At 63.0% G+C, this 114,403-nt stretch carries 101 protein-coding genes, 1 tRNA gene and 1 rRNA gene (1 of these 103 cut by a window edge); 77 read left to right on the forward strand and 26 right to left on the reverse strand.

Going from position 1 to position 114,403, the window contains the following annotated elements:
• Nucleotides 1-104: 104 nt before the first annotated feature.
• Nucleotides 105-217 (forward strand): 5S ribosomal RNA (rrf, locus tag HV765_RS11445).
• A 188-nt stretch (nt 218-405) separates the two neighbouring features.
• Here the strand turns inward: rrf and HV765_RS11450 are convergent.
• Entirely contained in the window at nt 406-1,845 is a 1,440-nt protein-coding gene (locus tag HV765_RS11450; protein ID WP_254600534.1) for a sigma-54-dependent transcriptional regulator, read from the reverse strand.
• On the reverse strand, nt 1,842-3,701 hold the full coding sequence (locus HV765_RS11455; RefSeq protein ID WP_175170000.1) for a sensor histidine kinase: 1,860 nt from the start codon (nt 3,699-3,701) through the stop codon (nt 1,842-1,844). The genes HV765_RS11450 and HV765_RS11455 overlap by 4 nt, the downstream gene beginning before the upstream one ends.
• A gap of 407 nt (nt 3,702-4,108) precedes the next feature.
• On the opposite strand from HV765_RS11455, the gene HV765_RS11460 reads away from it, so the two are divergent.
• Nucleotides 4,109-5,446 carry a dicarboxylate/amino acid:cation symporter gene (locus HV765_RS11460; RefSeq protein WP_054427387.1) on the forward strand — a complete coding sequence of 446 codons (1,338 nt, stop codon included), beginning with the start codon at nt 4,109-4,111 and terminating at the stop codon, nt 5,444-5,446.
• Nucleotides 5,447-5,527: 81 nt separating this feature from the next.
• On the opposite strand, the gene HV765_RS11465 is transcribed toward HV765_RS11460, so the two are convergent.
• From HV765_RS11465 to HV765_RS11495, 7 genes are all read right to left on the reverse strand, one after another.
• Complete coding sequence (locus HV765_RS11465; protein ID WP_175169771.1) at nt 5,528-6,151, reverse strand: Maf family protein; 624 nt, start codon at nt 6,149-6,151, stop codon at nt 5,528-5,530.
• A gap of 34 nt (nt 6,152-6,185) precedes the next feature.
• Nucleotides 6,186-6,656 (reverse strand): 23S rRNA (pseudouridine(1915)-N(3))-methyltransferase RlmH, encoded by a 471-nt coding sequence (gene rlmH, locus HV765_RS11470; RefSeq protein WP_050449060.1) that lies wholly within the window; start codon nt 6,654-6,656, stop codon nt 6,186-6,188.
• A 9-nt stretch (nt 6,657-6,665) separates the two neighbouring features.
• Complete coding sequence (rsfS, locus tag HV765_RS11475; RefSeq protein WP_175169772.1) at nt 6,666-7,070, reverse strand: ribosome silencing factor; 405 nt, start codon at nt 7,068-7,070, stop codon at nt 6,666-6,668.
• A gap of 73 nt (nt 7,071-7,143) precedes the next feature.
• Nucleotides 7,144-7,731, reverse strand: coding sequence for a nicotinate (nicotinamide) nucleotide adenylyltransferase (nadD, locus tag HV765_RS11480; RefSeq protein WP_175169773.1), 588 nt, complete (start codon nt 7,729-7,731; stop codon nt 7,144-7,146).
• Nucleotides 7,728-8,639 carry an oxygen-dependent coproporphyrinogen oxidase gene (hemF, locus tag HV765_RS11485; protein ID WP_175169774.1) on the reverse strand — a complete coding sequence of 304 codons (912 nt, stop codon included), beginning with the start codon at nt 8,637-8,639 and terminating at the stop codon, nt 7,728-7,730. Before hemF ends, nadD begins: the two co-directional genes overlap by 4 nt.
• A 13-nt stretch (nt 8,640-8,652) precedes the next feature.
• Nucleotides 8,653-9,960, reverse strand: coding sequence for a phosphoribosylamine--glycine ligase (gene purD, locus HV765_RS11490; protein WP_054427392.1), 1,308 nt, complete (start codon nt 9,958-9,960; stop codon nt 8,653-8,655).
• A gap of 120 nt (nt 9,961-10,080) precedes the next feature.
• Entirely contained in the window at nt 10,081-10,812 is a 732-nt protein-coding gene (locus tag HV765_RS11495; RefSeq protein WP_054427393.1) for a YebC/PmpR family DNA-binding transcriptional regulator, read from the reverse strand.
• Nucleotides 10,813-10,972: 160 nt separating this feature from the next.
• Between HV765_RS11495 and HV765_RS11500 the strand changes: the two genes are divergently transcribed.
• The 3 genes from HV765_RS11500 (at nt 10,973) to HV765_RS11510 (ending at nt 14,713) form a co-directional block, all read left to right on the forward strand.
• Nucleotides 10,973-12,505 carry a helicase HerA-like C-terminal domain-containing protein gene (locus HV765_RS11500; RefSeq protein ID WP_175169775.1) on the forward strand — a complete coding sequence of 511 codons (1,533 nt, stop codon included), beginning with the start codon at nt 10,973-10,975 and terminating at the stop codon, nt 12,503-12,505.
• 118 nt (nt 12,506-12,623) lie between these two features.
• Complete coding sequence (locus HV765_RS11505) at nt 12,624-13,691, forward strand: tartrate dehydrogenase (RefSeq protein ID WP_054427395.1); 1,068 nt, start codon at nt 12,624-12,626, stop codon at nt 13,689-13,691.
• A 35-nt stretch (nt 13,692-13,726) separates the two neighbouring features.
• Nucleotides 13,727-14,713, forward strand: a complete 987-nt coding sequence (locus HV765_RS11510; RefSeq protein ID WP_054427396.1) for a hypothetical protein — start codon at nt 13,727-13,729, stop codon at nt 14,711-14,713.
• A 36-nt stretch (nt 14,714-14,749) separates the two neighbouring features.
• Here the strand turns inward: HV765_RS11510 and HV765_RS11515 are convergent, their stop codons facing one another.
• The 5 genes from HV765_RS11515 to HV765_RS11535 all read right to left on the reverse strand — a co-directional run bounded on the left by HV765_RS11515 (nt 14,750) and on the right by HV765_RS11535 (nt 20,526).
• Nucleotides 14,750-16,369 carry a DHA2 family efflux MFS transporter permease subunit gene (locus HV765_RS11515; protein ID WP_254600535.1) on the reverse strand — a complete coding sequence of 540 codons (1,620 nt, stop codon included), beginning with the start codon at nt 16,367-16,369 and terminating at the stop codon, nt 14,750-14,752.
• Nucleotides 16,366-17,559, reverse strand: a complete 1,194-nt coding sequence (locus HV765_RS11520; RefSeq protein WP_175169776.1) for an HlyD/EmrA/EmrK family protein — start codon at nt 17,557-17,559, stop codon at nt 16,366-16,368. The genes HV765_RS11515 and HV765_RS11520 overlap by 4 nt, the downstream gene beginning before the upstream one ends.
• 22 nt (nt 17,560-17,581) lie before the next feature.
• Nucleotides 17,582-18,985, reverse strand: a complete 1,404-nt coding sequence (locus HV765_RS11525) for an efflux transporter outer membrane subunit (RefSeq protein WP_054427398.1) — start codon at nt 18,983-18,985, stop codon at nt 17,582-17,584.
• Nucleotides 18,986-19,091: 106 nt separating this feature from the next.
• Nucleotides 19,092-19,598, reverse strand: coding sequence for a MarR family winged helix-turn-helix transcriptional regulator (locus HV765_RS11530; protein WP_054427399.1), 507 nt, complete (start codon nt 19,596-19,598; stop codon nt 19,092-19,094).
• 31 nt (nt 19,599-19,629) lie between these two features.
• Nucleotides 19,630-20,526 carry a DMT family transporter gene (locus tag HV765_RS11535; RefSeq protein ID WP_175169777.1) on the reverse strand — a complete coding sequence of 299 codons (897 nt, stop codon included), beginning with the start codon at nt 20,524-20,526 and terminating at the stop codon, nt 19,630-19,632.
• A gap of 75 nt (nt 20,527-20,601) precedes the next feature.
• Here HV765_RS11535 and HV765_RS11540 point away from each other — a divergent pair, with 75 nt between their 5' ends.
• The 10 genes from HV765_RS11540 (at nt 20,602) to HV765_RS11585 (ending at nt 30,033) form a co-directional block, all read left to right on the forward strand.
• Nucleotides 20,602-21,582, forward strand: coding sequence for a DMT family transporter (locus HV765_RS11540; RefSeq protein ID WP_054427401.1), 981 nt, complete (start codon nt 20,602-20,604; stop codon nt 21,580-21,582).
• 50 nt (nt 21,583-21,632) lie between these two features.
• Entirely contained in the window at nt 21,633-22,622 is a 990-nt protein-coding gene (locus HV765_RS11545) for a quinone oxidoreductase family protein (RefSeq protein ID WP_054427402.1), read from the forward strand.
• A gap of 208 nt (nt 22,623-22,830) precedes the next feature.
• Entirely contained in the window at nt 22,831-24,342 is a 1,512-nt protein-coding gene (gene styD, locus HV765_RS11550) for a phenylacetaldehyde dehydrogenase StyD (protein ID WP_175169778.1), read from the forward strand.
• Nucleotides 24,343-24,412: 70 nt separating this feature from the next.
• Nucleotides 24,413-25,300, forward strand: a complete 888-nt coding sequence (locus HV765_RS11555) for a transporter (RefSeq protein ID WP_175169779.1) — start codon at nt 24,413-24,415, stop codon at nt 25,298-25,300.
• A gap of 31 nt (nt 25,301-25,331) precedes the next feature.
• Nucleotides 25,332-26,525, forward strand: a complete 1,194-nt coding sequence (locus HV765_RS11560; protein ID WP_175169780.1) for an amine dehydrogenase large subunit — start codon at nt 25,332-25,334, stop codon at nt 26,523-26,525.
• Nucleotides 26,522-27,073, forward strand: a complete 552-nt coding sequence (locus HV765_RS11565; RefSeq protein ID WP_175169781.1) for a MauE/DoxX family redox-associated membrane protein — start codon at nt 26,522-26,524, stop codon at nt 27,071-27,073. Before HV765_RS11560 ends, HV765_RS11565 begins: the two co-directional genes overlap by 4 nt.
• An 11-nt stretch (nt 27,074-27,084) precedes the next feature.
• Nucleotides 27,085-27,720: a methylamine dehydrogenase accessory protein MauD gene (gene mauD / locus HV765_RS11570; RefSeq protein WP_175169782.1), complete on the forward strand. Its 636-nt coding sequence runs from the start codon at nt 27,085-27,087 to the stop codon at nt 27,718-27,720.
• The gene (locus tag HV765_RS11575) at nt 27,704-28,243 is read left to right on the forward strand and encodes a methylamine dehydrogenase light chain (protein WP_175169783.1); all 540 of its coding nucleotides are present in this window, start codon (nt 27,704-27,706) and stop codon (nt 28,241-28,243) included. The genes mauD and HV765_RS11575 overlap by 17 nt, the downstream gene beginning before the upstream one ends.
• 188 nt (nt 28,244-28,431) lie before the next feature.
• Nucleotides 28,432-28,893: a cytochrome c gene (locus HV765_RS11580; RefSeq protein WP_254600536.1), complete on the forward strand. Its 462-nt coding sequence runs from the start codon at nt 28,432-28,434 to the stop codon at nt 28,891-28,893.
• Nucleotides 28,894-29,079: 186 nt separating this feature from the next.
• Complete coding sequence (locus tag HV765_RS11585; protein WP_054427409.1) at nt 29,080-30,033, forward strand: AraC-like ligand-binding domain-containing protein; 954 nt, start codon at nt 29,080-29,082, stop codon at nt 30,031-30,033.
• 70 nt (nt 30,034-30,103) lie between these two features.
• Here the strand turns inward: HV765_RS11585 and HV765_RS11590 are convergent, their stop codons facing one another.
• A complete protein-coding gene (locus HV765_RS11590; RefSeq protein ID WP_175169784.1) occupies nt 30,104-30,778 on the reverse strand; it encodes an epoxyqueuosine reductase QueH in 675 nt (224 codons plus the stop codon).
• Nucleotides 30,779-30,828: 50 nt separating this feature from the next.
• Nucleotides 30,829-33,612, reverse strand: coding sequence for a bifunctional [glutamate--ammonia ligase]-adenylyl-L-tyrosine phosphorylase/[glutamate--ammonia-ligase] adenylyltransferase (glnE, locus tag HV765_RS11595; RefSeq protein ID WP_175169785.1), 2,784 nt, complete (start codon nt 33,610-33,612; stop codon nt 30,829-30,831).
• Nucleotides 33,613-33,738: 126 nt separating this feature from the next.
• Between glnE and HV765_RS11600 the strand changes: the two genes are divergently transcribed.
• Nucleotides 33,739-37,380 carry a YhdP family protein gene (locus HV765_RS11600; protein ID WP_175169786.1) on the forward strand — a complete coding sequence of 1,214 codons (3,642 nt, stop codon included), beginning with the start codon at nt 33,739-33,741 and terminating at the stop codon, nt 37,378-37,380.
• 80 nt (nt 37,381-37,460) lie between these two features.
• On the opposite strand, the gene rho is transcribed toward HV765_RS11600, so the two are convergent.
• On the reverse strand, nt 37,461-38,720 hold the full coding sequence (rho, locus tag HV765_RS11605) for a transcription termination factor Rho (RefSeq protein WP_006218533.1): 1,260 nt from the start codon (nt 38,718-38,720) through the stop codon (nt 37,461-37,463).
• A gap of 116 nt (nt 38,721-38,836) precedes the next feature.
• Nucleotides 38,837-39,163, reverse strand: a complete 327-nt coding sequence (trxA, locus tag HV765_RS11610) for a thioredoxin TrxA (protein WP_006218534.1) — start codon at nt 39,161-39,163, stop codon at nt 38,837-38,839.
• 328 nt (nt 39,164-39,491) lie between these two features.
• Between trxA and parE the strand changes: the two genes are divergently transcribed.
• The 4 genes from parE to HV765_RS11630 all read left to right on the forward strand — a co-directional run bounded on the left by parE (nt 39,492) and on the right by HV765_RS11630 (nt 45,842).
• On the forward strand, nt 39,492-41,453 hold the full coding sequence (gene parE / locus HV765_RS11615) for a DNA topoisomerase IV subunit B (protein ID WP_054427413.1): 1,962 nt from the start codon (nt 39,492-39,494) through the stop codon (nt 41,451-41,453).
• 101 nt (nt 41,454-41,554) lie between these two features.
• Nucleotides 41,555-42,154: a YcxB family protein gene (locus HV765_RS11620; protein ID WP_175170002.1), complete on the forward strand. Its 600-nt coding sequence runs from the start codon at nt 41,555-41,557 to the stop codon at nt 42,152-42,154.
• Nucleotides 42,155-42,198: 44 nt separating this feature from the next.
• The gene (parC, locus tag HV765_RS11625; protein WP_175169787.1) at nt 42,199-44,529 is read left to right on the forward strand and encodes a DNA topoisomerase IV subunit A; all 2,331 of its coding nucleotides are present in this window, start codon (nt 42,199-42,201) and stop codon (nt 44,527-44,529) included.
• Between the two features lie 113 nt (nt 44,530-44,642).
• Nucleotides 44,643-45,842, forward strand: coding sequence for a DUF418 domain-containing protein (locus HV765_RS11630; RefSeq protein WP_175169788.1), 1,200 nt, complete (start codon nt 44,643-44,645; stop codon nt 45,840-45,842).
• Between the two features lie 8 nt (nt 45,843-45,850).
• Here HV765_RS11630 and HV765_RS11635 read toward each other — a convergent pair whose 3' ends face one another.
• Nucleotides 45,851-47,191: an aspartate aminotransferase family protein gene (locus tag HV765_RS11635; RefSeq protein ID WP_175169789.1), complete on the reverse strand. Its 1,341-nt coding sequence runs from the start codon at nt 47,189-47,191 to the stop codon at nt 45,851-45,853.
• A 61-nt stretch (nt 47,192-47,252) separates the two neighbouring features.
• Entirely contained in the window at nt 47,253-48,185 is a 933-nt protein-coding gene (locus HV765_RS11640) for a MurR/RpiR family transcriptional regulator (RefSeq protein ID WP_175169790.1), read from the reverse strand.
• A gap of 260 nt (nt 48,186-48,445) precedes the next feature.
• Between HV765_RS11640 and HV765_RS11645 the strand changes: the two genes are divergently transcribed.
• From HV765_RS11645 to HV765_RS11670, 6 genes are all read left to right on the forward strand, one after another.
• A complete protein-coding gene (locus HV765_RS11645; protein WP_054427487.1) occupies nt 48,446-48,997 on the forward strand; it encodes a MarR family winged helix-turn-helix transcriptional regulator in 552 nt (183 codons plus the stop codon).
• The gene (ectA, locus tag HV765_RS11650; RefSeq protein ID WP_175169791.1) at nt 48,994-49,554 is read left to right on the forward strand and encodes a diaminobutyrate acetyltransferase; all 561 of its coding nucleotides are present in this window, start codon (nt 48,994-48,996) and stop codon (nt 49,552-49,554) included. The genes HV765_RS11645 and ectA overlap by 4 nt, the downstream gene beginning before the upstream one ends.
• Before the next feature lie 124 nt (nt 49,555-49,678).
• Nucleotides 49,679-50,986 carry a diaminobutyrate--2-oxoglutarate transaminase gene (gene ectB / locus HV765_RS11655; RefSeq protein WP_054427418.1) on the forward strand — a complete coding sequence of 436 codons (1,308 nt, stop codon included), beginning with the start codon at nt 49,679-49,681 and terminating at the stop codon, nt 50,984-50,986.
• Entirely contained in the window at nt 50,983-51,387 is a 405-nt protein-coding gene (locus HV765_RS11660) for an ectoine synthase (protein ID WP_054427419.1), read from the forward strand. Before ectB ends, HV765_RS11660 begins: the two co-directional genes overlap by 4 nt.
• A 15-nt stretch (nt 51,388-51,402) precedes the next feature.
• On the forward strand, nt 51,403-52,329 hold the full coding sequence (gene thpD / locus HV765_RS11665) for an ectoine hydroxylase (protein WP_054427420.1): 927 nt from the start codon (nt 51,403-51,405) through the stop codon (nt 52,327-52,329).
• Between the two features lie 289 nt (nt 52,330-52,618).
• Nucleotides 52,619-53,491 (forward strand): MOSC domain-containing protein, encoded by an 873-nt coding sequence (locus tag HV765_RS11670; RefSeq protein ID WP_175169792.1) that lies wholly within the window; start codon nt 52,619-52,621, stop codon nt 53,489-53,491.
• A 79-nt stretch (nt 53,492-53,570) separates the two neighbouring features.
• Here HV765_RS11670 and sugE read toward each other — a convergent pair whose 3' ends face one another.
• The gene (gene sugE, locus HV765_RS11675) at nt 53,571-53,888 is read right to left on the reverse strand and encodes a quaternary ammonium compound efflux SMR transporter SugE (RefSeq protein WP_054427422.1); all 318 of its coding nucleotides are present in this window, start codon (nt 53,886-53,888) and stop codon (nt 53,571-53,573) included.
• A gap of 212 nt (nt 53,889-54,100) precedes the next feature.
• Here sugE and panD point away from each other — a divergent pair, with 212 nt between their 5' ends.
• The 14 genes from panD (at nt 54,101) to HV765_RS11745 (ending at nt 70,731) form a co-directional block, all read left to right on the forward strand.
• On the forward strand, nt 54,101-54,469 hold the full coding sequence (gene panD, locus HV765_RS11680) for an aspartate 1-decarboxylase (RefSeq protein ID WP_050446262.1): 369 nt from the start codon (nt 54,101-54,103) through the stop codon (nt 54,467-54,469).
• Nucleotides 54,470-54,539: 70 nt separating this feature from the next.
• Nucleotides 54,540-55,586 (forward strand): CDP-6-deoxy-delta-3,4-glucoseen reductase, encoded by a 1,047-nt coding sequence (locus tag HV765_RS11685; protein ID WP_054427488.1) that lies wholly within the window; start codon nt 54,540-54,542, stop codon nt 55,584-55,586.
• Nucleotides 55,587-55,764: 178 nt separating this feature from the next.
• Complete coding sequence (locus tag HV765_RS11690) at nt 55,765-57,021, forward strand: D-amino acid dehydrogenase (RefSeq protein ID WP_175169793.1); 1,257 nt, start codon at nt 55,765-55,767, stop codon at nt 57,019-57,021.
• Nucleotides 57,022-57,025: 4 nt separating this feature from the next.
• The gene (locus HV765_RS11695; RefSeq protein WP_054427424.1) at nt 57,026-58,366 is read left to right on the forward strand and encodes an extracellular solute-binding protein; all 1,341 of its coding nucleotides are present in this window, start codon (nt 57,026-57,028) and stop codon (nt 58,364-58,366) included.
• A gap of 213 nt (nt 58,367-58,579) precedes the next feature.
• On the forward strand, nt 58,580-59,611 hold the full coding sequence (locus HV765_RS11700) for a TrbG/VirB9 family P-type conjugative transfer protein (protein WP_175169794.1): 1,032 nt from the start codon (nt 58,580-58,582) through the stop codon (nt 59,609-59,611).
• Complete coding sequence (locus HV765_RS11705) at nt 59,608-61,209, forward strand: hypothetical protein (RefSeq protein WP_175169795.1); 1,602 nt, start codon at nt 59,608-59,610, stop codon at nt 61,207-61,209. Before HV765_RS11700 ends, HV765_RS11705 begins: the two co-directional genes overlap by 4 nt.
• Before the next feature lie 9 nt (nt 61,210-61,218).
• Nucleotides 61,219-62,562 carry a type IV pilus inner membrane component PilO gene (locus tag HV765_RS11710; protein WP_254600537.1) on the forward strand — a complete coding sequence of 448 codons (1,344 nt, stop codon included), beginning with the start codon at nt 61,219-61,221 and terminating at the stop codon, nt 62,560-62,562.
• Complete coding sequence (locus tag HV765_RS11715; protein ID WP_175169796.1) at nt 62,549-63,028, forward strand: hypothetical protein; 480 nt, start codon at nt 62,549-62,551, stop codon at nt 63,026-63,028. Before HV765_RS11710 ends, HV765_RS11715 begins: the two co-directional genes overlap by 14 nt.
• Nucleotides 63,029-63,051: 23 nt before the next feature.
• Nucleotides 63,052-64,812: an ATPase, T2SS/T4P/T4SS family gene (locus HV765_RS11720; protein ID WP_175170004.1), complete on the forward strand. Its 1,761-nt coding sequence runs from the start codon at nt 63,052-63,054 to the stop codon at nt 64,810-64,812.
• Between the two features lie 118 nt (nt 64,813-64,930).
• Nucleotides 64,931-66,001, forward strand: coding sequence for a general secretion pathway protein (locus HV765_RS11725; RefSeq protein ID WP_175170005.1), 1,071 nt, complete (start codon nt 64,931-64,933; stop codon nt 65,999-66,001).
• Between the two features lie 52 nt (nt 66,002-66,053).
• Nucleotides 66,054-66,674 carry a type 4 pilus major pilin gene (locus HV765_RS11730; RefSeq protein ID WP_054427429.1) on the forward strand — a complete coding sequence of 207 codons (621 nt, stop codon included), beginning with the start codon at nt 66,054-66,056 and terminating at the stop codon, nt 66,672-66,674.
• Nucleotides 66,675-66,715: 41 nt separating this feature from the next.
• Complete coding sequence (locus HV765_RS11735) at nt 66,716-67,759, forward strand: prepilin (protein WP_254600540.1); 1,044 nt, start codon at nt 66,716-66,718, stop codon at nt 67,757-67,759.
• Nucleotides 67,760-67,837: 78 nt separating this feature from the next.
• Complete coding sequence (alaS, locus tag HV765_RS11740) at nt 67,838-70,462, forward strand: alanine--tRNA ligase (protein ID WP_175169797.1); 2,625 nt, start codon at nt 67,838-67,840, stop codon at nt 70,460-70,462.
• Nucleotides 70,462-70,731 (forward strand): sulfurtransferase TusA family protein, encoded by a 270-nt coding sequence (locus HV765_RS11745; protein WP_054427432.1) that lies wholly within the window; start codon nt 70,462-70,464, stop codon nt 70,729-70,731. Before alaS ends, HV765_RS11745 begins: the two co-directional genes overlap by 1 nt.
• An 86-nt stretch (nt 70,732-70,817) precedes the next feature.
• Here the strand turns inward: HV765_RS11745 and HV765_RS11750 are convergent, their stop codons facing one another.
• Complete coding sequence (locus HV765_RS11750; protein WP_175169798.1) at nt 70,818-71,399, reverse strand: hypothetical protein; 582 nt, start codon at nt 71,397-71,399, stop codon at nt 70,818-70,820.
• A gap of 430 nt (nt 71,400-71,829) precedes the next feature.
• Between HV765_RS11750 and rpsP the strand changes: the two genes are divergently transcribed.
• From rpsP to HV765_RS11790, 8 genes are all read left to right on the forward strand, one after another.
• Nucleotides 71,830-72,090: a 30S ribosomal protein S16 gene (rpsP, locus tag HV765_RS11755; RefSeq protein ID WP_006224007.1), complete on the forward strand. Its 261-nt coding sequence runs from the start codon at nt 71,830-71,832 to the stop codon at nt 72,088-72,090.
• 84 nt (nt 72,091-72,174) lie between these two features.
• Nucleotides 72,175-72,792, forward strand: coding sequence for a ribosome maturation factor RimM (gene rimM, locus HV765_RS11760; protein ID WP_054427435.1), 618 nt, complete (start codon nt 72,175-72,177; stop codon nt 72,790-72,792).
• Nucleotides 72,792-73,646 (forward strand): tRNA (guanosine(37)-N1)-methyltransferase TrmD, encoded by an 855-nt coding sequence (gene trmD / locus HV765_RS11765; protein WP_175169799.1) that lies wholly within the window; start codon nt 72,792-72,794, stop codon nt 73,644-73,646. Before rimM ends, trmD begins: the two co-directional genes overlap by 1 nt.
• Nucleotides 73,647-73,856: 210 nt before the next feature.
• The gene (locus HV765_RS11770) at nt 73,857-74,444 is read left to right on the forward strand and encodes a helix-turn-helix domain-containing protein (protein WP_245636478.1); all 588 of its coding nucleotides are present in this window, start codon (nt 73,857-73,859) and stop codon (nt 74,442-74,444) included.
• Between the two features lie 99 nt (nt 74,445-74,543).
• A complete protein-coding gene (locus tag HV765_RS11775) occupies nt 74,544-75,299 on the forward strand; it encodes an ABC transporter substrate-binding protein (RefSeq protein ID WP_054427438.1) in 756 nt (251 codons plus the stop codon).
• Between the two features lie 122 nt (nt 75,300-75,421).
• The gene (locus HV765_RS11780; protein ID WP_175169801.1) at nt 75,422-76,075 is read left to right on the forward strand and encodes an amino acid ABC transporter permease; all 654 of its coding nucleotides are present in this window, start codon (nt 75,422-75,424) and stop codon (nt 76,073-76,075) included.
• Nucleotides 76,072-76,803, forward strand: a complete 732-nt coding sequence (locus HV765_RS11785) for an amino acid ABC transporter ATP-binding protein (RefSeq protein WP_054427440.1) — start codon at nt 76,072-76,074, stop codon at nt 76,801-76,803. The genes HV765_RS11780 and HV765_RS11785 overlap by 4 nt, the downstream gene beginning before the upstream one ends.
• Nucleotides 76,804-76,812: 9 nt before the next feature.
• Nucleotides 76,813-78,102 (forward strand): NAD(P)/FAD-dependent oxidoreductase, encoded by a 1,290-nt coding sequence (locus HV765_RS11790; protein WP_175169802.1) that lies wholly within the window; start codon nt 76,813-76,815, stop codon nt 78,100-78,102.
• A gap of 167 nt (nt 78,103-78,269) precedes the next feature.
• Here HV765_RS11790 and HV765_RS11795 read toward each other — a convergent pair whose 3' ends face one another.
• Nucleotides 78,270-81,164, reverse strand: coding sequence for a valine--tRNA ligase (locus HV765_RS11795; RefSeq protein ID WP_175169803.1), 2,895 nt, complete (start codon nt 81,162-81,164; stop codon nt 78,270-78,272).
• Nucleotides 81,165-81,569: 405 nt separating this feature from the next.
• Between HV765_RS11795 and ndk the strand changes: the two genes are divergently transcribed.
• The 20 genes from ndk to HV765_RS11895 all read left to right on the forward strand — a co-directional run bounded on the left by ndk (nt 81,570) and on the right by HV765_RS11895 (nt 103,638).
• Entirely contained in the window at nt 81,570-81,995 is a 426-nt protein-coding gene (gene ndk, locus HV765_RS11800) for a nucleoside-diphosphate kinase (RefSeq protein WP_054427443.1), read from the forward strand.
• 44 nt (nt 81,996-82,039) lie between these two features.
• Nucleotides 82,040-83,194 (forward strand): dual-specificity RNA methyltransferase RlmN, encoded by a 1,155-nt coding sequence (gene rlmN / locus HV765_RS11805; protein WP_046803686.1) that lies wholly within the window; start codon nt 82,040-82,042, stop codon nt 83,192-83,194.
• Complete coding sequence (locus HV765_RS11810) at nt 83,191-83,685, forward strand: helix-turn-helix domain-containing protein (RefSeq protein ID WP_054427444.1); 495 nt, start codon at nt 83,191-83,193, stop codon at nt 83,683-83,685. Before rlmN ends, HV765_RS11810 begins: the two co-directional genes overlap by 4 nt.
• 13 nt (nt 83,686-83,698) lie before the next feature.
• Nucleotides 83,699-84,985 (forward strand): flavodoxin-dependent (E)-4-hydroxy-3-methylbut-2-enyl-diphosphate synthase, encoded by a 1,287-nt coding sequence (gene ispG / locus HV765_RS11815; protein ID WP_054427445.1) that lies wholly within the window; start codon nt 83,699-83,701, stop codon nt 84,983-84,985.
• A 56-nt stretch (nt 84,986-85,041) separates the two neighbouring features.
• The gene (gene hisS, locus HV765_RS11820; protein WP_175170007.1) at nt 85,042-86,328 is read left to right on the forward strand and encodes a histidine--tRNA ligase; all 1,287 of its coding nucleotides are present in this window, start codon (nt 85,042-85,044) and stop codon (nt 86,326-86,328) included.
• Between the two features lie 3 nt (nt 86,329-86,331).
• The gene (locus tag HV765_RS11825; protein ID WP_054427447.1) at nt 86,332-86,970 is read left to right on the forward strand and encodes a YfgM family protein; all 639 of its coding nucleotides are present in this window, start codon (nt 86,332-86,334) and stop codon (nt 86,968-86,970) included.
• A 5-nt stretch (nt 86,971-86,975) separates the two neighbouring features.
• Nucleotides 86,976-88,133, forward strand: coding sequence for an outer membrane protein assembly factor BamB (gene bamB / locus HV765_RS11830; RefSeq protein WP_054427448.1), 1,158 nt, complete (start codon nt 86,976-86,978; stop codon nt 88,131-88,133).
• Nucleotides 88,134-88,158: 25 nt separating this feature from the next.
• Complete coding sequence (gene der, locus HV765_RS11835) at nt 88,159-89,523, forward strand: ribosome biogenesis GTPase Der (RefSeq protein ID WP_054427449.1); 1,365 nt, start codon at nt 88,159-88,161, stop codon at nt 89,521-89,523.
• Nucleotides 89,524-89,526: 3 nt separating this feature from the next.
• Complete coding sequence (gene hisC, locus HV765_RS11840; RefSeq protein ID WP_054427450.1) at nt 89,527-90,600, forward strand: histidinol-phosphate transaminase; 1,074 nt, start codon at nt 89,527-89,529, stop codon at nt 90,598-90,600.
• Nucleotides 90,601-90,758: 158 nt separating this feature from the next.
• The gene (hfq, locus tag HV765_RS11845) at nt 90,759-90,995 is read left to right on the forward strand and encodes an RNA chaperone Hfq (protein ID WP_006218585.1); all 237 of its coding nucleotides are present in this window, start codon (nt 90,759-90,761) and stop codon (nt 90,993-90,995) included.
• Nucleotides 90,996-91,079: 84 nt separating this feature from the next.
• The gene (gene hflX / locus HV765_RS11850) at nt 91,080-92,186 is read left to right on the forward strand and encodes a GTPase HflX (protein ID WP_054427451.1); all 1,107 of its coding nucleotides are present in this window, start codon (nt 91,080-91,082) and stop codon (nt 92,184-92,186) included.
• Nucleotides 92,152-93,456 (forward strand): FtsH protease activity modulator HflK, encoded by a 1,305-nt coding sequence (gene hflK, locus HV765_RS11855; protein ID WP_054427452.1) that lies wholly within the window; start codon nt 92,152-92,154, stop codon nt 93,454-93,456. Before hflX ends, hflK begins: the two co-directional genes overlap by 35 nt.
• A gap of 18 nt (nt 93,457-93,474) precedes the next feature.
• Nucleotides 93,475-94,377 (forward strand): protease modulator HflC, encoded by a 903-nt coding sequence (gene hflC / locus HV765_RS11860; protein WP_054427453.1) that lies wholly within the window; start codon nt 93,475-93,477, stop codon nt 94,375-94,377.
• A gap of 266 nt (nt 94,378-94,643) precedes the next feature.
• Nucleotides 94,644-95,801 carry an ATP phosphoribosyltransferase regulatory subunit gene (locus tag HV765_RS11865; RefSeq protein ID WP_054427454.1) on the forward strand — a complete coding sequence of 386 codons (1,158 nt, stop codon included), beginning with the start codon at nt 94,644-94,646 and terminating at the stop codon, nt 95,799-95,801.
• Nucleotides 95,802-95,877: 76 nt separating this feature from the next.
• On the forward strand, nt 95,878-97,173 hold the full coding sequence (locus HV765_RS11870) for an adenylosuccinate synthase (protein ID WP_054427455.1): 1,296 nt from the start codon (nt 95,878-95,880) through the stop codon (nt 97,171-97,173).
• An 81-nt stretch (nt 97,174-97,254) separates the two neighbouring features.
• Nucleotides 97,255-97,797 carry a phosphoribosyltransferase gene (locus HV765_RS11875; protein ID WP_054427456.1) on the forward strand — a complete coding sequence of 181 codons (543 nt, stop codon included), beginning with the start codon at nt 97,255-97,257 and terminating at the stop codon, nt 97,795-97,797.
• 292 nt (nt 97,798-98,089) lie between these two features.
• The gene (rpsU, locus tag HV765_RS11880) at nt 98,090-98,302 is read left to right on the forward strand and encodes a 30S ribosomal protein S21 (protein WP_006218592.1); all 213 of its coding nucleotides are present in this window, start codon (nt 98,090-98,092) and stop codon (nt 98,300-98,302) included.
• A 19-nt stretch (nt 98,303-98,321) separates the two neighbouring features.
• A complete protein-coding gene (gene dnaG / locus HV765_RS11885; protein ID WP_175169804.1) occupies nt 98,322-100,388 on the forward strand; it encodes a DNA primase in 2,067 nt (688 codons plus the stop codon).
• An 885-nt stretch (nt 100,389-101,273) separates the two neighbouring features.
• Nucleotides 101,274-103,550, forward strand: coding sequence for an RNA polymerase sigma factor RpoD (gene rpoD / locus HV765_RS11890; protein WP_054427458.1), 2,277 nt, complete (start codon nt 101,274-101,276; stop codon nt 103,548-103,550).
• Nucleotides 103,551-103,559: 9 nt separating this feature from the next.
• Nucleotides 103,560-103,638, forward strand: a tRNA-Ile gene (locus tag HV765_RS11895).
• Between the two features lie 184 nt (nt 103,639-103,822).
• Here HV765_RS11895 and HV765_RS11900 read toward each other — a convergent pair.
• Nucleotides 103,823-104,344, reverse strand: coding sequence for an anti-virulence regulator CigR family protein (locus tag HV765_RS11900; protein ID WP_175169805.1), 522 nt, complete (start codon nt 104,342-104,344; stop codon nt 103,823-103,825).
• A gap of 368 nt (nt 104,345-104,712) precedes the next feature.
• Between HV765_RS11900 and HV765_RS11905 the strand changes: the two genes are divergently transcribed.
• On the forward strand, nt 104,713-104,862 hold the full coding sequence (locus tag HV765_RS11905; protein WP_175169806.1) for a hypothetical protein: 150 nt from the start codon (nt 104,713-104,715) through the stop codon (nt 104,860-104,862).
• Between the two features lie 454 nt (nt 104,863-105,316).
• Entirely contained in the window at nt 105,317-105,979 is a 663-nt protein-coding gene (locus tag HV765_RS11910) for an IS110 family transposase (RefSeq protein ID WP_175169807.1), read from the forward strand.
• A gap of 311 nt (nt 105,980-106,290) precedes the next feature.
• Here the strand turns inward: HV765_RS11910 and HV765_RS11915 are convergent, their stop codons facing one another.
• Both HV765_RS11915 and HV765_RS11920 read right to left on the reverse strand, forming a co-directional pair.
• Nucleotides 106,291-106,584: a hypothetical protein gene (locus tag HV765_RS11915; protein WP_054427461.1), complete on the reverse strand. Its 294-nt coding sequence runs from the start codon at nt 106,582-106,584 to the stop codon at nt 106,291-106,293.
• A 48-nt stretch (nt 106,585-106,632) separates the two neighbouring features.
• Nucleotides 106,633-107,295 carry an SOS response-associated peptidase gene (locus HV765_RS11920; RefSeq protein WP_175169808.1) on the reverse strand — a complete coding sequence of 221 codons (663 nt, stop codon included), beginning with the start codon at nt 107,293-107,295 and terminating at the stop codon, nt 106,633-106,635.
• Nucleotides 107,296-107,381: 86 nt separating this feature from the next.
• On the opposite strand from HV765_RS11920, the gene mdtD reads away from it, so the two are divergent.
• The 7 genes from mdtD to HV765_RS11955 form a co-directional block, all read left to right on the forward strand.
• Complete coding sequence (gene mdtD, locus HV765_RS11925) at nt 107,382-108,776, forward strand: multidrug transporter subunit MdtD (RefSeq protein WP_054427463.1); 1,395 nt, start codon at nt 107,382-107,384, stop codon at nt 108,774-108,776.
• Nucleotides 108,777-109,142: 366 nt separating this feature from the next.
• On the forward strand, nt 109,143-109,409 hold the full coding sequence (locus HV765_RS11930; protein ID WP_175169809.1) for a hypothetical protein: 267 nt from the start codon (nt 109,143-109,145) through the stop codon (nt 109,407-109,409).
• Nucleotides 109,410-109,423: 14 nt separating this feature from the next.
• Nucleotides 109,424-110,815, forward strand: coding sequence for a hypothetical protein (locus HV765_RS11935; protein WP_175169810.1), 1,392 nt, complete (start codon nt 109,424-109,426; stop codon nt 110,813-110,815).
• Nucleotides 110,812-111,537, forward strand: a complete 726-nt coding sequence (locus tag HV765_RS11940; RefSeq protein WP_175169811.1) for a TadE family protein — start codon at nt 110,812-110,814, stop codon at nt 111,535-111,537. The genes HV765_RS11935 and HV765_RS11940 overlap by 4 nt, the downstream gene beginning before the upstream one ends.
• Nucleotides 111,534-112,289 carry a hypothetical protein gene (locus HV765_RS11945; protein WP_254600541.1) on the forward strand — a complete coding sequence of 252 codons (756 nt, stop codon included), beginning with the start codon at nt 111,534-111,536 and terminating at the stop codon, nt 112,287-112,289. The genes HV765_RS11940 and HV765_RS11945 overlap by 4 nt, the downstream gene beginning before the upstream one ends.
• Nucleotides 112,286-113,143, forward strand: coding sequence for a Flp pilus assembly protein CpaB (gene cpaB, locus HV765_RS11950; RefSeq protein ID WP_276529726.1), 858 nt, complete (start codon nt 112,286-112,288; stop codon nt 113,141-113,143). The genes HV765_RS11945 and cpaB overlap by 4 nt, the downstream gene beginning before the upstream one ends.
• Nucleotides 113,140-114,403, forward strand: the 5' portion of a protein-coding gene (locus HV765_RS11955; RefSeq protein WP_175169813.1) for a type II and III secretion system protein family protein. Its footprint extends 137 nt past the window's final position; 1,264 of the gene's 1,401 nt are visible here — the first part of the coding sequence; its start codon is at nt 113,140-113,142; the stop codon falls past the right edge of the window. Before cpaB ends, HV765_RS11955 begins: the two co-directional genes overlap by 4 nt.

Consider the following 114,403-nt stretch of genomic DNA (forward strand, 5'->3'; position numbering starts at 1 on the left):
ACCCCTTGTGCGTGATCATCGAGCTAGCCTCTGATCACCCACACGTTGTGTTTCTTCCAAGATTGGAGCGGTTGCGTTAACACGCAGCAGCTCAACCAGTTACGCCTGACGACCATAGCAAGGTGGTACCACTCCTTCCCATCCCGAACAGGACAGTGAAACGCCTTCGCGCCGATGATAGTGGACGGACGTCTGTGAAAGTAGGTCATCGTCAGGCTTTTATTCCGCAAAACCCCACAGGTAACCCTGTGGGGTTTTGTCTTTGGTGATTCGGTTTTTACGATTCGACCATTGATATTGAGCATTGATTAAAAGAAAACCCCTCGCAGCTGGCGCTGCGAGGGGTTTTTGCATGGGCGCGGGTATTAATCCTGCCTTTGGCTGCGGCTACGGCTATCGCTATGGCTACGGATGGTGCGGTGCTTGATACGGCCCGCGCAGATATTGTTGCCGGTCAATGCCATGCCTTTGCAACTTGTCGTAGAAGGTCTTGCGGGGAATGCCCAAGGCTTCCAGTGTGGCTTTGATATCCCCCTGATGCGTTTGCAACGCATCTCGGATGAGTTGGGCTTCGAATTGCTCCATTCTTTCTGGCAGGCTTTGTGCTGCGTTTGCTGTGGGAACGGTATCGACCGCTGGGGTATTAAGAACGCCCAGCACGACGCGCTCTGCAAAGTGGGCGAGTTCGCGCACATTGCCAGGCCAGTCATGTGTCATCACATACTGTTTGATCGAGGCAGGCATCTCAGGAATATCGCGATGAAAGCGGCGTGATGCGTGGCCGAGGTAATGCGCGAACAACAGAGGGATGTCGTCGCGGCGTTCGCGCAGGGGCGGAATACGGATCGTGACGACATTGAGCCGGTAGAAAAGGTCTTCGCGGAACTTGCTGCGGATAGCTGGGCTGCCCAGATCTTCCTTCGTGGCGGCGACGACGCGCAGATCGAGATTGCGCACCTCGTTGCTGCCAAGCGGAGTGATCTGCCGAGACTCCAGCACGCGCAGCAGCTTCACTTGCACGGCCAGCGGCATGCTTTCGATTTCGTCCAGGAACAAGGTGCCGCCGCTGGCATGTTCGATACGGCCTATGCGCTTCTTTTGAGCGCCCGTAAAGGCGCCGGCCTCGTGCCCGAACAATTCGCTTTCGATAACGCTTTCGGGCAGAGCTCCACAGTTGATGGCGACGAGCGCACGGTGCCGGCGGCGGCTCAGGCGATGCAACGCCATCGCTACCACTTCCTTCCCGGTGCCGGTTTCCCCTTCAACCAGCACGTCGACATCCGCATCGGCAATATGGCGCAGCGTTTGTTTGATACGTTGCATGGCGGGCGTGGTGCCGATGAAGGGGACTTCGTCGGCTTCCACCGCAAACGCAGCTTCACGCAGGCGCCGGTTTTCCAGCACCAGACGACGCTTTTCCGCGGCGTGTGTGATCGCTGTGGTCAGCCTGTCGGGTGCGTAGGGTTTGGCCAGAAAGTCGTAGGCACCGTCACGCATGCACTGGACGGCGGTGGCAATATCGCCATGGCCGGTAATGAGAATGACGGGAAGCTCGGGGTCAATATCACGCAGACGATGAAATAGTTGCAGGCCATCGATATCGGGCATGCGGATATCGGTCACGACTACCCCGTCAAAATCGCGGTGCAAGACGGGAAGCGCGGAACGCGCCGTGCCATGGGCGTCGACCGTCATGCCGTGCAACTTCAACGTCTGGACATTGGCGCGCCGTAGTTCCTCGTCGTCATCGATGAACACGACGTGAGGAGGAGTGGGCGCGCGAAGGCCGACATCAATGGAAGCTGAAGCGGGGATTGGGGTAGAAGATGCAGGTGAGCGAGTCATGACGGAGTGGCCGAAACGGGGTGTCCGGCAGCTGCCTTACGCAGCGTCAGGGTGAACATGGCGCCCGTTTGCGGGCCATGAGGGGCAGGAAAGCCGGGATCGCTGGGGTGGGCGGCTTGCAGTTCTCCGCCAAATTCAGTGACGATGTCGCGGCAGATGACGAGGCCCAACCCCAGGCCTTCCGGTTTAGTCGTATGGAAGGGGATGAACAGGCGTGCGCGATCGGCGTCGGACAGCCCCGGGCCGTTGTCGGCGACATGGATTTGAACCGTCGCGCCCAAGTCTTGCAGCGCGACCACGACGCGGCCATCCGCTTTACCTTCCAATGCTTCCAGCGCGTTTTGCAGCAAGTTCACCAGCACTTGTTCCAGCCGGATGCGGTTGGCCCGGACCAGAACGTCCTGATCTTCCGGCGGCCGTTGCAGCGTGACGCCTTGGCGTCGCGCGCGTGGCCCGACCAGCAGCAACGCGCCGTCCAAGGCTTCCTTCAGGCTGGTCGGCCCGACGGATGCGCCTGCCTTGCGTGAGAATGCGCGCAATTCGCCCGTGATGTGCCCGATGCGTTCTGTCAGCGAAGCAATGGTGCCCAAATTTTCCTGCGCGGAGCCGGAATCCTGGCGCCGCAAAAACTCAAATGCGTTGTCTGCGTACGCTCGGATGGCGGCAACGGGCTGATTGATTTCATGGGCGACGCCCGCTGCGACCTGGCCAAGCAGCGCAAGCTTGCTGGCCTGTACAAGCTCATCTTGCATAGTGTGCAAGCGCGCTTCGGCGCGTTGGCGTTCGTCCATTTCATCCATCAGATGGTCGTTGACTTCGCGCAGCTGTGCGGTGCGTTCATCGACCAGCGCGGCGAGTTGGGCCTGGATGGCGGCCTGTTGTTCTGCGCGTTCGCGATTGCGATGGCGCCGATACAGCACGATGCCAATTGCAGCGGCCAGCAGACTCAGCGCCAGCAACGCGCCCAGCTGGGCGTTGGCGGTGGCTTGGCTCATGGCCGTCTGAACGGGCGACAGCAGGTGCAAAGTCCAGCCCGGTGACTCGGCGATGGGCAGGGTCGTGTGCAATAGCGGCGCGCCTTTAGGCAGCGTCGGCAAGGCGTCGTCGATACGCACCAATTGCCCGGTGCTGGCTGGAGCCAGCGGCGGCGTGACAGGCAAGGACTGGAAGCGTGCGTCGCCGAATTGCAGGCTCGTACGCAGGCGCTCGGCCAAGTCGGGCGCAAGCGGCGCCAGCACATCGAAGCGCCAATCCGGGATGCTGCCCAACAGCACCACGCCGTGCTCATCCGTGACAAAAATGGGCGCACTGGACTGGCGCCAGTCGGATTCAAGGTCACGGAAATCGACCTTCAATACGATGACGCCCAGCAGCGCGCCATTGATGTCATCGATGCGTCGCGACAAGTACAGCCCGGCCTCGTGGCTGACCGTACCTAGCGCGAAGTGTTCCGCAGAACCGTTGGCGACGGCGCGCTGGAAGTACGGCCGGAACTGGTAGTCCACGCCTACGAAAGTGGCGGGTTCGCGCCAATTGCTGGCGGCGATGGCCAGCCCCTTGGGGTCCAACAGATAGATGGCGGAGGCGCCGACCCCGTGGCTCAAGGCATCGAGCTTGTCATCCAACGATTCGATCTGCGCGGTGCTTGCTCCTTGCAAGGCCGCGCGCACGTCGACATCGCGAGTCAGCACGAAAGGCAGCGCCCTGAACTTGTCCAGGTTGTTGCGTAGTAGCGCGGCATTGATCTGCCCCGCCGCGCGCGCCTGAACGGTGGCGGTTTTGATCGCGCCATCGCGGGCCCATTGCGTGGCGATATGCAGCACGCCGAACACGATGGCGATGGCCAGCAGAATCATCACTGCGCGCCACGGCCAAGAGCCGCCCGATGACACCCGCGCAGTCGCCCGCGTAGCCGGATGCGTCGAGCCTTGGCGGCTGCTTTGAGGAGTAGTCGAGGGGTCAGTCATGGTGTGTGCGGTTTTCCGCACATTCTATCTTGTTTTCGTGCGAGATTCCGCTCGATCAAGACACCGATTCCCCATCGCCAAATACAAATAGCCAGACTTATCAAGGGCTTGTGCCGATGGGGCCAAGCCATTCAATGCTGGCACGCGTCTTGCATATAGGTATGCAAGCCGAGCGGCATCCGCACGCACGGTGAAATGGGCTTGCGGCGATAACGCAATGCCATAAAACAGATAACGCTCCGTCGCCCGCTGCGCTAGCCGCTCGGGGCAAGGAGCATTGGTGGGGACAAAACCCAATGATCGACGTGGATCAAGGCGCGCCTGCGCGCAAGCTCAAGTTCTATCAAATCCTGTATGTCCAGGTGATTTTCGCCATCATCGTCGGCGTGCTGCTGGGAGCATTCAAGCCAGAACTCGGCCAGCAGATGCAGCCGCTGGGCGACGCCTTCATCAAGCTGGTGAAGATGATCATCGCACCGGTGATTTTCCTGACCGTGGCCTCGGGTATTGCCGCCATGAGCGACCTGAAAAAGGTGGGCCGCGTGGCAGGCAAGGCCATGCTGTACTTCCTGATCTTCTCGACGCTGGCTTTGATCGTAGGCATGCTGGTCAGCCACCTGGTCCAGCCGGGCGCAGGGATGCACATTGATCCGAAGACGCTGGACGAGAAGGCTGTCGCGACCTTTGTCTCGAAGGCCCACGACTCGACCATCACCGGCTTCCTGATGAACATCATCCCGACGACGATCTTCAGCCCGTTCGTGGGTGGGGATATTCTTCAGGTGCTGTTTGTGGCCGTGCTGTTCGGTATTTCGCTGGCGATGGTGGGCGAGCGCGGCAAGCCGATCCTGAACTTCATGACGGCGCTGGCCCAGCCGATCTTCAAACTGGTCGCCATCCTGATGAAGGCGGCGCCAATTGGCGCGTTCGGCGCGATGGCTTTCACCATTGGCAAATACGGCATCAAGTCGGTCGTGAACCTGGCGATGCTGGTGGGCACGTTCTACGCGACGTCGGTGCTGTTCGTCGTGGTGATTCTGGGCTTGGTCGCGCGCTACAACGGCTTTTCGATTTTGAAGCTGGTGCGCTACATCCGCGAAGAATTGTTGCTGGTGCTGGGCACAAGCTCGTCCGAAGCGGCGTTGCCCACCCTGATGCAGAAGATGGAACGCGCCGGGTGTTCGAAGTCGGTGGTTGGCCTGGTGGTGCCCACCGGGTACTCGTTCAACCTGGACGGCACCAACATCTACATGACGATGGCCGCGTTGTTCATCGCGCAGGCGTGTGACATTCCCTTGTCCTTGGGCGACCAGATCCTGCTGCTGGCGGTTGCGATGCTCAGCTCCAAGGGCGCGGCTGGCGTCACGGGCGCGGGCTTCATCACCCTGGCTGCGACCTTGTCGGTTGTGCCGTCCGTGCCGATCGCAGGGATGACGCTGATTCTGGGCGTGGACCGGTTCATGTCGGAATGCCGCGCGCTGACGAACCTGGTCGGCAATGCCACCGCCGCTGTCGTGGTCGCGCGCTGGGAAGGCGAATTGGACCAAGAGCAGTTGCACGCCGCGCTGGACGGCCAGGTGCCGCCCGCTGCGGCGGTCAACGAAGCGCAGCCAACGCTTAGCCATACTGCCTAACGCGCCGTATCCGTTCTTGCAATGAAAAATCCCCCGAGGTCCGGAAGACCTCGGGGGTTTTTCATTTCAAAGGCAACGCGTTCAGGGCGTCTGGATACCCGCTGCGCGAAGCAGGTTAGCCGTTTCGAATAGTGGCAAACCCATCACACCGGTGTAGCTGCCGGAGATGTGCGAGATGAAGGTGCCGGCCAAGCCCTGAATGCCATAGGCGCCGGCCTTGCCGAAGGGTTCGCCGCTGTCGCAGTAACGGGCAATCTCGTCGTCGTGAAGATCGCGCATACGGACTTCGGTAATGGAGACGGCTTCCAGCAGCTGCTCGCCCGTCCACACGGCGACGGCGGTATGGACTTCGTGTGCTGCGCCCGACAAGGCCCGCAGGATGCGGATGGCGTCATCGTGGTCGGCCGGCTTGCCCAGCACGTTGCCGTTAAGAATCACCGTCGTGTCCGCGGCCAGCAAGGGCAGGGGCGGCAAGCCTTGGGCGTGCATCCAATCGCGGCCGCGCAGGGCTTTGTCGCGGGCGGTGCGCTGCACATAATCGGCGGCGCTTTCGCCCGGATGCTGGGGTTCGTCTTCGCCGGGCGGGGCGGGAACGCGCAAGACCTCGTGCGCCAAGCCTATCTGAGTCAGCAATTCACGCCGCCGCGGGCTGGCCGAGGCAAGGTAAAGACGGGCTGGGGTGGGGGTGTCGGCGGAGTGGGGCATGCGTCAGCGAAGTGGGCGCCGGCCCGGCTAGCGGTCAGGCGCGGTGATAGGGGTGGTTGGTCATGATGGCCCAGGCGCGATAGAGCTGTTCGGCCAGCACCACGCGCACCATGGGATGCGGCAGCGTCAGCGAAGACAGCCGAAGCTGACCGCTGCACGAGGCTTTCAGGTCGGCATCCAGACCGTCTGGCCCGCCGACGAGAAAAGCCACGTCTTGCCCGCCAGCCCGCCACTGTTCCAGCTTTTGCGACAGAGCCATGGTGGTGAGGTCGCGCCCGCGCTCGTCCAGCGCCAGGCGCAGCGCACCGGCCGGCAAAGCGGCTTCGATGCGCTTGGCTTCCGCCGCCATCATCTGCGCGGGCGTCTTGCCGGTGGTGCGGGGTTCAGGCTTGATTTCGCGCAGTTCCAGCGCGCAATCGGCGGGCAGGCGCTTGGCGTAATCGGCCCAGGCAGTCTCTACCCAGTCCGGCATCCGAGTGCCTACGGCCGCAACGATCAATTTCACGGCAAAGACTCAGTGGTCGACGTCGTCGTAGTTGCTGTCGGTCGGGATCGGCGCAACGCGCGTCGATTCCGGCAGCAGCTTCACGCGCACCGGCTTGCCGCCCCAGATTTCTTCCAGGTTGTAGTACTGGCGGATGGCCGGTTGCATGATGTGCACGACCATGTCGCCCAAGTCGACGACGACCCATTCACCGGTGTCTTCGCCTTCGATCGTGATGCCCGAGAGATCGAGCGAGCGGCCGCGATCAGCCACGCTGGAAGCGAGCGCGCGGGTTTGGCGGTTGGAGGTGGCGCTGGCAATCACGACGCGATCAAACAGACTCGTCAGATGCGTGGTGTTGTAGACCTTGATGTCTTGCGCCTTGACGTCTTCGAGGGCATCGATGACGGCGCGTTGGAGTTTCGTTATATCCATAGCTGCAAATATAACCCGCGGACGGACGGCGGATGCCGGCTCCGTGACGCTTTCAGCGCCCGGCGGGTGAGGTTTATCGGTAAAGTTGGTGCGCCGCAATATAGGCGGCGACCGACGGGGCCAGCAGGCCTTCAGTGGATTCGCCCGCGGCCAGACGCCGGCGGATGTCGGAAGCGGAAACCGCCATGGGTGAAAACGGCAGCTCTTCCAGCAGGCGGCCCTGTTCTTGCAGGCAGGCGGCCAATTCGGCCGGCGGCGTCAACGGGGTGCCGGGGCGGGTGGCCACGGCCAAATCCACCAGGCTGGCGATGTCGCGCCAGTGGTGCCACGTGCAGAAATTGGCCAATTGGTCAGCGCCCAGCAGCCAGACATAGCGTGCGTCCTGGGGCAGGGCGCGCAGCGTGTCGATGGTGTAGGTTGCGCCACCGCGTTCGATTTCGATGGGGTTGACGCTTAATCCGTCGTGGCCGGCGATGGCCAGTTCCAGCATGTCGCAGCGTTCATCGCCCGTGGCGTGCAAGGCCGCGCGCTGCCACGGGTTGGCGGCGGGGATCAGTTCCACGCCGGTGAGCCGCAGCGTGTCCAAAGCGTTCTGCGCCAGCGCGATGTGGGCGATGTGGACGGGGTCGAAACTGCCGCCCAAGAGACCGATGCGCTTCAAACCCAATCCCGTGGCGTCAGATAGGCGGCGAGCTCGGCCTCGGGCGTGCCCGCCTCTGGCTGCCAGTCGTAACGCCATTGCGCCAGCGGCGGCATCGACAGCAGGATCGATTCCGTCCGGCCGCCGGATTGCAGGCCGAACAGCGTGCCGCGGTCGAAGACCAGATTGAACTCGACGTAGCGGCCCCGGCGGTAAGCCTGGAAATCGCGCTCGCGTTCCGAATACGGCAACGTGCGGCGGCGTTCGACGATGGGCAGGTAGCTGTCCAGGAACGCATCGCCAACTGAACGGGTCAAGGCGAACGAGGCATCGAAGCCCGGGGCGTTCAGGTCGTCAAAGAAAATGCCGCCGATGCCTCGCGTTTCGTTGCGGTGCTTCAGAAAGAAGTATTCATCGCACCAGCGTTTGTAGCGCGGGTAGTAGTCGGGGCCGTGGCTGGCCAACGCGTCGCGGCACACCGTATGGAACTGCCGGGCGTCTTCTTCGAAAGGATAGTAGGGCGTCAGGTCGATGCCGCCGCCGAACCAGAAGACGTCGGATTCGTCGTGGCCCGGGCGGGCCGCGGCGACGAACATGCGCACGTTCATGTGCGTGGTCGGCACATAGGGGTTGCGCGGATGCAGCACCATGGAAACGCCCATGGCTTCCCAGCTGCGGCCAGCAAGCTCGGGCCGGTGGGCGCTGGCCGACGGGGGCAGTTTCGTGCCCGTGACGTGGCTGAACAGCACACCCGCCCGTTCGAACAGCTTGCCGCCTTCCAGCAGGCGCGACAAACCGCCGCCGCCTTCGGGCCGCACCCATTCATCGGCGCGGAAGGCGCCGCCTTCCGCGTCTTCCAAAGCCGCGACGATGCGGGCTTGCAAGCCGGTGAGATAGTCGCGGACAGTCGTGACGGGCAAGGCGTTCATCAGCGCTTTCCGGTTACGCGTTGGACTTGGGTTTTTGCTGCGACGGCTTCAGCGCGCGCCAACCGATGTCGCTGCGGTACTGGCGGCCATCGAAGTGGATGCCGTCGATGGCTTCGTACACGCGGTCGCGGGCCATCTTGACCGAGTCGCCCAATGCCGTCACGCACAGCACGCGGCCGCCGGTGGTCTTCGTGTCTTCGCCGACCAATTCCGTGGCGGCGTGGAAGACCATGCAGTCTTCGGCGTCGGCGGGCAGGCCGCGGATGACGTCGCCGGTGCGCGGCGTGTTCGGGTAGTTGTGCGAGGCCAGCACGACGCCCAGCGCGGTGCGGCGGTCCCAGACGATGTCGGCCTGGTTCAGCGTGCCGTCCACGGCGTGTTCAAGCGCGTCCAGCAGGTCGCTCTTGACGCGCATCATGATCGGCTGCGTTTCCGGATCGCCCATGCGGCAATTGAATTCCAGCGTCTTGATTTCGCGGTCGGGATCATCGCCCGGGGCGATCATCAGGCCAGCGTACAGGAAGCCGGTGTAGGGGATGCCGTCGCGCGTCATGCCCTGCACCGTCGGCAGGATGATTTCGCGCATGATGCGGTGGTGCAGTTCCGGCGTGACGATCGGCGCGGGCGAATACGCGCCCATGCCGCCCGTGTTGGGACCCTGGTCGCCGTCTTGCAGACGCTTGTGGTCCTGGCTGGTGGCCAGGGCCAGCACGTTGCGGCCATCGCACATGACGATGAAGCTGGCTTCTTCGCCCACCAGGCATTCTTCGATGACGACGCGCGCACCAGCGGCGCCCATCGAGCCGTCGCCCAGCATCGCGTCGACGGCGGCGTGCGCCTCTTCGAGCGTAGCGGCCACGACGACGCCCTTGCCGGCAGCCAGGCCGTCGGCCTTGATGACGATGGGGGCGCCTTCCTGGTCAATATAGGCGTGGGCCTGGACCGGGTCGGTGAAGGTGGCGTAGCGCGCCGTCGGGATGTTGTGCCGGACCATGAAGGCCTTGGCGTAGTCCTTCGAGCTTTCCAGCTGCGCGGCGGCCTTGGTGGGGCCGAATATCTTCAGGCCGCGGGCGCGGAACACGTCCACGACACCCGAGGCCAGCGGGGCTTCCGGGCCAACGACCGTCAGTGCGATGCCTTCGCGCTGGACGAAATCGGCCAATTCCTCGGCATTGGTGAGCGGGATGTTTTCCATCTGCTCGGCCCGTTGCGTGCCGCCATTACCCGGGGCGACATACACCTTGTGTACGCGCGGGGAGCGGGCGAGCCGCCAGGCGAGGGCATGTTCGCGGCCGCCCGAGCCAATTACCAGGAGTTTCATGTTGCGTGATTCTGAAGGTTGCCACTCTAGCCCGTGGAGAAGGCAACGGACCCGAGACATTCCGGGTCCGAATATCACCCTGGCAAGACGGCGGATGCCGCCCGGCCAGGACGGTGGGATTTACTGCGCTTCGTCGAAAATGACAGTGGTATAGACTTCCTGCACGTCGTCCAGGCCTTCCAGGGCGTCGAGCAGTTTCTGCATCTTGATGGCGTCTTCGCCGGCCAGCTCGGTTTCGTTCAGGGCCTTCATGACGATGCCATCCACTTCGGCCTTCAGGCCAGCGTCGTCGAACGCCTTGCGAACCGCGGCGTAATCGGCCGGCGCGCAAACGACTTCGATCACTCCTTCGTCGTCAGTCGTGACGTCTTCGGCGCCCGCGTCGAGTGCGGCTTCCATGACCTTGTCTTCGGGCGTGCCGGGGGCGAACACGAATTGGCCGCAGTGCTTGAACATGAAGGCCACCGAGCCTTCCTGGCCCAGGTTGCCGCCGTTCTTGGCGAAGGCGTGGCGCACTTCCGCCACGGTGCGGGTGCGATTGTCGGTCATGCAGTCGACAATGACTGCCGCGCCGCCGATGCCGTAGCCTTCGTAGCGGACTTCCTCGTAGGCGTCGCCGTCTGCGCCGCCCGCGCCACGCTGGATGGCGCGCTGGATGTTGTCCTTGGGCATGTTGGCGTCAGTGGCCTTGTCCCAGGCCATGCGCAAGCGCGGATTGCTGTCCGGGTCGGGGCCGCCGGCGCGCGCCGCCACGGTAATTTCACGAATGATCTTGGTCCAGAGCTTTCCGCGCTTGGCGTCTTGACGCCCTTTGCGGTGCTGAATATTGGCCCATTTGCTGTGTCCGGCCATGGCTTCCCAGGATAAATTGTCTGAAAAAAAGGCATTTTACCGTGACGGCGGCCTGCGCGCCCGGCGCTGTCTTGCCTGTGTCCTTATTGCCACGCGCACAAGGCGCGCGGCAAGCTCTACACTTGGGCATCTTTTTGATCCCTGGTCCGGAGTGCTGCACATGCCCAACCCCATCGTCATCGCCAAGAACGCGCAGACCGAGTTGGCGCTGCTGCCTGCGCTGGCCAATCGCCACGGATGCATCACCGGCGCCACGGGCACCGGCAAAACCGTCACGCTGCAAGTGCTGGCGGAGTCTTTTTCCCGGATCGGCACGCCGGTATTCATGGCCGACGTCAAAGGCGACCTGACCGGCATTTCCCAGGCGGGGGCGGCGAGCCCCAAGCTGAGCGAGCGGTTAAAGAGCCTGGGCCTGTCGGAACCGGTCTGGGGCGCCAGCCCCGTCACCCTGTGGGACGTGTTCGGCGAGCAGGGCTTGCCCGTGCGCGCCACCATTACGGATATGGGGCCGCTGTTGCTGTCCCGCATCCTGGAATTGAATGACACACAGGAAGGCGTACTGACGCTGGTATTCAAGGTGGCCGACGATGAAGGCCAATTGCTGCTGGATTTGAAAGACCTGCGCGCCATGCTTCAGAACGTGGCGGATCGCTCGGCCGAACTCAAAACCCGCTATGGCAACGTGTCGTCCGCCAGCGTCGGCGCCATCCAGCGCGGCTTGTTGGCGCTGGAGTCCCAAGGCGCGGAAAAATTCTTCGGCGAACCGATGCTGGACGTGGCCGACCTGATGCGCACGGACGCCCAGGGCCGGGGCATGGTCAACGTACTGGCTGCCGACAAGCTGATGCAGGCCCCGCGCCTGTACGCCATCTTTCTGCTCTGGCTGCTGGCTGATCTGTATGAAAAGCTGCCGGAAGTGGGCGACATGGATCAGCCCAAGCTGGTCTTTTTCTTCGACGAAGCCCATCTGCTGTTCAACGACGCCCCGGCGGCGCTGCTGACAAAGATCGAGCAGGTCGTGCGCCTGGTGCGTTCCAAGGGCGTGGGCGTTTACTTCGTCACGCAGAATCCGCTTGATATTCCCGATACCGTGCTGGGCCAGTTGGGCAACCGCGTCCAGCACGCCTTGCGGGCCTTTACGCCGCGCGACCAGAAGGCCGTGAAAACGGCCGCCCAGACGATGCGCCCCAATCCGGGGCTGGATATCGAAGCCGCCATCACCGAACTGGGTGTGGGCGAGGCGCTGGTATCCCTGCTGGACGCCAAGGGCCGCCCGATGCCGACCGAACGCGCGTATATCGTGCCGCCCGCCAGCCGGATCGGCCCGGCCACCGATGCGGAACGCCAGGTCTTGCGCCAGGGCAGCCCGATGGCCGCGAAGTACGAAAAAGCCATTGACCGCGATTCGGCCTATGAAGTCCTGGCCGGGCGCGCTGCGGTGCCGGTGGGGCAGCCTGGGCAGCCGGGCGCCAAGGCGCCGGCGCAGCCCGGTGGCGCTCCGGCGCCCGCCGAGGAGTCCGGCGGCGGCCTGATGGACAGCCTGAACGACGTCCTGTTCGGCTCGACCGGGCCACGAGGCGGCAAGCGCGACGGCGTGGTGCAGACCATGGCCAAGAGCACCGTCCGCTCGATTGCGCGGGAGCTCACGCGCGGCTTGCTGGGTTCATTGCTGGGGTCGAAGGGCCGCCGCTGAACGTCCCGCGTAATCGTCAGCAGAATAAGCCCCGTCGATTTGTAACGGGGGTGTTGCGCTGCGGCGGTTTATGCCTATGATTCTGGGCGTTCTATCAAAGGAAAATTAAGGAAACGTGGTGGCTAAGAAACACAAGATAGCGGTGATTCCAGGAGACGGTATTGGCAAAGAGGTCGTGCCGGAAGGGTTGAAGGTGCTAGATGCCGTGGCGACGCGCTTCGGCATCGAATTCCAGTGGGATCATTTCGATTGGAGCTGCGACTATTACGCCCAGCACGGCAAGATGATGCCGGACGACTGGAAGGCGCAGATCGGTCAGCATGAGGCGATTTTCTTCGGTTCGATCGGCTGGCCCGCCACGGTGCCGGATCACGAAGCGCTGTGGGGTTCGCTGTTCAAATTCCGTCGCGAATTTGACCAATACATCAATTTGCGGCCAGTGCGCCTGATGCCCGGCGTACCGTCGCCGCTCGCAGACCGCAAGCCGGGCGACATTGATTTCTTCATCGTCCGCGAAAACACGGAAGGCGAATACTCCAATAGCGGCGGCCGCCTGTTCGAAGGGACGGAGCGCGAAGTCGTCATTCAGGAAAGCGTATTTACGCGCATTGGCGCGGATCGTGTGCTGAAGTTCGCGTTTGAACTGGCCCAGAAGCGCGGCAAGCACCTGACCGCCGCCACCAAATCCAACGGCATTTCCATTTCGATGCCGTGGTGGGACGAGCGCGTGGCCGATATGGCCGGGAACTATCCGGACGTTCGCTGGGACAAATACCACATCGATATCTTGTGCGCGCATTTCGTGCAACATCCTGACTGGTTCGACGTGGTCGTGGCTTCCAACTTGTTCGGCGACATCCTTTCCGATCTGGGCCCGGCCTGCACGGGAACGATTGGCATTGCTCCGTCGGCAAACCTGAACCCCGAGCGCAAGTTCCCGTCGCTGTTCGAACCGGTGCACGGTTCGGCGCCGGACATTTATGGCAAGGGCATCGCCAACCCGATCGGGCAGATCTGGAGCGGCGCACTGATGCTTGATTTTCTGGGGTACCCGGAAGCGTCGGCCGCTGTGGTCAAGGCGATCGAAACTGTGTTGGCCGATGGCCCGCGCACCCGGGACATGAAAGGCAACGCGTCGACTGTCGACGTTGGCAACGCGATTGCGTCGCTGATTTCTGCGGGTTAAGCGCATTTAGCGAGTACGGCCAATCTGGCTAGTAGATGGAAAACTCAATCGTTCCTTCTTCCGCCGCCGCCCATGTGGGCGGCGGCCGGGCCGACCGATTCGTACGCAAGCTGTTCCGCCTGCTGCGATCCCGCACGCAACGTCACAACCAGCATCTGTGGCCTTTCGTGCGCATCTGGCGGGACCGGTCGGGGGCGATTTGCGGTTTCCGGGCCTTTGGCCGCTCGCTGCCCATCACCCCGCTGGCGCAAGGGTACGACCCCGCCGATGAAACCGTGCATCTGATCCTGAGCGGCCCTTCGGTCGCCGAGATTCCCTACGATCAGCTGGAAATTGGTGCGGCAATGGGCGTCAATGGCGCCATTGCGCTGGCTCGCAAGTTCGACCTGAAGTTCAAGTATTACTGCATCATCGACCAAAATTTCGTGCGGGATCGCATCGAGCTCGTGCGCGAAATCGTCAGCCGCGACCTGACGCTGTACGTGTTCCCCGAAGTGCTGCGCTACATCATGCAAGGCATTCCCCAGGATCAGATCCGCTGCCGCATCTGCGTCATCGAACTGATCTCCGAGCGCGCCTATCAGCGTACTGCCGCGCCCGCCATGCTCAAGCGGATTGCCGCCGCCACGCCTGACGTGCAATTGCTGGACGCCAAGCAAGGCCTGGGTTACAGCTTTGACGCCTCGCTGGGCGTGTTCGACGCCGACACGGTGGCCTATGCCGCGTTGCAGGTGCTGATGTCCAGCGGCGCGCGCCAGGTGTACGTGCATGGACTTGACCTGACCGTGCAGCATGGCCTGCGCTTCTACGACGAAGGCGCGAACCCTCAGACGAGCCGTCTGGCGCGCAAGTTCGCCCACCTGATTGAACCGTCGTTCCGGTTTGCGTCAGCACAATGGCGCGCGCGCGGCTTGTCGGTATTCAATTTGTCGCCCGTCAGCGCCTTGTCGGCTGACATCATCGAACGCATGGATTGGCATGCGCTGCTTAAAGACAGCGTGGCCAATGAAAAGAGCGCCTGACAAGGCGCTCTTTTTTTTGAAGCATCGTGCTGCGCCTTAATGCGCGCCCGCCGCCGCTTCGGCCGCACCGCCACCCGCACCTGCCTTCGTTGACCGGGGGCGCGCAAACCACACCAACCCCGTCAGCATCAGGAAGATGATCGCCGAAGCGTAGAACACGTCCACGGCGGACATCGTGAACGCCTGCGCGTTGACCAGCCCGTCCACCATCGTCAGCGCTTGCTGGTGCGACAGGCCCATGCCGTTTTGCAGCGTGTTCATGGTCTGGTCGAACGCTTGCTGGCCGGGCTTGGCGATCTCGGTCAGTTGGGCGTGGTGCATGGTGGCGCGGTTTTCCCACAGCGTGGTCGCGATGGACGTGCCGAATGCGCCTGCGGTCAGCCGCAGGAAGTTCGACAGGCCCGAGGCCGCCGGGATGCGCCATGGCTCAATGCTGGACAGCGTGATCGATGTCAGCGGCACGAAGAACGCCGCCATGGCCGCGCCCTGGATGATGGTCGGCAGCATCAGCGTGCGCACATCCGTCTGGGTGTTGAAACCCGACCGCATGAAGCAGACCAGCGCGAAGATCAGGAACGCTACCGTCACAATCTGGCGCGGGTCACGCGTGGCCAGCATCTTGCCCACCAGCGGCGTTAGCAATATCGCCAACAAGCCCACGGGCGCCGTCACCAGGCCGGCGTAGGTGGCGGTGTAGCCCATATTGCTTTGCAGCCACAGGGGCAACAGCACCACGTTTCCGAAGAACACGCCGTAGGCCACCGCCAATGTCAGCGCGCCCACCGTGAAGTTACGTATCTTGAACAGGCGCAAGTCCACAACGGGGTGGGCATCGGTCAGCTCCCAGATCAGGAAGAAGACGAAGGCTACAAAAGCCGTGGCGGCCAGCGCAATGATGGTCGGGCTGGCAAACCAGTCCAGCTCTTTGCCCTTGTCCAGCATGATTTGCAAGGCGCCCACCCACACCACCAGCAACACCAGGCCCAGCTTGTCGATGGGCAGCTTGCGGGTCATCGATTCGCGGTTGCCGTAGATGCGCCAGCTGATCCAGGCCGCCAGCAGGCCGACCGGCACGTTGATGTAGAAGATCCACGGCCAGGTGTAGTTGTCGGAAATCCAGCCGCCCAGCAAGGGCCCGGCCACGGGCGCGACCAGTGTGGTCATGGACCAGACCGCCAGCGCCATGCCCGCCTTGGACTTCGGGAAGCTGGCCAGCATCAGCGTTTGCGACAGCGGGATCATCGGGCCGGCCACCGCGCCTTGCAGCACGCGGAAGGCGATCAACGCTTCCAGTGATGGCGAAAAACCGCACAGCCACGAGGCCAGCACGAACAGCAGGGTCGAGATCAGGAATAGCCGGACCTGCCCGAAGCGCTGCGTCAGCCAGCCGGTCAACGGCACCGTGATGGCGTTGGCGACGGCGAACGACGTGATCACCCAGGTGCCTTGGCTGGAACTGACGCCAAGATCGCCCGAGATGGTGGGAATGGACACGTTCGCGATCGAGGTGTCCAGCACGTTCATGAACACCGCCGTGGACAGCGCGATGGACCCAATGATGCGGGTCGCGCCTTCCAGCGGCGGATAAGTGCCCGGCGGGCGGGCGGGTTCGGCGGGGGGCGCGCCTGCGCCCGCGGGCTGGGCGGTCGTGCTCATGATGCCAGGTTGTCTTCGATGATCTTGTTGATCATGGTGTCGACTTCGCCGTGCGCCGGGTCGAAGGCGCGCGTCGACCATGCCGGCTCATTGCGCACGGCTTGCGTCAGCGGCTCGCCTTCTTGTTGGCCGACGTCGACTTCCACGTCCATCGACAAGCCCACGCGCAGCGGGTGCGACTTCAGGTCTTCGGGGTCCAGCGTGATGCGCACGGGTACGCGCTGCACCACCTTGATCCAGTTGCCGGTGGCGTTCTGAGCGGGCAGCAGGGCGAAGGCGCTGCCGGTACCGGCGTCCAGGCCGGAGATCTTGCCGTGATAAGTCACCGAGCTGCCGTACAGGTCGGCCACCATCTTCACCGGCTGGCCAATGCGCATCTTGCGTAGCTGGCCTTCCTTGAAGTTGGCTTCCACCCACACCTGATCCAGCGGCACCACCGTCATCAGCGCATTGCCGGGGGCGACGCGCTGGCCCACCTGCGCGCTGCGGCGGGCGATGACACCGCTTACCGGCGCGGGCAGTACCGTGCGCGACTGCGCCAGCCACGCGTTGCGCAGGCCGGCTGCGGCTTGCAGCACATCTGGGTGATTGGCCACTGTCGTGCCTTGCGTCAGCGCCTGGTTGGTCGCCAGCTTGGCGCGCGAAGCGGCCAGGGCGGCCTTGGCTTGCGCCAGACCAGATTGCGCGGACTTCAAAGCGGCTTCGGCGTGGAGGATTTCTTCACCGCTGACGCCACCGGATTTCGCCAATTGCTGGCGGCGGCTGACGTCGCTTTGCGCGCGGGTCAGTTCGGCCTGGGCGCGCAGGATGTCGGCGTTGCGCAGGTCGACATCGGCAGCCAGCGCGTCGTTCTGGACGTAATACGTACGAACCTGACGCACCATCTGCGCCAGTTTGGCCTGGGCCTGCTGCAGCGCGATGTCGGTGTCGGCAGAGTCCAGCCGTATCAGCGGCTGGCCGGCGGTGACGGTTTCGGTGTCGTCGGCTTCGATGGCGACAACGGTGCCCGGCACTTGCGGTGTGATCTGCACGAGGTTGCCGTGCACGTAGGCGTCGTCGGTGCTTTCAAAGTGGGCGCCAAACAAGAGCCACCAGATGCCGTAGGCGATGGCGACCAGAATGAAGACGCCGGTCGCCAGCAGCATCAGGCGTTTGCGGGCGGGGTTGGTGGTGGGGGTGGCAGCGTTCATGACGTCTGAATCCGGGGATCGTTCAATGAATGGAGGTCGTGGCGGGGGCGTAGCCGCCGCCCAGCGCGTTGGCCAGGTTGGCGTCGAGCTGATAAGCGCGGATGCGCAGGTCGGTATCCAGGCGGGCTTGGGTCAGCACGCCGGTTTGCGCGATGAGCACGGTGATGTAGTTGCCCAAGCCGGCCTTGTAGCGGTTGACCGCCAGGTCGTAGGCGGCCTCGATGGCCTCACGCGCCTGGCGCTGTTGGGCGCGTTCCTGGTCCAGCAAACGCAGGCCGTCCAGCGCGTCGGCCACTTGATGCACGGCGTCCAGCACTGCCTGGTTGTAGTCAGACACGGCCAGGTCGGCGTCGGCGCGGCGGCCGGCCAGATTGGCGTTGAGCTCGCCGCCATGGAAGATCGGCAACGTGATGGCCGGGCCGAAACCTGCGGTGCGCGCGGCGGCGCCCAGCAGATTGCCCGTGCCCAAGGCCTGGAAGCCGGCGAACGCGGTCAGGTTCACGTTGGGATAGAACTCGGCCTTGGCGGTGTCGATGGCGCTACGGGCCGCTTCGGCGCGCCAGCGCGAGGCGACGACGTCGGGGCGGTGGCCCAGCAGGTCCAGCGGAATGTCGGTGGGCACCACGCCAGCGGGGGCGGTCAGGTCCACGGCAACCAGCGATTGGCCCCGTTGCGGGCCTGCGCCTGTCAGCGCGGCTACCTGGTTGCGCAATTGCGCCAGCGTCGTCTCGGTCTGGGTCAGTTCCACGCGGCCGGCAGCCAGCGACGATTCCGCCTGCTTCACTTCCACCTGCGTATCCAGGCCGGCGCTGTAACGCCCTTGCGTCAGCGACAGCACGTCGGCGCGCTGCGCGATCACGCGCTTGAGCACGTCGCGCTGGGCGAAGGCATTTTGCAGGTTCAGGTAGGCGCGGACGGTGGCGCTGGCCAGCATGTTGCGGGCGGCTTGCGCATCGGCGGTAGCGGCTTCGCGTTCGGACACCGCCGATTGCAGGCGCGACCGGTTCTTGCCCCAGAAATCAAGCTCGTAGCTGAAATCCAGCGCCAGCCGGTTGTCGCTGACGACGGAGCCGCCCAACGGCGCGGGGTAGATGTAGTCCGAGGAAAGGTGTTCGCGGGTCAACGTGTAATCGGCATCCACGCGCGGCATCAGCGGGGCGCGTGCGGTGCTGACGGCGGCGTTGGCCTTGGCCAGGCGGGCCTGTGCAGCGCTCATGGACGGGCTGTTGGCCAGCGCTTCGTCCATCAGCGCATTGAGCTGGCTGTCGCCGTAGCGCTGCCACCATTGTGTCTCGGGCCAGGCCGTGTCGTGGCCCGTCAGCCCCAGCTTGGCCGCATCCAGCGCGGCAACGGGCTCGGAGCCGGGCTCCATCAGTGCGCAACCGCTCAGGGCCAGCACCAATACGGTAGAAAGAAGGCGTTTCATCCTGACTGTTTGCTGAAAGTAATTGATTAATCTGTATTTGCCTAGGCAAATATTATGCCAAATAAAACCCCCAGGCACGGGGGGAGGGCAGGCGGGATGATCGTCGTCAGCGTTCGGGAGCCGAGCCGGAAGCGGAACCGTTGGCGATCATGCGACGCATGAAATGCATCAGCTGGGTGACTTCGTCCGCCGTGAAACCACGCAGATGGTGGTTGAGCGAACGGGCGATATTGGGGGGGATTTCACGCGCCATGGCTTCGCCGAGTTCGGTCAGTTCTATCTTCACGACGCGGCGGTCTTGCTGGCTGCGGTTACGGCGCAGCAGGCCTTTAGCCTCTAACCGATCCAGCGCGCGGGTCATGGCGCCGGTGTCCATGTCGTTCAACCGCGCCAGTTCGGCGGGCGTATCGGCGCGGCCCAGATAGACCATGGCCAGGGGGCGCCACTGCATGGCGGTCAGGCCAAGCGGGGCCATTTCCTGGTCCAGCATCCGGGTCAGGGAGTGATAGGCCAGCTTGATCAAATAACCAGCGTTGTCTTCCGCCATGCAGCGGTTATCACTGCGGTAATGGACGGGAGTTTCTGACGACGGCGGGGAAGTTTCGGCATTCATGCGCCGAATTTTACTGCCTAGTCAGTTATTGTCAAGGCTGTGATTTTGCGACGGCTTCCGCGTCGGCGTCGGCCGTTGGGCTCTTGCGCAACCCCGATAAAACGATGGCGGCCACGATCAGCACGGCGCCCGCAATCATGCGCGGCGTGGGCTGCTGGCTGAACAGCATCCAGGCAAAGGCGATGGCGTAGACCGGTTCGAGCGCAATCACCAGCCCGGCGCTGCGCGCGTTCAACTGCGTCAGGCTGGAGACAAACAGGTAGTGCGACAGGCCTGTGCAGAACACGCCCAGCAACGCCAGCCAGAACCAATCCACCGCCGGCAGGGCGGGCAACTGGCCCACGGCGAACGGCACCATGACCAGCGCCACCACCACGTTCTGCCAGCAGGCGACCTGCATCGGGTCCATGCCCGAGGCCGAGCGGCGGTTGCTCAGCGCCAATAACGCGAAGGTCAGCCCGGAAAGCAGGCCCCAGGCCAGGCCGATAGTGCCCTGGTCCGCGAAGTCAAACGACGGCGTAACCAGCACCAGACCGGCGGTGACCAGACCCAACAACATCCATTCCACCGCGCGGATGCGTTCGCGGAACAGCAGGCCCTCGAATAGCGTGATGAAGGCCGGGAAGCTGGCAAAGCCCAAGGTAGCGATCGCGATGCCGCCCACTTTGACCGAAATGAAGAAGGTGACCCAGTGCGCCGCGAGCAGCGCACCGGCGATCACCAGCACGAACAGTTGTGCGGGCGTCAGCACGCCCATCAGGGGCTGGCGGCGCAGGCGGGCGAATATCCCCAGCGCAATCACCGCGAAGACGGCCCGGCCCAGCGTGATGACGGCGGCGCTGGCTTGTATCAACTCCCCGAAAACGCCGGTCAGGCCGAACAGCACGGCGGCAATATGTATAGAGGTCAGAGCGCGTTGTCGGGTCATGCGAGGGGGGCGGTGGATGCCAAAAAGCGTAGTTTGAGCGTGCAAATCGGATTGCACTGAATTTAAAATCATCGCATGAATCGTATCGCCAAGCTTTTGCCGCTCTCGCTCCCGTCCGGCCGCGCGGCCGGAATCCTCATGGCGACGCTTGGCGCGGTGCTGTTTTCAGCGAAAGCGATCGTCGTCAAATTCACCTATCGCTACGGCATCGACGCGGTGACGCTCATCGCCTTTCGCATGCTGTTCGCCATGCCGTTCTTCGCCGCGGTGGCCTGGCATCAGTCGCGCCGGGCCGCGCGCGGCGAAATCGTGGTGATGACCAATAAGGAACGTGCCCAGGTCATCGTGCTGGGCCTGCTGGGTTATTACCTGTCGAGCTTCCTGGACTTTCTGGGGCTGCGCTACATCACGGCCAGCCTGGAACGGCTGATCCTGTTCCTGTCGCCGTCGCTTGTCGTGCTGCTGTCCGCGTTCTGGTTCAAGCGCCCGGTTGAACGCCGCCAATGGATGGCCATGGTGCTGTCTTACGCGGGCGTGGTGCTGGTGTTTGCCCACGACCTGTCCTTTGGCGGGGGCGGCGAGGTGCTGTTAGGGTCTTTGTTCGTTTTTGGTTCGGCGGCAAGCTATTCTGTGTACCTGATTTGTTCCGGCGAACTGATCAAGCGGGTGGGGCCGACGCGGTTGGTGGCTTACGCCATGCTCGTGTCGTGCGTGGCCTGCATCATCCAGTTTTTCGTGATTCACCCTCCGTCGATGCTGATCCAGCCGATGGGGGTTTACGGATATTCCGTGATCCACGCCACACTGAATACGGTCGTGCCGGTCTTCATGCTGATGTGGGCGGTGTCGTTGATCGGCGCGCCCACGGCGTCGCTGCTGGGCATGATGGGGCCGGTGTCAGTGCTATTCCTGGCGTCGTGGTTCCTGAACGAGCCCATCACGGTGTGGCAGATGGCGGGAACCGCGCTGGTGTTGACCGGCGTATTCGCATTGATGGGCGGCGGCCCCAAACCCGCACCCGCGCCCACGCGCGAGGCCGGAACGCCGCCGCGGTGACGCCCGATTTTCCCGATGGTTCGCATTAATTTCAATGAAAGGAGGCCAGCATGGCCAGCAATCTCGTCAAGGCAATTCGTATCGAGCAGCACGGTGGTCCCGAAGTCCTGAAGCTGGTCGAGGTGGAAGTTCCGCCGCCCGCCGCCAATGAAGTCACGATCGAGCAGCACGCCGCCGGCCTGAATTTCATCGATATCTATTTCCGCACGGGCTTGTATCCCCATCCGCTGCCGCATGGCCTGGGCTTCGAAGCCGCCGGCGTGGTGACGGCCGTGGGCGCTGACGTCAAACACCTGAAGAAGGGCGACCGCGTCGCCTATGGCCAAAGCCCGATCGGCGCCTACGCCAAGGCCCGCAACGTGCCTGCCCAGCAGGTCGTCAAGGTGCCCAAGGGCATTGGTTTCGACGAAGCCGCCGCGCTGATGTTGAAGGGCCTGACGGTGCAATACCTGTTCCGTCAGACCTATCGCCTGCAAGGCGGTGAAACGATTCTGTTCCATGCGGCCGCAGGCGGCGTGGGCCTGATCGCTTGCCAGTGGGCCAAGGCCCTGGGCGTGAAGCTGATCGGCACCGTCTCCAGCCCCGAAAAGGCCGAACTGGCCCGCGCCAACGGCGCATGGGAAACCATCGACTACTCGCGTGAAAACGTGGCCGAGCGCGTGCTGGAACTGACCGGCGGCAAGAAGGTGCCGGTGGTGTATGACGGCGTGGGCAAGGACACGTGGGAAACCTCGCTGGACTGCATCGAGCCGCGCGGCCTGATGGTCAGCTTCGGCAACGCGTCTGGCCCGGTGGCCGGCGTCAACCTGGCCGTGCTGAACCAGAAGGGCAGCCTGTACGTCACGCGTCCGTCGCTGGGCGTGCACGTGAACACGCTGGAAAAACTGCAAGCGGCTTCCGAAGAAGTGTTTGACCTGGTCCTGAAGAAGAAGATCAAGGTTCGTATCGACCAGCGCTACACGCTGGAACAAGCAGGCGAAGCGCAGACCGCGCTGGCCTCGCGCAAGACCACGGGCGCCACGGTGCTGATGCTGGACTGATTCGCATCGGCCCTTGTTCGCTTGAACCCTGAATCAGGGCCGCAAGCGGACAAGTCCAAGGCCAGGCAATACGCGTCACACGCGGCTTGCCTGGCCTTTTTATTTTTGCGCCGCCGTGCGCAGAATGACAAATCCCCATGCACGGCCCGACAAGCCAGCGCAAAACGCCGTTGCTATTCTGGCTCCACCCTTTTCGTTGGAGCGTCAGATGTCTTCAGCAAGCGAGTTTGCTCCGGCCGCCGTCACGCCAGACCGTCCCGAACTGGGCGCGATCCGTGAATTCATGTTGATCGACGGCAAGCCGGTGCATGACGGGCAGGGCAAGCCCATTCCCGTTTATGACCCGGCCACGGGCCAGGTCATTGCGCATCAGCCCGATGCCGGGCCCGCGCAAGTGGATCTGGCGGTGCAGGCCGCGCGCCGCGCTTTCGCATCGGGGCCGTGGCGCGAGATGTTGCCCGCGGGGCGCGAGCGTCTGTTGCTGAAACTGGCGGATCTGCTCGAACAGCACGGCACCGAATTGGCGCGGCTGGAAACGCTGAACAACGGCAAGCTGCTGGGCATTGCGCAGGGACTGGAAGTGGGGGCGGGCGCGCAATGGCTGCGCTACATGGCCGGTTGGGCCACCAAGATCACGGGCGACACGCTGTCGCTATCGATTCCGTTTCCGCCGGGCGTTCAGTACAGCGCCTACACGCTGGCGCAGCCCGTGGGCGTGGTCGCCGCCATCATCCCCTGGAATTTCCCGCTGTTGATGGCGGTATGGAAGATTGCCCCCGCGTTGGCGGCTGGATGCACCGTCGTGCTCAAGCCCGCAGAAGAAACCCCGCTGACCGCCTTGCGGCTGGCCGAGCTCGTGCTGGAAGCCGGCTTTCCACCCGGCGTCGTCAACGTGATTACCGGGCGGGGTGAAACTGCCGGCGCGGCCCTGGTGGCGCACCCGGGCATCGACAAAATCGCCTTCACCGGGTCCACCGAAGTCGGCAAGCTGATCGGCCGGGCCGCCATGGATCACATGAAACGGGTGTCGCTGGAACTGGGCGGCAAGTCTCCGGTGATTGTGCTGAACGATTGCGATGTGGATCGTGCCGTGCAGGGCGCCGCCGCCGCCATCTTCTTCAACCAGGGGCAAGTGTGTACGGCGGGCTCGCGCCTGTATGTGCAGCAGGGCCTGTACGCCAAGGTCGTGCAGGGGCTGGCCGACATGGCCGCCAGCATGACGCTGGGTTCCGGCTTTGACGCGGCCACGCAGATCGGCCCGCTGATTTCGGCGCGGCATCAGCAGCGCGTCATGGACTACATCAGCATTGGCCGCGCGGAAGGCGGCCGGGTGCTGGCGGGGGGCGCGGCGGGCGACGGCAGCGGGTATTTCGTGCGGCCCACCGTGTTTGCCGATGTGCCGCAAGGGGCGCGCATCACCCAAGAAGAAATCTTCGGTCCCGTCGTCGTGGCGCAACCGTTCGACACCCTTGACGACGCCGTGCGGCTGGCCAACGACAGCGCTTTCGGCCTGGGCGCCAGCCTCTGGAGCAATGACCTGACCCGCGTGCAACGCCTGATTCCGCGCATTGACGCAGGCACCGTCTGGGTCAACACCCACAACATGCTCGACCCCAACATGCCGTTCGGCGGCTTCAAGCAATCCGGCATCGGCCGTGAGCATGGCCGCGCCCTGCTGGAGATGTACCTCGAGAAGAAGTCCGTTTGCATCGCGTACTAGCACGGCGATAAGCGCCGACCAAGCCGGGGCATACCGGCGGCGGCGCCCTCGCAAGACCAAGGGGAATGGGATGGCAGGCAACACTCGTGGCCTCGTACGTATACGCGCAAGCGCAGCGCTGGTGCTGGCTTGGGCGGGCACGTCGCAGCCGGCGTGGGCGGGCGACCCCAGCGCGCGCGACTGGATTCCGGCGCCGGTGGGCACCAACATCGTGGCGGGCTATCTGGCCGGGCTGCGCTCGTCGGGGCTGTACTCGGAAGGCAAGCGCGTTGACGGCGCGTCCGTAGATGTGAATGCGCTGGTCTACCGCCAGATGCACTATCGCGACTTCTACGGCAAGACGGTGCAGCTGGAATTCATCGTGCCGATGTACCGGACCTCGTTGGACGTGCCCGGCGTGCCTGGCGACCACCAAACCGGTATTGGCGACGTGACGCTGGGCTCGGCGATCTGGCTCTACAACAACGAACAAACCAAGACCTGGTTCGCCTGGGAGCCTTTCATCGTGGCGCCTGTAGGGCGCTATGACGGTTCGCGTCCCGACGTGTCGCCGGGCAAGAACCGCTGGTCCACCATCCAGGATTTTTCGTTCGTCCAGGGCGTGGGCGAATCCACGTTCCTGGAAGCGATTGCCGAGGTTGAAATCTACGGGCGCAACACGGACTGGTACGGCCAGACCTTGAAGAAAGACCCATCGTTCCGCTTCTTCGCGTTGGCCTCCACCAACCTGACGCCGGACACCTACACGGGCATCCGCTATCGGTACGAAACGGGCGGGCGCGAAACGTCATCGGGGGAAACGGTGACGACACGGGCGCGCAATCATCAACTGGCGCTTGAGCTGACGCATCAGATCAACGACGCCAACCAGATTCAGATGCAGTACATCCACGACCTGAAGGTCGAAAACGGGCCTCGGATGCGTGGCGTGCAATTGCGCTACGTCTACGCGTTCTAGGGAGTCGGATCATGAGATCAGGAGAATATCGATGATTGCGCTTCGAGCCACATCACGCGCATTGCGGGCGGGACGCTGGGCATTGTGCGCCGCCTTGGCAAGCGCCACGGGCCTTGCCTGGGCGGACTTGCCCATAGAAGAACTCAAGGGAGGCACCCGCTTGCCGCCCGCAACACCGCATCGGCTGTACGTGATGGACACGTCGTTCAACCATATGGTCGACAGCCGCGTCAACCTCTATGACGGCGACTCCGGCAAATACCTGGGGATGATTCCGACATCGTTCAACGGCCACATGACGGTGTCCGCCGATGGCCGCGACATCTACGTCATGACGACCTATTACGAACGCTTGAACCGCGGCAAGCGCACCGACCTTATCGAAGCTTGGGACGCCGAGACGCTGACGCCCAAATACGAGGTGCCCATTCCGAAAAAGCGTGCGCAAGCCTTGAACTACCGCAACTACCTGCGCCAAAGCACGGATGGCGGTTTGCTCTTTGTGCAGAACGCCACGCCCGCCACTTCGGTAACCGTGGTGGACCTGAAGACGCGCCAGTTCGCCGACGAAGTGACGGCGGCCGCGGGCTGCTGGAGCATCATCCCGCTGCCCTCGCGACCGCGCAGCTTCGCCACCATCTGCGGCGATGGCGCGCTGCTCACCATTGATCTGGATGCGGCTGGCAAGCCTTCGGGCCAGCAACGCAGCAAGCCGATGTTCGAGCTGGAAAAGGACCCGGTCTTCATACACACCGAGAACGTGGGCGACACCTTCTACTTTGTGTCCTACAACGGCAACGTCTACAGCGCGGATTTCAGCGGCAAGGAAGTCAGCTTCGGCACGCCGTGGTCACTGCTGGACGCCTCCGGCAAAGACCGCGGCTGGCGGCCTGGCGGCTACAGCCTGCTGGCCATCAACCAGGCGTCCAAGCGGATGTATGTGGCCATGCATCCGAATGGCGCGGAAGGCTCGCACAAGACGCCCGCCGCGGAAATCTGGGTCTATGACCTGGCCACGCACAAGCGGGTGGCGCGCGTGCCGGGCAAGGGCGCGTTGTCGATGTCGGTATCGCAGGACGATAAGCCTCGCCTGTTCACGATTGATGGAGGCAACGTCAGCATCTTTGACGCCTCGCCTGTCGCACCGGTGTTTCAGCGCACGATCCAGGCGGCGGGCGAAACGGCGTTGCAGGTTGAGCCGCAACCACTGGGAGGCCCGCGATGAACGATCCCGTGCTGTTCTATGGCGCTAGTGCCGCGCTGTCCTGCGTGCTGTTGTTGGGCGCGCTGGAAAAAGTGAAGGACATGGCGGCGTTTTCTGCTGCCGTGTTGGCGTACGGCATTTTGCCTTCGGGCGTAAGCGGCGCGTTCGCGCGTGTTTACGTGCTGGCCGAAATTGCCGCAGGCGTGTTGTTGCTGATGCCCGGCTGGCAGGCAGCGGGCGCGGCGCTGGCATTGGGGGTGCTGGCCGTGGCGACGGCTGGCGTGGTCTACAACCTGGCGCGCGGGCATCGTGATATCGACTGCGGCTGCGGCGGCCCCGCCAGCCCAGCGGCGGGCGCCACGCGCACCGGCCTGTCGTGGTGGCTGGTGCTGCGCAACGGCGCGCTGGCGTTGTGGACATTGCCGGCGCTAAGTGTGTTCGCCGGGCAGGCGCGCGCTCTGCAATGGGCGGACGCCGCCGCCGTCTTCGGCCTGACGACCACCGCGGTGGCCTTGTACTTCACCGCCAATCACCTGTTGGCCTCGCATCTCAAGCTGCGCAACCTTTGAAGGAGTTTCATATGGATGCCTTGATCATTTCCAACGTTCTGCTGTGGGGCGTAGTGCTGTGCCTGGTGCTGGTCATCCTTGCGCTGTCCCGCCAGATTGGCGTGCTGTACGAACGCGTGGCGCCGATGGGGGCGCTGACGATGGACAAGGGCCCGGCGGTGGGGGACGCCGCGCCGCATTTCGAACTGCCTGATCTGCTGGGCCGCCGCATCACGATTGGCGAACGCGGCCAGCACAGCCAACTGCTGTTCTTTCTGTCGCCCACGTGCCCCGTATGCAAGAAGCTGCTGCCCATCCTGAAGTCGGTGGCCAGCACGGAAAGCGCGTGGTTGCGCATCGTGTTGGCCAGCGACGGCGAAATGCCCGAACACCTGGCGTTCTACAAGCAGGCGGGGCTGGAGCGCTTTCCGTATCTGCTGTCGGCGGAACTGGGCATGAAGTTCCAGATCAGCAAGCTGCCCTACGCCGTGCTGATGGACGAAACCGGCACCTTGCGCGCCAAGGGGCTGATCAATTCCCGTGAGCAGCTGGAAAGCCTGTTCACGGCCAAGGAGCTGGGCGTGGCGTCGGTGCAGGATTTTCTGGCCGGCAGCATGGACGAGACCCGAGTGTCCCGCAAGGAGAGCGGCAATGCATTGGCTGGATAAACTTGGCGAGCGCGCTACGCGTTCCGTCGCGCATGCAACGTCCCGGCGCAGCGTGCTGAACCGCATCGGCAAGTTGCTGGTCGGCACAGCTTTTCTGATGCCGGTGCTGCCGGTTGCGCGTTCGGCGCCCGCAGCGGGCAAGAAGCCGCAGATGGACGACACGGCGTGCGATTACTGGCGCTATTGCGCGGTGGATGGCTTCCTGTGTTCCTGCTGCGGCGGCAGCATGACGTCGTGCCCGCCCGGCACATCGCCGTCCGCCGTGTCGTGGGTGGGCACTTGCCACAACCCGCTGGACGGCAAGGACTACCTCATCAGCTATAACGATTGCTGCGGCAAAGCGGCGTGCGGCAAATGCATGTGCGCATCGGCCGAGCGCGAACGTCCGGGCTATCAGATGTTCCTGCATAACGACATCAACTGGTGCATGTCGAACGAGTCGTCGATCTTCCACTGCACGACGTCTGTCATCGTGGGGCTGGCCAAGCCGCAATCGCAATCGAAGGCAGCGCCGAAACCATGAGGTCTGGGGCAAGACGGCAAGCAACGGGATGGCGGTGGCTGTGCGCCGCCGCTATCCTGCTTGGTGTCACGCAGGCGATAGCGGCGGAGGGGGCGTCCGCTGTCGCGGCCGACGCTGCGCGCTTGCCGCAGACCGCACCCGCAGTCGCGGCCGACGCTGCTCGCTTGCGGCAGACCGCACCCGCAGTCGTGGCCGACGCTGCTCGCTTGCAGCAGACTGCACCCGCAGTCGCGCCCGACGCTGCCCATTTGCGGCAGACCGCGCGGCCCGACTACGTGCTGCAATGCGCCGGCTGTCATCGCTTGGATGGCCGAGGCAGCAACCCGCATGGCATTCCAGATTTCCGCCAGTCTGTCGGCGCATTTGTCCATCTGCCCGAAGGCCGCGAATACCTGATCCGCGTGCCGGGCGCGGCGCATTCCCAACTAAGCAATGCAGAATTGGCTGCGGTACTGAACTGGGTGCTGACTGAATTCAGCGCCGCGCAGTTGCCCGCTGATTTCGCGCCGTATTCAGAGGCCGAGGTCGCGGCGGCACGGCCCAACCGCTACGACGATGTCGTGCCCGTGCGCCACGCCTTAGCCCGGCGGCTCACGTCGATGGGGTTCACGTTGTCTGATTATTATTACGGTAGTGACAGAAAGCCGTAGGGCTGACAGAGGGCGACGGGCGCTTACGGCCACTACTTAGGGGTTGTCACCGATACTCGCTCGGGAAGTGCGGTGCTAGAAAGAGGCAGCATCCAAGAGGCAGCATCCCATTCAACGCTGTAGCTGTGCCGCAGGACTGCCTGTCCATGGCACAAAGGCACGCCGTTTCGAGACGCCGGAGTCGCCATGTCATCATCCGTTTTGCACAGCGCGCCCAGGCACTTCCTGGACTGCGCCAGCTGGCAGGAAAGCATCAGCAACACCTTCGTGCCCCTGGAGGTGTCCGCCGTGTTCCCCACGCGCTTTCGCAATAGCGTGGCGGTGGATTCGCTCGGTTGGCTGCACGTCAGCGAATTGCGCAGCAGCGCGCAACGCGTACGCCGCAGCAAGCTGCTGGCTGACCGCGCCGAGGAAGCCGGCTACAAAGTCACGCTGCAATTGGCGGGCCGTAGCGAGATTCGCCAGTCCAATCGCTCGGCGCTGCTGATGCCAGGTGAATGGGGCATCTACGACACCACGCGCCCCTACGAAGTGGATGTGGACGATGGCGCGCATTTTCTGGTGATGCAGGTGCCGGGCAAGCATACCGAGACCTGGCAGCCGCACATGCAGAATGCGGTCGCGCGGCGCTTCAGCGCGCAACAGGGCTGCGGCCGCATGGCGATGGATCTGCTGCGTGTGGCGCTGAGCGAACACGCCCATTTGTCCGAGAGCGCGGCGCGCGATGCGGCCAACGCGGTGTTGCAGATGATGGGGCTGGATATCCGCGAACGGGCGGGCGAGCAGGCCGAACAGGATCAGGCTGGCGTGAAGCAGGCGCAGCTGCGCCGCGTTCAGCAGCACATTCTTGAAAACCTGCATGACCCGGCGTTGTCGCCTGCGTCTGCGGCGGCGGCGTTCAGGATGTCGCGGCGCTACCTGTACAACCTGTTTGCGCTGGCGTCCACGACGCCCGCTGATTTCATTCTGAGCGCGCGGTTGGAACGCAGCAAAGATGTCTTGTGTGATGCGGCGCAAGGGGCGCGGCAGATTGGCGATATCGCCTACCGCTTTGGCTTTTCAGACGCCGCGCGATTCAGCCATGCGTTCCGCAAGCGTTTCGGGGCGTCGCCGTCTGAGTATCGGCGCCAGGGGCGCTAAGTGAAGCCCCGGGTATAGCCCCAGGTATAGCCCCGGCCGGGGGGGCTCGGGGCGTTGAACCGCGCTGGAATCAGAGCAGTTCTTCGTTGATCAGATCTTCCTTGCCGTAGAACTTCACACCGATGTGGATGCGGTCGCGGCCTTGCGAGCGGCGGTGGCGGTTGGTGTCGCGCAGGGAATACACGCAGCCGCAGTATTCCTGCTGGTAGAAGTTCTCGCGCTTGCTGATTTCGATCATGCGGGCGGAGCCGCCGCCTTTGCGCCAGTTGTACGTCCAATAGACCAGGTCGTCATAGCGGGCCGCAGCGCGTTCGCCGCAGCCGTTTATCTGGTTCATGTCTTTCCAGCGCGAAATGCCGAGCGAGCTGGTGATGGTGTCAAAGCCGTGTTCGTGGGCGTACAGCGCGGTGCGCTCAAAGCGCATGTCGAAGCAGGCCGTGCAGCGTTCGCCACGTTCGGGGGCGTCTTCCATGCCCTTGACGCGGTCGAACCAGTTGTCCATGTCGTAATCGGCATCAATGAATTCAATGCCGTGCTGTTCGGCGAAGCGGATGTTTTCCTGCTTGCGGATTTCGTACTCTTTAACCGGATGAATGTTCGGGTTGTAGAAGTAGATTGCGTAGTCGATGCCGGAGGCCGTCATGGCTTCCATGACTTCGCCGGAACAGGGCGCGCAGCACGAGTGCATGAGCACCTTGTTGCGGCCAGCGGGAAGGTCAAGCTTGGGGCGGACGAGTTCAGACATGGCTTGCAAGCAAAAAGGCGGAAAACTCCTTATTTTACCGCGAGTTGCCGTCAGCCGGGCGCGCGGCCCATCACGGTGTCCCAGAGTTCGCTGACGGCCTGGCGTTCCGCCACCAATTCATCCGGCCCGACCCGCGCTTTCTCAACGCCCTGCATGCGCAGCTGATGCTGGACGCGGCGCAAGACGCGATACGCGTCGGCGGCGCGTGTCGCCAGTTCGGGGGCGATCAGCCCGGCCTCGCTGGCCAGCCGCAGCAGCGTGATGTTGCCCAGGTTGCGCACCAGCACGGAATGCGTCCCGGCATAGCAAAGCACCAGGTATTGCGTCACGAATTCCACATCGACCATGCCGCCCCGGTCGTGCTTCAGGTCGAATTGCTTGCTGGTATTGGGATGGCCGGCGTTGATCTTTTCGCGCATGGCCAGCACTTCTTCGCGCAGCGCGGCGGGGTCGCGCGGCTGCACCAGGATGGCCTCACGGATCTGTTCAAAGCGGGCGCCTACGTCGGCGTCTCCGGCGGCAAAGCGCGCGCGCGTCAACGCTTGATGTTCCCAGGCCCAGGCATGCTTGTGCTGGTATTGCTCGAAGGCTTCAACGGAGACGGCCAGCAGCCCGGCATCGCCGTCAGGCCGCAAGCGCAGGTCCACTTCATAGAGGCGGCCCGATGAGGTCATGGTGGACAGCCACGACGTCATGCGCCGGCCAAGCTTGGCGTAGACCTCGGCGGCGTCTTCACGCGGATCATCGAACAGGAAGACCAGGTCCAGGTCAGACGCATAACCCAGTTCCTTGCCGCCCAGCTTGCCGTAGGCGATGACGGCAAATCGGGGCGGGGCGCCTTCTACCTTGTTCACCAGCGGCCAGGCGCGGCGGATGGATTCCGTCAGCAGCAAATCGGCAAGCGCCGACAGTTGGTCCGCCAGCTTTTCAACCGTGAGCTCGCCTTCCAGATCCTGCGCCAGCAATTGGAAACTGGCCTGGCGCTGCACGTCGCGCATCAGATTCATCTGACGTTCGATGTCAGGGTCGCCGTCGGGCAAGCGGCACGCGTCCAGGTCTGCCGTGAGTTGACGGGCGATCTGCGTAAAGTCCAAGGGCTGAAATAGCGTGCGCCAGTCGATCAGGCTGTCCAGCAGCAGCGGGTGTTGCGTGAGGTATTGCGCGGCCCAGGGGCTGGCGGCGACCATGCGGGCCACGCGCGCAAGCGTGTCGGGGTACTCGGCCAGCAGCGCCAGATAGGCGCTGCGTTGGGCGATTTTTTCGATCAGGTCAAACAACCGAACCGCCGCGTTCATGGGCGCGGAAGTCTGGCGGGCGGCGCGCAAGGCCGCGGGCAGCAAGGCTTCCATGCGGCGGCGGCTGCTTTCGGGCAGGCTGCGTACCCGATGGCTGCCGAGCAACGTCTCGGTGCGCCGCAACAGGTCTTGGGCTTCGTCGCCGAATGCCTGCCGGATCTGTTCGGCCAGTTCGCATTCCTGGTCGGACTCGTCGGCGCTATCGTCGCGGTCGGCGGGCGTGGACGTGTCTTCAGCGTCGCCCATGCCGACCATGCGGAATACGTTGCGGAACGTTTGCGATACAAACTTGCGGTGGGCGGCCAGCGTGCTTTCGAAGTCGTCCGGGCTCATGCCCAATGCGGCCGCCAACGCTGCGCGCTGAGCCGGGTCGCCGGGCAGCAGGTGCGTCTGTTCGTCTTCCCGGTATTGCAAAGCGTGTTCGGTGCGGCGCAGATAGCGGTACGCCTCTTCCAGCCGGCGCGCGTCTTCTTCGGGCACCAGACCCGCCAGGCGCTCGGCGTGCAGCGCTTCCAGCAAGCCCCGCTTTTGCAGGGCGGGCATGCGCCCGCCGCGAATCAGCTGCGCCAGCTGCACCACGAATTCGATTTCGCGGATGCCGCCATCGCCCAGCTTGATATTGTTGGCGCTGTCGATCCCGTTGCGCGCGCTGGCGCGCCGCTGCCAGTCCTGGCGAATGCGCTCGCGCAAGGCGCGCAGGGCAGCCAGTGCGTCGAAGTCAAAATACTTGCGATACACAAACGGCACGCGCAGGCTTTCCAGCTGACGGGCCTGCGTGCTGCTGTCGCTGTCTTCAAAGGCCTTGGCCGGCATCAGGCGGGCCTTGAGCCAGGCATACCGTTCCCACTCGCGTCCCTGGCCGATCAGGTAGTGTTCCAGCGCGTCCAGGCTCCAGGCGAGCGGGCCCGAATCGCCATCGGGACGCAGGCGCAGGTCCGTGCGGAACACCTGCCCATTGGCGTCCACTTCGGAAATTACCGGCATCATGCGCCGGGTCAGGCGGCCATAGAATTCGTGATGGCTGATGCGGCGCGGGCCATCGGTGTCGCCTTCCTCGCCGTACAGCATGATCAGGTCAATGTCGGACGACACGTTCAATTCGCAGCCGCCCAGCTTGCCCATGCCGACGATCAGCATTTCCTGCGGCTTGCCCGTGGCGGGGTCGCGCGGCACGCCGTGCACGGCCGCCAGTTCCGCCGCCACGCTGCGGTAAGCCTGCGCCACGGCGATGTCCGCCAGCGTGGTCATTGCGCCCACCACTTCTTCCAGATCCGCCTGGCCGCCCAGGTCACGCACGATCAACACGCTGAAGACGCGCTCGCGCAGCTTGCGCAGCACCATCCGGCACGTCTCCACCGGCAGGGTCGCAGGCGCATCGGGGCCGGCGAGTTCAGCCTGCCATTGCGCCAGACGTTCGGCGGTGACGGGTTGCTGCACCGCCGTTTCGAGCCAGGCGTCCAAGTCGGGATGGGCATCCAGGCGGCGGCGCAAGTGACCAGACCAGGCGAGTGCGGGGGCAAGCATAGGAGTCGATGACATGGCGTAAGGGCGGCAGACGAATGGACGCGTTTCAGGTATAAGTGGGGACGATACCGCAAGACATATTCTCCTGCCCACCGATCCGTGTCTGTTTCAAAAAAAGCCCCCACTGCGCGCACGCGAAGCGTGCTTCGCTGCCTGTTCTGGGTCGCGCTGATCGTTTATGGCGTCGTGGCCGTCGGGTTTCTGGGCGTGCGGTATTGGGTGCTTCCTCGCGTGGACCAATGGCGTCCACAGATTGAAGCCTACGCCAGTAAGGAATTGGGCGCTCGCGTCACCATCGGCAGTATCAAGGCGAACTGGCAGGGGCTGAATCCCAAGCTTGATCTTGCGTCGGTCCAGGTGTTCGATGATGACGCCACGCCGGTGCTCAACCTGCCTTCCGTTTCCGCTGTGCTGGCGTGGCGCAGCGTGCTGACCTTGTCACCCAGGCTGGTGCGTTTGCGCGTCGAAAAGCCTGAACTGACCTTGCGCCGCGATGCCGCCAACCATTTGTGGGTAGCGGGTCAGGACATCGACCTGAACGCCAGCGACCATCAATCTGATCTGAATCACCCCGCGCTGCGGTGGCTGGTCGCCCAACGCGAATTGCTCATCCGTGACGCCACCATCGTCTGGCAAGACGATTTACGCCAGGCGCCCGCGCTGCCGCTGACGGGCGTCGATTTTCTGATGCGCAACGGCAGCCTGTCGCATCGCTTTGTGCTGCGTGCCAGCGCTGGCGCGGCGCTGGCCCGCAACGTGGAGCTGCGCGGCGAATTCAATCGCAGCCTGTTCGCCGCCAATGCCTCGAATCCTGCAAACTGGAATGGCCAGCTTTATGCGGCCTTGGACGATGTGGAGCCTTTGGCCTGGTCGCCATGGTTCAAGGTGCCCGAGATTTCGGGACGCATCGCAGGCCGCGCCTGGCTGCAACTGGATCGCGGAAAATTCACCGAGCTGACGTCGGACATCGCCGTGCGCGGCGTGAATTGGGCGCCGGAAAAGGATGGCCCGGCGGTACGTGGCGCGTCGGCGCAATTGCGCGTTCAAGGGCTGCCGGGTGATTTCGTGCAGATTGACGGGATGCCGCTTTCCCGTAGCACTGGCGCGCCCGATGTATCGGTCAAAGGGGCCGTGCAGCAGCTGCGCGTCACGCTGCCGGGCGTGTTTGCGGACCCCACACTGAATGCCCGCGAGCTGGCGGTGGATGCGGAAATCAAAGGGCCGGACGCCAAGAACTGGTTTGTGGACGTCGCCCAATTGCATGTGGTGAATGATGACCTGGACGTGCGCCTGCAAGGCCAGTGGCGCCGCGAAGGCAAGACGGCCGCGGGCAGCGCCGACATGCGTGGCACGATGGTGCGCGGCGCCATGCCGGCGATTCACCGCTACTTGCCGCTGGACGTGAATGCCGATGCGCGCGAATGGCTGGCCACCGGCCTGCCCGCGGGCGAAATGCAGTCTGCCGCCATCACGCTCAAGGGCGATCTGGACGACTTCCCCTTTGGCGCGTCTGGCGCAACGGGCGAATTCATTATTGCCGGCGCGTACGTGGGCGCCAAAGTGGACTATGCCCCCGCGCGCCAGCACCGCAAGGGCTGGCCGATGCTGGAAAACCTGTCAGGTAATTTCCGCATCGATAAGGTCGGTCTGACGCTGGATAGTTCGGGCGGCGCAGTGGCGCACACCGGGCCGGGGCAGACCGTCAGCCTGGGCGCCGTGACAGCCACCATTCCCGACATGGAACACGGCGCCGAGCTGTTCGTTGATGGCGAAACATCGGGCCCTGTGCCCGCCTATCTGGCGATGGCGGCGAATTCTCCGCTGGGTGTTTTGCTCGATGGCGCGCTGGACGAGGCTCGCGGCACGGGCGACTGGCGCATGCCGTTGAAGCTGAAAGTGCCGTTGATGAACACCGACGACACGCAGGTCACCGGCCACATCCTGTTCGCCGACAACACCTTCACCTTCATGCCCGAGATGCCGCTTCTTACCCAGATGCATGGCGATCTGGAATTCTCGGAAAAGGGCGTCCATACCAAAGAGCTTCGTGCGCAGTTCCTGGGCGGGCCAGTCAAGATCTACGGCACGCTTGCGCAAAGTACCGACGTCCTGCGCTTTGATGGCACGCTGGCCGGTTCCGGCCTGACGCAACTGAGCAACACGCCGTCCATGTCGCGGTTTACGGGCAAGGCGGCGTACAAGGGCCGGTTGGGTTATCAAAAGGGCGGCTCAGTCGATATCTCGATGGAATCCGACCTGGTGGGCATGGCGATCGACATGCCGGCGCCCGTGGGCAAGGCGGCGCCCGCGTCACAGCTGCTGAAGCTGCAATGGGGCGCGGCGCAAGACCGTGGCATCAAAGACCGCCGTTGGCTGACCGCCAGCCTGGGCGACAACGTGAATGCGCTGTTTGAGCGCGACCCCGGTGATGGCCCCTCGTATTTCGCCCGGGGGGCGCTGGGAATCGGCCGGCCCGCCAGCCTGCCCGAGCATGGCATGAGCCTGAACGCCAGCTTGCCCGAGCTGGACATGGACAGCTGGGAAACGGTGATGACGGGCTTCGACACCCCGGCGGGCAAGGGCGGCGCCAAGAAGCCGGTGTCGAAACCGATCTTCCCGCAGCCCGAACGCATCAGCGTGGCAGCAAGCATCTTGCGCACCAGTGGCTACACCCTGAACGATTTGACGCTGTACGCAACGCGGCCCGAACCCGCGCAGTGGCGCGTGGATATCCAGTCGCGTCAGGCGGCGGGTTCGCTGGAATGGCGCGAAGCCTCTGGCGCCATCGCGGGCCAGATCACGGCACGCTTGAAGCACTTGTCCTTGGGCGGCGAAGGCGACACGAACGAGGCCGACAAGGCCTTGGCGTCGGGCAATGACCTGTCAGACATTCCGGCCATCGACCTGCAAGCCAAAGAGTTCTTCCTGTACGGCAAGAACGTGGGCGAATTGCAGGTGAACGGCACGAACCTGGAGCGCGGCCGGCAATGGCGTCTGGACAAGCTGTCGATTATCAACAGCGACGCGAGCCTGAACGCCACCGGCAATTGGCGGCTGGAAGGGCCTGATCGGGGCCTGACCGTGGATGCAAGCGCCAAGTTCGTGGACCTGGGCAAATTCATGAACCGGATCGGTTTCGAGAAAATCATATCCGCCGGCGAAGGTACGGCCCAGGGCAAAGCAACCTGGCGCAACCTGCCGTGGACCCACAACGTGGCGGATATTTCGGGCGAGGTCGACATCAGCCTGGACAAGGGCCGCTTCATGCACGTGAATTCGCGCACGGCGCGTTTGCTGGAGTTGCTGTCTTTGCAATCGTTGCAACGGCTGGCGCGCCTGGATGTGAACCCGACCAATCTGTTGCGGGACGGGTTCCCGTTTGACACCATCCGCGGACGCGTGAAGATGGCGGATGGCCAGATGACTACCGAAGGCTACAAGATCAACGGCCCGGTAGCCGCCATCGTGCTGGCGGGCGGCGTCAATATCATCCGCGAACGCTGGGACCTGAAGGCGGTGGTGATTCCCAATCTGGACGCCAGCGGGGCGGCCATGGTGACGGCGCTGGCCGTGAATCCGCTGATTGGCCTGGGCGCTTTTGTCACGCAGTGGCTGCTTAAGCAACCACTGGCGCGCGCGATGACCATGGAGTATTCCGTGACGGGCAACTGGGACGATCCGCAGGTGGAACCCATCGACGCCTCGGGCAAGGCGCCGGACAAGCAGACGCCGAGGCCGGCGAATTCCTCGCCGCGCCGCATGCCCGACCACATCGAACACTGATTGCGGCGCGCACATCGAACATCGTCCAGCCAATAAAAAACCGCCTTCAAGGCGGTTTTTTATTGCACGAGACGCGCTGCTTACTTCTTCTTCATCATGTCGAAGAATTCGGCGTTGGTCTTCGTGGCGCGCATCTTGTCCAGGATGAATTCCATGGATTGCACTTCGTCCATGTCGTGGATGAACTTGCGCAGCACCCAGACCTTTTGCAGCAGGTCCGGCGCGATCAGCAGTTCTTCGCGGCGGGTGCCCGACTTGTTCAGGTTGATGGACGGGTAGACGCGCTTTTCAGCCAGACGACGCTCAAGGTGGACTTCGGAGTTACCCGTGCCCTTGAACTCTTCGTAGATGACTTCGTCCATGCGGCTGCCGGTTTCGATCAGCGCCGTGCCCAGGATGGTCAGCGAACCGCCTTCTTCCAGGTTACGGGCCGCGCCGAAGAAGCGCTTGGGGCGTTGCAGAGCGTTGGCGTCCACACCGCCCGTCAGCACCTTGCCGGAGGCCGGCACCACGGTGTTGTAGGCGCGGGCCAGACGGGTGATCGAGTCCAGCAGGATCACGACGTCTTTCTTCATTTCGACCAGGCGCTTGGCCTTTTCGATGACCATTTCGGCCACTTGCACGTGACGGGTAGCGGGTTCGTCAAACGTCGACGCCACCACTTCGCCGCGCACCGTGCGCTGCATTTCGGTCACTTCTTCCGGGCGTTCGTCGACCAGCAGAACGATCATGACCGCGTCGGGGTAGTTGGTGGTGATGGCGTGCGCAATGTGCTGCATCATCACCGTCTTGCCGGACTTGGGGCTGGCGACGATCAAACCGCGCTGGCCCATGCCGATCGGCGCGAAAACGTCGAGGATACGGCCCGTCAGGTTTTCTTCGCTCTTGATGTCGCGTTCCAGACGCATCGTCCGGTTCGGATGCAGCGGCGTCAGGTTTTCGAACATGATGCGATGCTTGATCGCTTCAGGCGCCACGCCGTTGACCTTGTCCACCTTGACCAGCGCGAAGTAGCGCTCGCCGTCTTTCGGCGTACGCACTTCACCTTCGATCGAGTCGCCGGTGTGCAGGTTGAAGCGGCGGATCTGCGACGGCGAGATATAGATATCGTCCGTGCTGGCCAGATACGAGGTCTCGGGCGAGCGCAGGAAACCGAAACCGTCAGGCAGGACTTCAAGTACGCCGTCGCCAAAAATCTGCTCGCCCTGCTTGGCGCGCCGTTTCATGATGGCGAACATCAGCTCCTGCTTGCGCAGGCGGTTGGCGTTCTCGATTTCCAGGCCAGCGGCCATTTCCAGCAGCTGCGAGACATGCAGCGCCTTCAGTTCGTTGAGGTGCATCGCGGTGATTGGTGGGGAAAAGTAAAGGAGGGCTCTGGCGGCGCGCCACGGACGGGCTCGCGCGGTATTGAATGAGCGCCGCCCTCGGGGCGGCGCCTTCGTTCACAGCACGCAGTTTACAACGCGCCGTCCAGGAATGCGGTGAGTTGCGACTTCGACAGCGCGCCAACTTTGGTGGCGGCGGCTTGGCCGTCTTTAAAGAGCATAAGGGTGGGAATGCCGCGGATGCCGTACTTGGTGGCGGTGCCCTGGTTTTCGTCCACGTTCAGCTTCGCGATCGTCAGGCGACCTGCGTACTCGGTGGCAACTTCTTCCAGGATCGGGGCAATCATCTTGCAGGGGCCACACCAGGCAGCCCAGTAGTCCACCAGCACCGGCTGGCCGGATTTCAACACATCGGCATCGAAGCTGGCGTCACTGACGTTCTTGATTTGGTCGCTCATGATGGTGATTCTCGGTTCGGCAGCAAAAGGCGCGTAAAAAGGGACGCGCCTTGCCGTTGTTCTTGTTTGTGGAATGGGCTAAAGCATACCACTGTCAATAACAACAGGCATACCACTGTTAATAACAACAGGGTTTGCTGGTTTTGTGTAGGATGTTGCGGCGCAGTTGATGTGATTCGGGCCGTTAAACCCGGGCACGCTGGCTGTGACTTGTCATCATCCTACCGAATTCGGTGTTGGTCAGGTCGTGCGCATCCCACTGGGAGCCGCGCAGAACCTAGGCTTATCCGTAAAATGTCGGTTTTTTTCCACAGATGTTGGGGATAACTTGGCCACTCCACGTTACACCGAGGCGTCCATTCGCGTCCTGAAGGGGCTGGAGCCCGTGCGCCAGCGCCCGGGCATGTACACCCGTACCGAAAACCCTCTGCACGTTGTGCAGGAGGTTATTGATAACGCCGCAGACGAGGCCTTGGCCGGCTACGGCAAACAGATTCAAGTCACGCTGCATCTTGATGGCAGCGTGTCCGTCGAGGATGACGGGCGGGGCATTCCCGTCGGTCTGCATCCTGAAGAAGGCGCGCCCGTTGTGGAGCTGGTCTTCACCCGCCTGCACGCGGGCGGCAAGTTCGACAAGGCGGGCGGGGGCGCGTACGCGTTCTCTGGCGGCCTGCACGGCGTGGGCGTTTCCGTCACCAACGCGTTGGCGACCCGGCTGGAAGTCGTGGTCTGGCGCGATGGCGCCGTCAACCGCCTGGTGTTCAAGGGCGGCGACGTTGCCGAACCCCTGGCGCCTTACGACCAGGGCGGCCGCAAGAAATCCGGCACCCGCGTGCGCGTCTGGCCGGATGCCAAATATTTCGACAGCCCCAATATTCCGCTGGGTGAACTCACGCACCTGTTGCGCAGCAAGGCCGTGCTGCTGCCCGGCGTCAAAGTGACGCTGGTCAATGAGAAAACCGGCGACACAAAGACGTGGCAGTACCAGGACGGCTTGCGCGGCTATCTGGCCGAAGCGCTGTCTGGCGCCGAGCTCATGGTGCCGTTCTTCGAAGGCCAGCAATACGCCGGTTCCGACCACGAGAACTTCGCCGAAGGCGAGGGCGCGCAGTGGGTGGTGGCCTGGACCGAAGACGGCAACGCCGTGCGCGAGTCCTACGTCAACCTGATCCCCACGCCGGCGGGCGGCACGCATGAATCGGGCTTGCGTGAAGGCCTGTTCGGCGCCGTGAAGGGCTTTGCCGAACTGCACAGCCTGCTGCCCAAGGGCGTGAAGCTGCTGCCGGAAGACGTGTTCGCCCGCGCCAGCTTCGTGCTGTCGGCCAAGGTGCTGGACCCGCAATTCCAGGGCCAGATCAAGGAACGGCTGAACAGCCGCGATGCGGTGCGTCTGGTGGGCGGCTTCGCGAAGAGCGCGCTGGATTTGTGGCTGCACAGCAATGTGGAGTTCGGCAAGAAGCTGGCTGAGCTGGCCATCCGTCAGGCGCAGGCGCGCCAGCGTTCTGCCCAGAAGGTCGAAAAGCGCAAGAGCTCCGGCGTGGCGGTGTTGCCTGGCAAGCTGACCGACTGTGAATCCAGCGATGCGACGCGCACCGAGGTCTTCCTGGTCGAGGGCGACTCGGCAGGCGGCTCCGCCAAGATGGGGCGCGACAAGGAATTCCAGGCCATCCTGCCGCTGCGCGGCAAGGTGCTGAATTCCTGGGAAGTCGACCGCGACCGTCTCTTCGCCAACAACGAAATCCATGACATTTCCGTGGCGATCGGTGTGGACCCGCACGGCCCTGGCGATTCCCCGGACCTGTCGGGCCTGCGCTATGGCCGCATCTGCATCCTGTCCGATGCAGACGTCGACGGCTCGCACATTCAGGTGCTGCTGCTGACGCTGTTCTACAAGCACTTCCCGAAGCTGGTTGAAGCGGGGAACGTGTACGTGGCCAAGCCGCCGCTGTTCCGCCTGGACGTGCCGGCCCAAGGCAAGCGCCCGGCCCGCAAGATCTATTGCCTGGACGAGGGCGAGCTCGAGGCCGCGCAGGACAAGCTGCGCAAGGAAGGCGTGCGCGAGGGCGCCTGGTCGGTCAGCCGATTCAAGGGCCTGGGTGAAATGAACCCCGAGCAGCTGTGGGAAACCACGATGAATCCGGACACGCGCCGGCTGTTGCCCGTGGGCTACGGGGATCAGACGCCTGAAGACACCACCCGCATGTTCGACATGCTGATGGGCAAGGGCGAATCGTCGCAGCGCCGCGCCTGGATCGAAGAAAAGGGCAACCTGGCGGAGCTGGATATCTGATGACGTCCGCCACGCCCGAGCGCGTCACCCCCGGCGCCGGCACGCCTGCCGACGGTACGCCCGCAGCCGGTACGCCCGAAGCCGGTATGCCCGCAGCCGGTATGCCCGCAGCCGATACACCCACCCCCGCTCGTATGACCGTAGACATGACGGCCGACGATTACGCGGAGTTCGCCGCCTATGTGTATCGGCGTCCCGAGCTGCGCCGCCGCCGCTACCGGTCACACTTGCGATTCGGGGTCTTGATGATCGTGGCCTTGCTGGCCTACCTGATCTGGCAGACCTGGGATGGCAAGGGGCCGAACTGGGGGCAGTTGCTGCCCGTGTATTTCCAGGGGCTGGCGGTGGGGCTGGGCATTCTGGCGCTGCTCGCGCTGGCTTACGAGTTCGTGCTGCCGCCGCTGGTTCGCATGAACACGCGGCGCATGCTGAAAAAGCAGCCCGACGACCTGTTCCTGGGCCGGCATCAGCTGGACTTCGGCCCCGAGGGCATTTCGGACTCCACCGCCACGGCCTCCGGGCGCATGGAATGGTCTGATATTCGCCGGGTCGAAGAGACGCCGCAGCACCTGTACGTCATTCTGGGCACCTTGCAGGGCGTGATCATTCCCAAGCGCGGCCAGGACGCCGCTACGTTGGCGGCGGTGCGCGCCCAATTGCGCGCGCATGTTGCCGATACGCAGCTGGCGCCGTCCGCTTGAGGCGCTTTGACGCCGTTTCAATGAATTTGTCTACCTGAATAAACATGACCGACAGCAATCAACCCGGCTTGTTCGACCCCACCCCGCCTGATGGCGATGGCGATGCCAACGCCGCCATCACGCTGGCGCGCTATGCCGAACAGGCTTATCTGGACTACGCGGTTTCCGTTGTGCGCGGCCGCGCCTTGCCCGATGTGGGCGACGGGCAAAAGCCCGTGCAGCGCCGCATCCTGTTCGCCATGCAGGCAATGGGGCTGGCCGCTGGCGCCAAGCCGGTGAAGTCCGCGCGGGTCGTGGGCGACGTGCTGGGTAAGTACCACCCGCACGGCGACCAGGCCGCCTACGACGCCATGGTCCGCATGGCGCAGGACTTTTCGCTGCGCTATCCGCTGATCGACGGCCAGGGCAACTTCGGTTCGCGCGACGGCGACAACGCCGCCGCCATGCGATACACCGAAGCGCGCCTGACGCCGATTGCCAAGCTGCTGCTGGACGAGCTGGACGAGGGCACGGTGGATTTCGTGCCCAACTACGACGGCAGCCAGGAAGAACCGCAAATGCTGCCCGCACGCCTGCCCGTGATGCTGCTGAACGGCGCATCGGGCATCGCGGTCGGCATGGCCACCGAGATTCCGCCGCACAACCTGCGCGAAGTGGCGCAGGCCTGCGTGGCGCTGATCAAGCAGCCGCAACTGCCGGACGCCGAACTGCACGCCATGATTCCCGGCCCCGACTTCGCCGGCGGTGGCCAGATCATCACGCCCGCGGCCGATATCGCGCAGATCTACGGCGTGGGCCGTGGTTCGCTGAAGGTGCGTGCGCGCTGGACGTTTGAAGAAATGGCGCGCGGCCAGTGGCAGTTGGTGATCACCGAACTGCCGCCCGGCACGTCGGGCCAGAAGGTGCTGGAAGAGATCGAGGAAATCACCAATCCGAAGGTCAAGTCCGGCAAGAAGAGCCTGACGCCCGAGCAGACGCAGGCCAAGGCGGTGATGCTGAACCTGCTGGACGCCGTGCGCGACGAATCGGGCAAGGACGCAGCCGTGCGTCTGGTGTTCGAGCCGAAGACCTCGCGCGTGGACCGTGACGAATTCGTCAACACGCTGCTGGCGCAGACCAGCATGGAAAGCAGCTCGTCGATCAACCTGGTGTGCATCGGCACCGATGGCCGGCCGCGCCAGAAGGGCCTGCGCGACATCCTGGTCGAATGGGTGGCGTTCCGCACCAACACGGTGGTGCGCCGCACGCGCTTCCGCCTGGATAAGGTCACGGACCGCATCCACGTGCTGGAAGGCCGCATGCTGGTCTATCTGAACGTGGATGAAGTCATCCAGACAATCCGCGAGTCCGACGAGCCGCGCGCAGCGCTGATGGAACGCTTCAAGTTGTCTGAGCGGCAAGCCGAAGACATCCTGGAAATGCGTTTGCGCCAGTTGGCCCGTCTTGAAGGCTTCAAGATCGAGCAGGAACTGGCCGACAAGCGCAAGGATCAGATTTCGCTGCAAGAGCTGCTGGACAATCCGGCCACGCTCAAGCGCCTGCTGATCAAGGAAATCGAGACCGACGCCAAGCAGTACGGCGACGAGCGCCGCACGCTGATCGAAACCGCTGAACGCGCCGTGCTGGAAACCAAGGTGCTGGACGAGCCGGTTACGGTGGTGGTGTCGCAAAAGGGCTGGCTGCGCGCCCGCCAGGGCCATGGCCACGACGCCGCGCAATTCGCCTTCAAGCAGGGCGACGACCTGTACGGCGCCTTCGAATGCCGCACGACGGACACCCTGATCGCCATGGGCGACAACGGCCGCGTGTATTCCGTGCCGGTCGCCGGGCTGCCTTCGGCGCGCGGTGACGGCCAGCCAGTCACCACGATGATCGACCTGGAATCGGGTACGCGCATCGTGCACACCATCGCGGCCGCGCCGGAATCCCGCTGGCTGCTGGCCACGCGCAGCGGCTACGGTTTTTCGGCCAAGCTGTCCGACATGGTCAGCCGCCAGCGCGCAGGCAAGCAGTTCATCACGGTGGAAACGGGCGACGAAATGCTGCGCCCGGTGCCGTTGTTCGACGGGGCCACGCAACTGGCGCTGCTGTCGGCCAAGGGCAAGTTCCTGGTCTTCGGCCTGGACGAATGCAAGTCGTTGTCCGGCGGTGGGCGCGGCACCATCCTGATGGGCCTGGACGCGTCCGACAAGCTGGAACAAACCGTGCCGATTGGCCCCCGCGGCCTGCGCGCCACGGGCATCTACCGCAACAAGCTGACCGAAGACATTCTGGTGGGCGATGCACTGGCGCCTTATGTGGGCAAGCGCGCACGCAAGGGCCGCCAGCTGGATGTGCGTCCGAAGCAGCCGGTGCTGTCGCCCGTGCTGGGGTAATGCAACAAGCCACGGGCGCGGGATGACCCGCGCCCGTGGCGGTCTGCGCTGATGAATCTGCTGTTATCAATTGCCTGTTTTGCCATGGATACGTCAATGCGAAAGGGGCGCGCATGATCGCCAACGAGCCGCCCGGCCGTCTGGCCCACGTGGATGCCCTGCGCGGCTTTGCGCTCTTCGGCATCCTGATCGTGAATATTGGCGTCTTCTCGTCGCCGTTCTATGGCGCGGGCATGGCGGACCCGAACTACTCGCGTCCCGTGGACCTGGTGGTGCGCTGGCTGATCGCCTTGCTGTTCGAAACCAAGTTCTATCTGCTGTTCTCGTTTCTCTTCGGGTATAGCTTCACCTTGCAAATGTCGGCCGCGGAACGTAGCCAGGCCGCGTTCAGCCCGCGCTTTTTGCGGCGGCTGGCGGGGCTGGCAGTACTGGGCGCGGCGCATGCCGTGCTGTTCTATCAGGGCGACATCCTGTTGACCTACGCCTTGCTGGGCCTGGGGCTGCTGGCGTGCCGAGGCATGGCGCCCAAGCGCGCGCTGCTCACGGCGCTGTGGCTGATCGTGCTGGCCGCAACGGTCTGGGGCATTCTTGGCCTCGTGAGCTTTCTGGACCCTGTGCAAGCGGATTACACGGCGCAGTACAAGGCGGACGCGCTGGCGTCCATCCTGGCGTACCGCGGCACCATCGGCACGACGATCACGCAGCACATCTATGAACTGACCACGTCTGTGTGGTTCATGGTCTTGTTCGTGCAGGGGCCATTCGTCTTCGCGATGTTCCTGGCCGGTTTGGCGCTGGGCCGGCGCAACGCGCTGGCTGATCCCTGGCGGCAACCGCGCGTGTTGTGGCTGTTGTGCGCGTTGGGGCTGCTTCCTGGGCTTGCCGGATCCGCGCTGTACGCCACCACGTCGCTGCCGTCGGCAGGCGCGGCGTGGGAACTGCCCGGGCTGGCGGCCGACTTGCTGACCGCGCCGCTGTTAAGCATGTCGTACGCGGCGGCCTTCCTGCTGGCGATCCGCACTCGCGCGCTTGGATGGTTGGGCCGCTGGCTGACGCCGGCCGGGCGGATGGCGCTGAGCAACTACCTGATGCAGTCGGTCATTTGCGCCTTGTTGTTCACCGGATGGGGCTTGCGCCTGTTCGCGTCCTTGTCGCCGTTGGCAACCTTCGGCATCGCGGTGGCGATCTTCGCCGCGCAGTTGCCGTGGTCCGCCTGGTGGTTGCGGCACCATACCTATGGCCCGGTGGAATGGTTTCTGCGCGCGCTCACCATCGGGGCGTTGCCACCCTGGCGGCGAGCACGCGCAGTCTGATCAGGCCGTCAGGCGCGCGTCTGCGTAATAGCGGCGTCGATGGCGCCAGCCAGGCGTTCGGTCAGTTGGTCCAGCTCGTCGTCGGAAATAATGAAGGGCGGGGCCAGCAGCACATGGTCGCCGTGGCGGCCGTCAATGGTGCCGCCCATCGGGTACACCATCAGGCCGCGCGCCATGGCTTCGCGCTTGATGCGCGCGTGCAGCGTCAACGCCGGATCAAACGTCGCTTTGGTGGCGCGGTCTTGCACCAGTTCAATGCCCATGAAGAGGCCGCGGCCGCGGATGTCGCCCACATGCGGATGCGCGCCCAGCGCGTGCTCCAGCCGTTGGCGCAAGCCCGCGCCTTGTTCGCGCACGCGCGCCAGCAGGTTGTCGCGGCGGATGACGTCTTGCACGGCCAGCGAGGCGGCGCAGGCAATGGCATGGCCCAGATACGTGTGGCCGTGCTGGAAGAAACCGCTGCCTTGCTGCATGGCGTCCACGATGCGCTGCTGCGCCATCACGGCGCCGATGGGCTGATAGCCGCCGCCCAGGCCTTTGGCGATGGTGATGAGATCAGGCACGATGCCTTCCTGCTCCACCGCGTACAGCGTGCCGGTGCGGCCCATGCCGCACATCACTTCGTCGGCGATCAACAGCACGCCATGGCGGTCGCAGACCTCGCGGATGCGGCGGAAGTAACCCGGCACTGCCGTGACGGCGCCGGATGTTGCGCCCACCACGGGTTCGGCCACAAATGCCATCACCGTGCCAGACCCCAGCTTTTCAAAGGTCTGATCCAGCTCTTGCGCCAAGCGCTCGCCGTACTGTTCGGGGCTTTCACCGTCACGCTGATCACGATACGCATAGCAGGGCGAGACGTGTTCGACTTCGATCAGCAAGGGCGCGAATTGCGCGCGGCGCCACGCGTTGCCGCCCACGGCCAGCGCGCCCAGCGTATTGCCGTGGTAGCTCTGACGGCGCGCCACGATATGGCGGCGTTCCGGCTGGCCGATTTCCACGAAGTACTGTCGCGCCATTTTCAGCGCGGCTTCCACGGCTTCCGACCCGCCCGATACGAAGTACGCGTGCGAGATGCCTTCAGGCGCGTCGGCCACCAGACGGTCGGCCAGCTGTTCAGCGACTTCAGTCGTGAAGAAGCTGGTGTGCGCGTAGGCCAGCGCGTCGATCTGCGCGTGCATGGCCGCCTGGATGTCGGGGTGGTTATGCCCCAGGCACGACACCGCCGCGCCGCCCGATCCGTCTAGATAGGCGCGGCCGGCGCTGTCGTGAATCCATACGCCCTGGCCGCGTACGGCGACAGGCGGTGTCTGGCGTAGGGAACGATGCAGGACGTGGGTCTGGCTCATGGGAGTTCCGTGATGCAAGGGTTGGCAGCAATAAAGCGGGTGCGGTCAGCGCTGACGCGGATCAGCCGCGTCGCCCGGAAGCCGGGCCGGTCCAATACACGTTGTCGGTACGCAGGCGCTGTTCGACTTCGGTCAGGCGGTTCAGCACGTCTGCGCCGCCGCGGGCGGTCAGGCGCGCGATCAAATGCTCGGCCAGCCCCAGCAGGCCGGCGGTGGTGTGAAAGAACGAGCCGGGGCCTTGGCGCGCGGGGCGTGCTTGAACGCCGTCGCGGTCGGGCGGCGCGAACCGCAGCGTGTGACGGGCGTCCATGGCCAGCGGCGACAAGGGGTCGTCGGTCAATGCGATCAAGGCAACGCCGCGCTGCGCGGCCTGGCGGGCCAGCTGCACGGTGGCGGTGGGATAGGGCGCTTGCGAAATCACGATCAGCGCGTCGCCGGCATCCAGGTTGTCGGCCTGCTCGGCGGGCGCGCCGCCCAGGCCGTCGATCAGCACGCTGTTGCGGCGCACCAGCTGATACGCGTAACGCATCTGGAAGGCGATGCCGAACGCCGAGCGCGTACCCAGAAAGCCCACTTGGCGCGCGTCCAGCAAGGTCTGCACGGCGGCGTCGAACGCGGTGGCCGGGTTCAACGCGCACACCGAGCTCATGGCCTGGATCTGGTAGTCAGTCAACACGTCGTGACCCGGCGTGGCAGGGTCACCCGCAGCGGCTTGCAGGGCGGCCGCGCGGTCGCGCAAGCCGGGGGCGCTTTGACCGGCCAGCGCTTGTTGGAACGGCTGGCGAAAGGCTTCGTAACTGGAATAACCAATGGCGCGCGCCAGCCGCAGCATGGTGGCCGGCGCCACGCCCAACGCCTGCGCCTGCCGGCGCATGGACCACAGGCCGACTTCGGCAGGATGCGCCACCACCCAATGCGCCGCGCGTTGCAGCTCGGGGGGCAGGTGTTCCAGCTTTTCCTGCAAGGTGGGAATCAGGTCGGAAGGCAGGGGCATGGCTTGCGCCGTCAGATAAAAAACAAATGATAGATCTGATTCTTTCAATAAAACATATGTTTGTTATCGGGGATTCCCCCTAGCGCCCAGCGGCAGTGCCTGGGGGGAGAGATGACAACGGCAAGTCCAGTAATCCGGTAGTTATCTTCTGCAATTTCGTGTTTATTTATTTACATCGTGCGGGGGATTTTTGTTTGACTCGAATAAATCGTGCGCATATCATTCGTGTAGAAATGAATTTGACCGAACCCTTCTCTTCCATGACCAACGCCGCGAAATCTGATCCCTCACAGCAGTACGACTTGCGCATCTTGCGAGCCCTGCGCCGCATCACGCGTTCGATCGCCCTGCATTCGCGTCAGTTGTCCGCGGTCAGCCACATCACTGCTCCGCAGCTGATGTGTCTGCGCACGGTGATGGCCAACGGCCCGATGACGGCCACGGCCATCAGCCGCGAAATGCACGTCAGCCCGAGCACGGTTGTCGGCATCCTCGACCGCCTGGAAGACAAGGGCTTGATCCGTCGTGAACGCGGCCGCGAAGACCGCCGCATCGTTTTCGTCACGGCTACGGACGCGGGCCGCGAATTGGCGCATGGCGCGCCGTCGCCGCTGCAGAAACACTTGGCCGAAGCCTTGAACGCGCTGCCCGAACTTGAGCAAGCCACCATCACGCTGTCGTTGGAACGCATCGTGGCGTTGATGGAGCAAGAGGGTCAGGCAGTTGCCGCGGAAGCGCATAGCGACGTTTCGTCGCCCATCCTTGAAGTGCCCACGGGCGGGGCACCCCCAGAATCGGGAATCGTTGCATGAAGAAAAACGAACTGGATACAACTACTCTCTCAAGTGCCGTGGCGCCGGCGGTTCGCGCGCAGACCCATACGATGCGTCTGCCCAACCGAAAAGACGGCGCCGCCATTCACCGCCTCATTTCCGAGTGCCCGCCACTCGACCTGAATTCCCTCTACGCCTACTTGCTCCTGTGTGAGCATTTCAGCGACACCTGCGTCATCGCCGAAAGCTCCGGCGGACGTATCGACGGTTTTATCTCCGCTTATGTGATCCCGACCCGGCCCGACGTGTTGTTCGTCTGGCAGGTTGCGGTGCACGCCCGCGCACGCGGCCATGGGTTGGGCCGCGCCATGCTTCGTGAACTCTTGCAGCGCAAGGGGCTCGAGCATGTTCGTCATCTTGAAACCACGGTGGGGCCTGACAACCAGGCATCGCGCCGCAGCTTTACCGGCCTGGCCGGCGAGCTGGGCGCCCACGTTTCCGAGCAGCCGTTCTTCGACCGGCAATTGTTTGGGGGCGCGGACCACGACGACGAGATGCTGTTGAGGATAGGCCCGTTCGCATTGCCCGCCCCGTAGGGCGGCGCAACCCCAGCGGACTTATCGAAATACCGAGACGGTTTTACCTATCCGAATGCGTTTACGCATCCGGAGGGAGCTGGCCGTCTGTCAACTTATGAGATGAAAAGGGAGGATTAATCATATGGACTTGAAAATCTTTGACCGGATGGAATCTGAGGTGCGGGGCTACATTCGGTCGTTTCCCGTGATATTCAGCCAGGCCAGAGGCTCAACGCTGATTGATGAAGACGGCACCGAGTACATCGATTTCTTCAGCGGCGCAGGCACGCTGAACTATGGCCACAACAATCCTGTTCTCAAGGAAAAGCTGCTGGAATATGTCCAATCGGACGGCGTCGTCCATGGTCTGGACATGGCCACCAGTGCGAAGAAGCGTTTCCTGGAGACGGTGGATCGCGTGCTGCTCAAGCCGCGCAACTGGCAATACACGCTGCAATTCACTGGCCCCACCGGCACCAATGCCGTGGAAGCCGCGCTGAAGATTGCGCGCCAGGTGAAGGGCCGCCCCAATGTGATTTCGTTCACGCATGGTTTTCACGGCGTCAGCGGCGGTTCGCTGGCGGTGACGGCCAACATGAAGTTCCGCGAGGCCTCCGGCTACGCGCTGGGCAACACGACGTTCATGCCCTATGACGGGTACTTCGGGCCCGACGTGGACACCATGGCGTACCTGGAGCGCATGCTGGAAGATCCCAGCAGCGGCATGGACAAGCCCGCCGCCGTCATCGTGGAAACGGTGCAAGGCGAGGGCGGCGTCAACGTTGCAACGCTACGCTGGTTGAAGGAGCTGGAAAAGCTGTGCAAGCGCCACGACATGCTGCTGATCGTGGACGACATCCAGGTCGGCTGCGGCCGTACGGGCACGTTCTTCAGCTTCGAGGCCGCCGGCATCCGCCCCGACATCATCACCCTGTCGAAGTCGCTGTCGGGTTTTGGCCTGCCGATGTCGCTGGTGCTGATGAAGCCCGAGCTGGACATCTGGAAGCCGGGCGCCCACAGCGGCACGTTCCGCGGCAACAACCTGGCTTTCGTCACGGCCACGCAGGCGCTGGAAACGTATTGGGCCAATACCGCCTTCACCGCCGACATCCAGCGCAAGGAACGCACGGTGCGCGACTGGCTGGAAAACCTGGTCCACAGCTATCCCAACGCCGGCCTGTCGGTGCGCGGCCGCGGCCTGATCCAGGGCCTGGTGTGCAACAGCACGCCTGCGCTTGCCAACCGCATCGCGCAGCAGGCCTTCAAGAAGGGCGTCGTTATCGAAACGTCGGGCGCGCACGATGAAGTGCTGAAGCTCTTGCCCGCGCTGACGATCGAGGAAGACCTGCTCAGCAAGGGCCTGGACCTGATCGAGGCCAGCGTGGCGGAAGCGCTGGCTGAAGAAGGGCAGTCTGCCCGCATTCTGAAATTTGGAGGAAAACGTCAATGATCGTACGCAATGTCAAAGATGTGATCGGCACCGCCGACGAAGTTCGCACCGACACCTGGGTCAGCCGCCGCGTGCTGCTGAAGAAGGACGGCATGGGCTTCTCCTTCCATGAGACCACCATCTTCCCGGGCGGCCGCACGCACATCCACTACAAGAACCATCTTGAAGCGGTGTGGTGCATTGAAGGCGACGGCTCCATCGAGACCATCGCCGACGGCAAGAAGTACGACCTGGGCCCCGGCGTGGTCTACGCCCTGAACGAGAACGACGAGCACTGGCTGTGCGGCGGCAAAGAGCCGCTGCGCGTCATCTGCGTCTTCAACCCGCCGCTGACCGGCCAGGAAGTGCACGACAAAGAAGGCGTCTACGCCTTGCCTGAAGCCGAAGCCAAAGCGGCTTGATACAAGGAGGTTCGCATGATCTCACCTGCTCAGGACCCGTACGCCTCACGTACGGATCGAAGCTCCGCCATCATCTCCCGCCAGGACCCGGTGGTTTACGAAGACGGAAAATACGCCAGCGCCTTGTCCGGCGAGCAAGTCGGACAGTACGAGCGCGACGGTTTCCTCTTGCTGGAAAACCTGTTCTCGGAAGAGGAAATCCGCGCCCTGTCGTCCGAGGTCGAGCGCATGACGCGCGACCCGTCGATCATCCGGCGTGAGGAATCCATCACCGAACCCGGCAGCAATGCCGTGCGCTCGATCTTCATGGTCCACGTGCTGAACCCCGTGCTGTCGCGCCTGGTGCGCGACCCGCGGCTGGTCAATGTGGCGCGCCAGATCCTGGGGTCCGAGGTGTACATCCACCAATCGCGCGCCAACATGAAACCCGGCTTCAAGGGTAAGGAGTTCTACTGGCACTCCGACTTTGAAACGTGGCACGTCGAAGACGGCATGCCGTCGATGCGTGCGCTTAGTTGCTCGGTGCTGTTGACCGATAACAACGAGTGCAATGGCCCCTTGATGCTCGTGCCGGGCTCGCACCGGCAGTTCATTTCGTGCGTGGGCGAAACCCCGAACGAGCACTACAAGCAGTCGCTGAAGAAGCAGGAGTACGGCGTGCCGGACCCGGTCAGCCTGCAACTGCTGGTCGAGCAAGGCGGTATCCGCTCGATGACGGCCAAGGCCGGCTCGGTGGTGTTCTTCGACTGCAACACGATGCACGGCTCGAACAGCAACATCTCGCCGTGGCCGCGCGCCAATGTGTTCATGGTCTACAACAGCATGGAAAACACGCTGAACCCGCCCAAGTACGGGCTGAACCCGCGTCCCGAGCATATCGCCACGCGCAAGGGGTTCAAGGCGGTGACGCCGCTGGACACGTTAAAGCTGGTGGGCAGTTAAGGTTTGCTGCCTGATGGCACTGAAGGCAATGCGGCCCGTGGGCCGCGCTGCAAACGAAACCCGGGCTTGGCCCGGGTTTTTCATTTTTCGGCAGCTGGGCCTGGCCCGGGTTTTTCATTCCTCGACAGCCGGACTTGGCCCGGGTTATTTCGTGCATCGACACCCGGGTTCCGCTCGGGTTTCTTCATGCGCACAGCCATCGGAAAAGGGGTGAGGGAACACGGGGCTGTCTGCTATCCTCTCGCGGACTATTCCCGCCCATCCTTCCTCCTGCTGATCTTCCGCCGCCATGTCCGCTCGTATTCTCAGCTTGCATATTTACCCGATCAAATCCTGCGCCGGCATCGACCTGGCCGAGTCCCCCATCGACCGGGCCGGTCTGGCCTACGACCGCCGCTGGATGCTGATCAGCGAAGACGGCCAGTTCATGACCCAGCGCCAGTGGCCCGCGATGGCGCTGATCCGCACGGCGATCACCGCCGATGCGTTGCGGCTGTCCGCGCCGGGCATGGCGGACCTGGATATCGCGTTGGATGGGTCGGGCGTTGAGCCGGGGGCAGCGCCCGTGGCCGTCTGGAGCGACACGATTTCGGCCCAGCGCGAAAGCGCCGCAGCGGGGCAGTGGTTTTCCGATTTTCTCAAGACGCCGTGCCGCCTGGTCAAGGTGGACCCGGCCGCGCATCGCAACGCCAAGCCGGACTGGGTGACGCGCTGGCTGGATGCGCATCCCGATCTGGCGGACGCGTTTGCGGGCGAGCATGACTTTGGCTTTGCCGACGGCTTCCCGCTGCTGGTCGCCAACCAGGCATCGCTAGATGACCTGAACGCCCGGCTGCAAGCCAAAGGCGTGGCGCCGGTTCCCATGGACCGCTTCCGCGCCAATATCGTGGTGCAGGGCGAATGGGAACCTTTCGAAGAAGACCACACCGCGATGATCACGGCGGCTGGGGTACGCATGGCTTTCGTCAAGCCCTGCACGCGCTGCTCGATTCCCGATATTGATCAGCGCACCGCGCAGCAGAACGACGAGCCCGGCCGCACGTTGGCGGGCTATCGAAATTTGGAAATAGGGGTGGTGTTCGGCCAGAACGCCATTCTGGACGCGCCGGCCGGGGCGCGCCTGAAGGTCGGCGACGAGGTCGAGATCGAATTGGATTTCTGACTGCTTGGCTTGGGGGACGTGAGCCAGGAGCGCCGTAGCAGCGGCGCCCTGGCCGGGGCAGCGGGGCTTACACCAGCGCTTACACCGAAGACATCTTCAGGCCGATCAGCCCCAGCACGATCAGCGCTACGCTGGCGATGCGCATCCAGCTTGTGGATTCACCAAACAGCACAATGCCGGCCACGAAGGCGCCGATGGTGCCAATGCCCACCCACACCGCATAAGCGGTGCCCAACGGCAGGGATTTCATGGCGACGGCCAGCAGCCAGACGCTGATGGCCATGCCGCCCGCGGTAATCAGGGACGGCCACAAGCGGGTAAAGCCATGGGTGTACTTCAGGCCGACGGCCCAAACGATTTCAAACAGGCCTGCAAGTACCAGGATGATCCAGGTCATAGACGACTCCTACTGTTGCGCTGCCGGCGGGGCGCCGGCATTGAGGGGTCGTCCCCGGATAAAAAACAGGCGGGTCTTTGACCGCGCGCAGCAGCGGGCCGTCCCGCTGCGGCAAAAATTATAGAATACCGGCTTCCAACGGCAAAACCGGATGCCGGGCATCACCTTAGCAACACGTCGCGGACCGGACCGCGAACCAGGATATTTCAATCATGCAACGCATCATGCTGCGGGCAAAGCTGCACCGCGTCACGGTCACCGAAGCCGACCTTCACTACGAAGGGTCTTGTGGCATCGACGAAGACCTGCTGGACGCTGCCGGCATGCGCGAGTTCGAACGCATCGAACTCTACAACGTCACCAATGGCGAACGTTTCGACACCTACATCATCAAGGCGGCCCGCGGCAGCGGCGCCATTTCCTTGAACGGCGCCGCCGCGCGCCGGGCTCAGGTCGGTGATCTGCTGATCATCTGCACCTACGGCCCGATGTCTGAAGAAGATTCCGCCACGCACAAGCCGCAAGTGGTGCTGGTGGACGACGCGAACCGCGTCAAGGAAATCCGCAAGTTCCCGGCCTGAGGCCGGCCCGGGCACAGCGCCATCCTGGCCTAGCCGGATGGCGCTCTCCTCAACCCTGAACCGTTTCATCATGAGCTTCCAGGTCATCATTCAACCCAGCAAGCATCAATTCCCGGTCGAGCCCGGCCAGACCGTGCTCGACGGCGCCTTGGCCGCCGGCATCGTGCTGCCTTATAGCTGTCGCAACGGCGCGTGCTCCACCTGCAAGGGCAAAGTGGTGTCCGGGGAGTTCGACGCCGGGCAATATCCCGCCCAGATCCTGTCGCCCGAAGAACTGGCCGACGGCTACACGCTGTTCTGCCAGGCGCGGCCCGAGTCGGACATGGTGGTGGAATCCACCGAAGTCCGCCTGGCCAGCGACATCCAGATCCGCAAGCTGCCCTCGCGCGTGCAGACGCTGGAACGCGTGGCGCCCGACGTCACCGTGATCAAGCTGCAACTGCCCGCGTCCGAGCAGTTCCGCTATTACGCCGGCCAGTACATCGAAGTCATCCTCAAGGATGGCCGCCGCCGCAGCTACTCGATGGCAGGCGCGCCGCACACCGGCAGCCCGCTGGAACTGCACATCCGCCACATGCCGGGCGGCCTGTTTACCGACCACGTCTTCGGCGCGGGCGATACGCAGATGAAAGAGCGCGAAATCCTGCGTCTGGAAGGGCCGTTTGGTTCGTTCTTCCTGCGCGAAGACAGCGACAAGCCGATCGTGTTGCTGGCCAGCGGCACGGGCTTTGCGCCGGTGAAGGCCATCGTGGAACACATGATCCACAAGGGCATCACGCGTCCGGTCACGCTGTACTGGGGCGGCCGCCGCCCGCAGGACTTGTACATGGATGCGCTGGCGCAATCGTGGTCGGGCCTGTTGCCCAGCTTCAACTATGTGCCGGTCGTGTCGAACGCCTTGCAGGAAGATAACTGGACGGGCCGCACGGGCTTCGTCCACGAGGCCGTCATGCAAGACATCGGCGATCTGTCGGGCCACCAGGTTTACGCCTGCGGCACGCCGTTGATGGTGGATGCCGCGCGCCGTGAATTCAGCACGCAGAATGGCCTGCCGCCGGAAGAGTTCTACGCGGACGCGTTCACGTCCGAAGCCGACCTGGCGAAAGCCGCGTCGTAACCGGAAAGCGCACGGATACGGGGGCGAATTCACAAGCTGAAAAGCTTAGTGACTTCCGCCCCTTTTTAATACGTAGGCGAAGGCAAATCGGCAAGGTAAACTGCCCTGGCAGCGGCTTGCCAAGGGCGGCGGACATCGGGTCCGCGAACCGATTTGGCACGCAAGGAGCAATGCGGGCATGAAAGTAGCGGTATTGGGTAGCGGCATTATCGGAATCTCCAGCGCCTGGTGGCTAAGCCAGGCCGGCCACGACGTCGTGGTCATTGATCGCTGCACCGGTCCCGCACAGGAAACGAGTCTGGCCAATGGCGCGCAGATTTCCGTGTCCTATGCCGAGCCCTGGGCCAATCCTCAGGCGCCGTTGAAGCTGCTGAAATGGATGTTCCAGGATAATGCGCCGCTGCTGTTCCGTCCGCAGCTGGACTGGCGCCAATGGATGTGGGGCCTGGCCTTCCTGCGCGAATGCCTGCCCAGCCGTCTGGCGCCGAACATCCGCGCCATGGTCCGCATGGCCGAATACAGCCGCACTACGTTGCGCAGCATGCGCGCCGAACTGGGTATCGAATACGACCACCTTGAACGCGGCATCCTGAATTTCTATCGCGATCCCCACGAATTCGAAAACTCGCAGCGCGCCGCCGGCCTGATGCGCGATTTCGGCGTCGAGCGCCGTGTGGTCACGGCCGACGAAGTCATTGCAATTGAGCCCGCCCTGGCGCCGCATCGCCAAACCATCGTCGGGGGCGACTACACCCCCGAAGACGAAAGCGGCGACGTGCATCTGTTCACCGTCGCTCTGGCCGAACGCTGCGCCCGCGCAGGCGTCGAATTCCGCTACAGCACACGCGCGACCCGCCTGTTGACGCAAGGCGGCACAGTGCAAGGTATTGAAATCATTGAGCCGGACGGCAGCTACGGCACCGTTTCGGCCGATGCCTATGTGGTGGCGATGGGCAGTTTCAGCCCGAACCTGCTGCGCCCGCTGGGCATCCCCTGCAACGTCTATCCGGCCAAGGGCTATTCGGCGACGTTTCCGGTCATCAAGCCGGAGGCCGCGCCCACGGTCAGCCTGACGGACAGCAGCCACAAAATCGTGTTTTCGCGCCTGGGCGACCGCCTGCGCATGGCAGGCACCGCAGAGCTGTCGGGCTATTCCCGCGGCCTGAACACCGGCCGTTGCGAAGCGTTGACGCACCTGGCGCAAGAACTTTTCCCCGACGCGCTCGATTTCGAGAGCGTCAGCTATTGGTCGGGCTTACGCCCGTCCACTCCCTCGAACGTGCCCATCATCGGCCGCAGCCGTATCCCCAATTTGTATATCAATACGGGACACGGTACGCTCGGTTGGACGATGGGTGTTGGCTCGGGCCGGGCTTTGGCCGATCTGCTCAGTGGACGGCGGCCAGAACCGGAATTCCCTTTTCTTGGTCTGTGAACCTATGAAGAATCTGCAATTGGCGGGCGTTGCCCGCGCGATGTTCGCCAGCCGGCGTGCATGGGTATTTGGCGCCGCGATGGCAATCGCGGGTGTGGCGAATGCCGCCCCAGTGGAAATTCAAGTCTGGCACACGCTGTCTGACGCGAATAAGGCCGAGTTCGAAAAACTGGCCAAGCAATACAACAAAGAACAGGACCAAGTCAGCGTCAAGCTGCGTGGATTCAGCTCGCAGGACGCGCTGGAGCAAGAAGCCATCAGCGCCGTCAAGGCGAAGAAGGCGCCCAACCTGGTCCAACTGACCGACAACCACTCCCCGGAAGTCGTGGCCCAGCACAAGGCCATCCTGCCCATGCACGAACTGCTGGCCAAGTACCCGATCAAGGACCTGAACTGGTTCGTGCCGGCCACCAGCAGCTTCACGCGCGACAGCAAGGGCCGCCTGCTGGCGTTCCCCTGGATGGCCGAAGTGCCGGTGATGTTCTACAACACCGCCGCCTACAAGAAGGCCGGTCTTGACCCCAACAATCCCGCTCGCACCTGGACCGGCCTGCAAGCCGAACTCCTGAAGCTGCGCGACGTGGCCGATATCGACTGCCCCTACGCCTCCAGCGACCAGGTCACGGTCCATCTGGAGAACCTGGCCCCGATCAACGGCCAGCAGTTCACCACCAACAACAACGGCCTGGATGCCGTGACCAAGAAGAGCGCTGCGCCTGCCATGCAGTTCGACACGCTCTACATGCGTCACATCTCGCTGATGGTCAGCTGGAAGCGTTCGCTGCTGTTCATGGCGCACACGGGTGACGCTGCCGCAGACAAGCTGTTCGCCAAGGGCGAATGCGCGGTGCTGACGGCGAACTCGGGCGCGTTCGGCACGTTCCTGAACACCAAGTCGCTGGCGTTCGGCGTGGCGCCGGTGCCTTACTACGATCAGGCCACGAAGTCCGCCGGCCAGCCTTTTGTGAGCGGTTCGGCCCTGTGGGCGCTTGAAGGCCGCCCGCAAGCCGAAGAAAAGGCCACCGCGCAGTTCCTGGCCTGGCTGTCCAAGCCGGTCGTGGCCGCCGAATGGCATCAGCGCACGGGCTTCCTGCCGCTGACCGAAGCCGCGTTCCGTGCCTCGGATGTGTCGTTCTACAAGAGCATCCCGGGCGCGCAAGCCGTGATCGCGTCGATGAGCAACCGCCCGGCCAGCAACAGCCGTGGTTTCCGCATGGCGAACTACAACCGTATCGAACCGGTGCTGAACCAGCAGTTGAACGATGCGTTTGAAGGCAAGGTGCCGCCCGTCGCGGCCCTGAACAACGCCGCGTCCCAAGCGCGTTCCCTCGCGACGCAACGCTGATCGCACACGGCTGATCGGACGGCATTCGCGCTGTCCGTTTGGCCTGCAAGAACCCGGCCCCAGGGCCGGGTTTTTTTTCGTCCATAAGGTTCGTCAGGGCAGGGTGGATCAAAGCATCCATGCGTATATGCCAGTCTGGCGGCGCGTCCGGCCCTCGTCCACCATCTGCGGCATGCGTACTACTTCCGGTGCGCCCTTTGCTCGTGGTGAGGCATGGTTCGAATCTTCTTCCTGACGGCGGCGCTGTCCTGCCTGGGGGCCTGCACAAACGGGCCGTTCAATGGCGGCGTCAATCCTTCCTGGTCAACCTCCGCGCCGGTTGCGCGGGCCTTCCGTTTTGACTGGCGCCTGTCGGGTGACCCTGCGGTCGCGCCGTTGCAGGTGTTCGACGACGGCAAGGATGTCTGGCTGCAATTCCCGCCCGGCCAGGCTTTGCCAGCGATTTTCGGTGTACGTGGAAATGGCGAGCACGCGTTGCCGTATGTGCGGCGCGAACCCTACGTTGTCGTGTCGGGCGACTGGCATGCGCTGCGGTTTCGCGGGGGGCGGCTGGCGGCGCGCGCCGAGCGCGATGCCGACAACGACATCGCTGCGCAAGCGCCGGTGGATGCGGAGCCCGTGGTGCTTGAATCCGCGACGCCGCGCCAAGGCGTGAATGACCAAGGCGTGAATGACCAAGGCGTGAAGGACCAAGGCGTGAAGGACCAAGGCGTGAAGGACCAAGGCGTGAATAACCAAGGCGTCAATGAGCTGGCGTCCAACGGGCCGTTGCGCCGAAGTGTTCAGGCGGGCTCTCGTTCCGAGGCGCCGATAGCGCAGGCGCCGCTCGGCGCTACCGAATCAACCCTTCTCCCCGCCCCGCAAGCGACGTTGCCGGTTGCGGCCGCCCCGCAAGCGACGCTGGCCGTTGCGGCCGCTCCGCAAGCGACGCCGGCCGTTGCGGCCGCTCCGCGATATCGTGCCGCGCCGCCAGACACCACGTTGCGCGGCGTGCTGGCGCGCTGGGCGGACAGTTCAGGTTGGACGTTCGCGCCGCAACACTGGGCGGTCGACGTTGATATTCCCTTGTCCGCATCGGCGGACTTTGCGGGCGACTTCAAATCCGCCGTCCGTGAATTGCTGGGCGCCACCGAGCTGGCCGACCGGCCATTGCAGCCGTGTTTTTACGGCAATCAGGTGTTGCGAGTGGTGCCCTTGGCGCAGTCCTGCACACGGGCCGCCACGCCCGCAGGAGGGGGAGCATGATGATCCGTCGAGGGATGCGCATCGTCGCGTGCGGGGTGGTGAGCGGCATGCTGGGCGCTTGCGTGGCGTCGCAGCAGGCGGCTGAACTTGGCCGTAACGCGAGCCACCGCCACGCCACGCTTGCGGACCAGCATCAGGCATTTGCCAATGGGCTGACTGACCGCCAGGCACGGATCGCCGCGCAAGAAGTGGCCGCGCCTTGGCTGGCCGGCAAACCGCAGCCGTTGGCTCGCGACGTCACCTTGCCGCCGGCATTGCGTGAAAACGTGCCGACCACGTTGATGCTTGCTGAAGAAACCGATCTTTCCGCCTTGGCGCAGCGGCTGGTTGCCGCTACCGGCATTCCGGTGCGGGTCAAGCCCGACGCCTTGCTTGCGCTTGAACATTTCCTGCCGCGCCTGGCGTCGAATGCCGGCTTATCCGTACCGGCGCCCGTCCGTCTGGAAGTCCGCGATGGTCCATTGCCGCTTGCAGACTTGCTGGATGCATTGGCCGCCCGGTTCTCGGTGCATTGGCGCTATCAGCATCAAGCCATTGAGTTCTACCGCACGGAAACCCGGGTGTTCGACATGCGCGCGCTATCGCTCGCCAGTACGGTCGACATCCGGCTGGGCCGTTCGGGCAGCGACGACGGCGAAGGGTTCGAAAGCACGTCCAACACCACCTTGTCATCCCGGGAGCACAACGCGTTGGCGGTATTACGCGCCAACATCACGCCGTTCCTGACGCGCTCAGGTTTCGTCGCCGACGCAGTGGATGGCGCGACGGCGTTGGTGGTCACCGACACGCCTGAAGCGCTGGACCGCGTGGCGCACTATCTCGACCGCGAGAACAAGGCGTTGACGCGCCGCGTGCGGCTGGTGTTTGAAGAGATCACTGTCATCGCCAAGCAATCGGCGTCAGGAGGCTTGGACTGGAACGCGCTCTACGCCGCAGCAGGCGCGTCGGCGCGCTTCGCGATGGCAGCCGTATCGGGTGTGGGCGCGGCTGAGTTGGCGGGCGGCGTCGGCAGCGGGCCGTTCCAAGGTTCGCAGGCGGTGGTGTCGGCGCTAAGCACCATGGGCGCCATCGTCCGGCACAGCAAAGTCCCCGTGCTGACCTTGAACCGCCGGCCCGTCACGCATGCCATCCGCACCACCTTTTCCTATATCGACCGTGTTCAGAGCACATCCGTGCCAGGCGCAACGACGGCGGGCGCCAATGGGTCGCTGCCCGCGGTCTCCATCAGCCAGAAGGAAGAAACCGTCGGCTCGTTTTTGACGTTGCTGCCCGATATCCAGGAAGACGGTCAGATCCTGCTGTCCGTCGCCTATGACAACGCGGTGGCGCATCCGCTGAAGACGATCACGTTCGGAGAACGCGGCAATCAGGTGCAAGTCCAGCAGATCACGATTGACGGCAACGGCACGGTGCAACAGATCGAGCTGCGGCCCGGTCAGCCCGTCATCTTGTCGGGCTTCGACCGCCGGCAAGACCAGCACGATCGCCAACGGCTTGCGCCTGGCATGCCCCTGATCACCGGCGGGCAAGACAGTGCGGCTCAGGAGCGCGAGACCACGCTGATGCTGGTTACGGCGCAGGTCGAAGAAGGGTACTAAGGACACGATATGAACCGAGCTCCCTATTTTCTGATGCATGAATGTCCGGGCAGCGCACGCTACCTGGCGTTTGGCCTGCGCTGGCTCGCGCTGATTGGTTCCGATGTGCCGGGCTTGGCGCGCACGCGTGGCCGGCGGCTGCGGGCCACGCACTTCGTGGTTGGTGGCTCGCCCGCCACCATGGCGGGCTATGGCAGAACGCACTCGGCGTGGCGCCGGGGCTGGCGCGCGGGGCGGTCCCGCCGCGGTGGTGTGCCGCACATCCAGGCGGCCGCTCAGCTATACGCGCTGTTGTACCCCAGCGGCGGCCATTGCCTGATCCCGTTGCCTGACGGCCGCTATTGGCTGGCGGCAGCGCAAGACGGCATGGCGCTGTCGCAGGCGGATCGCTTGTTTGACTCGCACGATGAGGCGCTGCACGCGCACAGGCGCTTGGCCGATGACCGGCCCGGATTGCTGGCCCACGACGCTGGCACGGTATGGGCGGCGCTGTTGCAAGCGGTGGAGCCAGGCGCGCAGTTGACGCCATTGCTTACCCGCTGGGCCGCATTGCCGCTGGTGCCGCGAGTTTTCCTGGCGTGCGTGGGGCTGTCCGCGGTGGCGCCGCCGGTATGGAACCTGTTGTCGGCACGCTTCACTGTTCGCGAGCCCGCGGTGGCTTCGCCATCTGCCGATTCGGCGGCTGCGCTGACGCCATCTCGGCCGTTGCTTGAAGGCATGGCGGCGCATGCCCGCACTGAAATGTCGAACCTGTTGCGCAGTGTGGGCAGGCTTCCCGTTCACGTGCAAGGTTGGGCGTTGCGCCGCGCACAGTGTGATGCGGGTGCAATAGGCTGGGATTGCGCCGCGGTTTACGCGCGCGCCTCGCCGCAGGCCACGAATCTCCAGCTGCACCATCGGTTACCCGTTGGCTGGCGGGTGTCCTTCAAACCGCTTGAAGAAGCGACGTTGCGCTGGCACATCACGTCGGCGCTGGTGCCGTTGGCGTCCATGACGCTACCCAGCGCGCTGCGCGTCGATACCGAACTGGCCGGGGCGCTGCAACAGTTGCAGCCTGCATTCACCGCTGTGGCGCTGGCGCCAGCCGTTGCCTTGTCGTCACCGTTGCCGTCGCCGTCCTCCCCCTCGTCAGCGGACGGGTCGGTGGAGGCTGCGCAAACCCTCCAACCCTTGGTCCGGCGTCGCGCATTGCGCATGCACGGCCCGTTGCGTTCATTCGCGCTATTGCCCGGCCCGTTTGAAACGGTGCGCTGGTCTCGTTTGGCCTTGAACGTGCAGCCCCTTCAGCGGCCCACTCTGGCTGCCAGCACGCTGGTCGCCGAATTGCACGGAGATCTCTATGAGCAGGATTAGGCTTGCCGCCCGGCGCGTTGCGCAATCTTTAATTGTGGCGTTCTCGCTGGCCATCGGTGCGCAGGCTCAGGCGTTGTCGCCGCACGTTGATGAGGCTCAGGGGTGGCCGGATGTTGAGACGGTGCAGACCCTGTTGCGCGCCGATGCGGCGGCGGCCTTGGCCGATTGCCGGACGCCGGGGATCTGCCAGCCGGGGGCCGCACCTGCGGACCAGGCGGCTTCTTCCGGACCGAAACAGGACGACATCCGCGTGGCCGCGATCTTCGGGTCCACTCGGCGGCTCACTGTCGATGTCGTCGTCAATGGTGCGTTGCTGCGCTATCGGGCGGGCCATGGTGCGCCTATCGCCGGGGCGGTCTCGGCGAATGGCTATCAACTGTTGGCAGTCGTTGGGGCTTGCGTGCACTTGCGCCGCAACGAACACGATCACATGGCCTGCGTGCCGGTCGGGAGGGCACTGCCATGACGCTGCCTTTAACGCCGTTAGCAATGCTGCCTTTAACGCCATCACCGTCTTCAACACGATTCAAACCGAGCGACCCCCAATCGCTGCATACCGCCGACGACATCGCTCGGCTCGCGCCCGCTTTCGTCCGCGCATTGGGCGACGAATTCGATCTTGCCTCATTGGCGGGCCGGTTGTGTCCGGTGCTGCTGGACAGCGGCCATGCCGCTCTGTTCGCGGTCGACGAATACGCGCTGGGCGATACCGTCGACGAACTTGAACGCATGGTGCGCGCGGCCGGATACCGCTTGGCCAAGCCGTCACGCTACATCCTGCCTGCGCCGTTGCTGCTGATGATTGCGCGCGGGCAATTGACGGCGGCGGGCTTGGGGCGTCGGGGCAAAGGATCACCGGCTGAACGAACGTCCGCCCTGGCTGCCTTGTTTCAAGACGTCGTCCGTTGGGGCGTGACGCAGGGCGCCAGCGATGTCCATATCAACGTCAATCAGCGGCAGGCTTTCTGCGACATCCGCTACACCATCAATGGCGAGTATGTCGGCACGGAACGTTTTGCCGGGCTTTCGAACACGACATTGCTGGAGGTGCTGGCGGTGGCCTGGATGGAGGTGCGCGGGGGCAACGGCGCGGTGTTCGACCCGGCGCTTGAGCAGCAAGGGCGTATCGCGCTTGAGGTCGACGGCATCCCGATTGTGTTGCGCTGGGCATCGCTGGCAACCGATGTGGGGCCGTCGGTCTGCCTGCGGATTCTGCGCTTGGACGCCACGGCTGGCGGCGATCTTCACGCACTGGGTTATCTGCCCACGCAAATCGAGACGCTGCTGCGCGCCCGCGACCGCGAAGGCGGCGCCATCGTGCTTGCCGGCGTGGTCGGCTCCGGCAAATCCACGACCATCGCGACGTTGATGCGGGGCATCGAATCGACGCGCAAGGTCATCACATTGGAAGACCCGGTTGAATACGTTATCCCCAACGCATTACAGAACACGCTGAACGGCGCGCTGGCGGAATCCGCGTGGCCGACGCTGGACGCCAAGTTGAAGACCATCAAGCGGTCGGCGATGAACGATTTGCTGATCGGAGAAATCCGAGATGTGGATACGGGGCGAGCGTTCATGGACCTGGCCGGTTCGGGCGTCAGCCTTTACGCCACCACGCATGCGGGGTCGGCGGCCATGGTTCCTGAACGGCTGGCGTCAGAGGCGATTGGCGTGTCTCGAGATTTCCTCGCGACGCCCGGCATGCTGAAGCTGCTGGTTTATCAAACCCTGTTGCCGCGCTTGTGTTCGGCCTGCGCCTTGCCGCTGGAATCCCTCTGGCGAGAGCAAACCTCTTCGCGCACATCGGATTCGGCGTTCGCTGCCCAATGGGATTGGCAGGCTTGGACGCACGAAATGGAACGCGTGTACCGCGTGGAGCCGCATGCCCTGAGGGTCAGAAATCCGGCGGGGTGCGGCGATTGTCGCCGTCCGCAATTGCCTGAACTCAATGGCACGGCGGGGCGCTGTGTTGCCGCGGAAATGATCGAGCCCGAACGGGTAGAGGGTTTTCTGGAACGCGTGCGTTTGCGCGATAACGCGGCGTTGATGTCCGCCACGCAAGAGGCAGACCCATGGGCATGGCGCGATGCTTCAACACGAGGCGCAAGGGCGTTGGACGGCGCCTTGCATCGAGTCAGCTCCGGCGAGGTGGACCCGCGAGCGCTGCTGCGCCGCTTCGACCTTCTGGTTTCACCGCAAGCCGCCAGCGCCGAAGCGGGCGCCGGACGGGATCGGTGGCTGACATGAGGTGGCTGACATGAGGTGGCTGACATGAGGTGGCTTACATGAGGTGGCTGACATGACTTGGCTGACTCGCCCGGCCCCGGTCCGGTTCGGATTGCGTTTCGAAGCCGCGCCGCGATGGATGGATGCGATGCGCTTTCGTTTCCAGCGCGCCGATTACTACGCCTATCTTGCCGATCTGATCGACGGCACGCAGGGGCGCAAGAACCTGCGCGACATTTTTGATGACGATGCGCGCCGATACGGCCCGCGCACGGTACGGGGCCGGCTGTCTCGCGATTGGGCTGCGGCGTACCTTGAGGCGGGCGGCGACCTGGGGTTGGCGTGGCGGGACACATTCCCTTCTGGCGAATGCTTGTTGCTTAGCTGCGTGCAGGAAGAGGGCGGCGATCTTGCGGCGGCGCTGCGCGACTTGTCGCGTGCCGTCCAGTTGGCCGGGGATGCCTGGCTGGCTGTGGCAACGGCGGCTGCGGCGGGCGTCGTGGCGGCTGCCGTCGCGTTCGCCCTGCTGTGCGCGATTCCCTACTTCAGCGTGCCGCGCTTGCAGCAGGTCTTTCAGCTGGTGCCGCCTGAAGACTATCGGGGGCTGACGCGCGGTTTGTTCGCCCTGGCGCGCGCGTTGAAGCAGTGGCTGCTGCTCTGGCTCGTGCTCAGTTTGGGCCTGGCGGGGTTGAGCCTGTGGTCGCTGCCGAATCTCACGGGTCCATTCAGGCACGTGCTTGATGGGTGGCTGCTGTGGCGCTTGTACCGGGATTTCCAGGCGATTCGCTTTCTTTGCCTGCTATCGGTGCTGGTTCGCCAGCACGGGGCGGCTGACACCCGGCTCCGCCGTGCGCTGTCTGTCCAGGCGCGCAGCGCGCAACCGTGGATGCACGCGCACCTGCAAACCATGTTGGACCGCATCGATGCCGGGGCAAGCGGCCCCGAGATATTCGGCACGGGCCTGCTGGATCAGGAAACCTGGTGGTACATGGCCGACATGATGGACGCGTTGGGGCTGGAGGCCGGTCTGGCGCAGGTTCGCCAGCGCGTCGAGTTGCGCCTGCTGGTGCGGGTGCGCCGGCAAGCCGCCACGCTGCGATGGTCGTTGCTGATCCTGTCGCTGGCGACCGTGTTGGGCGTCACGTTCTGGCATTACGGCGTCATTGATGAGCTGCGCCAGGCGTTGACCAATTTCTACGCAAGCCAGTAGCGCGGCGATGCATCACTCAAACCACTGATTTCATCAACGAAAGGAGGCAACCATGCCTGGTCTAAGGGTTCAGCAATATCGGCTCAGCACGCGTCAGCGAGGGTTCTCGTTAATGGAGGTGTCCATCGTTACCGCCATCGTCTTGTTGATCGCCATCGTCGGCATTCCCGCGATTGGTGCGTACGTGATCGAGAACAAGGTGCCCAAGGTGGGCGAAGAACTCCAGCGGTTCATCGCCAGCATGAAAATCAATGCCCAAGGCGGCGGCGTCAATCCGTACTTGGGTTTGGACACTGGCGCAATGGCGAATGCGCTGCGCGATTCCAGCGTGCTGGCCGTTCAGGGCAGCGGCGCGTCGGCCCGTATCGTGCATGGCCTGGGCGGCAGCGGGGCGGGCCGCAATGGGGTTGTGGAGGTCGTGGCCGGGACATTGGGGGGCGCAGGCCTGGGTTCTGCCTTCACCGTGACGCTGACGAATGTGAGCCACGCAGCCTGTCCGGCGCTGGCGTCTGTGCTGCAACGCGTGTCGGACACAATTTCCATCGGCGGCGGCGAAGGCGTCAAAGTCGTCAAAGATACGCAATCCATCCCCATCCTGCCCTACCGCGCAGCGCAGGCCCAGGCGCAATGCGGCCAAGGGGACGTCAACACTTTTGTATTCACGGCAAAATGATGCGGCCTGCCTTGTCGGACGGCGCGCGGTGGCGCGCCATCTTGAGTCCGCATCAGCAGGGGGGCTTTTCGCTGGTGGGCCTGGCGCTTGCGTTGGCATTGACGTCTGTCATCGCCATTTGGGCGTCGAACCAGGTCGTACAGCGAATCGAAGACGCGGCGGCGCGTGCCTCGGGGCTGTGGCTCACGCAGGTCCGCGAGGCTGCGGCGGGGATGCTGACTCGGCATTTCGACGTGCTGGCCAAGGCAGAGGCCCCGTTGAGTGAGGGCGGGCAGCCGCTATTCGTGGATGCTCTTGCGCCGACGGTGCCCGAGCTTCGCGCCCTGGCGCTGCTGCCGGCGGCGTTCCCAGAGCGTTCGGCGATGGGGTTCGGCGCGCAGATCAGGGTAGTCAGGGGCGAGGGGTGCCCAGGCGAGCGCTGCCGGCTCGATGCCCTGGTCTATAGCGCCGCACCGATTCTGAAATCTGGGTCTCGCTTTCCTGATCTGATTGGCATTGCTGCGGTGATGGACGCCGCGCAAGGTTATGGCGGCGCGGTGTGGGCGGAGTCGCCTGACCGGGTTCGCGGCTCGTCGTTCAGTTTCCCGAACCCTCTGGCGCCCGGCGCCCCTGCCTATGCCGCAGGCACGGTGGCGCTGTGGGCCGGGGCGGGGCCTGGAGCCGATCGCTCGCCCGTCATGCCCGACCTGGACCCTTTCGTCAGGATTGGCGACGCGCGTGACCCCATGCTGCAAGGCACGCTGACGGCCGCGTCTTCCGTGATCGCGGGCGGGTATCTGTCGGTGGGGGCGCGGGCTCAGGCGGGGCAGCACTGCGGGGTGGCGGTTGGCACGATCGCCACGTCGGACGATGGCGAGCTGCTGACCTGCCAATCCAGCGTCTGGCGGCGCGCCAGCAGCGGCTTCGGCGGCGCGTATAGCGTCAACTATCCGCGGGGCTGCACGCACTTTTCCGGAGCGTCCACTGCAAATCCCGTCACCGGGCAATGCTCGTGTCCACCTGGTTTCACGGAGGTCATCGTGTCGGCAGGCGGGAAATGGTCCGAAACCGAAGGGTGGACCACCGGTTATGTCTGCGTCAGATAGGCGGTCTGGCACCCATTCCCGCGCTTTTCCGCCAAACCTCTATAATCAAAGATTCGCCTAAATCCTGCGTCATCCACGATGAAATCCTCCGAGATTCGCCGCCAGTTCCTGCAATTCTTCAAGTCGAAGGGGCACACCATTGTTCCTTCGTCGTCGCTCGTCCCCGGCAACGACCCGACCTTGCTCTTCACCAATTCGGGCATGGTCCAGTTCAAGGACGTGTTTACGGGCAAGGAATCGCGGTCGTACACGCGAGCCACCTCGTCGCAGCGCAGTGTGCGCGCCGGCGGCAAGCACAACGACCTGGAAAACGTGGGCTACACCGCCCGCCACCATACGTTCTTCGAAATGCTGGGTAACTTCAGCTTCGGCGACTACTTCAAGCGCGACGCCATCCAGTACGCCTGGGAACTGCTGACGCAGGTCTACAAGCTGCCGGCCGAGAAGCTCTGGGTCACCGTGTACCAGGAAGACGACGAAGCCTACGACATCTGGGCCAAGGAAGTCGGTGTGCCGGCCGAGCGCATCATCCGCATCGGCGACAACAAGGGCGCACGCTACGCTTCCGACAACTTCTGGCAGATGGCCGACACCGGCCCTTGCGGTCCGTGCTCGGAAATCTTCTTTGACCACGGCCCCGAAATCTGGGGCGGCCCCCCGGGATCGCCCGAGGAAGATGGCGACCGCTACATCGAAGTCTGGAACCTGGTGTTCATGCAGTTCGAGCGCGACGCGCAAGGCAATATGCCGCGTCTGCCGCGCCCCTGTGTCGATACCGGCATGGGTCTGGAACGTATCGCCGCCGTCTTGCAGGGCGTGCATTCCAACTACGAAATCGATCTCTTCCAGACGCTCATCCACGCCGCCGCTCGCGAAACCGGTGTGAAGGATCTGGACAACAACTCGCTGAAGGTCATCGCTGACCACATCCGCGCGTGCTCGTTCCTGATCGTGGACGGCGTGATTCCCAGCAATGAAGGCCGCGGCTATGTGCTGCGCCGCATCGTCCGCCGCGCGCTGCGCCATGGCTACAAGCTGGGTCAGACCAAGCCGTTCTTCCACCGTCTGGTGCCGGATCTGGTCGCGGAAATGGGTGAAGCCTATCCGGAACTGGCCGCCATGGCTGACCGCGTGGGCCAGGTGCTCAAGCAGGAAGAAGAGCGCTTTGGCGAAACGCTCGAGCATGGCATGCGCATTCTGGACACCGCCCTGGCCAACGTACCCAAGGGCGGCGTGCTGGACGGCACGACGCTGTTCACCCTCTATGACACCTACGGCTTCCCCGTGGACCTTACCGCCGACATCTGCCGCGAACGCGAAGTGGAAGTCGATATGGCCGGTTTCGAGGTCTCGATGGAGCGCCAGCGTGACCAGGCGCGCGCCGCCGGCAAGTTCAAGATGGCCGAAGGCCTGAGCTACGAAGGCGCCGACACGCGCTTCGAAGGCTACGAAAAGCTGGAACTCGATAACGTCAAGGTCACGGCCTTGTATGTCGATGGCTCGCAAGTGCAGCAAGTGAAGGCCGGCCAAAGCGCTGTGGTCGTGTTGGACGTCACGCCGTTCTACGCGGAGTCGGGCGGCCAGGTCGGCGACACCGGTTTGCTGGAAGCGGACGGCGTGCGCTTTGCCGTGGCCGATACGCTCAAGATCCAGGCCGGCGTGTTTGGCCATCATGGCGTGCTGGAATCTGGCACGCTGTCGATCGGCGACACGCTGCTGGCGCGCGTTGACGCAGTTCGCCGCGCCCGCACGGTGCGCAACCACTCGGCCACTCACCTGATGCACAAGGCCTTGCGCCAGGTGCTGGGCGCGCACGTGCAGCAGCGCGGCTCGCTGGTGGACCCCGACAAGACCCGTTTCGACTTCGCGCAAGATGCGCCGATGACCGCCGAGCAGATCGCGCGCGTTGAAGCCATTGTCAACGCCGAAGTCCTGGCCAACCAGCCCACCGTGGCCCAGGTCATGGCCTACGACGACGCGGTCAAGGGCGGCGCCATGGCGCTGTTCGGCGAAAAATACGGCGACACCGTGCGCGTGCTGGACATTGGTTTCTCGCGTGAACTCTGCGGTGGCACGCACGTCAGCCGCACGGGCGACATCGGCCTGTTCAAGATCATTTCCGAAGGCGGCGTGGCGGCGGGTGTGCGCCGTATCGAAGCCATCACGGGCGACAACGCGTTGGCTTGGGTGCAGAACCAGAACGCCTTGCTGACCCAGATCGCCGGCATGCTGCGTAGCACGCCGGCCGATGTGCCGGCGCGTATTGCGCAGGTGCAGGATCAGGTCAAGGCGCTGGAAAAAGACCTTGAGCAATCGCGCAACAAGCTGGCCGCCAGCGCGGGTAACGACCTGGCTACCAGCGCCGCCGTTGACGTCAAGGGCATCAAGGTGCTGGCCGCCAGCATCGCCGATGTCGATCCCAAGGCATTGCGCGGCATGGTCGACAACCTGAAAGACCGCCTGAAGCCGGCGGTGGTGCTGCTGGCCACCGGCGCTGCCGATGGCAAGATCAGCGTGGTGGGCGGCGTTACCGCCGACCTGACCGACCGCATCAAGGCTGGCGATTTGGTGGGCTTTGTCGCCAGCCAGGTTGGCGGCAAGGGCGGCGGCCGCCCGGACATGGCCATGGGCGGCGGCACCGATCTCGCAGCCTTGCCCGCAGCGATTGCCGGCGTGCAGAAGTGGGTGGACGAGCGTCTGTGATGAGCAGCGGGGATACCGGCCTGAACGCGGGCGCGCAAACGCCCGTGTTTCAGCAGGAAGTGGATGCCAGCGGCCTGACGTGTCCGCTGCCCATCCTGCGCGCCAAGAAAGCGTTGGCGCAGATGGTCAGCGGCGAAGTCTTGCGCGTTGTCACCACCGACCGCAATGCAATCCGCGACTTTCAGGCGTTTTCCCGGCAAACCGGCAATGCGCTGGTTGCGCAGCACGAGGCTGATGGCCATTGCGTGCACTACCTGCAACGGCGCTGACCTTCCGGCCTTCGGCCAATAATCATCGCCCGATGCAATAAAAAGGCCCGCCTTCCAGCGGGCCTTTTTGCATGACGCTGACGGGTTTACTTGTGGATGGCCACAGCGACCGCCTGCGTGATGGTGAAATCCACCAGATCGCCTTCTTTCAGTTGCTGCAAGCGTGCCTGGAGCGCCGGGTCCTTGACCTGGATGGTGCGCATCCCGCCTTGCGGGCCCTTCAGGGTGACCAAGTTTGCACTTTTGTTGATGTGCCAGATTTCGGCGGTGATGGTCGTTTGGCGGCCCATCGCGCCACCGGGCTTGGCGCCCGGCGCACTGCGGGTAGCTGATGTTTCCGTCACGACCTCGGGCGCGCCTGAGCCCGCGCGGCGCACATCGACCGCGACGGATTCGTAATAATCCAGCGTCAGGGTATCGCCCGTTTTGATCTGTTGGAAATTACGCACGTCCGGGCCTGCAACGACATCGACGGAATTGCCGTTGGCGCCTTGCAGGGTGATGGTGCGCGTGGCGGGGTCAACCGCCGTCACCTTGCCGGACGCGGTGGTGAGCGCCGCGCCGACCACGCGGGCAGACGCCGCAAACGGCATCGCCAATGTGCCCAGCAAAATGCCCGTCAACGCCAGGCGCGCAACGGGAGTGAAGACAGATTTCTGGTTCTTCATGATGTGGCACCCTCCAGTAGAGGAAGTGTTGGGAAAAAACACGAGGGGAACTGGGGATAATGCGAGCTCAGCGGAAGACATCCGCCTTCAGGACGAGGGCTTGAATACTGCGATGGGCCGACGCCGCAGGGGCGTGGCCGGGTGGAGCAAAGCGTGGAGTAAGGCGTACGACGACATAAATCCGATCTCTCCAATCGGGTTATTCTTCAAACGCACTAACGGTCAACCGCAGGAAATGCAGACGTGGGCGCGGCGAGAAGGCTACACTTTGGTCTGCGGCGGGCTCCGGCCCGTTTTTGTAGAATACCCGGATGTGGTGTTTTAGGATACAAAACGCGCCGCCACGACTGATTCAGCACCTGCATTTGCCAGCTGGCTTGTTTAAGTGCTAGAATTTCCCGTTTTTCACAACTAATTCAAGGGATTACCTATGGTGGTGATTCGCCTGGCCCGCGGTGGGTCCAAGAAGCGTCCGTTTTACAACCTGGTGGCCACCGATTCGCGTAACCGTCGCGACGGCCGCTTCATCGAGCGCGTGGGTTTCTACAACCCCGTAGCTAGCGAAGGCACGGAAAACCTGCGCATTGCGCTGGATCGCGTGCAGTACTGGACCGGCACTGGCGCCCAACTGTCGCCTGCTGTTGAGCGTCTGGTCAAGGACTACTCGGCTAAGGTTTCCGCCGCTGCTTAATTGCCGCGTCGACCAACCAAGTCGTTAGTTCAGCTGTAAAAGCTACCATTCTTAGCTGTTTCATCCTTACCAAGAGCGCGATACATGTCTGATGCCGCAACCTCTAACGCGGCGCCTACGGATTTGATCGAGCTGGGCCGCATCACTGCAGCCTACGGTGTGAAAGGCTGGGTCAAAGTGCAGCCTCATTCGGCCAATGCCGAAGTGCTGCTCTCAGCATCTCAATGGTGGTTGACTCGCCCTGTGCCTGAATTGGCGCGGGGCGCTGTCGCGTCTGCGCCTGTCGTAATCAAAGTTCTGCAAGCCCGCTCGCAAGGCGCCACGGTCGTGGCCCAGCTGGCGGGTATTGCCGATCGCGATCAGGCCGAAGCCATGCGCGGATATTCCGTGCAGGCGCCACGCGGATCTTTCCCCGCGCCGGAAGAAGACGAATACTACTGGGTCGACCTCATCGGCTGCGCGCTGTACACCAGCGCCAACGGTGAACCCGCCTTGATTGGCGTGGTGGACGAAGTCCTTGATAACGGCGCTCACGCCGTCTTGAAGGTTTTGTGCCAGAAGGCAGGGGCCGAAGGGCCCGAGCCCATCCTGACCGCCAAAGGCCGACCCGCCGAAATGCTTGTTCCGTTCGTACGTGCGCACATACACGCCGTCGATCTGGCTGCTCGCCGCATTGACAGCGACTGGCCGGCGGATCTTTGATGCGATTTGACGTCGTTACGCTCTTTCCCGAAATGTTCGGGGTAGTGCGCGATCTGGGTGTCACCGGCCGGGCGCATGCCCAGGGCCGGTGGTCTCTGCATGCGTGGAATCCTCGAGATTTCACGCACGACGTTCATCGCACGGTGGACGACCGCCCCTACGGCGGCGGCCCCGGAATGGTGATGATGGCGGGGCCTTTGGAAGCCGCTGTCAACGCCGCTCAGGACGCGCGCGCCGCGCTTGGCCTGGGCCGTGCCCCCGTTGCGCTGCTGGCCCCGGTTGGACAGCGCTACGATCAGGCGGGCGCCGAATCACTGGCTGCAAGCGACGGAATCATCCTGATTTGCGGCCGATACGAAGGGGTCGACCAGCGCTTCATTGAACGCTGCGTGACCCACGAAATATCCCTGGGCGACTTTGTGTTGTCCGGCGGAGAAATCGCCGCGCTTGCGGTGATCGATGCCGCCGTGCGTCTCTTGCCCGGCGTGCTCAACGATGGCGATTCCGCATTGCAGGACTCGTTCAACGACACCTTGTCCGGCTTGCTGGACAGCCCCCACTACACGCGCCCCGAAGTCTACGAGGGCGAGTCCGTGCCCCCGGCGCTGCTTAGCGGCCATCACGCCAACATCGCCCGTTGGCGGCGCGAACGCTCGCTGGCGTTGACCGCCGCCCGCCGCCCTGAGCTGCTGGAATCCGCCCGTGCCAAGGGCTGGTTGAACAAAGCCGATGAGCGCTTTTTGGCTGAATTGGCCGGCACGTACGACCCGGCATCTGATGCCCCCAAGCGGCGGCGCAAATCTTCAAGCAAGCCTGCGGCCAGTTCGCCCGCAACGCCTGACGCATCTTCCTAACGCTTTTCATCAGACTGGCGCTGCCCAACCCCGCTAGGGATGTTCCTAGGTTGTGGGCGGTTTGTGTGCTCCTTAGTATTGAAAATTACATGCAAATGAAATTTTCATATGAATCAGCCCCGCCGCGCCGAATCTGGCCTGTCTTCCTCTGAACGCCCAACCCCGGCGTCATCGCGCCTGTCGTCCGGCCGGCCGGAATCCGCCGTTGATATGTGGCTGGGCCAGCAATTGCGCCAGTTGCGCAAGCAGCAGGGCCGCTCGCTGACCGATGTGGCCAGTGCTTGCGGCATGTCGGTCGGACTGTTGAGCCAGATCGAGCGGGGCTTGAGTTCCGCCTCGGTCAAGACGCTGGACCTGCTTGCCCGTGAATTTCAGGTGTCGGTCAATTCGCTGCTGCGCAATGCCGAGCACACGCAGGGTGAAGATGGCGGCCGTGTGGCGCGCGCCGGTACGCATCGGTTTATCGACCTGAGCGAAAAAGGCATCAGCAAAGAGATGTATACGCCGCCCGCCTGCCGCAGCATGGACCTGTGCCGCGCGACCATCGAACCGGGCGGCTCCACCGGCAATGAGCTGTTCGTAACGGGGCAGGGCGAGCAGATCGGCGTCGTGCTCAAAGGGTCGTTAGAACTCTGGGTAGGCGACCGCGTCGTGCTGCTCAACGAAGGCGATAGTTTTTGCTATGCCAGCAGCACGCCGCGCCGCTGGCGCAATCCCGGCTCGCAGGCGACGGAAGTCATCTGGGCCATTTCCAACATCACTCAAGCCGCGGGGGACGACACGCAACAAGCGCCCTAGGCGCGCAGCATCCACAGCGGCGCGGCGACACTGGGGATCGCCGCGCCACCGGACACGCCAGGCGTTGCCCGGACTTCTTTGCCACGATGAGGAAATGTCATGAAATTCAAGACTCTGGTTGTCTCGGTATTTGCTGCATTGTCCATGGCCGCGGGCGCGCACGCCCAGACGGTGTTGAAAGTGGGGTCCACACCCACCGGCAGTCCGTTCACGTTTCTCGACACCAAGACCAACAGCATTGAAGGCGTGATGGTCGACATCGTGAAAGCGGTTGGCAAAGAAGCGGGATTCGAGGTGCAGATCGAACCCATGGCGTTTTCGGCGCTGATCGGTTCGTTGACTTCCAAGCGTATCGACATCGTGTCGGCGGCCATGTTCATCACGCCGCAGCGCCAGCAGGTGGTGAGTTTTTCGGAACCGGTCTATCGCTACGGCGAAGGGCTGATGGTGCTGAAGACCGACAACAAGGATTACAAGTCCTTTGCCGACATGAAAGACATGACGGTAGGCGTGCAGGTGGGCACCGCGTTTGTCGAACCCATCCAAAAGAGCGGCGTGTTCAAGGAAGTGAAGCTCTACGACAACCCGCCCGACATGATGCGCGACGCCAATGCCGGCCGTATCCAGGGCGGCTTCATGGACTACCCGATTGCGGCCTACATCCTGACGCAAGGCAACTACCCGAACCTGAAGATGGCGCAGTCTTACCAGCCCACCATCATGGGCAGCCTGGGGCTGGCCACGCGCAAGGAAGACACCGCGCTGCTTGATCGCATCAACAAGGCGCTGGTCAAGCTGAAGGCGGACGGCGCCATCGACGCCATCCTGAAAAAGTGGGGCCTGTCCGGCGCGTGATGCCGGCCTGATCTCAAGCAACTCGCAGTTTTTGCATCAGCCTGGCCGGTGCGCGCCCGCGCGCCGGCGGGCGGGGCGCATCCCGCGTTCCCGTGGGCTGTCTCGTCGGGGTGGGTGAAGTCATGATGGAATTCTTCAAGGATTCGGCGGAGTATCTGCCGATATTGCTGCAAGGGGCAAAGCTGACAATCCTGGTGACGCTGGGGTCGTTGGCGCTGTCGACCGTGCTGGGCCTGGTGTGGGCGCTGATGCGGGTGTCGGGCAACACGTTCCTGTCCAAGCTCAGCGGCGGCATCATCAATCTGCTGCGCGGCATTCCGATCATCGTGCTGCTGTTCTATATCTATTTCGTGATGCCCGACATGGGTGTGTCGTTGACAGCCGTGCAGGCCGCCATCATCGGCTTGGGCGTCGCGTATTCAGCCTATCAGGCCGAGAATTTTCGCGCGGGGATTCAGGCGATTGACCGCGGCCAGATCGAAGCCGCGATGGCGATGGGCATGAGCTGGAGCATGACGATGCGGCGCGTGGTGCTGCCGCAGGCTGTGAAGATTGTGCTGCCGCCCTACGGCAACATCATGATCATGATGCTCAAGGATTCGTCGCAGGCCTCCACGATCACCGTGGCGGAGCTGGCTTTGCAGGGCAAGCTGATCGCTGTGTCGACCTTCAAGAACGCGACGGTGTTTTCGCTGGTGGCGTTGATGTACCTGGTGATGTGCGTGCCGCTGATTCTGCTGGTCCGGCATCTGGAAAAAAGGAGCGCCACGAAATGATCGAACTCCAGGGAGTCCGCAAGAGCTTCGGCCCGCTAGAGGTGCTGAAGGGAATCGATGCCGAAGTCAGCAAGGGCGAAGTCGTCTGCGTGATCGGCCCGTCGGGTTCGGGCAAATCCACCATCCTGCGCTGCATCAACGGGCTGGAACGCTACAACGCTGGCCGTATCACGGTTGATGGGGAATTGGTTGACGCCGATGCGCCGTCCATCGTGTCCATCCGCACGCAGGTGGCGATGGTGTTCCAGCGCTTCAACCTGTTTCCGCATCGCACCGCGTTGGAAAACGTGATCGAAGGGCCGATCTTCGTGAAGAAGGAACCGCGTGCGCAAGTGCTGGAACGCGGCCGCGAGCTGCTCGCCAGCGTGGGCTTGGCGGACAAGGCGGACGCGCATCCGAATCAGTTGTCGGGCGGCCAACAGCAGCGCGTGGCGATTGCACGCGCGTTGGCGATGCAGCCCAAAGCGATTTTGTTCGACGAGCCCACCTCCGCGCTGGACCCGGAGCTGGTGGGCGATGTGCTGGGCGTCATGCGCAAGCTGGCGGAAGCCGGTATGACGATGGTGGTCGTGACGCACGAAATGAGTTTTGCCCGCGAGGTTGCCGACCGCGTCATGTTCTTCGATGGCGGCGTCATGGTGGAGCAGGGCGCGGCCCGCGAAGTGCTGAATCATCCGCAGCATCCCCGTACGCAGGACTTCCTGCGCCGCGTGCTGCATCCCATGTAAGGAATCATCATGCAGCAAGCGCCGTTTCCCTTATCGCCGTCATTGTGGGCAGCCACCGCCGCGGCGCCTCCGCCGACCGAGCCGCTGATGGCCTCCACACAGGCGGACGTGCTCGTCATCGGCGGCGGATACGCCGGCCTGAGCACGGCCTTGCATCTGGCCGAGCGGGGCGTCAAAACCGTGGTGCTGGAGGCGCGCGAGATCGGCTTTGGCGGATCGGGCCGCAATGGCGGGCAGGTGATTCCCGGCTTGAAGTACGACCCGGACGCCTTGATCTCGATGTTCGGCCACGACCGCGGCGAGCGGCTGTTGCGGTTCGCCGGCGCCACGGCCGACTCGGTGTTCAACTTGATCGACCGTCATGCCATGGATGTGCCGCACGTCCGTAAAGGCTGGATTCAAGGCGCGCACACCGCCGACGCGTTGCGCACCGCGCACGACCGCGCCGCCCAATGGGCGCGGCATGGCGTGGATGCGCAGCCGCTGGATCGCGGGCAAGTCGCGCGCTTGCTGGGAACCGACCGCTATCTGGGCGGATGGGTCGATAACCGCGCGGGCGCCGTGCAGCCCTTGAGTTATGTGCGTGGCCTGGCGCGTGCTGCATTGAATGCGGGCGCGGTCATCCACACCGATACGCCGGTCACGGGCTTGAAGCGCGAGGCCGGCAAATGGACCGCCACCACCGCACGCGGCGCGACAGTTTCCGCCGACCGCGTGGTGATGTGCACGAACGCCTATGGCGGTGATCTGTTGCCCGGCTTGAAGACGTCCATCATCGACGCCAACACCTTCCAGGTGGCGACGGCCCCGCTGCCGGAGGCCGTGCGCGCAGGCATCTTCCCCGAGGGGCATGTCACGTCGGACACCCGCAACCTGTTGCTGTACTTCCGGTTGGATCACCAGGGCCGATTGCTGATGGGCGGTCGCGGGCCCTTTCGTGAACCCAAGGGCCCGCAGGACTGGGCGCATCTGGAACGCGTGATGCTGAAGCTGTTCCCGCAGGTGGCCGGCACCCCGTTCGAATATCGCTGGTGCGGACGCGTTGCCGTTACGCGCGACTACCTGCCGCATCTGCACGAGCCGCAACCGGGCCTGCTGGTGGATATCGGCTGCCAAGGGCGGGGCGTGGGCTTGCAGACCAGCATGGGGCGAGCGATGGCGCAATACGTGGCCACGGGCGACGCGAATGCATTGCCGGTGCCGCTGTCGCCGATCGTGCCGTTCCCGCTGTACGGGCTGCGGCGGCTCTACGTGAATGCAGTGGTGACCTGGTATCGCCTGAACGATGGCGGTGTGTAGGCGGGAGGTCGGTGCGGAGTTGTCTGTCAGGCGGTGCCTGTTAGGACGTGCCTGTCAGGACGTGCCTGTCAGGACATGCCTGTTAGGACGTGCCTGTCAGGACAGAGGCCATAAAAAAACCCCGGACATCGTCCGGGGTTATTCGTTCAAGCGGCCAGGCCGTTTGCTCAGTCGCCCAGCTTGGCGCGCTGTTCGCGCACCTTCTGCAACGTTTCACCAAACTGCGCCATGCGCGCCTTTTCCTGTTCCACAACCGCTGCCGGGGCGCGTTCGACGAAGCTGGCGTTGGACAGCTTGCCGTTGGCCTTGGCGATCTCGCCGTCCAGGCGCGCGATTTCCTTGTCCAGGCGGATGCGTTCGGCGGCCACGTCAATTTCCACGTGCAGCATCAGGCGGCTGGCGCCCACGACCTGGACCGGCGCACCGGCGTCGGGCAGCACGTCCAGCACATCGACCTGGCTCAGCTTGGCCAACGCGGCCAGATAAGGCGCGTTGCGCTTGAGCGTGGGCGCGTCGCCCTGGGCGCACAGCGGCACCTTCTGGGCGGGCGACAGATTCATCTCGCCACGCAGTGCGCGCACGGCTTCAACCTGCGCCTTGAGCTCGGCCACATCGGCTTCTGCCGCGGCGTCCACGGCGGCCGGGTTGGCTTGCGGATACGGCTGCACGCTGACGCTGTCGGCAACGCCTTCCTTGCGCTTGCCCGCCACCACCGACACCTTCTGCCACAGCTCTTCCGTGATGAACGGAATGATGGGGTGCGCCAGGCGCAACACGCATTCCAGCACGCGGATCAGCGTGCGGCGCGTGCCCAGTTGCTGGGCCGGCGTACCGGTCTGGATCTGCACCTTGGCCAGTTCCAGATACCAGTCGCAGTATTCGTCCCAGACAAAGCGGTACAGCGCGTTGGCGATGTTGTCGAAGCGGTAGTCAGCAAAGCCGCGCGCCACATCGGCTTCCAGCGTCTGCATCTGGCTGACGATCCAGCGGTCCACGAACGAGGTCTCGCCCGTGTCCGAACCCGTCAGGTCATGGCCTTCGGTGTTCATCAGCACGAAGCGGGTGGCGTTCCACAGCTTGTTGCAGAAGTTGCGATAGCCCTCGCAGCGCTTCAGGTCGAAGTTGATGTTGCGGCCCAGCGTGGCGTAAGCGGCCATCGTGAAGCGCAGCGCGTCGGTGCCGAAGGCGGGAATGCCGTCCGGGTACTGGCGGCGCGTGGCCTTTTCGATGGCGCCTGCTTGCTTGGGGTTCATCAGGCCGTAGGTGCGCTTGGTGACCAGGCCGTCCAGGTCGATACCGTCGATGAGGTCAACCGGGTCCAGGGTGTTGCCCTTGGACTTGCTCATCTTTTGGCCGTCGGCGTCGCGGATCAGGCCGTGCACGTAGACGTGCTTGAACGGGATCTGGCCGGTCATGTGCGTGGTCAGCATGACCATGCGGGCGACCCAGAAGAAGATGATGTCAAAGCCCGTGACCAGCACGCTGGAAGGCAGGTAGCGTTGCAGGTCCGGCGTGTTGTCCGGCCAGCCCAGCGTCGTGAAGGGCACAAGGCCCGACGAGAACCAGGTGTCCAGGACGTCGGGGTCGCGCTTCAGGTCGCCCGTCACGCCAGCGGCGCGGGCCTGCTCGATGGCGCTCGCTTCGTCGTGCGCCACAAAGATCTGGCCGTCGTCCGAATACCACGCCGGAATCTGATGGCCCCACCACAGTTGGCGCGAAATGCACCAGTCCTGGATGTTGTTCAGCCACTGGTTGTAGATGGTGGTCCAGTTCTCCGGGTAGAACTGGATGCGGCCGTCGGCCACGACTTCCAGCGCCACTTCGGTGATGCTCTTGCCCGGATTCAACGTGCCTTCTGGGGCGGGCTTGCTCATGGCCACGAACCACTGGTCCGTCAGCATGGGTTCCAGGACGACGCCGGTGCGGTCGCCCTTGGGTTGCATCATCTTGTGCGGTTCGATCTTGACCAGATAGCCTTCGGCATCCAGCTGGGCGACAACGGCCTTGCGGGCTTCGTAGCGCTCCAGTCCCTGGAATTGCTTGGGGCCGTTTTCGTTGATGTGCGCGTCCAGCGTGAAGATCACGATCAGGGGCAGGTCGTGGCGCATCGCGCAGGCGTAGTCGTTGAAGTCGTGCGCGCCAGTGATCTTCACGCAGCCCGTGCCGAAGGCGGGGTCGACGAAATCATCCGCGATGATGGGGATGTTGCGGTCGCACAGCGGCAGCTCGACTTCCTTGCCGATCAGGTGCTGGTAGCGCGGATCTTCGGGGTGCACGCACAGCGCGCCGTCGGCCAGCATCGTTTCCGGGCGGGTCGTGGCGATGGTCATGCCGCGCAAGGTGACGGTCTGGCCGTCCTTGTCGACGATGGTTTGCGGGCCGTCGACGAAGGGGTAGAGGATGTGCCACATGTGGCCATCGGTTTCTTCGGACTGCACTTCCAGGTCGGATACGGCGGTCAGCAGCTTCGGGTCCCAGTTGACCAGGCGCTTGCCGCGGTAGATCAGTCCCTGTTTATGCAGGCGCACGAAGGTTTCGACGACGCCGCGCGACATGCGGTCGTCCATCGTGAAGTATTCGCGGGGCCAGTCGGCCGACGCGCCCAGGCGGCGCACCTGCTCGGTGATGGCGTTGCCCGACTTTTCTTTCCATTCCCAGACCTTTTCCACGAATTTTTCGCGGCCGAGGTCGTGGCGGGAAACCTTCTGGGCGTCGAGCTGTCTTTCAACAACGATCTGCGTGGCGATGCCGGCGTGGTCGGTGCCGGGAATGAACACGGTGTCGTCGCCCGACATGCGGCGGTAGCGCACCAGCCCGTCCATGATGGTCTGGTTGAAGGCGTGGCCCATGTGGAGCGTGCCCGTCACGTTGGGCGGCGGGAACTGGATGACGTAGGGCTGGCTTTCCGTCCCCATTTTTACGTGCTGGCCCGCCGTGAAGTACCCGCGCTTGTCCCACTCGGCGTACCAGCGGGATTCCAATTCGGAGGGTTCGAAGCTCTTGGAGAGTTCCGGGGTGTCGCTCGCGGGGTTCGCGGCGTTCGGGGGGGCAGCTTGAGTCATTACAGGGTTCCGGCAAACAGGGCGCCCGGCGTAGGGATACGGGCAGCAAACCGCTCATTTTAAGATGTAATGCGGTCTTCTCAGCGTGTTAGAATACCGGGTTACTGAAAACCTTTTAGAAGTCCCTGAATTCATTGAGGATTCCTTCAGAAATATGCGCCGAAAAGCTCACCTTTCTGTATTCTCAACAAGAATTGAGGGCGCATCCGATCGGTAGGCAGTGTCGAATCCCTGCCTTGGCCATGTGGTTCAGGACGGCCCGGAATGCGAACGGCATCGTTCAAGCAACCCGGACCGCCTGTGCGCCAACAGCGCGATGACACTTCTAGGTTGACACCGACAAGTGCAGAGCCACGCCAGGCAATTCATTAGAAACCAGTCAGAAATCAGCTTTCGGAGTTCCTTATGTCCATCCAACGCACCCTCTCGATCATCAAGCCCGACGCCGTCGCCAAGAACGTCATCGGCCAGATCGTCGGCCGTTTCGAGCAAGCCGGCCTGAAGGTCATCGCCGCCCGCCTGGCTCAACTGTCGCGCGCCGATGCCGAGCGTTTCTACGCCGTGCACTCGGAACGCCCCTTCTTCAAGGACCTGGTCGATTTCATGATCTCGGGCCCGGTCTTCGTGCAAGTGCTGGAAGGTGAAGAAGCCATCCTGAAGAACCGTGACCTGATGGGCGCCACGGACCCGAAGAAGGCTGCTCCCGGCACCATCCGCGCCGACTTCGCCGACAGCATCGACGCCAACGCCGTGCACGGCTCGGACGCTCCGGAAACGGCTGCTGTCGAAATCGCTTTCTTCTTCCCCGAAATCAACATCCACAGCCGTTGATTTTCGCGTAAGCACTGTTCTAGTTTTTTAGCGTTACCCAGGTCATGGAATCCGTCGAACGAATCAATCTGCTGGGGCTGGATGGCTCCGCCCTGTCCGAACTTGTCGGGCAGTGGGGCGGCAAGCCTTTTCGCGCTCGCCAGCTGCAGCGCTGGATGCACCAGCGCGGCGCCGATTCGTTCGACGCCATGACCGACCTGGCTCGCGAATTCCGCAGCCAGCTCGCGTCGAATTGCCGCATCGAAGCCTTGCCCGTCAACATCGAGCAGCGCTCGACCGACGGCACGCGCAAGTGGCTGTTCGATGTGGGGCAGGGCAATGCCATCGAAACCGTCTTCATTCCTGAAGACGATCGCGGCACCCTTTGTATTTCCAGCCAGGCCGGCTGTGTGGTGAATTGCCGCTTTTGCTCGACCGGGCATCAGGGCTTTAACCGCAATCTGAAAACCAGCGAAATCATCGGCCAGCTGTGGTGGGCCAAGCGCGTGCTGGAGGCCGACATCGGCACCGCCCGCCTGGAAAGCGCCAAAGCCACCGAAGATACGCGCGTCATCAGCAACGTGGTCATGATGGGCATGGGCGAGCCCTTGCTCAACTACGACCAGGTGTTGCCGGCGCTGCGCCTGATGCTGGACGACAACGCTTACGGCCTGTCGCGCCGCCGCGTTACGGTGTCCACGTCTGGCGTGGTTCCCATGATGGACCGCCTTTCGCAAGACTGTCCGGTGGCGCTGGCCGTGTCGCTGCATGCGCCCAACGATGCGCTGCGCGATGAGCTGGTGCCGCTGAACAAGAAGTACCCGCTGAAGGAGTTGCTGGCGGCCTGCGAACGTTATCTGGCGTTTGCCCCGCGCGACTTCATCACGTTTGAATATTGCATGCTGGATGGCATCAACGATACCGACCAGCACGCCAAGGAACTGATCCAAATTGCACGCCAGCTGCGCTGCAAGCTCAATCTGATTCCGTTCAACCCCTTCCCTGAGTCGGGCCTGAAGCGTTCCAACTCCGCGCGCGTAAAGGTGTTTGCGCAGCGCCTGATGGATGCCGGCATCATCACGACCGTGCGCAAGACCCGGGGCGACGATATCGATGCAGCTTGTGGTCAACTGGCCGGAGAAGTGCGCGACCGCACTCGGATTACCGAGCGCAATGCCGCACAGCGCCAGACCATACCAATTAAACAGGTGCATGCATGACGCAGGATTTCGCTTCTGCAGTTTCTGAAACGCCCGCAAGCGCAGCGGGCAACGTCGGCTCGGCGCTACGCGCGCTGCGGCAGTCCAAGGGCTGGTCGCTAGACGAAGTATCCAGCCGCATCAAGTTCTCTACAAAGCAGATCGAAGCCCTGGAAAACGAAGCGTGGGCAGACTTGCCCACCGGCGTTTCCCTTCGCGGCCTGGTGCGCAACTACGCGCGCCTGCTGGGCGCGGATTCGCAAGCCATCGTCGATTCGCTCGACCCGAAAGCACGCGTCACCGGTCCGGTGAAGCTGAGCCCGGGCGCGCTGCATTCGGCCAATTCCATTCCTCAGTCCAGCGCCGATGACGACCGTTCGTCCTCGACCTCCTGGGGGTGGCTGATCGCCATCGTGCTGGTGCTGGCCGCCGGCGTGGCGTATGCCTTCTGGCAAGGCTGGTTGCCGCAGCAATGGCTGCCGTTCGACTGGCTGCCGAAGCCGACCAAGTAAACCGATTCCACCGATGCAAGATTCCTCTCTGCCTTGCCAGGACGCGCCGCCTCCCGCCGTGGGGGCCGCTACGCGCCGCGCCACGCGCTCGGTGGCGGTCAAGTGGGGCGAACGTGTCGTGATGATCGGGGGCGATGCCCCCGTCGTCGTGCAGTCCATGACCAACACCGACACCGCGGACGCCATCGCTACCGCGATCCAGGTCAAAGAACTGGCGCTGGCCGGTTCCGAGCTGGTGCGGATCACGGTGAATACGCCCGAGGCGGCTCGTGAAGTGGTCGCCATCCGCGAACAGCTCGACCGCATGGGTGTGAACGTGCCGCTGGTGGGCGACTTCCACTACAACGGCCACAAGCTGCTGACGCAGTTTCCCGAATGCGCGCAGGCGCTGTCCAAGTACCGGATCAACCCCGGCAACATGGGCGGCGGCAAGCGTCGCGATGACAACTTCGCGCAGATGATCGAAGTGGCTTGCCGCTACGACAAGCCCGTGCGCATCGGCGTGAACTGGGGCAGCCTGGACCACGAGTTGATGGCGCGCAAGATGGACGAAAACAGCCGCCGCGCGCAGCCTTGGGAAGCCCAGGCCGTGATGCGCGATGCGCTGGTGGTATCGGCCATCACCAATGCGCAGCGGGCCGAGGAACTCGGCTTGCGGCGCGACGCCATCATCCTGTCGTGCAAAGTCAGCCACGTGCAGGACCTGATCGCCGTCTACCTCGACTTGTCCGCCCGTTGCGACTACCCGCTGCATCTGGGCCTGACCGAAGCCGGCATGGGCAGCAAGGGCATCGTGGCGTCCACCGCTGCTCTAGCTGTGTTGTTGCAGCAGGGCATCGGCGACACCATTCGTATTTCGTTGACGCCGGAACCCGGTGGCGACCGCAGCCGGGAAGCGGTCGTGGCGCAAGAAATCCTGCAGACCATGGGCCTGCGCGCATTCACCCCCATGGTGGTTGCGTGCCCCGGCTGTGGCCGCACCAGCAGCACGTTCTTCCAGGAACTGGCGGATAGCATCCAGTCCTTCCTGCGTCGTCAGATGCCGGTCTGGAAGTCGCAGTATCCGGGCGTCGAAAGCATGAACGTCGCGGTCATGGGCTGTGTGGTCAATGGGCCGGGCGAAAGCCGCCATGCCGATATCGGAATCAGTCTGCCGGGAACGGGCGAAGTGCCCGCGGCGCCGGTATTCGTGGATGGCGAACGCACGGTGACGCTCAAAGGCGACCATATCGCCGAAGAGTTCCAGGCCATCGTCGAAGACTACGTGGCGCGCCGTTACGGCGTGCTCGCCTCTCATTAAAAGAAAGGGTGTAGCCGTGAAGCGCGCCGGCAGGCGCGTGATGCGGCATGATCAAGATGACTCAAGCTTTCCAGAAAGTCGCCGCCATACGCGGCATGAATGACGTGTTGCCCGGGCCGAGCGCCCGCTGGGAACAATTCGAGGAAATCGTGCGCGGCTGGCTGCGCGGCTACGGCTATCGCAATGTGCGTACGCCTGTGCTTGAGCATACGCGCCTGTTCACGCGCGGCATCGGTGAAGTCACCGACATCGTTGAAAAAGAGATGTACACGTTCACCGATGCGCTGAATGGCGAGTCGCTGACGATGCGTCCTGAAATGACGGCCGGCATCGTGCGTGCGTCGATCGAGCACAACATGCTCTATGACCGCCCGCAGCGCGTGTATTCGATCGGCCCCGTGTTCCGCCACGAGCGCCCGCAGCGCGGCCGCTATCGCCAGTTCCATCAGATCGACGTGGAAGCCCTGGGCTTCACCGGCCCCGATGTCGACGCTGAGCTGATCGTCATGCTGGCCCGCCTGTGGAAGCTGCTGGACCTGAAGGACGTGCGTCTGGAATTGAATTCGCTGGGTCAGCCCGCCGAACGCGCCGCGCACCGCGCCGCGTTGATCGAGCACCTGGAAAAACATCGCGACATCCTCGACGAAGATGGCCAGCGCCGCCTGTACACCAACCCGCTGCGCGTGCTGGACACGAAGAATCCCGCCATGCAGGAAATGGCCAACAGCGCGCCGCGCCTGTTCGATTTCCTGGGCGAGGAATCTCGTGCTCACTTTGATGGCGTGTGCCAGCGCCTGACCGAAGCCGGCATCGAATACAGCTTGAACCCGCGCCTGGTGCGCGGTCTGGACTATTACAACCTGACCGTATTCGAGTGGGTGACCGATCGCCTCGGTTCCCAAGGCACCGTGTGCGGCGGCGGCCGCTATGACGGCCTGATCGAACTGCTGGGCGGCAAGCCCGCGCCGGCCGTCGGGTTCGCAATCGGCATGGAACGCCTGCTGGACCTTTGGGAACAAAGCGTTGAGCTTGCGGCGCCCGCCGAGTGCGACGTTTACGTCGTGCACCAGGGTGAAGACGCACAGCGCCTGGCCGCCCGCGTTGGCGAAGACCTGCGCGATGCCGGCTTGTCGGTCATCGTGCATGCCGGTTCGGCGGGCTTCAAGTCCCAATTCAAGCGTGCCGACGCCAGCGGCGCTCGGGTTGCGGTTATTCTTGGCGCCGATGAAGTCGCGTCACAAACCGCCAGCGTCAAATATTTGCGTGCGGACGCCCAGGGCGACGCCGCGCAGCAGCAGGTTTCGTTGTCGGGCCTGGCTGCGGTACTGAACAACAAGGGTTAAGGCATGGCATACGATCTCGAAGAACAGGAAAAACTCGACGCTATCAAGGCGTGGTGGGCCCGTTACGGCACGCTTGTTGTGACGCTGTTTGCCGTGGTGGCGCTGGCCTGGGGCGGCTGGTGGGGCTGGAAGGCCTACGAATCGCACCGTGCCAATCAGGCCATGGGCTATTTTGAAGCGCTGGAAGATGCGGCCCGTCTGGGCGGCGCCGATTCGTCGGTGCGCATCAAGACCGCCGCCGCCACGCTGCGTGATCAATATCCGGCAACCGGCTACGCCGCCCGTGGCGCGCTGGTGGCAGCGCAAGCTCTGGCTGCCCAGAAGGACGAAGCCGGCGCCCGCGAACAGCTGGAATGGCTGGCCGGCCAAGGCAAGAACCCCGCCATGCAAGCCGTGGCGCGCCTGCGTCTGGCCGGCATGCTGCTGGATCAGAAGCAATATGATCCGGCGCTTGCACAACTGAACAACCCGCCGGCCGCTTTCGCCGCCTTGTTCGCTGACCGCCGCGGCGATATTCTCGCTGCGCAAGGCAAGCGCGACGAAGCGCGTGCGGCATGGCAAAGCGCCATTGATGGCCTGGGTACGGCAAACCCGCTGACCCAGGTTGTGCAATTGAAATTGGATGCCCTGAGCGGAGCGTGACTGTAATGCGTAAATTTGCACCTGGTCGTACGTGGCGTGGCGCCGTTTGCCTGGCAAGCTTGCTTGCCTTGGGCGGATGCGGCCTGTTTTCCCATGATGACGGCCGTTACGATCCCGCTCCCCTGACCGAGTACAAGGCTGGCATGTCCGTGCGCCAGGTCTGGTCCGCATCGGTTGGCAGCGGTTCCGGCCTGGGTTTTGCACCCACCGTGCTGGGCAGTGCCGTCTATGCCGCGACGCCGGATGGCTCGGTCGGCAAGTTTGATCTGCAAAGCGGCCGTCCCCTGTGGAAGGCCAAGACCGACGGCAAGCTGTCCGCCGGCGCCGGCAGCGACGGCACCACGACCGCCGTCGCATCGCCCGACGGCGACGTGATCGCCTTTGACGACAACGGCAAGGTGAAGTGGAAGGTTCGCGCTACCAGCGACGTCACGATCCCGCCGGTGGTGGGCTACGGCATCGTCGTGGTCCGCAGCGGCGACTACCGCATCCAGGCGTTTGACGCCAACAGCGGCGAGCGTGTCTGGAACGTGCAGCGTCCCGGCCCCTCGCTCGCCCTGCGCAGCGTGTCGCAGATGGTGCTGGCCGAAGGGCTGGTCATCACCGGCCTGCCGGGCGGCAAGCTGATGGCGATTGCGTCCGACAGCGGCAACGTGCAATGGGAAGGCACCGTGGCGACCCCGCGCGGCGCCAGCGATCTCGAACGTCTGACGGACGTTGTCGGCGTGCCGCGCATTGCGGGTAACCTCCTTTGCGGGGTGGCCTACCAAGGGCGTATCGTCTGCTTTGACGTCACCGCTGGCGGCCGTCCCCTGTGGGCGAAAGACTTCTCCAGCGTCAGCGGTTTGACGCTGGACGATCGTTTCGCCTACTCGGCCGACCAGAACAGCGTCGTCAACGCGTTTGCACTGGATAATGGCGGCAATGTCTGGAAGCAGGCGGCGCTGAAGAACCGCCAGGTCACCGCACCGGCTATGCTCGGTGGTGCGCTTGCAGTCGGCGACCTGGAAGGCTATTTGCACTTCCTGTCGCGTAGTGATGGCAGCCTGATGGCGCGGCTGTCCGTGGGTGGAGGCGCCGTCGTTTCGCCGCCGCAAACCACCCCCCAAGGTGTGCTGGTCCAGACGGGCAATGGCAATCTCGTCATGATCGGCGCCAACTAAAACCTATAGAACAAAGCCTTACACCGTGTCTTTCAAGCCTGTCGTTGCCCTGGTCGGTCGCCCCAATGTGGGGAAGTCGACCCTTTTCAACCGCCTGACGCGATCGCGCGCCGCGTTGGTGGCCGATTTTTCCGGCCTGACCCGCGATCGCCATTACGGTGAGGGCAGGGTAGGCGATATCCCGTTCATCGCAATCGATACCGGCGGTTTCGAGCCGGTCGCGAAAGACGGCATCCTGCTCGAAATGGCCCGCCAAACGCGGCAGGCCATCGCCGAAGCCGATGTCGTGGTGTTCCTGGTGGACGCCCGCGCCGGCCTGAACGCGCATGACCACGAGATCGCCCAGTTGCTGCGCAAGTCTGGCCAGCAACGCGTGCTGCTGGCGGTGAACAAGGCAGAAGGCATGGGTCTTGGCCCCGCCATCTCCGAGTTCCACGAACTTGGTTTGGGTCAGCCCTATCCGATTTCGGCCGCGCACGGCGACGGTATTGTCGACCTGATCGAACTGGCCTTGAAAGATCTGGCCGAGCCGCCCGCCGAAGAAGAGCCGTTTGACGAAGATCACGCTGAAGGCGAACACGATCACCGCATCAAGCTGGCGATTGTGGGCCGCCCGAACGTCGGCAAGTCGACGCTCATCAACACGTTGATGGGCGAAGAGCGCGTGATTGCGTTCGACTTGCCCGGCACGACGCGCGACGCCATCGAAATCGATTTCGACCGCGATGGCCGCCGCTACACGCTGATCGACACCGCCGGCCTGCGCAAGCGCGGCAAGGTGTTTGAAGCCGTCGAGAAATTCTCCGTCATCAAGACCTTGCAGGCCATCGAGGCCAGTAACGTTGTGCTGCTGATGCTGGACGCGCACACCGAAATTTCCGAACAAGACGCCCACATCGCGGGCTTCGTGCTGGAAACGGGCCGTGCCGTGGTGGTCGCCATCAACAAATGGGACGGCCTGGACGGCGAAGCAAAGGAACGCATCGAACGCGAATTCCAGCGCAAGCTGCGCTTCCTGTCGTTCGCACGCATGCACACCATTTCGGCGTTGCGCGGGCAGGGCATCAAGCCGCTGTTGAAGTCGATCAATTCGGCGCACGCCGCGGCATTCGCCAAGCTGTCCACGCCGAAGCTGACGCGCGAACTGCAAGCCGCCATCGAGCAGCAGCAGCCGCCGCGCAAGGGCATTTTCCGTCCGAAGATGCGCTATGCGCACCAAGGCGGGCAAAATCCGCCGCTGGTCGTCATTCACGGCAACGCGCTGGACGCCATCCCCGATTCGTATCGCCGTTATCTGGAAACGCGTTTCCGCAATGCGTTCGATCTGGCCGGCACGCCGTTGCGCATCGAATTCAAGTCTTCGCACAACCCCTACGCGCAGGAAAGCTGATCCATGAGCCGTTTCTGGAGTCCCGTGGTCGGGACGCTCAGTCCGTATGTGCCGGGCGAGCAGCCCAAGCTTCAGAACCTGGTCAAGCTGAACACCAACGAGCATCCTTACGGGCCGTCGCCCAAGGTGCTCGATGCGATCCGTGCAGCTTGCGACGATACGCTCAAGCTGTATCCCGATCCCTCGTCAGACCGTCTGCGCCAAGCGATTGCGTCGACGGTTGGCGTTGAGCCGGGCCAGGTGTTTGTGGGCAACGGTTCGGACGAGGTGCTGGCGCACGTCTTCCTGGCGTTGTTGAAGCACGATCGTCCGCTGCGTTTCCCTGACATCACGTACAGCTTCTATCCGGTCTACTGCGGCCTGTATGGCGTGCAGTACGAAACGCTGCCGCTGACCGCAGATTTCCGCATCAACGTTGATGACTACCTGCCGGGCGCAAACGGCGCGGCGGGCGCCATCATCTTCCCGAATCCCAATGCGCCCACCGGCCGCGCGCTGAGCTTGGCGGAAGTCGAGCGCATCGTCGCCGGCAACCCCGACGCCGTTGTCGTCGTGGACGAGGCCTATGTGGACTTCGGCGGCGAATCGGCGGTGGGCCTGGTCGCCCGTTACGACAATCTGCTGGTTGTGCAGACCTTGTCGAAGTCGCGCTCGCTGGCCGGGCTGCGCGTGGGTTTCGCGGTAGGCAGCGCTGAGCTCATTGATGGGCTCGAGCGGGTAAAGAACAGTTTCAACTCCTACCCCATTGATCGCCTGGCATCGGCCGGCGCAGTGGCGGCGCTGGAAGATACAGAGTACTTTGAGAAGACTCGCCAAGCCGTGATCGAAACCCGATCGCGGATGACGGCAGGCTTGGAGTCGTTGGGGTTTGAGGTGTTGCCGTCGGCTGCGAATTTCGTGTTCGCGCGGCACCCCTCCGAAGACGCTGCAGGTTTGGCCGCCGCCTTGCGCGAGCGCAGCATCATCGTGCGCCATTTCCGTCATGCGCGCATCGATCAGTTTCTCCGCATTACCGTGGGCACGGATGAGCAGGTTGACCTGCTGTTGAAGGGGCTCGCGGAGGTCCTGCAAGGGTAAGCTTCAGGGGCTTTTCAGCTTGAAATCTCTGGTGTCACTTTTGCTTCCGGGTCAAGTAGCACGGCCCGGGAAAACCCTGTAGAGTACGTGTTTCGGTGTGCTCCACCAGTACAAAAAAGCACACCACCACTCAATAACAAACAAATGGAGCCTGGCCAATGAGCAATAAAGGGCAAACTCTGCAAGATCCGTTCCTGAACACGCTGCGCAAGGATCATGTGCCCGTGTCGATTTACTTGGTGAACGGTATCAAGCTTCAAGGGCAAATCGAATCTTTTGATCAGTACGTCGTGCTGTTGCGCAACACGGTCACGCAAATGGTTTACAAGCACGCCATTTCCACCGTCGTTCCCGCCCGCGCCGTTAACTTTCAGGTGGAAGTCCCTGCTGAGTAATCTCGCTCCAGATGTACCTTTTATTGCCCGCCAGACGGTAAACGTCGGCGGGCATTTTCGCTTTGGCTCCAATATGGTGCATGTATGCGCGCTCTGATTATCAGCGTTGATCTGGGTGATCCAGACTTCGCGGCCCATGCCGAAGAATTCGCCATGCTGGCCAAGGGCGCTGGCGCGGAAGTCGTCGGCACCCTGACTGCCCGTCGAGACCGTCCCGACGCCAAGTTCTTCATCGGCTCCGGCAAGGCAGACGAGGGCGTGGCAATGGCGCAAGCCTTGCTGGCCGACATCGTCCTGTTCGATCAACCCTTGTCGCCGGCCCAGCAACGCAACCTTGAACGCGTCTTCAATCTGCGCGTGGTGGATCGTGTCGCGCTCATTCTGGATATCTTCGCGCTGCGTGCAAAAAGCCATGAAGGCAAGTTGCAGGTCGAGCTGGCGCAATTGCAGCATCTGGCCACGCGTCTGACACGCATGTGGAGTCACTTGGAGCGTCAGCGCGGCGGTATCGGCATGCGCGGCCCGGGTGAATCCCAGCTTGAAATGGACCGCCGCATGATCGGCGCCAAGGTCAAGACGCTGCGCGAGCGGCTGGATCGCGTCGAGCGCCAGCGCACGACCCAGCGCCGCGCGCGAGCGCGTGGTGGTGCGCTGTCGGTATCGCTGGTGGGTTACACCAACGCCGGCAAGTCAACGCTGTTCAATGCGCTGACCCGCGCGGACAGCTACGCCGCCGACCAGCTTTTCGCGACGCTGGACACGACCACTCGCCGCATCTGGATCGAAGGAGCCGGGTCCGTCGTGGTGTCGGATACGGTAGGATTCATCCGCGATCTGCCTCACGGCCTGATCGCCGCATTCCGGGCGACGCTGGAAGAAACCGTGCATGCGGATTTGCTGCTGCATGTGGTCGACGCGGCCAGCCCCCAACGCGACGAGCAGATTTTCGAAGTCAACAAGGTCCTCGCTGAAATCGGCGCCTCCGCGATTCCAACCATCCTGGTCTACAACAAGATTGACCGGGCTGGATTGGAACCCCGAGTGGAGCGCGATGCACATGGTACGATTGCGCGAGTATTTGTAAGCGCCACCGAGCGCGCCGGTTTGGACGCGTTGCGCGGGGCAATTGCGGAGACCGGACAGATTGTGGGAAACAATGCCGCGAATTATCAAACTCTTCAATCTGAATGACCCCGGCTGGGGTCGTGGGAATAACAATGGCTCCGAGCCGCCGCCGAAGCGGCCTCAAGGCAATGGAGACGGCCCACCTGACCTGGACGAAGTCTGGCGCGATTTCAATAATCGCATCGGATCGCTGTTCGGTCGCAAGGGCGGTGGCGGTGGCAATAACCGCCCCAACAACCGTGGCGGCATGACGCCGCCTTCGCCGCGTGGCGCGCGCATCGGTCTGGGCGTCATCGCTCTGGTCGCGGCGGGTGTCTGGCTGGCAAGCGGCTTCTATATCGTGCAAGAAGGCCAGGTCGCGGTTGTGACCCAATTCGGCAAATACAAGAGCACGTCGCAAGCCGGTTTCCAGTGGCGCTTGCCGTACCCCATTCAAAGCCAGGAAATCGTGAACGTGTCGCAACTGCGCACGTTTGAAGTCGGTTTCCGTGGCGGTTCGCGCAACAAGGTGCTGCCCGAGTCGCTGATGCTCACGACGGACGAGAACATCGTCGATATGCAGTTCGTCGTTCAGTATCGTCTGCGTGCCGATGGCGCGCCGGACTACCTGTTCATGACGCGCGACCCGGACGAATCCGTCCGCCAAGCCTCTGAAACGGCAATGCGCGAAGTCGTGGGCAAGCAGTCGATGGACTTCGTGCTGTACGAAGGCCGTACGACGGTGGCCACCCAAGTGCAGGCGCTGATGCAGCAGATTCTGGACCGCTACCAAAGTGGCGTGCAGGTCAGCACCGTCGCCATCCAGAACGTGCAGCCGCCCGAACAGGTGCAAGCCGCGTTCGATGACGCCGTCAAGGCCGGTCAAGACCGCGAGCGCCAGATCAACGAAGGCCAGGCTTACGCCAACCAGGTTGTGCCGCTGGCCAGTGGTCAGGCGTCCCGCATGACCGAACAAGCTGAAGGTTACAAGGCCAAGGTCGTGGGTGACGCGCAAGGTAATACGTCGCGCTTCACCAGCATCCTGGGCGAATACGAAAAGGCGCCGCAAGTCATGCGCCAGCGTATGTACCTGGAAAGCATGCAGGACATCTTCACGCGCGCCAGCAAGGTCATGGTTGACACCAAGAGCAACAACAACATGTTGTACCTGCCCTTGGACAAGATCATGCATCTGGCCGCTCAAGACGCCAGCAAGTCCAATGTCGGCAACCCGGGTTCGCCTGCGTTGATCAGTCCGCCGGTTCAGCCGCCGTTGCGTGGCAATGCCGTTCCGGCGCCTCAGTCTTCCGGCAGCAGCAATAGCAACACGCTGCCTCGCGACCGTACGTCGCGCTAACCCGGAGGAGTCCTGATCATGCAACGTTTTATGCCCATCCTGGTCGGCCTGCTCATTGTGCTGGCTGCCCTGTCTTCCTGCGTCTTCGTCGTGCGCGAGCGCGACTACGCCCTGGTGTTCTCGCTGGGTGAAGTGCGCAAGACCATTAGTGAACCCGGCCTGTATTTCAAGGCCCCGCCGCCGTTCCAGAATGTCGTGACGCTCGACAAGCGCATTCTGACCATCGAAACCAACGAAGCCGAACGCATCCAGACTTCTGAAAAGAAGAACCTGCTGATCGATTCCTACGTGAAATGGCGTATTGCGGACCCCCGCCAATACTACGTTTCGACGGGCGGCAACGAGCGCGTGGCGCAAGAGCGCCTGCAAGCGCTGATCCGCGACGCGCTGAACGCCTCGGTCAACGTGCGTACCGTGCGTGACGTGGTCTCGACCGAACGCGACAAGATCATGGCCGAGATTCTCACCAACGTAGCCAAGCGCGCCGAGCCTCTGGGCGTGCAGATCGTTGATGTGCGTCTGCGCCGTATCGAGTTCGCGCCCGAGATTTCGGAGTCGGTGTATCGCCGTATGGAAGCGGAGCGTACGCGCGTCGCCAACGAGCTGCGTTCCATCGGTGCCGCCGAAGGCGAAAAGATCCGCGCTGAAGCCGACCGCCAACGCGAAGTGATCGTGGCCCAGGCCTATGCCAAGGCCCAGGGCATCATGGGTGAGGGCGATGCCGCTGCGGCAGCAATCTACGCTCAGGCCTATGGCAAGAACCCGCAGTTCTACACGTACTACAAGAGCCTGGAAGCCTACCGTGCTTCGTTCTCGAAGCCGGGTGACGTGCTGGTGGTCGACCCCAGCTCCAGCTTCTTCCAGTTCATGAAGGACCCGGCTGGCGATGCGCTGGCGCCCGTTACCGTGCCGGCCAAGTAATTGCCGCGCGTGTAGCAGGACAAAAAGCCCCTTGGATATCCAAGGGGCTTTTTACTGGTGCGGCGACGGATGCGGTGCCCCTGTCAGGGCAACCAGGGACAGTTCTCCGCCACCATAATCCCGGCTGGCGCTGGCCGCTGACTCATGTACAATACCGCGTAAGCTAGAAAACATTCCGCAGCGGCTGAGCGGGCTTACGCCCCCTCAGCCGCTTTTTCGTTTGGGCGACGCCCACGCATCACTTGGCGTTATTCAGGTAAACATTCATGGGTAACTGGTTGCTGCCCGAGAGCCTTGCCGACGTACTTCCGGCAGAGGCCCGGCGCATCGAGGAATTGCGCCGCGAACTTCTCGATTTGTACCGTACTTACGGCTTCGAGCTGGTCGCGCCGCCCCTGGTCGAATACATCGATTCATTGCTGTCCGGCACCGGTAGCGATCTGGATCTGCGCACGTGCAAGCTGGTCGACCAGCTGACCGGCCGCACGCTTGGCGTGCGGGCGGACATGACTCCTCAGGTCACGCGCATTGATGCGCACTTGTTGAACCGCGCTGGCGTGACCCGCCTGTGCTATTGCGGCAACGTGCTGCACGCCCGCCCGGCGGACTTGCTGTCCAGCCGTGAGCTGTTGCAGATCGGTGCCGAGATTTACGGTCATGCCGGTTTTGAAGCCGATCTGGAAATCATCCAGCTCGTGCTGGAAACGGTGGCGATTGCTGGTGTTCGTAACCCCCGTCTGGACTTGTGCCATCCGGGTGTGGTTCGCGCCATCGTCGAATCCGACCCGGCGGCTGTGGCCCTGGCTGAAGACGTCATCCGCCTGTTGCGCGAGAAAGACGTGCCGGGGCTGGGTGAATTGGCCGCGCGTGCACCTGGCATGCGCGCAGAAACGCTGAAGGCGCTGCAGTTGCTGCCGAATTTGTATGGCGGCCCTGAAGTGCTGAAGAATGCTCGGCGCGACCTGCCGTTGCTGCCGGGTGTGGCGGCGGCGCTGGACGCCTTGCAGGTGGTGGTGGATGCGATGCCGAATGTCGCGTTCGGTGTCGATCTGGCCGACGTGGGTGGCTATGGCTACCATTCTGGCGTGAAGTTCGCGCTGTACGCGGAAGGCTGGCACGACGCCCTGGTCAGTGGCGGCCGCTATGACGACGTCAGCCGTGCATTCGGCCGGGCGCGTCCCGCCACCGGCTTCAGTCTGGATTTACGCAAACTGGCGGCAGGTTTGCCGCCAGCGGAACGGGCGCGTGCAGTTCGTGCGCCCTGGGGGCAGGCCCCCGCCTTGACCGAGGCGGTTCGCCGTCTGCGCCGGTCAGGGGAAATTGTCGTTCAGGTATTGCCCGGTCACGAGCAGGATCAGGACGAATTCGTTTGCGATCGCGAGCTGGCGCTGCAAGATGGCGCCTGGACGGTCAGAACGCTGTGACTAACTCCCTCTTGGAAACGAGAGGGCCGCGGGGAGATTTCCGGATTTCCCGAGAAACTCGATATTGATTCGTAACATGAGCAAGAACGTAGTCGTAATCGGCACCCAATGGGGTGACGAGGGCAAAGGCAAGATCGTCGACTGGCTGGCGGAATCCGTCCAGGGCGTGGTGCGCTTCCAAGGCGGTCACAATGCCGGCCATACGCTGTGGATCAATGGCAAGAAGACGATTCTTCGCCTGATCCCGTCGGGCATCATGCATCCCGGTGTCACCTGCTTTATCGGCAACGGCGTTGTGCTGTCCCCGGAAGCCCTGCTCAAGGAAATCGAAGAGCTGGAAGCTGCCGGTCTGGACGTGCGCTCGCGCCTGCAGATTTCTGAAATCTGCCCGCTGATCCTGCCTTACCATGTCGCCATCGACAAGGCGCGCGAAGCTCGCAAGGGCGACGGCAAGATCGGCACGACCGGTCGTGGCATCGGCCCGGCATACGAGGACAAGGTCGCCCGCCGCGCGCTGCGCGTGCAAGATCTGTTCAATCCCGAGCTGTTCGACGAGAAGCTCGCCGAAGTGCTGGATTACCACAACTTCGTGCTGACCCAGTATCTGGGCGCCGAAGCGGTTTCGGCCAACGAAGTGCGCGACCAGGCCATGGCTTTGGCTCCGGCCATCGCGCCGATGGTCAAGGACGTGTCGAGCAATCTGTACGCCATGCAGCAGGAAGGCAAACGCATCCTGTTCGAAGGTGCGCAGGGCGCTTTGCTGGACGTCGATCACGGCACGTACCCCTTCGTCACCAGCAGCAATTGCGTGGCTGGCGCGGCGTCGGCCGGTGCTGGCGTGGGTCCGCAGCAACTGGACTACGTCCTGGGTATCACCAAGGCCTACACGACTCGCGTCGGTTCGGGCCCGTTCCCGACCGAACTGGTCGACGAAATCGGTACCCGTCTGGCCACCATCGGCAAGGAATTCGGTTCGGTCACGGGCCGTCCGCGTCGTTGCGGCTGGTTTGATGGCGCTGCCCTGAAGCGTTCGGTTCGCCTGAACGGCATTTCCGGTCTGTGCATCACCAAGCTGGACGTGCTGGACGGTCTGGAAACCATCCAGTTGGGTGTTGGCTACCGTGTGAACGGTGAGTTCCGCGACGTGCTGCCTTACGGCGCCCACGCTGTGGCTCAGGCTCAGCCGGTACTGGAAGAGCTGCCGGGCTGGTCGGAATCGACCGTTGGTATCACCGAGTACGACAAGCTGCCCGAAGCGGCTCGCCGTTACCTGGAGCGCGTGGCCGAAGTTTGCGGCGTGCCGATCGACCTGGTGTCGACTGGCCCTGACCGTAACGAAACCATTGTCCTGCGTCATCCCCTGAAGGGCTGATCGGGTTATTATTCCAAAGGCCGCCGCCGGTCTCATACCGGCGGCGGCCTTTTCGTATCTTTAAGCAGGAGATGCTTGCGTATGAGCACGCCGACCAATGATGACAGCCATCTGTGGGTGACGTGGGACGATTACAACCGCTTGATCGAACGCCTGACGTTGCAGGTGCATCAGTCGGGATGGAAGTTCGACAAGATTCTGTGTCTGGCGCGCGGCGGTATGCGCGTCGGCGATGTGATGTCCCGTATTTTTGATGTGCCGCTGGGTATCTTGGCCACGAGCAGCTATCGCGAAGCAGCCGGCACCAAGCAGGGCGACATGGATATCGCCCAGTTCATCACTATCACGCGCGGCACGTTGTCCGGGCGGGTGTTGCTGGTGGACGACATGGTCGATACCGGTAAAACCTTCAGCAAGGTCTATGACCACCTGAAGCGCCAGTTTGCCGACATCACGGAGCTGCGCAGCGCCGTGTTGTGGTGGAAGGGGCATTCCCAGGCAACGCCCGACTACTACGTCGAGAAACTGCCCACGAATCCCTGGATTCACCAGCCGTTTGAAGACTACGACAGCCTGCGTCCGCATCAGCTGGAAGCCTGGATTCGCAAGGGCTCGCAGAGCTGAGTCCGGCGGGTTAAGGGAGGGGCGTTTGGTCGCCTAGGCGCCAAGTGTCCCTCCCAGTAGTCAAACTATGCATGACCATGCTAGAATCGCTGGTTATCGCTAAACCGAACTTGGCTTGTTACTCTTTGGGTAGTCTTTGGGTAACGGAAACAGCCAGCGCAATTCGTTGCGCCGCCCAAGGTCCCCGTTCCGCGATCATCGCGGACCTGGGTCTAACCTAGCGCGGCGTTGCTGGTAAGCAAGCCAGGTTTGTCATCAACTTTTGTTACCCTACAAGCAGGCCAATCACTTTATGCCTATCGTTCGACTGAAGGAAAACGAACCGTTTGAAGCCGCTCTGCGTCGCTTCAAGCGCACCATCGAAAAGACCGGTTTGCTCACCGAGCTGCGTTCGCGCGAGTTCTATGAGAAGCCCACGGCTGAGCGCAAGCGCAAGCATGCTGCCGCTGTGAAGCGCCACTACAAGCGCATCCGTAGCCAACAACTGCCCCCGCGCCTGTATTGATTTTTGATTCCCGAATCTATTGATTCCAGAATCATTCATCCAGGATCTACTCGCCCGAGTCGACGTCGTCGACGTAGTCGGGCGATATGTGCAGTTGCGAAAGGGTGGGGCCAACTTGCTTGGCCTATGCCCCTTTCATAACGAAAAAAGTCCGTCATTTACTGTCAGCCCCACCAAGCAGTTCTATCACTGCTTCGGCTGTGGAGCACACGGCAGTGCCATCACTTTTCTGATGGAACATACGGGTACCAGTTTCCCCGAAGCCGTGCGTACGCTCGCGGCTTCGGCGGGAATGACGGTTCCCGAAGAAAATCGTAGTCCACGCCAGCAACAGGAATCCGCGCGCCGCAAGGCCGAGGAGTCTCGTCACACGCAGGTGCTGGATGCCGCTCAGGCGCATTACCTGAAGCAGTTGCGTGCATCGCCCGCGGCGATCCGCTATCTGAAACAGCGTGGCCTGACTGGCGAAATTGCGGCGCATTTCGGCCTGGGTTGGTCGGGCACCGACCGCCACGGCTTGTCGCAAGTTTTCCCAAATTATGAAGACCCCACTTTGGTGGAGTCCGGCCTTGTCATTGAGTCCGAAGACGGGCGTCGTTACGACCGTTTCCGTGAACGTGTCATGTTTCCGATCCGCAATGCGCGAGGAAGCCTGATCGGGTTCGGCGGACGCATCATCGGCAAGGGCGAGCCCAAGTACCTGAATTCCCCCGAAACGCCTCTGTTCTCCAAGGGCCACGAACTCTATGGTTTGTGGGAGGCTCGCCAGTCCATCCGGCAGGAAGGGCAGGTGATCGTGGTCGAAGGCTATATGGACGTCGTCGGGCTGGCGCAGCAAGGCATTGCCAATGCTGTCGCCACGCTGGGCACCGCCACTACCCCTGACCACGTGAAGAAGCTGCTTCGCACAAGCGACAAGGTGATCTTCAGTTTCGATGGGGACGGAGCCGGGCGGCGAGCGGCCTGGCGTGCCTTGCAGGCTTGCCTTCCCGTGTTGCGCGATGACATCGCGATCCGCTTCCTGTTTTTGCCCTCGGAGCATGACCCGGATTCTTATGTGCGCGAGTTGGGCGCCGAAGCGTTCCGGGCTTGTCTGGGCGATGCGGTCGCGCTGTCGCGCTTCTTGCTGGATGAATTGGCGTCGCGGCACAACATGAACGAGGCCGAAGGGCGGGCAAGCTGCCTGCACGAAGCCAAACCCCTGTTGGCTGCCATTCCCGAGTGCGCGTTGCGCGTGCAGATCGAGCGGGAGATGGCCAAGCTGGTCCAACTGACGCCCGAAGAAATGTCGCAGATTTTGGCCCAACAGCCGGCCAAGCCCTTTGCGCCGGCGCCTGCGGCCAAGCCTGCGCAGGGTGATGTGGCGCCCGCCACGGGTTCGGCAGGGTCGGATCATGATGGCGGTTACGCAGACATGGGCTACGACTTTGCCGGTCATGACTTCAGCGACATCCCCGCCGACGAGCCAGATTACGCCGACTATGGCCATTTCCCGTCTCAAGGCGGGCCATCAGCAGGCGCAGGCGGCGGTCAGCGCGCGGGTGGCAAGCCGGAATGGAAAGGCAAGAGCGATTGGAAGGGCAAAAGCGACTGGAAGGGCAGCAAGGGCAACTGGAAGGGACGCCGCGATAACGACGTCGGCGGTTTCGAAGGGCGCCGTACGATGCCGTCGTTGGCAAAGCGCTTGCTGGGATTGTTGCTGGCGCACCCGGAATTAGTGGATTCCATGGGGGATCAGCAGCTTGAAGTTATCGACCATGGCCCTCATCTAGGATTAGTAAGAGACTTGATCATGCTGGCGCAGTCCAGCGGTGCGCGCCATGTGGGCGCGTTGCTCGAGGCCGCGGAACCTGATTCGGACTTGGCCACGGTGCTGAAGGGCTTGCGGGCCGATATCCTGTCGCAGGAAGACTTGCCCGACCCCCAGACCGAGTGGGATGACGCCTTGCGGCGGATTGAGTTCGACTCAGCCAAGCTCGAAGTGGCGAAGCTGGCGGCAGAGGGATTGGCGACCGACGAGGCGCGCAAGCGCTACCTGGAACTTTCCAGCCGATTGGCCGTGCTGAAGGGTGCCGGGATACGTTAAATGCGCTAAAATTAAAGGTTGTCCGCTTGCCGGAAGCTTTAGGTTCTTGGCCCCCATTTGATTTTTTGACCGCCATTCGATTCATTTGCAGTTGATTTCAGCTTAATTTTTCCTGAATTTGCTGGTGATCCTGAATGATGGCAGCCCTGGTCTGGATGGACTGGGCCGGAACTTGCGGCTATTTCAGTAAAAGTGTGCGGAAAGCTGGAATCAATTCTGGCTGTTGGAATCTAAGAAAGACGGATTGAAGGGCGCGGGTTGAAGAAAGCGGATTGAAGAACGCGATTCAAAGGGCGGCGGGGGGAAACCCATAGAAGGGAACCCCATAGGAACCCGTCGAAGTCGGCCTTTTGAAGTAAGACTTTTGAAGTAAGACTTTTGAAGTAAGCCTTTCGAACGATCAGTAAAGACAAAATTTTAGGTTTAAGCGTTGGGATTTAAGTTGATGTTTAAGTTAAACACCAACGCTTAAACGTTACTTCGTTAATTATTATGCTGACAGCGTATCGCTGAAGGCTGAGCGGTGAATCAGGCAGTTCAGCGGCGAGCATTTTTGCGTAGCGTTAGTGGTCTGGGTGCTGTGTCTACATAAGCTGCTAGGGGCAACGACCCCATAAGCAAGCAAAGCCTATTTATAGGCAGACAGCCCCCCCGACGCCCGGAATCCGCCGCGGAATGAGGTCATGCACGTCAAGCGCCCAACAGGTATTGCACCTGAATGGCGCCAAGCGAGCTCGAAAGAGTTGGCGCTGCGAACAACGCAGCCGCGTGGCCTTGGCCGATTCACCAGTTTTACCCGTATTTGCGCCGCGCTGGGCCACCGTCCAGGGCGGCTTTATGCGGTGCAACATGCCCAAACGGGTTGCGACGACCACGGAAGCGACTATGACCAAATCCACCGGCAAATCCTCCTCTGCAATTGATGCGGCTGAACTCAAGGCCCCTGCGGCCAAGCGCGCCGTAAGCATGGCGGCGGAAAAAGCGCCCGCCAAGACGGCGGTGAAGGTCGCCAAGCCCGCTGCCAAGACGGCTGCCAAGAAGGCAACCAAGACGGCTGCGGCTGACAAGCCCGAAAAAGTGACGAAGGCACGCGCCAAGAAGGCTGAGGACAAGCTCGCCGACTTGGTGGGTGGCAGCGCACCGCGTTCGGGCCCGGTTCCGAGCGGCCGCCGCCCGGGCCGTCCCGCCAAGAACGCCAATAACGATTCCGACGGTTTCGACGACACGATGGACGGCGAAGGCGAAGTCCTGCCCGATCTGAAGCCGCCCAAGCGCGGCGGCAAGCGTGGCAAGGCTGATCCCAAGGATCTGATCGCCCGCGGCCCCGTGACGCCGGAAGAATACGAAGCTCGCCGCAACCGCCTGAAGCAGCTGATCAAGCTGGGCAAGGACCGCGGCTACCTGACCTACGGCGAAATCAACGACCATCTGCCTGACGATCTGGTCGACGCCGAAGCCATCGACGGCATCATCAGCACGTTTAGCGACATGGGGATCGCGGTCTACGACCAAGCCCCCGACGCTGAAACGCTGCTGATGAGCGAAAACGCCCCGGTTGCGTCCAACGACGACGACGTTGAAGACGAAGCCGAAGCTGCATTGACCACGGTGGATTCCGACTTCGGCCGCACCACCGACCCCGTGCGTATGTACATGCGCGAAATGGGCTCGGTTGAGCTGCTGACGCGCGAAGGCGAAATCGAAATCGCCAAGCGCATCGAAGACGGCCTGAAGCACATGGTCATGGCCATCTCGGCCTGCCCGACCACGATCAACGAAATCCTGGCCCACATCCTGCGCGTGCGGGAAGGCCAGGCGCAGATCGACGAAGTCGTCGACGGCCTGGTTGATCCGGAAGACGGCGAAGAATACGCCGGCGCCGGTGTCACTGCCGACGAAGACGAAAGCGATGACGGCCCCGCGGGCGGCATGTCCAGCAAGCAGCTGGAAGACCTGCGCGTGAAGGCGCTGGCCAAGTTCGACGAAGTCAACAAGCAGTTCGACAAGATGCGCCTGTCGTACGAGAAGGACGGCTACAAGTCGGACATCTACGTGCGCGCCCAGGAATCCATCCAGAACGAGCTGATGGGCATCCGCTTCACGGCCAAGATGGTCGAGAAGCTGGCTGACACGTTGCGCAACCAGGTTGAAGAAGTGCGCCAGCTTGAGCGCGCCGTTCTGCACACGTGTGTGGACCGTGCCGGCATGTCGCGCACGCACTTCATCAAGGTCTTCCCGGGCAACGAAACCAACCTGCAGTGGGTGGTGGACGAAGTCGCGGCTGGTCATCCGTACGCCGAGACGCTTGAGCGCCAGATTCCCGCCGTGCAAGAACTCCAGCAAAAGCTGATCGACCTGCAAACGCGCGTCGTGCTGCCGCTGAAAGACTTGAAGGACGTCAACAAGCGCATGGCCACCGGCGAAGCCAAGGCTCGCAAGGCCAAGCGCGAAATGACCGAGGCCAACCTGCGTCTGGTGATCTCGATCGCCAAGAAGTACACGAACCGTGGCCTGCAATTCCTGGATCTGATTCAGGAAGGCAACATCGGCTTGATGAAGGCCGTGGACAAGTTCGAATACCGTCGCGGCTACAAGTTCTCGACGTACGCCACGTGGTGGATTCGTCAGGCCATCACGCGTTCGATCGCCGACCAGGCGCGCACCATCCGTATCCCGGTTCACATGATCGAAACGATCAACAAGATGAACCGGATCAGCCGTCAGATTCTGCAGGAAACCGGCGCTGAGCCCGATCCCGCGACCCTGGCGCAGAAGATGGACATGCCCGAGGACAAGATCCGCAAGATCCTGAAGATCGCGAAAGAGCCGATCTCCATGGAAACGCCGATCGGTGACGACGATGATTCGCACTTGGGCGATTTCATCGAAGACACGTCGACCCTGGCGCCTTCGGATGCGGCTTTGCACGGTTCCATGCGTGATGTGGTCAAGGAAGTGCTAGACTCTCTCACCCCGCGTGAAGCCAAGGTTCTGCGTATGCGTTTCGGTATCGAAATGAGCACCGACCAGACCCTGGAAGAAGTGGGCAAGCAATTCGACGTGACTCGCGAGCGCATCCGCCAAATAGAGGCTAAAGCGCTGCGCAAGCTGCGTCACCCCAGCCGGGCCGATAAGCTGAAGAGCTTCCTGGAAGGGCAGTAATTTTTTCCTGGGCCTCTAGCTCATGCCTGGTTAGAGCAGCGGACTCATAATCCGTTGGTGCCGAGTTCGACTCTCGGGGGGCCTACCAAAGAAAGACGCGGGTCTCGGAGCAATCCGAGGCCCGTTTTCTTTTGCGTGGGGGATTTTTTGCCAATCTCTCACAATGCCAATTTGATCGACTCGGTTGCCAAGTGCGCATAGCGTCGGGTACTGGCGGCCGACTTGTCGCCAAGCACGGCGCCGACCGTCTAGAGGTTGTCCGATCCGATGCGTCAGTCGAACACATTCAACAGCACGTCTGCCACCACTGCGGTCGCTACGGCGACAAGAATAAGGTCGGTGCCTGCCACTTGCCACTCGTAGCCGGGGTAGACCGGCAGCCTCGCCAGCATGGGGGCGGGGACCATCTTCTTGGCTATCCCAGGGGGGAGAGGCTTTCCTCGGGCGAGGTTTTTCCGGATGCCGGGCGGAAGCGAGCTATAGCCAGATAACCCGTACTCGCGAGCGTAGCCTTGGGCGATTGAGATGGTTATGCCGGCGTGCCGTAGCGTGACGCTCCCGCTGTCGCCATGACTATCTCCGCCCTTGCTCTTGGCCGATTGGCCCTTGTCGCTCTTGCCCTTATTGTTGCCATTGCCATTGCCATTGCCATTGCCATTGCCGTTGTTGCCTTGGCTCTGTCCCGCGTTGTCGGGCTTTCCTTTGCCTTCAGGCGGGGCTGCGGAAGTCGCGCTGGCCCACGCCATACAGCATGTGGCGGCGATCACAAGGAGCTTGCGAGTTGGGCGATACATGAGAAGACCTCCAAAAGTGGCGCGAATGCGTTGTCGTGATTCTAAAACTGCCGATTCGGCGTATCGGGACTTCGTCTGAAAAAGATGTAAAGGTTGGGTACGCCTGGCACGTGAATTACCCGTCTTCGCTAGTCAAAGCTCGAATTGTTCAGACTCGGAAAACATACTTCGTCACGACGACATTCATGATGCTAATTGGTTGAGGCTCAAAGTTTCAGAATGACACCTTGGGTCCCGTCCGCGACCTCGCCACCACGCGTAACATCGTCCATGTTCACTAGTCTGAAAGGGTCTAGGGCTTGGAAGCAGCCCGTGCGACGATGGCCCATCACCGCGCTAAGTTCGTGCGGCCGAATGCGAGGTTTTCAATGAACGATACGCAGCAGGAAAATCCCAGCAAGAAGCCTGATCCCTCACAGAAAACGGACCCGCCTACCGATCCTGTCGACGCGCCGAAGGAGAAGAGCGATGCGCCACGACGCATGCGCTGGCCCGCCGATTTTCCGGCCAAGCACTGATCGGTTTAGCGCGGTGGCGTCTCCTTGCTTCGCCACTTTCGGCGTATCCGTGATGCCAGGTTAATAGAACGCCAAGCGCAAAAGAGGGTGCAACCCGGCGCAACCCGGCGCAAACCGGCGCAAACCGGCGCAAACCGGCGCAAACCGGCGCAATTGACGCATATTGATCGACTCAATTCGTACGCCCACGTTGACTCCTACTATTGCTGCCCAGTATTCGCGCAGCTTGCGTGATGTTTCACACCATCGCCGCATTTTTTAAGAGGTGATTTTTTGTGGTTTAAAAATATCACTATTGTGGTCGACTTCAACACCCGCTGGATGGTATGGTGCGGACTCTCATTCACTTCTGAGGCCATTGCGGACACTGGACGCCTGGTGCTGGATTGACCCTGCATGAGTCAGGCAAGTGGGCGCAGTTGGCATACTTTCTTCGCATGGGGAGGTATGAACGATGTCTTATCTGGGTATCGACGTGTCTGAACTGAAACTGCGCTGCACCCTGCTGCTCGGACCGAAGAACGACAAGTGCAAGCGCAAGGTGGTGGCCAATAATCGGCAGGGCGTGTACGAGCTGATTCGATGGTGTGCCAAACACGGGCTGTCGTCGGATCAGGTGCATGGCGTGATGGACGGCACAGGGCTTTACCACGAGCAGTCGGCCACGACGCTGCACGATACAGGCGCGACGGTTTCGCTCGTCAACCCGGAAAATGTTCATGACTTTGGCCAAACGCGGGACATGCGATCTCGGACCGATGGGCTCGATAGTCTGGCGCTGGCTCGCTACGGTGTCGCGGCGCAACCGCCGACTTGGCAGCCGTCTCCTGCCCACGTCCGTGCACTTCGTGACTTGGTGGCGCAATGGGAGGCGTTGTCCGAAGACCGGACGCGATCGCTGAATCGGCTAAAAAAAGCGGACGCGAGTGCAGCGCTGGCGTTGGTGGAAAGCTCGATCAGCAATTCTCTGTGTTTCTATGATGGCGAAATGGCACGGTTGGAAAGGGCGATTGATGATCACATTGACCACCATTCGGACCTGCAAGAAGACGCTGCCTTACTTGCAATGATTCCCGGGACGTGTATGAACCGATCCCCGTCTCGTGAGAATTGTTGAACATTATCTCCGGTTTCATTTTGTAGTATCTCCACTGAAAGCAATTAGAAAGGTGGAGAAATGCCGGCTTGTAATGATTGCGAGGGCATTGTTCAGAATAAACGTGGCGCGCCCGGTCACGATCGGTTGATATGTCTGGAAGTCGTCAGAAGTTTGGCGTCGGTCACGCGCGGCGCCAGGCACGAAGCATTCATTTGCTCGGTCTGCAATACCGAGTGGGATCACTTGCACGACAAGAAAGACGCGAACGCTGGCTGGAGCCGGTGCTAGACCGCCAGCCCTGCGCGCGGTTGACGCTAGTGACGCCGTTGTCACCGCGGCGCCATTCCCTTTCGTAGCCGGTTCGGCGCTTCCATCAGCGACGTCGTCATGTCGTCGCGTTCCTGCACACAGGGTTCGTCGCGCAAGGCTTTCATGAAGTCGTCGTAGAGCTCGCCGGTCAGACCGGCGGGACGCTTGAAGTCACCCGACAGCTGATAGGCGCGCAGCAGGACGGACCTTAGCCGTTTGACCTCCCAGAGCAGGGAGATCACGTCGGGGTTCCAGGGCTGACGCTCGCGGATGGTGCGCAGGTCGGCGTGGGTGAGGGGGGATTTGAACGGCATAGCGGAAAATACTGTTTATATATCCAGTATAGTCCGCGATAAACGGGGTCATTTCATCGGCATGGCAATCAATTTTTCGGCGGGGTAGGGAACGAGGAAGTCGCGGGTCCGGTCGCTGGACGACGTGAGCCAGTCACCGTAGGCGCCCTCTGGCAGGATGACGACCATGCGCTTTTCTTCGCCGGGCCGGTGGTAGCGCTGGAACAGCGGGTCGTGGTCGGCGTTGATGGTCAGCATGGTGTAGCTCTCATTGAGCTGGCCGCTGGCATCGCGCCATCGGTCCCATAGGCCGGCGATCCCCAGCGGAGCCCCATCGGCTCGCGCAAAGCGCGTGGAAATGGCCGAACCCGATCGCCAATCCGGTTCGAATATCGCATCCGCAGGAATGATGCAACGTTGCGCCCGGCGCCAGGCATTGCTGAACGTGAACGACTTGGCGGCGGTCTCGCTGCGTGCATTGAACGTAGAGAGTTTGCCCGCCTTGTCCTGCCCGTCGGCACGAGTTAACGCAGAGATCAAACCCCAGCGGCCGGTGACGGCTTCGCGCTCGGGAACGGCGTCGTCTCCGGCGTCGTGTTCCACCGGCCTGCGCACGAATACTCCCTGATATCGAGGCCACATGTCATAGGGGCCGGCAGCGGGTTTCGTGCGCACGCCGAACTTCTGTAGCAGCAGTTCGGCATCCTTCAGCGTCTGATAGTGCGAACACATGCATGCCTCGTCATTGGGAAGCGGCGAAATCAGTATACGGGTGTCTGTCAGCCTTCCGTTGGCATCCTGAGAGTACGATTTATTCCATGGAAAAACCTTCATCACAGCAGGCCCTGCTCTGGGTAGTCGCGGCCTGCTTTTTCATGCAGACGCTGGACACCACGATCGTCAATACCGCCTTGCCGTCGATTGCACGCAGCTTGGGCGAGGACGTACTGGCGTTAAAGCCGGTGGTGGTCGCGTACACGCTGACCATGGCAATGTTCACGCCGGCATCCGGCTGGCTGGCGGATCGCTACGGCACGCGTCGCGTGTACTTGGCGGCCATTTTGATATTTGCCGTGGGCTCGGTGTTTTGCGCCGTGGCTCAGACGCTGACGCAGTTGACGATTGCGCGGGTGGTGCAGGGCGTGGGCGGCTCCATGCTGTTGCCGATCGGGCGCTTGGCGGTCCTGCGCACGGTGCCGGGCGACCAGTACATTTCGGCGTTGGCCTTCGTGTCGATCGCGGGTCAGATCGGTCCTATTTTTGGTCCGACCCTGGGCGGGTTGCTGGTGCAGGTGGCAAGCTGGCACTGGATTTTCATGATCAATGTCCCGATCGGAATCGCAGGCCTGTTTGCCGTGCGCCGCTACTTGCCTGAAGACGCATTGCCGGACGTGGCGCCGTTCGATGTGCTGGGTTGCGCCTTGTTGTCGTTGTGCATGGTGTCGTTTTCGCTTGGCCTGGACTTGCCGGCGGGTGCCGGCCGTATGGCGTGGTCGGCGGGCTTGTTCGCGCTTAGCGCCCTGACGGTGTTGTTATATGTGGTGCATGCGCGCCGGCGTCAGAATCCGCTTTTCCAATTGCGGTTGTTTAACGAGCCTAATTTCAGCGTCGGCTTGGTGGGCAATCTGGTTTGCCGGATCGGCAGTAGCGCGGTGCCGTTCCTGTTGCCGCTGTTGCTGCAATTGCAGTTGGGCTATAGCCCGCTGCAATCGGGGCTGATGATGCTGCCGGCTGCCATCGCGGGGACGATATCCAAACCGTGGATCGCCCCGCTCGTCCGGCGTTTCGGCTACGACACGTTCCTGTTGGTCAATACGCTGTTGGTCGGTGCGTCGATCGTGTCGTTTGCCGCGATTTCACCCGGGTGGCCACTCGCGTTGCAGGTGCTTCAGCTTGCCCTGTTCGGTGCGACCAACTCCATGCAATTTGCGGCGATGAACAGTGTGACGTTGAAAGGACTGAGCAAACAGGACGCCGCCAGCGGGAATAGTCTGTTTTCAATGATCCAGATGCTCGCCATCGGCCTGGGCGTGACCATCGGGGGCGGGTTGGTCGGCATGTTCTCGGGCGAGGCGAATGCCGCTTTGGGCCGCGCATTTACATTGAGCTTCGTGTGCGTGGGCGTCATCACCTTGTTATCTGCCTGGGTGTTCCGGCGGCTGGATATGACGCAATTGGGGCGTCCGGCGGGCAACCGGCCGGCCGCTGGCTAACTATTTCTGAGAGCCGGAAATGGAAGAGCGCCCCAGCTCTAGATGAGTCTGAGGCGCTCCTGCCCGGCTTCGCACGCGATGGGTGTCAGACAGCCCGGCAACTCAAATCTACTGCTCGGCAATCACGTCGACAATAGGGAAAACCCTGAAAAATTAGCGGCTTACATGATTTCGTAGCGACACGAATATCAAGCCTGAATCACCCCTTGCCGCCGTTGGCGCGAGGGGTTTTTCTTTGTGCATCGCAATGGGTTTTTCGTTGAAAAAAGGGGCGTGATCAATTTGCCCACCTCGGTATCTGCGAATTGTGGCCCCTGCGCGTCAAGCCGACACTGCAGCCTACTTTCAAGGAACCGGAGAGCAGAGATGCAGGCAATACGTTTACGTCAGTTGGGCCAAGGTATGACGGAGTACATCGTGGTCGTGGCCTTGGTGGCCGTTGGGGCGATCGCTGTGTATCAGTACTTCGGGCAAGTGGTGCGCTCGCAGACGGCGGCCATGGCGCGCGAGCTTGCAGGGGAAGACGGCGGCACGCAAACGCGCGCAGCGCAGCAGGCGGCGCAGAAGGCGGCGGCGCAGACCAAGGCGCGTTCGCTCAAGTCCTTTACCGGCAACGCCACGGATGCGAAGTGATCATCCATCGCCACATGCCACCGCATCGACAGCACGGCCAAGCCTTGGTGCTGGGCATGTTGATCTTGTCCGTGGCTGCGGCTTCTCTGGTCGTGCTCTACAACCTGGGCCAGACGGTGGCAGGCCGCATTCGCCTGACGCACGCGGCGGATGCGGCCGCCTACAGCGGCGCGCTTGAGCAGGCACGCGTGCTTAACGCCATCGCGTATATCAATCGAACACAGATCGCGCATCAGGTAGCGATGGCGCATTTGGTCACGCTTGCCGCGTCGGCGCAGTATGGCCGCGCATTGCACGCGCAGCGCACTCGGGGGAATCCTCCGTCCAGCCTGATTGCCATGTTGTTCGGGCCAGAGATGGGGCTGGCGTACCGCGCCGGGCAAGCGTCGCCGATTGTTGACGCGCAGTTGGCAAGCGCATTCGCGCAGCACGACCGTGTCGTGCATCAAGTGTTGGAAACTGCCGCCCATTCGGCAATGACGGAGTTGACCAAAACGCGTGATCGCATCATGCAAAAAGTGCTGGCTGTCAATCTGGATGACCTGCCTTCAGCAGGGGATCAGCGTGCGGGGACTATTAGCGTGCGTCTGTTGTCGGACGCATGGCCGGGCTTTGTGGAACGCCATCGCGCCAACCGAAAAACGGGCTTGTGGCCAGCAATAGATCTAGCGGCAGGCCGCTACGGTTTTCTGAAACCGCGGAATGCCACGCGGCGCAATCCTTGGCCGGTCAGCCATCGCTGCCCGTTGAAGCGTCATGAGCTGCGCCGCCGCGGTTCGACATGGCTTGGGCCGGACGGACGGTGGGGCGCATTGGATACGCAGTCGTTCCATGCTCTGCGATCGAACCGCTGGGTGGGCTGTTATTTTCGTGAATACGCCATGGGTTGGGGGACCACGCAAGGTCAGAAAAGCAAAGGACCCGACGGCCTTGATTATGTGGATGAACCGCCTGCTGATTTCTCTCAAGAGGATTTTTGGCGCTGGGTAGAGCAGTCGACATCGTGGGACATATTCAACGGTGTGACGAATCCCATGGCCAACTCCTACGCGATGGCGTCCGCGCAACGGTGGCCAGGCCGAGGCCTGCCGACCTACCGGGAAGTCGCGTCGTCGCGCATCCACTTGCCCTTGCGCTTCGCAGTCAGCGTGCGCATGGCAGGCGCCTTGTTGAAGACGACGGATGCGGGTAGCGCAGTGGCCTCACCGATGGGCATTTTCCGCTATGCCGCTTTGGGGCGGTCAGGGGGAATAAGCGTGACCAGCGCCGCAGAAACGTACTTCCTGCGCCCGGAGTCGCGTGCTGACGGCCGTGGCGAACTGGCCACGCTGTTTCGCCCTTACTGGCAGGCCCGTCTCTCTGCCGTTGCTTCTCAGGAACGGCAGCATGCCAGGGGAACACCATGATGAAGATCGCAAAGAGACCCGAGCCGCTCGGTCAACAAAGGGGGCAGGCTGTTGTCGAGGCAATGCTGATGATGCCTTTGATGGGTGTGTTGATCTGGGCGGTGTCGTGGGTGGGTGGCCTGCAGTTTTCCGCGCAGCAGATGTCTCAGGCCAGCCGCAAGGCTGCCATGGCAGGGGCAATGGGGCAACCGCTCAGCCCGCGTGATGCGATGAAGGCGATAGGCCTGAACCGGCGCGTCGAGGCCTTGACGGATGTGGCCGCGCAGCACGTAGCTTTGTTGCAGGACGAATGGTTTGGCGGGGAGCTACAGCTGTTGTCCGTGCACGCCCACGCAAACCCAAACCCAAACCCAAACCCAAACCCAAACCCAAACCCAAACCCAAACCCAAACCCAAACCCAAACCCAAACCCAAACCCAAACCCACGCGCACCCCATCTTGTCTCTGCGTTTACGGCGCCGATCACGCGCTACACCCGGGTCGCGGTGGGGGCGGGCTATGCGCACGGGGATAAGGACGCTAGGCATCGCATCGCCAACGCGCCGACGGCATGGCGGCAGGCAGAACGCGGCTCGGTGGCGCAAGCGCGGCGATTTGAGTCGCTTGTCGCGCGCATGGACGGCCCTTGGGGCAGGCCATCGATACAGACGGATTGGCTTTCCGCATGGGCGGATGTGGTGCCGGGGGATCGGCTGAACCAGAAAAGAGGGCAAGCTAAATGAGCACGTATTCGCAGGCTAAGTCTCGTCGAGACCAACGAGCCGTCGTTCGCCATGTCTGTTTGCCGATGCTGATGAGCGGGCTGGCCGGAATCGCCATGCCCGCTTTCGCAGGGCCCGCCGATCTTGCTGCACATGCGCTGCCGAATGGGGACCCGGGAAAAGCGATGTTGAGCCGACTGCGTTTCCCTCCAGGCTCCAGCCACGTTCTGCTGGCCGATCAACTCTGGCTCCACGGCTATCCCGCGCAGGTGGTGGTGTTTGATACGCCAGCCACTGCTCCTGATTTGATCCGCATGCTCTCTGCGCAACAGCCGGCGCTGGCTGATTTGAATGTGCTGCCGGGGCAGTTGATTTTGTCCGGGCGTATCGGTGACGAGCAGTGGGTGGCGCAGATGCAGCGCACGCACGACGGGCGCACTGTCGGCAGCATCTCATCAATGCGTCTGGCGCCTGCCTCCAATCTGCCTGCGTCCTTGCCTACGCCATCATGGCTGCCGGCAGGGGCGCGGCTGCACCTTGATGTCGTGGTCATGGACGCAGGCGTCAGGGTGTCTGAACGTATTTGGCGGCATGCGTTGCCGCCTGCGCGATTGGCGCCGCTGGTCCAGGCGGGCTTGCTGCGCGACGGTTGGCGCCGGCAATCCGAAGAAGGCGCCGTTCAGTCGTGGGCAAGGCGAAATGATCGTATGCAGATATCGGTGATGCCGCTTGAGACCGGCAGCGGCCTTCGCGTGATGGGATGGGCATCATGAAGAACTTGCTAATCCAAAGTGCAAAGCGATTGCGTCGAGTCAGCATATATGGACTTGCCTTGCTTGCCGGCTTGGTATCGGCGTGGGCCGTGCGCGAACATGTCCAGAAGCGGGTCGAGGCGCTAGAGGCCGAGGCGCGCACTCCCGTGGTCGAGCGCCTGGTCGCTGCTTATCCTCTTGCAGCAGGGACGATGTTGGAAGACGTTCATCTGGCCGTGCGCGAAATTCCAGAGCAGTGGGCGCCCAGCGCCAGCGTGGACCCGTTAGCCATGAGCAGCTTGCTGGGGGGCATGCTGGTTGCCGATGTGGGGCCCGGCGAACCGTTGCTGAAGACGCAACTGAGCTTCAATGCCCCCAAGCCCGCCCTGGCATCACGGTTGCAGACGGGGCAGCGGGCGTTGACGGTATCGGCGGCAGATCTGGGCGGTCTGGCTAGCCAGTTGCGGGCTGGCGATTTGATCGACATCTACGTGACGTTCCCTCATCGTCAGCGGGAGCTCACCGTGCCGTTATTGCAGAGCATGCGGGTATTGACCGTCGACGACGAGGCCGACGGCGACAAAGGCGGGATGGGCGTGGGAACCATCACCCTGGCCGCCGACCCTGCTCAAGCCATGAAATTCGTTGCGGCCCGGCAGGCCGGCACGTTGACGGCAATGGCGCGGCATCGCGACGACGTGGCGGCGGTAGCGGCATCCAAGCAAACGGATCTTGCCTCGCTGATCGGGCTGGACCCCGACCCGTTGCCCGCCCTGGGTGTCTCCATTTTGTACGGGGACCGCGTGGACGCGCATTCCGCCATGCCGTCATCGAATGCGGCGTCGCGGTTTCGCCTGGAATCGGAGCAACCATGAAGCGACTCGCATGCGTTGTTGGCGTCATCGTCTTGAGCCTGCCGCTGCGGGCGGCTGCTTCTGCGTCGGTAGAACTCGAGTTGCAAGTGGGCGAGACGCGCGTTCTACCGCACCCCGGTGTGAAACGAGTGGCGATCGGCAACGGACAGGTGCTTAGCGCCGTTACCGCTGAGGGGCGCGATGTCGTGGTCTTCGCACGTGCCGAGGGCGTGTCCTCCGTGCATGTCTGGACGGCGGCGGGGCGCAGCAATGCGTATGAGTTTCGAGTGGTGCCTGCCGGCGCGCCTCGGTTGCGGGCCGAGGTTGAAGCGCTGCTTGCCCGCATCCCTGGCGCACGCAGCGCAAACGTGGGCGGACGCATCCTGATTGAAGGCGACGATTTGTCAGATGACGATCGCGCACGTATCGCCGCGTTGGCTGAGCGCTATCCCGCCATTCTGGACTTTACGGGGCAGGTCGGCTGGGACCGCATGGTCTTGCTGGATGTGCAGGTTGTTGAGATCCCGACTTCCCGATTGCGTGAGTTCGGCGTGCGTTGGGACGGCATGACGCAAGGCGGGATGAATGCCGGTTTGGCGTGGGATGCGGGATCGCGGGGGCGCATGACCCGGCCAGGGGAATCGGTGATCGAAACCGCTGGGCCGGCCTCCGCCGCAGCGGGCTACTTCGGCATTAATGCGCTGTTGTCCGCGCGGATCGCGGCTCTGGCGCAAAGCGGCGAAGCCGTCATGCTGGCTCAGCCGCAATTGCTGGCGCGTAGCGGGTCAAGCGCGACCTTCCTGGCGGGCGGGGAAGTGCCTTATACGTCGACAGATTCGCGAGGCAATCCCACCACCTTGTTCAAGCCCTATGGCGTGTCGCTGAACATCACGCCGCGCATTGACCGCAACGGCGTCATTCGTTCTTTGATTGAAGTCGAGGCCAGCTCGGTGGACACGACGCTCAGCGTCGCAGGAGGCCCAGCCCTGCGAACACGGCGGGCATCGACCGAATTCAACGTGCGTTCGGGCAACACGCTGGTGATCGGTGGCTTTTTGTCGCGGGAGCAGGGGCAAGAGGTCAACGGCCTGCCATGGCTGCAGAACATCCCCATTTTGGGCGCGCTATTTTCGTCGCGCCGATATCAGCAGCGGGAAACGGAGCTGGCGATTTTCGTCACGCCGAAGATCGTGACGCAAAGCGAGCCTGCCATGTTGGATCGGGTGCGGCGCGGGCGCGACCTGCTGGACGCCTCGTTTCCCGAGCCGCCTCGGCTAGGCA

The sequence above is a fragment of the Achromobacter kerstersii genome (assembly GCF_902859595.1).
GTDB lineage: Bacteria > Pseudomonadota > Gammaproteobacteria > Burkholderiales > Burkholderiaceae_B > Achromobacter > Achromobacter kerstersii.

What these genes read in the sequence shown, in the direction of transcription:
- bamB (WP_054427448.1), top strand. Translation starts at nt 86,976, where the DNA reads ATGCGTAAATTTGCACCTGGTCGTACGTGGCGTGGCGCCGTTTGCCTG.
- HV765_RS11730 (WP_054427429.1), top strand. Translation starts at nt 66,054, where the DNA reads ATGCCTGGTCTAAGGGTTCAGCAATATCGGCTCAGCACGCGTCAGCGA.
- HV765_RS11465 (WP_175169771.1), bottom strand. Translation starts at nt 6,151, where the DNA reads ATGCCCCACTCCGCCGACACCCCCACCCCAGCCCGTCTTTACCTTGCC.
- trmD (WP_175169799.1), top strand. Translation starts at nt 72,792, where the DNA reads ATGCGATTTGACGTCGTTACGCTCTTTCCCGAAATGTTCGGGGTAGTG.
- HV765_RS11900 (WP_175169805.1), bottom strand. Translation starts at nt 104,344, where the DNA reads ATGTATCGCCCAACTCGCAAGCTCCTTGTGATCGCCGCCACATGCTGT.
- HV765_RS11530 (WP_054427399.1), bottom strand. Translation starts at nt 19,598, where the DNA reads ATGAATGCCGAAACTTCCCCGCCGTCGTCAGAAACTCCCGTCCATTAC.
- sugE (WP_054427422.1), bottom strand. Translation starts at nt 53,888, where the DNA reads ATGACCTGGATCATCCTGGTACTTGCAGGCCTGTTTGAAATCGTTTGG.
- HV765_RS11645 (WP_054427487.1), top strand. Translation starts at nt 48,446, where the DNA reads ATGACCAACGCCGCGAAATCTGATCCCTCACAGCAGTACGACTTGCGC.
- HV765_RS11535 (WP_175169777.1), bottom strand. Translation starts at nt 20,526, where the DNA reads ATGACCCGACAACGCGCTCTGACCTCTATACATATTGCCGCCGTGCTG.
- ndk (WP_054427443.1), top strand. Translation starts at nt 81,570, where the DNA reads ATGTCCATCCAACGCACCCTCTCGATCATCAAGCCCGACGCCGTCGCC.
- HV765_RS11910 (WP_175169807.1), top strand. Translation starts at nt 105,317, where the DNA reads ATGTCTTATCTGGGTATCGACGTGTCTGAACTGAAACTGCGCTGCACC.
- hisC (WP_054427450.1), top strand. Translation starts at nt 89,527, where the DNA reads ATGAGCCGTTTCTGGAGTCCCGTGGTCGGGACGCTCAGTCCGTATGTG.
- HV765_RS11460 (WP_054427387.1), top strand. Translation starts at nt 4,109, where the DNA reads ATGATCGACGTGGATCAAGGCGCGCCTGCGCGCAAGCTCAAGTTCTAT.
- HV765_RS11565 (WP_175169781.1), top strand. Translation starts at nt 26,522, where the DNA reads ATGAACGATCCCGTGCTGTTCTATGGCGCTAGTGCCGCGCTGTCCTGC.
- hflK (WP_054427452.1), top strand. Translation starts at nt 92,152, where the DNA reads ATGCCGCGAATTATCAAACTCTTCAATCTGAATGACCCCGGCTGGGGT.
- rpsP (WP_006224007.1), top strand. Translation starts at nt 71,830, where the DNA reads ATGGTGGTGATTCGCCTGGCCCGCGGTGGGTCCAAGAAGCGTCCGTTT.
- HV765_RS11500 (WP_175169775.1), top strand. Translation starts at nt 10,973, where the DNA reads ATGCCCAACCCCATCGTCATCGCCAAGAACGCGCAGACCGAGTTGGCG.
- HV765_RS11510 (WP_054427396.1), top strand. Translation starts at nt 13,727, where the DNA reads ATGGAAAACTCAATCGTTCCTTCTTCCGCCGCCGCCCATGTGGGCGGC.
- HV765_RS11795 (WP_175169803.1), bottom strand. Translation starts at nt 81,164, where the DNA reads ATGACTCAAGCTGCCCCCCCGAACGCCGCGAACCCCGCGAGCGACACC.
- HV765_RS11640 (WP_175169790.1), bottom strand. Translation starts at nt 48,185, where the DNA reads ATGCCCCTGCCTTCCGACCTGATTCCCACCTTGCAGGAAAAGCTGGAA.
- HV765_RS11525 (WP_054427398.1), bottom strand. Translation starts at nt 18,985, where the DNA reads ATGAAACGCCTTCTTTCTACCGTATTGGTGCTGGCCCTGAGCGGTTGC.
- HV765_RS11935 (WP_175169810.1), top strand. Translation starts at nt 109,424, where the DNA reads ATGCCACCGCATCGACAGCACGGCCAAGCCTTGGTGCTGGGCATGTTG.
- ectB (WP_054427418.1), top strand. Translation starts at nt 49,679, where the DNA reads ATGGACTTGAAAATCTTTGACCGGATGGAATCTGAGGTGCGGGGCTAC.
- HV765_RS11940 (WP_175169811.1), top strand. Translation starts at nt 110,812, where the DNA reads ATGATGAAGATCGCAAAGAGACCCGAGCCGCTCGGTCAACAAAGGGGG.
- HV765_RS11560 (WP_175169780.1), top strand. Translation starts at nt 25,332, where the DNA reads ATGATTGCGCTTCGAGCCACATCACGCGCATTGCGGGCGGGACGCTGG.
- HV765_RS11700 (WP_175169794.1), top strand. Translation starts at nt 58,580, where the DNA reads ATGGTTCGAATCTTCTTCCTGACGGCGGCGCTGTCCTGCCTGGGGGCC.
- HV765_RS11785 (WP_054427440.1), top strand. Translation starts at nt 76,072, where the DNA reads ATGATCGAACTCCAGGGAGTCCGCAAGAGCTTCGGCCCGCTAGAGGTG.
- HV765_RS11690 (WP_175169793.1), top strand. Translation starts at nt 55,765, where the DNA reads ATGAAAGTAGCGGTATTGGGTAGCGGCATTATCGGAATCTCCAGCGCC.
- HV765_RS11770 (WP_245636478.1), top strand. Translation starts at nt 73,857, where the DNA reads ATGTGGCTGGGCCAGCAATTGCGCCAGTTGCGCAAGCAGCAGGGCCGC.
- HV765_RS11725 (WP_175170005.1), top strand. Translation starts at nt 64,931, where the DNA reads ATGGATGCGATGCGCTTTCGTTTCCAGCGCGCCGATTACTACGCCTAT.
- trxA (WP_006218534.1), bottom strand. Translation starts at nt 39,163, where the DNA reads ATGAGCGACCAAATCAAGAACGTCAGTGACGCCAGCTTCGATGCCGAT.
- HV765_RS11630 (WP_175169788.1), top strand. Translation starts at nt 44,643, where the DNA reads ATGATCGCCAACGAGCCGCCCGGCCGTCTGGCCCACGTGGATGCCCTG.
- hflX (WP_054427451.1), top strand. Translation starts at nt 91,080, where the DNA reads ATGCGCGCTCTGATTATCAGCGTTGATCTGGGTGATCCAGACTTCGCG.
- HV765_RS11905 (WP_175169806.1), top strand. Translation starts at nt 104,713, where the DNA reads ATGAACGATACGCAGCAGGAAAATCCCAGCAAGAAGCCTGATCCCTCA.
- HV765_RS11515 (WP_254600535.1), bottom strand. Translation starts at nt 16,369, where the DNA reads ATGAGCACGACCGCCCAGCCCGCGGGCGCAGGCGCGCCCCCCGCCGAA.
- rpsU (WP_006218592.1), top strand. Translation starts at nt 98,090, where the DNA reads ATGCCTATCGTTCGACTGAAGGAAAACGAACCGTTTGAAGCCGCTCTG.
- rimM (WP_054427435.1), top strand. Translation starts at nt 72,175, where the DNA reads ATGTCTGATGCCGCAACCTCTAACGCGGCGCCTACGGATTTGATCGAG.
- panD (WP_050446262.1), top strand. Translation starts at nt 54,101, where the DNA reads ATGCAACGCATCATGCTGCGGGCAAAGCTGCACCGCGTCACGGTCACC.
- hflC (WP_054427453.1), top strand. Translation starts at nt 93,475, where the DNA reads ATGCAACGTTTTATGCCCATCCTGGTCGGCCTGCTCATTGTGCTGGCT.
- HV765_RS11620 (WP_175170002.1), top strand. Translation starts at nt 41,555, where the DNA reads ATGCCCGCAGCCGATACACCCACCCCCGCTCGTATGACCGTAGACATG.
- HV765_RS11915 (WP_054427461.1), bottom strand. Translation starts at nt 106,584, where the DNA reads ATGCCGTTCAAATCCCCCCTCACCCACGCCGACCTGCGCACCATCCGC.
- glnE (WP_175169785.1), bottom strand. Translation starts at nt 33,612, where the DNA reads ATGTCATCGACTCCTATGCTTGCCCCCGCACTCGCCTGGTCTGGTCAC.
- mdtD (WP_054427463.1), top strand. Translation starts at nt 107,382, where the DNA reads ATGGAAAAACCTTCATCACAGCAGGCCCTGCTCTGGGTAGTCGCGGCC.
- ectA (WP_175169791.1), top strand. Translation starts at nt 48,994, where the DNA reads ATGAAGAAAAACGAACTGGATACAACTACTCTCTCAAGTGCCGTGGCG.
- HV765_RS11660 (WP_054427419.1), top strand. Translation starts at nt 50,983, where the DNA reads ATGATCGTACGCAATGTCAAAGATGTGATCGGCACCGCCGACGAAGTT.
- HV765_RS11875 (WP_054427456.1), top strand. Translation starts at nt 97,255, where the DNA reads ATGAGCACGCCGACCAATGATGACAGCCATCTGTGGGTGACGTGGGAC.
- HV765_RS11590 (WP_175169784.1), bottom strand. Translation starts at nt 30,778, where the DNA reads ATGTCTGAACTCGTCCGCCCCAAGCTTGACCTTCCCGCTGGCCGCAAC.
- HV765_RS11945 (WP_254600541.1), top strand. Translation starts at nt 111,534, where the DNA reads ATGAGCACGTATTCGCAGGCTAAGTCTCGTCGAGACCAACGAGCCGTC.
- mauD (WP_175169782.1), top strand. Translation starts at nt 27,085, where the DNA reads ATGGATGCCTTGATCATTTCCAACGTTCTGCTGTGGGGCGTAGTGCTG.
- HV765_RS11520 (WP_175169776.1), bottom strand. Translation starts at nt 17,559, where the DNA reads ATGAACGCTGCCACCCCCACCACCAACCCCGCCCGCAAACGCCTGATG.
- HV765_RS11920 (WP_175169808.1), bottom strand. Translation starts at nt 107,295, where the DNA reads ATGTGTTCGCACTATCAGACGCTGAAGGATGCCGAACTGCTGCTACAG.
- HV765_RS11745 (WP_054427432.1), top strand. Translation starts at nt 70,462, where the DNA reads ATGAGCAGCGGGGATACCGGCCTGAACGCGGGCGCGCAAACGCCCGTG.
- rsfS (WP_175169772.1), bottom strand. Translation starts at nt 7,070, where the DNA reads ATGGATATAACGAAACTCCAACGCGCCGTCATCGATGCCCTCGAAGAC.
- HV765_RS11585 (WP_054427409.1), top strand. Translation starts at nt 29,080, where the DNA reads ATGTCATCATCCGTTTTGCACAGCGCGCCCAGGCACTTCCTGGACTGC.
- HV765_RS11450 (WP_254600534.1), bottom strand. Translation starts at nt 1,845, where the DNA reads ATGACTCGCTCACCTGCATCTTCTACCCCAATCCCCGCTTCAGCTTCC.
- HV765_RS11670 (WP_175169792.1), top strand. Translation starts at nt 52,619, where the DNA reads ATGTCCGCTCGTATTCTCAGCTTGCATATTTACCCGATCAAATCCTGC.
- HV765_RS11775 (WP_054427438.1), top strand. Translation starts at nt 74,544, where the DNA reads ATGAAATTCAAGACTCTGGTTGTCTCGGTATTTGCTGCATTGTCCATG.
- HV765_RS11715 (WP_175169796.1), top strand. Translation starts at nt 62,549, where the DNA reads ATGAGCAGGATTAGGCTTGCCGCCCGGCGCGTTGCGCAATCTTTAATT.
- hemF (WP_175169774.1), bottom strand. Translation starts at nt 8,639, where the DNA reads ATGAACGCCTTGCCCGTCACGACTGTCCGCGACTATCTCACCGGCTTG.
- rlmN (WP_046803686.1), top strand. Translation starts at nt 82,040, where the DNA reads ATGGAATCCGTCGAACGAATCAATCTGCTGGGGCTGGATGGCTCCGCC.
- thpD (WP_054427420.1), top strand. Translation starts at nt 51,403, where the DNA reads ATGATCTCACCTGCTCAGGACCCGTACGCCTCACGTACGGATCGAAGC.
- HV765_RS11695 (WP_054427424.1), top strand. Translation starts at nt 57,026, where the DNA reads ATGAAGAATCTGCAATTGGCGGGCGTTGCCCGCGCGATGTTCGCCAGC.
- HV765_RS11575 (WP_175169783.1), top strand. Translation starts at nt 27,704, where the DNA reads ATGCATTGGCTGGATAAACTTGGCGAGCGCGCTACGCGTTCCGTCGCG.
- HV765_RS11710 (WP_254600537.1), top strand. Translation starts at nt 61,219, where the DNA reads ATGAACCGAGCTCCCTATTTTCTGATGCATGAATGTCCGGGCAGCGCA.
- parC (WP_175169787.1), top strand. Translation starts at nt 42,199, where the DNA reads ATGACCGACAGCAATCAACCCGGCTTGTTCGACCCCACCCCGCCTGAT.
- HV765_RS11545 (WP_054427402.1), top strand. Translation starts at nt 21,633, where the DNA reads ATGGCCAGCAATCTCGTCAAGGCAATTCGTATCGAGCAGCACGGTGGT.
- HV765_RS11870 (WP_054427455.1), top strand. Translation starts at nt 95,878, where the DNA reads ATGAGCAAGAACGTAGTCGTAATCGGCACCCAATGGGGTGACGAGGGC.
- HV765_RS11720 (WP_175170004.1), top strand. Translation starts at nt 63,052, where the DNA reads ATGCTGCCTTTAACGCCATCACCGTCTTCAACACGATTCAAACCGAGC.
- HV765_RS11455 (WP_175170000.1), bottom strand. Translation starts at nt 3,701, where the DNA reads ATGATTCTGCTGGCCATCGCCATCGTGTTCGGCGTGCTGCATATCGCC.
- HV765_RS11540 (WP_054427401.1), top strand. Translation starts at nt 20,602, where the DNA reads ATGAATCGTATCGCCAAGCTTTTGCCGCTCTCGCTCCCGTCCGGCCGC.
- hisS (WP_175170007.1), top strand. Translation starts at nt 85,042, where the DNA reads ATGACTCAAGCTTTCCAGAAAGTCGCCGCCATACGCGGCATGAATGAC.
- cpaB (WP_276529726.1), top strand. Translation starts at nt 112,286, where the DNA reads ATGAAGAACTTGCTAATCCAAAGTGCAAAGCGATTGCGTCGAGTCAGC.
- HV765_RS11930 (WP_175169809.1), top strand. Translation starts at nt 109,143, where the DNA reads ATGCAGGCAATACGTTTACGTCAGTTGGGCCAAGGTATGACGGAGTAC.
- styD (WP_175169778.1), top strand. Translation starts at nt 22,831, where the DNA reads ATGTCTTCAGCAAGCGAGTTTGCTCCGGCCGCCGTCACGCCAGACCGT.
- purD (WP_054427392.1), bottom strand. Translation starts at nt 9,960, where the DNA reads ATGAAACTCCTGGTAATTGGCTCGGGCGGCCGCGAACATGCCCTCGCC.
- rho (WP_006218533.1), bottom strand. Translation starts at nt 38,720, where the DNA reads ATGCACCTCAACGAACTGAAGGCGCTGCATGTCTCGCAGCTGCTGGAA.
- alaS (WP_175169797.1), top strand. Translation starts at nt 67,838, where the DNA reads ATGAAATCCTCCGAGATTCGCCGCCAGTTCCTGCAATTCTTCAAGTCG.
- rpoD (WP_054427458.1), top strand. Translation starts at nt 101,274, where the DNA reads ATGACCAAATCCACCGGCAAATCCTCCTCTGCAATTGATGCGGCTGAA.
- HV765_RS11495 (WP_054427393.1), bottom strand. Translation starts at nt 10,812, where the DNA reads ATGGCCGGACACAGCAAATGGGCCAATATTCAGCACCGCAAAGGGCGT.
- HV765_RS11790 (WP_175169802.1), top strand. Translation starts at nt 76,813, where the DNA reads ATGCAGCAAGCGCCGTTTCCCTTATCGCCGTCATTGTGGGCAGCCACC.
- HV765_RS11555 (WP_175169779.1), top strand. Translation starts at nt 24,413, where the DNA reads ATGGCAGGCAACACTCGTGGCCTCGTACGTATACGCGCAAGCGCAGCG.
- HV765_RS11825 (WP_054427447.1), top strand. Translation starts at nt 86,332, where the DNA reads ATGGCATACGATCTCGAAGAACAGGAAAAACTCGACGCTATCAAGGCG.
- HV765_RS11685 (WP_054427488.1), top strand. Translation starts at nt 54,540, where the DNA reads ATGAGCTTCCAGGTCATCATTCAACCCAGCAAGCATCAATTCCCGGTC.
- hfq (WP_006218585.1), top strand. Translation starts at nt 90,759, where the DNA reads ATGAGCAATAAAGGGCAAACTCTGCAAGATCCGTTCCTGAACACGCTG.
- ispG (WP_054427445.1), top strand. Translation starts at nt 83,699, where the DNA reads ATGCAAGATTCCTCTCTGCCTTGCCAGGACGCGCCGCCTCCCGCCGTG.
- HV765_RS11705 (WP_175169795.1), top strand. Translation starts at nt 59,608, where the DNA reads ATGATGATCCGTCGAGGGATGCGCATCGTCGCGTGCGGGGTGGTGAGC.
- HV765_RS11810 (WP_054427444.1), top strand. Translation starts at nt 83,191, where the DNA reads ATGACGCAGGATTTCGCTTCTGCAGTTTCTGAAACGCCCGCAAGCGCA.
- HV765_RS11635 (WP_175169789.1), bottom strand. Translation starts at nt 47,191, where the DNA reads ATGAGCCAGACCCACGTCCTGCATCGTTCCCTACGCCAGACACCGCCT.
- HV765_RS11780 (WP_175169801.1), top strand. Translation starts at nt 75,422, where the DNA reads ATGATGGAATTCTTCAAGGATTCGGCGGAGTATCTGCCGATATTGCTG.
- HV765_RS11750 (WP_175169798.1), bottom strand. Translation starts at nt 71,399, where the DNA reads ATGAAGAACCAGAAATCTGTCTTCACTCCCGTTGCGCGCCTGGCGTTG.
- HV765_RS11865 (WP_054427454.1), top strand. Translation starts at nt 94,644, where the DNA reads ATGGGTAACTGGTTGCTGCCCGAGAGCCTTGCCGACGTACTTCCGGCA.